Below are 115,343 nucleotides of genomic sequence, written 5' to 3'. Positions count from 1 at the left end.
ATCGGGAATTGTCAGAATATCTGAGAAAAGGATAGCCGCATCCAGATCGTAACGCTCTAAAGGCTGGATAGTTACTTCACATGCCAGATCCCGGTTTTTGCACAGACTCAGAAAGTCGCCGGCTTGAGCACGGGTAGCCCGATACTCAGGAAGATAACGGCCAGCCTGACGCATCATCCATACCGGTGTTACATCAACAGGCTCACGCATCAGCGCACGCAGGAAACGATCATTCTTTAGTTCAGCCATTACTCTTCTCAACTCAGATTCAAAACTGCAGGCATTTTACAGGTTTTTAACGGCTGGGGCGAACAACTAACGCAGTAACTCACCTCAGACTTTCGAACACAAAAAAAGGCCGCATAAAGCGACCTTTTCGTAGCACTTGCTGTTTTACACTTTCAGGTAATCCAGAATGCCTTCTGCAGCCTTGCGGCCTTCATCGATAGCGGTAACCACCAGATCTGAACCACGCACCATATCACCCCCGGCAAAAACTTTCTCATTGCTGGTCTGGAACGAATATCGTGCCTCTTCAGAGGTTTTGATACGACCATCCTGTTCAAGCTCGATACCGAAGTCAGCGAACCAGGGCGCAGGACTAGGGCGGAAACCAAAAGCAACCAATACCGCATCCGCAGGTATCACTTCTTCACTGCCTTCAATAACCTCAGGACGACGGCGACCATTCTCATCGGGCTCGCCCATCTGAGTCGTCACCACTTTAATACCGGTCACCTTACCTGCTTCGCCCACAACCTCAACTGGCTGACGGTTAAACATGAACTGCACACCCTCTTCACGGGCATTCTCTACTTCACGCTTAGAACCAGGCATATTGGCTTCATCGCGACGGTAGGCACAGTAAACATTCTTAGCCCCCTGACGGATAGAAGTACGGTTACAGTCCATCGCGGTGTCTCCACCCCCCAGAACCACAACGTTTTTACCTTCAACGCCGATATAATCTGCCGCGTCTTTTTCAAAACCCAGACAGCGGTTAACGTTCGAAATCAGGAATGGCAATGCATCATAGACGCCATCCAAATCTTCACCTGGGAAGCCACCTTTCATGTATGTATAAGTACCCATACCCAGGAATACAGCATCGTACTCTTCGATCAGCGCCTGCATCTGAATATCTTTACCAATATCAGTATTCAGTCGAAACTCAACACCCATCTCAGTAAAGATTTCACGGCGACGAACCATAACATCCTTATCCAGCTTAAACTCTGGAATACCGAAGGTCAGCAGACCACCGATCTCAGGATGACGGTCAAAGACAACTGGCTTCACACCATTACGCACAAGGATATCTGCCGCAGCCAGACCTGCAGGACCTGCACCGATCACAGCTACTTTTTTATCTGTAACTGGCGCCTTACTCATATCAGGACGCCAGCCCATAGCAAAAGCAGTATCAGTGATATGCTTCTCTACAGAACCAATCGTCACAGCGCCAAACTCGTCATTCAGGGTACAGGCCCCCTCACAGAGACGATCCTGCGGGCAGACGCGACCACAAACCTCTGGCAACGAGTTAGTCTGATGACTCAACTCTGCAGCTTCAATAATATTCCCTTCAGAAACCAGCTTCAGCCAGTTTGGAATATAGTTATGTACCGGACATTTCCACTCGCAATATGGGTTACCACATTCGAGACAACGGTGCGCCTGATCGGACGCTTCCTCGGATTTAAAAGGCTCATAGATCTCCGCAAATTCCTTTTTACGGATATTCGCTTCAATTTTACCTGGTCCCTGACGCTCTACTTCCAGAAACTGAAAATCATTCTTCAGACGTTCAGACATTCTCCACCCCGTCTAATAGTGCCTGTCCGCAGACAGACACAGCTAAATCATTACATCTGTTCGATGAACCCATTACTCCGGACGGGAGCGCATATCAGCTAGCAGCGCTCCCAAACTAGCCGCTTTAGGCTTAACAAGCCAGAAACGACCAATGTAATCATCGAAGTTATCAACAATCTGCTGTCCCCACGCGCTACCGGTCTCACTAACAAAACCGATGATCACTGTACGCAAGTGGTTCTTGTATTCTTCCATATGCTGCGGCGCCACGCGGTGGATATCCACCAATTCATGGTTGTACCGATCAACAAAGGTGTTATCCATATCCAGAACGTAGGCAAAACCACCGGTCATACCCGCACCGAAGTTATAACCCGTCTCACCCAACACAGTTACCATACCGCCAGTCATATACTCACAGCAGTGGTCACCCGCGCCTTCGATAACAGCATAACAACCTGAGTTACGCACACCGAAACGCTCACCGGCAGAACCTGCCGCAAAGAGTTTGCCACCGGTCGCACCATAGAGGCAGGTATTACCGATAATCGCAGTTTCATTACTGGCAAAAGTCACAGTTTCCGGCTGACGAATAACGATCTTGCCTCCGGCCATACCTTTACCAACGTAGTCGTTTGCATCACCTTTCAGATACAGTTCCTGACCACCCGCATTCCATACACCAAAACTTTGTCCCGCATGACCGGTAAAGTTAAAGCGAACAGGCTTATCGTTCATACCCAGGTTACCGTGTACTTTCGCGATTGCACCGGATGTCCGCGCACCAACTGAACGGTCACAGTTAGTAATTACCAGCTCGAACTCAGCACCAGACTTATCATTGATAGCCTGTTGCGCCAAGTCCAGCATCTTACTGTTCAACTGCGCCAGATCGTAAGGATCATTCTGCTCTACCTGGCAAGTCTGTGGATATTCAGCAGGAATACCGGCATCAGAGATCAGCGGAGACAGATCCAGCTTCGCGTGTTTAGTCGTACTACCATCCAGCAGCTCCAGCAGATCAACACGACCAACCAGCTCTTCCAGCGTACGCACCCCTACAGAGGCCATCCACTGACGCGTTTCTTCAGCAACAAAGCGGAAATAGTTCTTAACCATCTCAACAGTACCGCGGTAATGCTTATCCCGCAGCTCATCGTTCTGTGTGGCCACACCGGTCGCACAGTTATTCAGATGACAGATACGCAGGTATTTACAACCGACGGCAACCATCGGCATCGTTCCAAAACCAAAGCTTTCTGCACCTAGAATCGCTGCTTTTACAACGTCCAGACCTGTTTTAAGGCCGCCATCGGTCTGCAATCGAATATTGCCACGTAGATGGTTGCCCCGCAGAGACTGATGAGCATCCGCCAGACCCAGCTCCCAGGGAGAGCCTGCATAATGCACCGAGGTCAACGGGCTCGCCGCTGTACCACCGTCATAGCCGGAGATAGTAATCAGATCTGCATAGGCTTTAGCTACACCGCAGGCGATAGTGCCCACGCCTGGACGAGACACCAGCTTCACCGAAACCAGGCCTTCAGGGTTAACCTGTTTCAGGTCAAAAATCAGCTGCGCCAGATCTTCAATTGAGTAGATATCGTGGTGCGGTGGAGGTGAAATCAGAGTGACACCCGGTACCGAGTAACGCAAACGCGCAATCAGGCTATTGACCTTACCGCCTGGCAACTGACCACCTTCGCCCGGCTTAGCACCCTGCGCCACCTTGATCTGCATTACGTCTGCATTGATCAAATACTCAGGAGTTACACCAAAACGACCCGACGCTACCTGCTTAATCTTAGAGCGCTTATTCGTACCATGACGCGCAGGATCTTCACCACCTTCACCGGAATTTGAACGACCACCCAGTTCGTTCATCGCCATCGCCAGGCATTCGTGGGCTTCAGGAGACAACGCGCCCAGCGACATCGCTGCTGAGTCAAAGCGCTTGAATATATTTTCAATCGGTTCAACTTCACTCAGCTGAACAGATTTAGCATCTTTTTTCAGTCCCAATAAATCACGGATAGTCGCGACGCCGCGCTTATTCACAAGATCAGCATATTCCTGATAGTCAGCAGAATCACCGCTGCGAACCGCCGAATGAATAGTCCGGATTACATCCGGATTGTAGGCATGATACTCACCGCCATGTACATACTTCAGCAGACCGCCTTGCTTAATCTTCTTACGGGCAACCCAGGCCTCCTCAGACAGCGCTTGCTGGTCTTTCTGGAAGTCACTAAAGTCAGCCCCTTCAATCCGGCTGGCTACACCGGTATAACAAAGACTCACAACGTCAGAGTTAATACCTACCGCCTCAAAGAGCTGCGCTCCACGATATGAAGCAACCGTAGAAATGCCCATCTTGGACAGGATCTTCATCAGGCCTTTGTTAATACCTTTACGATAGTTCTCGTGACTATCCAGCCAGTTCATCTGCAACTCATTCGTTGCACAAAGGTCGGTCAGAACCCGGTAAGCCAGGTATGGGTATACCGCAGTCGCACCAAAACCAAACAACACCGCAAAGTGGTGAGGGTCACGTACCGTGCCAGATTCAACCACAATGTTCGCATCAGCACGAAGGCCTTCATTAATCAAACGGTGATGCACAGCACCTGTTGCCATGGAGGCATGAATCGGCAGTTTGCCCTTTTCAATTGCAAAGTCAGACAAAATAAGAATAACTTTACCGTCACGGACCAACTGTACTGCCTGATCAGTCACTGACTCGATCGCAGCCTTCAGATCCATCTCTGCAGGATCGTAGTTCAGTTCAATCTGAGCAACACCAAAGCCATCTACTGTATTATTCTTTAAACGCAGGAATTTACTGGCAGACAATACCGGAGTCGTCAGAATCACACGGCGCGCATGCTCTGGGGACTCTTCAAAAACGTTACGTTCAGCACCAATACAGGTTTCAAGCGACATAACAATCGCTTCACGCAACGGATCTATCGGCGGGTTGGTTACCTGAGCAAATTGCTGACGGAAATAATCGTAAACAGAACGCTCTTTTGAGGACAAAACCGCCATCGGCTTATCATCGCCCATAGAACCAACAGCTTCCATCGCGGTTTCACCGAGCGGGCGAAGTACCTGATCACGCTCTTCGAAGGTCACCTGGAACATCTTCATGTGCGTTTTGACCGCTTCCGGAGTCATCTCACAGAAAGACTGGGACTCTTCAGTCAGGTTCATGGTTTGCTCTAACGGCAAAGCGTTCTCACGCATCCACTTTTTATATGGCTGCGCTTTCTTCAAACGATCATCCACATCTGCTGTATGCAGTACTTCTCCGGTCTGAGTATCGATAGAGAGAATCTGACCCGGACCAACACGCCCCTGAGAAACAATATCTTCTGGTTTGTAGGCAAACACACCAATCTCAGATGCCGTACAGATGAAGCCATCTTTGGTCATCACCCAGCGGGATGGGCGCAAGCCATTTCGGTCCAGCATACAAACAGCATAACGGCCATCGGTCATTACCATTCCAGCCGGACCGTCCCATGGCTCCATGTGCATGGAGTTATAGTCGTAGAAGGCACGTAGCTCAGCGTCCATGGTATCTACATTCTGCCATGCAGGCGGTACAATCATTCGTGCTGCGCGATAAAGGTTCATACCTCCCGTTAGCAGGAATTCCAGCATATTATCCATACTGGAAGAGTCTGAACCGGTCGTGTTAACAATAGGCTGGAGCTCATCTACATTAGGAAAAAGCTCAGTGGCAAATTTACTCGAACGAGCACGGGACCAGTTACGGTTACCCTCAATCGTGTTTATCTCGCCGTTATGGGCTAACAAACGGAACGGCTGGGCCAAAGGCCAGCGCGGCGCTGTGTTAGTCGAAAAGCGCTGGTGATAGGTACAGATCGCTGTTTCCAGACGCTCATCACTCAGGTCTTTATAAAATACCGGCAGATCAACCGGCATCGTCAGACCCTTATAGGAGATAACCTTGTCGGATAGACTACATATATAAAAGTCTTCATCCGCAGCCAGGGCGATCTCAGCCTTACGACGAGCAGTATAGATACTGACAGCCAGTTCGCGTTCAGTTTTATCTGTTGTGACGAATACCTGCTCAATCTTTGGCAGTGTATCCTTAGCGATCGGACCGAGACAGCTTTCATCTGTCGGCACAATACGCCAACCGGCTACCGTCAATCCCTGGGCAGCCAGCTCTTTATTTAATGTTTCGCGCGCCGCATCAGCCTGCGCAGGCTCTTTAGACAGAAAGACCATGCCTACGGCATAGTTCTCACCCAACTCAACACCCAGTTCGCTCTTCGCAGCCGCACGCAGAAAGGTATCCGGTATCTGCATCAACAATCCGCAGCCATCTCCGGTCTTACCGTCTGCCGCGATTCCACCACGGTGAGTCATACATGCAAGTGCTTCAATCGCCTTCAACAGCAAGTCGTGGCTTGGCTCCCCTTGCATATGGGCCATCAAACCAAAACCACAGTTATCTTTGAACTCACCAGGGCGATACAGACCTTTGCTCATAAAACGAATCCCACCAAAAAGTTCTTAATTATCAATATATTAAAGCCGTCAATTTCCAGCTACAGTTGTATTTATAGGGAAAATGGGACAGGTATTTTACACAGAGAGGCAAGGAAGGACAAATTATAAGCAAACAGGGGATATTTTTGTTTGTAAAAACAATACCGAAAGAAACTATTTTCTAGTCGATAGATCCGTTTGAATCCCCTGAATTGTCCTTGCCCAGGGCTTCAGCTTGGCTAAAGTCACGGGTAAAGATTTACTAGCAGCCTGCGCCATAGCACGATCCTTATACTGACCGTAGACTACCACAAACCAGGGTTTATTTTTATAACGTGTCTGAAACAAGTAGAATTTCTGCGGTTCTGCCTGAGCGTTAATAAACTTCTCAGCACTTTTTTTCACGCCCGCACCTAACATCTGCAACGTATACCCTGATGCAGGCCAACTCATAAGCACTTCTTCTGACTCAGACAAAGAGGATTCCACTGCTGAAATCAGTGGTTTCGGCGCAGGCTTCGGCGATACAACTGGCGCTGGAGCTATAACAGGCTTACTCACCGGCTGATCTTCAACAACCGGAACCACTTTCTCTGCTGCCGGCCTGGACAAAGCCGGTATTTCCACACGCTTCACTTCCGCAATAGCATCCTTTTCAACTTCTGGTCCAGGCGTTTCTATAACCACGATTTCAGATGGAGCAGCAGCTTCTTTCACCGGATCAGGCTTTACAACCACATCGCTTTTAACAGAAGCGGTTGCACCCGGAACAGTTACCGTCGGCTTAATTACCCCGACCTCTTGTACAGGCTCAGACACCTCAGCAGCAACGACCTCTTTTTCAACGGGCAGTTGAATCGCCACCTGAGTGCGGTCACTCGTATTGTCATTCTCAGGCCAGTACTGCCATAACGCACCAAACAAAACTAATAACAAAACAGAAGCTACACTAACAAGTTGTGTTCGCGTCAAACCAGCAGACTGACTAGCCTTACTGACAGAACCAGAACGAAACAATTGCTCCGCCTGCTCGTTTAATCCACCAGGGTAGCCTTTAGAGGCCTCATAAACAGCCTGCAACTGCTTTTCTGAAAGTGAAGCAGATGCACTATAGCGCTGTAATAGATATTTTTTTGCTTCGGATAACGTGAAAGCTTCAAGTTCATGGTTATGCACCTGAGCTTCAAGAACTGCATACTCTTCGAATGCTTGCAGCTTTGCCCCGAAACCTTCACCAGCAGCCATAAGTACATGCGGCTTCAGTGCCAGTCCCTGCGCATCGCTAAGCATCTGCAGTAACAACTGAAGCGCCGGCTTTTCAAGCTGATCTGCGTTGTCGATGATAATGGACCACTGGAGATGTTCAGCCGCCATCACCCGAACAAAATCATAGATAGCATTCAGTATCTGCTGATTATCTGCCTGGGTATCGATCTCTGGACTAAGCTGCTCACTTAGAGAAACCAACAACGCATTTAAACCAGGGGTCTCAACAGCATCTATACTACAAAGTCTCAGGGTACGATCAGACTCAAGCGCTTTAAGTTGTTGCAATAAAACAGTTTTACCTGCGCCTGAAGGGCCAGAAACCAGAAGTAGAAAATCACTAAAACGACTCAGGTGCTCTAGCTTTTCCAGGAGTTGCAAGCGCGAGGCTGGCTCAAAAAAGAAACTCTTTCGCTGTTCTGCACTGGCAAACGCATCTGCCAGTGCATCGGTCCCGTTTCCTTTCATCTCAACCATCTGTCCGCGCCCTTAAGATGTAAAATGATTCAAAGTCTGCTGTAACGCCTGAGGATCAAACTGATCTGTGACCACAGCCTCACCAAGCGAACGCAGCAATATCAGACGAAGCTGCCCATCAATAACTTTTTTATCGACGGCCATTAAACTCATGAACTCGTCAGCCGTCATCCCTGCAGGCGCCGCTACCGGCAAGTTCGCCAATTTGAATATGTTAACCACTCGTTCATAGTCATCACTGCTAATCCAGCCAAGGCGCCGAGAAAGGTCTGCAGCCATCACGGTACCTGCGGCTACCGCCTCACCATGCAACCAGTTCCCATATCCCTGGCAAGACTCTATAGCATGACCAAACGTATGCCCAAGGTTCAATAAAGCTCTAACACCTGATTCCTTCTCATCCTGCGCAACAACTTCCGCTTTAAGCTCACATGAGCGATAAATTGCCCGGCTAAGCAAAGCAGAATCACGACCGATCAACCCCGCCATATTGGTTTCCAACCAGTCAAGAAAGACGGCATCGTAAACCAATCCATATTTAATCACTTCCGCCAAACCGGCCGAAAGCTCACGATCAGGGAGCGTACTCAGAACATCAACACTGGCAAGTACCGACTGGGGCTGATGGAAAGCACCAATCATATTCTTACCCAAAGGATGATTTACACCGGTTTTACCACCGACGGAGGAATCCACCTGCGAAAGCAGAGTCGTAGGAATTTGAATAAAGTTAACACCGCGCTGATAGCAAGCTGCTGCAAACCCTGTCATATCACCCACCACACCACCACCAAGCGCGATAAGCGTGGTCGTACGGTTATGACGACACTGGAGTAAATGGTCGTACACAGCACTCAATTCTTCGAGTGTTTTAAACTGTTCGCCATCGGGAAGAATAACTTCATCAACCTGCAACGATGGCAACGCTGCTTTCAGCTGCTGCAGGTAAAGCGGAGCAACTGTTTCATTGCTCACGATCAGAACCTGATTACCTTTGATATAGGGGTGTAAATACTCAGTCCGAAACAGATCAGAGCCAACAAAAATTGGATATGAACGATCACCGAGTTCAACATTCAGCGTTTGCATGGTGGGAGTTATCTCTACTTAATAATCTGCTGCGCGCGAAGTTCCGCTATTATATCGGTTACAACGGCCTTCGGATTACGACGTTCCGTATCCACAACAACATCGGCAACCTGCATATAAAGGGGATGACGTTGCTCCATAAGCGTATGTAGCACAACACTTGGATCTGGAGTCTGCAGCAAAGGCCTATTCTTGTCACGAGAGGTCCTTTCCAACTGCTGAGCCACCGACGCTTGTAAATAAATAACCGTACCCCGACCCTGAAGATTGGACCGATTTTCACTCCGCAGAACAGCTCCGCCACCAGTAGCTAATACCTGATTATCCTCATCACTGAGAATATCGATGATATTAACCTCTCTGTTTCGAAAACCCTCTTCACCCTCAACATCAAAAATCCAGGGAATATCAGCACCGGCACGCTCTTCAATTACTTTGTCCGAATCAACAAAATTAAGCTTCAGTTCCTGAGAAAGAAGACGCCCTATGGTGCTTTTTCCAGCACCCATAGGGCCAATAAGAAATATATTCAATACAACAACCTTACTGAGCTGACAGAGACTCTCTGATCAACTTAGGTGTAATAAAAATCAGCAATTCAGATTTACTATTGCGCTCCGAAGAGTTACGGAACAGATGGCCCAGGACAGGTAAGTCACCCAGCAGTGGTGTTTTATTCACCACATTACGGGTTTCATTTTCAAACACACCACCCAGAACTATTGTTTGCCCATCAGGCACAACCACAGAGGTTTCCAGTTCGTTGTTGATAATACTGATTTCACCGTTAGGCAGAAGATCACCCACCGAATCCTTTTTAATGATCAGATCCATGGCAATTCTGTCACCAGGATTAATTCTCGGCGTCACATCCAAGGAGAGAACAACATCTTTAAACTCAACACTGACTTCGCCATCTTCAACCGTTTGGTAAGGTATTTCCTGGCCAGACTGAATCAAAGCCGCCTTACCATTAGTGGTGACAATTTTTGGCTGAGATATCACCTCTACCCGACCGTCAGTCTCGAGAGCGGACAACTCAAGCTGCAATAGCGCACTGCTGGAAGCCAGACCCACTGCAATAGATGCAGGAGAAGTAACAGCTGCGCCAAGATCAACCATCAAACCACTGGGGATGGAACCAGGAGAAGACACTCCCCCGATTGAATTACCCAACGAAACGCCATTGCCACTTGAATCTGTTTTTCCGTAACCTAAGCCCCACTTAATGCCTAAATCCTTAGACACATCAGTATTAGCCGTAACCAGTCGAGCCTCAATCAACACTTGTGCTACTTCAGTATCAAAACGACGCAGAGTAGTCCGTATCTCTTCCATTCGTTTGGCGGTTTCACGCACCATCAACACATTAGTTTCATCATCCGCCAGAATAAAGCCGCGTTCAGAGATAAGCTTTGCCTCATTCAGGCGCGAAAGCATATCAGAAGACTTTCTAAAGTCGACCTGGATAAATTCGGTTCTAAGCGGCGCAAGCTCTTCTACCTGTTTACTACTCTCCAGCTCCGCCTTCTCTCTTTCAGCTATCTCTGCTGCCGTACCAATGAGAAGAACATTACCCATCTCACGCTTATCCAGCTGATTGGTTGCCATAACTAAGTCAAGCGCCTGATCCCAGGGGACATTCTTCAATCTAAGAGTAATATTCCCTCCAACAGCCTCACTGACCACCAGATTCATCTCAGCCACTTCGGCCAGAATCTGTAGTACAGCACGCACCTCAATATTCTGGAAATCCAGATCGATTCGCTCACCCTGATAAGGGAAACGATCTTCTTCAATACGCTCCAGTTCAGCCTGAGTAATCGGTTTCAAGTCAACAACTAACTGATTATTTGTCTGATAGACCATATAATCATACGGCTCTGCAGAAGGCTTGATCAAAATCGATGCATTTTCGCCACTTGCCATAGAGTCGATAAACATTACCGGTGTTGCAAAATCCTTTACATCGATACGGTTCTGCATACTGGCGGACAGATCTACACCCAGAAGATTAACAACAACATTATTGCCTTCTTCAATTACATCCACACCCGCACGATCGTCAGACAAAGAGATAACTATCCGGCCACCGCCCTCAGCTGTACGCTCAAAGTCCACACCGCTGACCCGGGTTTTATCAGACATCGGCGGCTGATTTTTTGACCCAGCGACTTCTGGAGAAGGCTCTGTAGCAGTACTCTGCTTCACTTGACCACGATCACCAACAACCAGAAACAGGCTATTTCCATCCGCTCTGGTTTCATAAGCTGATGCTTCATACAGATTAACAACTACCCGCAATCTGCCAGCAACCTGGGCAAAGTTAATATTATCAACATTACCACTCTCAACACCCAGCAAACGGGTATCCTGAATATTTTCAACACCCCACATATCCAGCACCAGTCGGGCAGGACTGTTCGTCATATAGGACTTAGGCACTGAAGGCGGCACATCAAAATCAAACCGCACTTCAAGTTTATTATCGGGAAGTGCAACAAAGGACGACGAAAGCAGCTTTGCGTCCGCAGCAACCGAAACAGCACTGAAAGCCAGCATCCATACGCCGATGATCATGCCCGCTACTTTAGCGAACGCGGAGTATGCTTTCTTACCCGCCTGAATATTCTTTTTCACAGTATTCACCATCATCAGTCCATCACCACGCTACGAGGGCGTTTCATCCAACCACCCCGGCCGTTTGTCACAATTTCTAAAAGCTCAACGTTATCACTGTTAACAGCAACTACTTTGCCATAATCCAGCCCCATATAATCACCAGCAGAAACTCGATGAACTTCTCCCTTTTTATCCCGTATCAACGCCCAGCGTGAATCATCACCGTTCATATTGATACTGCCAACCATCGCCAGATTATCCAGTGAAAATGTTTCCAGGTACTCTTTTTCCCTGTCAACATCAGGCTTAACACCCGTTCCTGCCGTATTTTCTGTTTCGTCATCGCCCTCAAAGACCACTATCGACACCAAGGGCTTAAAAGGGCTTCGCATACTCGCCCCCTCGTAAACAAAGCTATGATAAGCCTTGAATTCGGGTAACGGCTCTACCCGTTCGATTTTCTTTTGCTTTTCCTGAGCGACAAAGCTACGCAGATCACTGACATCGTCAATCCAGACGCACCCACCCAAAAGAACAGGCATAAGAGTAAGAAAACGCAAAACTTTACTTTGTATCATCATAGCGGTAAGTCTTCGCACTAATTGTCATATCTAGCTGAGCCCCAGCTGGCTGTATACTGTAATCATGCAGCGTTACAATCCGGGGAATCGCCGCCACACCGCTCACAAACTGCCCCATCTGGTGATAAGTGCCACTTACCCTGATGTTTATCGGCAGTTCAATAAAGATCTGATTCTTTTTCTCACCCGCAAGTGAAATTGACTGAATATTGAGACCACTGGAACGTCCAATCTCTGTAATATCTTCCAACAGACCAGGAACCTCTTTTTCAGTCGGGAGCTGTTTTAGCAACTCAGCAAACCGTCCCTCAACATCCTTCATTTGTATTCGCAACTGAGCGAGGCTAGCAACCTGAATGGTTTTAATACTAACCTGTTGCTTTAGCCCTGGTTCCTGACTGACTTCTCTATTTAATACTTTCTCTTTGTCAGTTGTGTAGAAATAAACACCACACCCAACAACCAGAGAAAAAACAATCAGATAAGCAATCACCTTAACGCCAACAGGCCAGTTACCTGAAGTACTCAGATCCAAATTATCAGCATCAAAGCCTTTAAAGCTGTTTTTTAGTGCATCCATAGCCATATCAGTTCACCTCTTCCAGTGAGGGCTTTAACACCGGCACTGACAGGTTGAATTTTTTCATACCGCTATCGGTAGCGACCGTAGACAGATTAGGCTCTCCAAACCAGATACTTGCATATACACTTCGCATTAGGGTTGAGACGTCATCGCTCTTCTCGGCACGCCCCTGAAGATTAATGGAATCACCGCTTCGACTTAATGAAGAGTAATAAACACCGTCCGGCAACACCCTTACCATCTCATCAAAGCTTCGCACAATCAGGGGGCGAGTACCCTGTAATTCCTGAATAGCGTTCAGACGATCAAGTAGGCGAGCTCGCTTATTTTTCAGTTCTTTAATTTCTTTAAGCTGATGATCTAACTGTGCAATCTCGTTTCGCAAATAGGTATTCCGCTCTTTTTGTCGGTCCGTTTGCATATCAATGTAGAAACCGATAAGAAATACGACTATCGCTGCCAGAAATGCTGCTGCCAGTATATTTACGACAAACTGTTTCTGCCTTTCTGCAGCCAGCTCTTCTCGCCAGGCTCTTAAATTTATCTTTGCCATAGTCCTTACCCCTCAAAACTGCGTAAGGCAAGACCACAGGCCTTAACCAGAGTAGGGGCATCCTGGTTAAGCCGGCTTGCATTGATTTTCGGATCAACAGACATTGAGGCAAAGGGGTTAGCTTTTTCAACGGTAACACCAACCTCCGCTTCCATCTGTTCGGCCAAACCATCTATCGCGGCCGTTCCACCTAATATATACAGCTTGCTTAATTCGTTATGCGGCCCTGAAGAATAGAAAAACTGCAGAGCACGAGACACTTGCTGGGAAACAGTACTCCGAAATGGCAAAACAACTGACTGTTTCAAATCCTCAGAAAGTTCGCCGCTGCGTAACAGATGCTCAACTTCACCCGCTTCCAATCCTGATTGCTGATGAATTACATTGCTAAGATCATTACCGCCGAAGGCCTGCTCCCGGTCATATACTATCTTGCCATTTTTAAAGACATTCAGTGTCAGAGTAGATGCGCCGATATCCACGAGACCAATAAGCTGATCCCCTACCTCATCAGCATTATCCAACAACGCAGTCACTCGCTCGGTGGCAAAGCGATCAACATCGACAACTTCGCATTTCAATCCGCTACTATTAATCGCATCTTCACGCATTTCAACATCATCCCGGCGGCATGCCACCAGCAGGATATCATTAAGTTCAGGAGATCCTTCGACAGGTCCTAAAACTTCAAAATCCAGCGCAATCTCATTTAACGGGTAAGGGATAAAACGATCAGCTTCAAGCTTGACTTGCTCTTCGAGCTCAAATTCAGAAAAGGCATTACTCACCTGAACCTGTTTAGCAATAACAGCAGAAGACGGCACGGCAGCAACACAGGTCGTTAGACCGCCGCCACAAAGCTTTACACCTTTATCGACGGCTTCAGAGACCTGTCCGATATCCTGAATGCTGTTCTCGATTACAGCGGTTGATGGCAATGGCACAATCGCATAGGAGTCCAGGCGAAGCGCTCCGCCACGCTTAGACAGCGCCACCATTTTTACTGAAGAAGAGCCGATATCTATGCCGACCCACCCTTTTTCCTGTTTGCTAAGAAAGCTGAGCACAATAATTGTCCTTAAAATATCCCGCATATACCAAGCATTAATGACTCTAACCCGGTTTTATCAAAAATTAAACCACTGTTTCACTAGTGGCTGACACTTTCTTACAGATATAATATCTCGGCCATAAAAAACTTAACTTTAAATAACTTAACATGAAAATACTGACATCGTTACTTAAGCTTTGCCTCAAACTCACCATACTGGGCTGTTTTATCGGTGGCGTTGCGCTTGCTTCTGCGTATTTTTACTACGCACCAAAGCTTCCCGATGTCGAAACACTACGTGAAGTTCAACTACAAACACCTCTTCGGGTCTATTCAGAAGACGATAAACTTATTTCTGAATTCGGCGAAAAACGTCGCACCCCAATTAATTTTGAAGAGATTCCCCAAACTTACATTAACGCCCTTCTCGCTGCCGAAGACCGTAACTTCTTCGAGCACATCGGCATCGACATTAAAGGACTATTCCGGGCAGCATTCCAACTGGTCAGTACCGGTAAAATCCAAAGCGGCGGCAGCACCATTACAATGCAAGTCGCTAAAAACTATTTCCTTACCAGAGAACGCTCTTTTGTCCGTAAATTCAATGAGATACTTCTCTCTCTTCGCATCGAACAAGAGCTCTCCAAAGAAGAGATTTTCGAGCTTTATATCAACAAAATTTACCTTGGACATCGCTCTTATGGCATTCAGGCAGCAGCCAATATCTATTACGGTACAAATATTGATCAACTAAGCCTTGCCCAACAAGCCATGATCGCTGGCTTGCCCAAAGCCCCTTCTGCCTACAATCCAATTACCAATCCAAGTCGCGCACTCGAACGACGAAACTGGATACTAAAACGGATGCACAGCCTCAGCTTAATCAATGATGAGGACTATTCAGCAGCAAAAAACGAGCCGGTGACCGCAGAGTACCACGGCACTCAGATCGAACTATATGCCCCCTATGTTGCTGAAATGATTCGCAATGAGTTATATCAACACTTTGGCGAGACATTGTATTCTGATGGATTTCGCGTTTACACCACGCTAAACAGCGAAATGCAGACCGCAGCCAATAAAGCGGTCGAGGACGGCCTCCTCGCATACACAGAAAGACATGGCTATTACGGCCCTGAAACACCTTTAGCCGTTTCAGAACTGAGCGAAGAAAGCATCTCCACTTTCTTAAAAAAACAGCGCACGTATGGATCACTCATCCCCGCGATCGTCACCGCCACAGAAAAGCAACAAGCCAGCTTGTTCATAAAGGGGCATGGCGCTACCACTCTAACCTGGGAAAACATGACCTGGGCCAGGGAGCACAAAGGCCCCAACAGGCTGGGCAAGAAACTGAAGCAGGCCAGCGACATCCTGACACAGGGCGACCTCATTAGAGTCCGCCTTACTGCTGAAAATGACTGGAGACTATCCCAGATCCCCCGCGCACAAGGTGCGCTCACCGCACTCTCTCCAAAAGACGGCGCGATAAAAGCCTTGGTGGGTGGATTTAACTTTACCCACAACAAATTTAACCGTGCAACTCAGGCAAGACGCCAACCGGGCTCTAATCTCAAGCCTTTCATCTACGCATCCGCCCTGGAACAAGGATATACACCCGCAACCATAATTAATGACGCTCCCGTCGTTTTTCATGACAACAACCTTGAATCCAACTGGAGACCCGAGAACTACAGTAAAAAGTTCTATGGCCCAACACGACTAAGAGAAGCACTCTACAAGTCCAGAAACCTGGTTTCTATCCGCATTCTTCGCTCGATCGGAATCGACTCTGCCACGGAGTTCCTCACCCGGTTTGGCTTTGATAAAAGCCACCTTCCCAACAACTTATCACTGTCGCTTGGCGCTGCCGATATAACCCCCCTAGAGCTGGTAACAGGGTACGCCGGATTAGCCAATCAGGGTTTCAAAGTCAGTCCATATTTTATCAGCCATATCGAAGACTCCGATGGCAATACTCTTTATCAAGCCAAACCCACCACCGTTTGCCCTGAGTGCACCTTCATTTCCGATGAATCAGCACCTGCCAGCGAGTTCAATCTGATACCGGTTAGCTCAACTCCCACCACCGTGGCATCAGACACTTCCACCAAGCCTGAACTGAGTCTAAAACCAATAACACCACAACTCGAAGGACAGCAGATTACCAACCTTCCCGTTGCTAAGCGCACTATGACACCGCAAACAGCGTACATGATCTATAACATTATGCAGGACGTCATCACCCGCGGCACAGGACGCCGGGCATTAGCCCTGCAACGTACAGACATTGCTGGCAAAACAGGCACGACTAACGATCAGAAGGACGCCTGGTTTTCTGGTTTTAATAGCAATGTAGTTGCCACTGCCTGGGTAGGTTTCGACCAGCCATCCACTCTCGGCCGCAGCGAATTTGGCGGGACAGCAGCGCTCCCCATATGGATAGACTTCATGAAGGTAGCGCTCGCCAATAAAGCCGACCTGCCAGCATCTCAACCTGACGGTATGACCAGCGTCAGAATCGACCCCAAAACAGGCTTGCTCGCCTACCCGGGACAGGAAGGCGCACTGTTTGAAATATTCCCTGAGGACAACGTTCCCACAGAGATTGCCCATAACCCTAGCCAGAAAAACACAACCGGCAGCGCTCAGGCAGAAGAGATATTCTAACCCGGTTTTTCAGGCACAAAAAAACCGGCAAGTGCCGGTTTTTTTATTTAACGTTCTTTCTTACTTCAGCAAAGCAGCAACTGTCGTAAGTGGGTAATGATCAGGCAGTGGTAAACGCGCCACACCTGAATCAATCGCCGCCTGAGCTACCGCTTCAGACACAGCACCCAACAGACGCGAATCAGTCGGCTTAGGAATAATATACTGAGGACCGAATTCCAGAGAATCCAGCTCATACGCGTCCAACACATCTTGAGGCACTGGCTCTTTAGCCAGTTCTGCAAGCGCCAGAACAGCAGCAGCCTTCATCTCTTCATTAATCGCTGTTGCACGAACATCCAGTGCACCACGGAAGATGAAAGGGAAGCCAAGTACGTTATTCACCTGGTTAGGGTAATCTGAACGACCCGTCGCCATAATCACATCATCACGAACAGAATGAGCCAGCTCTGGCTTAATTTCAGGGTCTGGATTTGCACAGGCAAAGACTACAGGCGAAGAAGCCATTTTAGCCAACTGATCTGCACTCAACAGATTAGGACCCGACAAGCCAACAAATACATCAGCACCATCGATAGCATCATCCAGCGTACGCTTTTCCGTTTCGGTAGCGAACGCCGCTTTCTCAGGCGTCAGGTTTTCACGACCTGAATGGATAACACCGGTACGGTCGATCATGTAGATATTCTCGACTTTCGCTCCCATGTTTACCAAAAGCGTCATACAGGCATTCGCTGCTGCCCCAGCACCCAGACAAACAATTTTCGCTTCATCCAGCTTCTTACCCGCAATCTCCAGCGCGTTAATCATACCCGCTGCCGTTACAATCGCAGTACCATGCTGATCATCGTGGAACACAGGAATATTGCAACGCTCAATCAGTACGCGTTCAACTTCAAAACATTCTGGCGCCTTAATGTCTTCCAGGTTAATACCACCGAAAGTGTCAGCAATGCGCGCAATCGTATCTATCAGCGCTTGCGGGCTTTCAGAATCAACTTCGATATCAATAGAATCTACGCCAGCGAACCGCTTAAACAGTAATGACTTACCTTCCATAACAGGCTTTGACGCCAAAGGCCCCAGATCACCAAGACCCAGAATAGCACTACCGTTTGTAATAACAGCGACCAAGTTACCCTTACCAGTATAGCGATATGCATCTTCTGGATTTTCTGCGATAGCACGGACAGGTTCAGCTACACCTGGGCTATATGCCAGAGCCAGATCACGAGCAGACTCAGCAGAAGTCGTAAGCTCAACACTGATCTTACCTGGGCGAGGAAACTCGTGATAATCGAGTGCGGCTTGTTTCATATCTTCAGACATCGGCGCGGTTCCAACTTAGTTATAAAAAATTCGGAGTAAGAATCATATAGAAAAGAACTCTACCACTCAACTGACAAAACAGCCTATATCCCTGACAATTTCCCGATAATCAGTGTATTTTCTACTACTTTTGGCGGAGCAAACAGCATTTACCAAAGAACAAAAAGCCATTTTCAGAGGATCTAACTAGTTATCCCAAAGTTTAATACAAATCGACCTGTATTGACTAAAAACAAAAAAGGCACCCCATGGGTGCCTTTTTTTGCGATATCGGTTCGTTTACTTCTTAAGACCACGACCACCGAAGCGCTTGTTAAAGCGGTCAACACGACCACCAGTGGTAGCATCTTTCTGCTTACCAGTGTAGAACGGGTGGCACTGGCTGCATACATCGATATGAATATCTTTACCGATAGTAGAGCTGGTTTTAACAACATTACCGCACGAGCAAGTAGCGCTGATCTCTGTGTATTCTGGATGGATACCGTTTTTCATGTGAAACCTCAGTCGTTTTGTATGCCGCCACCCGATCTTTTGCCGGGCACCGCATGCAGGCAATAAAGCCTTATGGGAATAAGGTCGCGGATTATACGCATTGTTACAACCCCAGACAAGCCCTTAAAAATTTCATTTTCCTGGCCAGTTAACAGTGAAATCAAAAAGACATACACTGTGCATCTACTCTGACTGACGCGAGCCCTCCCTTCTTATGCCTTACCTGCGACTGGCCATACCATCACCGCTCCGACGGCTATTCGACTACCTGCCTCCACAAGACTGCTGCATTGAAAGACTGCAACCGGGAGTGCGGGTCAAGGTACCTTTTGGCCGCAGAGAAGTGACTGGAGTACTGATAGAAGTTTCTGAAATCACCGACGTGCCAACAGGCAAGCTCAAAGCGGCAATCACGGTTCTTGACACACAGCCTCCGCTACCTGAGTCTTTATTCAAACTTGCTCGCTGGGCCGGAAACTATTATCAACACCCGCTCGGCGATGCATTGAGTCAGGCTCTGCCGGTATTGCTGCGTAAAGGTGGAGCCTGCGAATACGCTCATCAGCATCTGTGGCGAGCAGCTAAAGCCGCTGACATTGCACAACTGGGAAAGACAGCGGCCAGACAGCGAGAGCTACTGTTACTCTTACTCGATCACCCCAATGGCATCAGTGAGGACGCCATCCGTGCTGAAGGAGGGCAATCCAGCCTATTAAAGAAACTAGAAGAAAAGAGTCTGGCTGAATCATTTATCCACAAACCAAATCATCAGCTACAAAACAGTGAACCACTGCACGAAGCCCCTTTAACACTTAACAACGAACAACAAGCCGCCGTTAGCGCCATCGTCCGTAGCAATGGCTTTACAAGCTTCCTGCTACAGGGTGTTACTGGTTCAGGTAAAACCGAGGTCTATCTTCAGGCAATCGAACATTACATTCGAGAGGGCAAACAAGCACTGATACTGGTACCAGAGATCGGCCTGACACCACAAACCGTTGCCCGCTTCAAAGCACGCTTTAACCTGCCGGTTGTTGTGCTGCACTCAAATCTGACTGATCGCCAACGACTTGATGCCTGGCTACAGGCAAAAGAGGGAGTCGCCCGCATTATCATCGGCACTCGTTCAGCCATTTTCACCCCCTTAAAGAACCCAGGCGTCATCTTTATTGACGAAGAACATGACACCTCCTTTAAACAGCAGGAAGGGTTTCGTTATAACGCCCGGGACCTGGCTGTCATGCGCGGTAATTATGAAGACATTCCGGTTGTACTTGGCACAGCAACACCGGCAATAGAAAGCTTGTATAACGCCCGCCAGGGGCGTTATCAGTGGCTAAAGCTCAATCAACGTGCAGGCAATGCCCAACCACCTAAGTTCGAACTTCTGGATATTCGTCAACTACCGTTACAAGACGGCCTCGCTGAACCACTGATACAACAGATCAGAGGGCACTTACAGCAAGGCACTCAAGTCTTAATCTTTCTCAACCGGCGAGGCTTCGCTCCGACTCTGATGTGTCACGATTGTGGCTGGCTGGCCGACTGTAAGCGCTGCGATGCGCATATGACACTACACCGAAAGCCCTTCCATCTGCACTGCCATCATTGCGATAGCCAACGTCCTGTTCCTGCTACCTGTGACAGCTGTGGCAGTACTGAATTAAAACCGGTAGGCGCGGGTACTGAACGAACAGAAGAAGCCTTACTTAAGCTATTTCCCGAATTCCCGGTTATCCGGGTCGATCGTGACACCACTCAGCGCAAGCATTCAATGCAACAGATTATGGACCGGGTCCATGAAGGTAAACCCTGCATACTGGTAGGCACGCAGATGCTGGCCAAGGGGCACCACTTCCCAAAAGTAACACTCGTTGCCATCCTGAATGCTGACAGCGGCCTTTTCAGCGCTGACTTCAGAGGCATGGAGCGCACTGCCCAACTAATCCTCCAGGTATCCGGCCGAGCAGGCAGGGCAGAACATCCGGGGAAAGTCGTCATGCAAACCCACCATGCCGAACACCCTACGATTACCAGCCTGGTCACCGAAGGTTACCAGGCATTTGCCGAGCAGGAGCTTAGTCAACGGATCTCCGCACAGCTTCCCCCCTCTCTGTACTGCGCTATGTTTCGAGCCGAAGCTAATCATCAGGGATTAGCCGAACGCTTTCTAAGCAAACTGCGCAACCTGTTAGAAGAAGACATCCTGCAGCCCCACGGCATTCAATGGCTGGGGCCACTACCTTCACCGATGGAGAAAAGAGCCGGCCTTTTCCGGGCACAGCTTGTGCTACAAAGTCGGGACCGAAAAGCCCTGCACCATCAATTACAAAGTATCATTTACCAGGCAGAGACCGACCCGGACGCACGGAAAGTCCGCTGGTCCGTCGATGTTGACCCTGTGGATATGTTCTAGCCTCAAAAATAACCGCTTGAGAGGGGTTAACAAAGCACAAGCGAAAAGGGATAATACGCGGTCTTTTCTACAGACGATCGCGTAGCGCCTATTTTTTTTAACAACTGCGCACCTAAGTCTGGCTCCCTGAATTCAACCCGGTATCTTTTGAGCATGAAACAACATATTGCGGACCTGATTAGTACTGCCCTGACCTCGCTGATCGAAGATGGCACTCTGCCTGCTGATATCCAGCCAAACATCATGGTAGAGAACACCCGCGACAAGTCACACGGTGATTTTGCATCTAACATTGCTCTAACACTGGCCAAGGCGGCAAAAACCAACCCTCGCGCCCTGTCAGAAAAAATCTGTAACGCTCTGCCTGAATCAGAAAATGTGGATAAAACCGAGATCGCCGGCCCCGGTTTTATCAACTTTTTTGTCAGCGACGCATCAACCGGCAGTCTGATTAAAACGATTCTTCAGGCTAAAGAAAGCTACGGCCGGAATAATGACGGGGCAGGAAAAAAGGTTCAGGTTGAGTTTGTCTCAGCTAACCCGACCGGCCCTCTGCATATAGGCCACGGACGCGGCGCCGCAGTAGGCGACTGCCTTTGCCGTCTGATGAACGCAACAGGCTGGGATGTCACCCGTGAGTTTTATTACAACGATGCCGGTCAGCAGATCAACAATCTGGCTCTCTCCGTACAGGCCCGTTGCAAAGACCTGACCCCGGAAGATTCCAGCTGGCCAGAAGACGGCTATCGTGGCGGGTATATCATCGACCTGGCAGAAAGCTTTATGCGCGGCGATACCGTGCAGTCTGCAGATCAAAGTTACACCGGCACCAAAGATGCTGAAGACCTGGAAGCCATTCGTCACTTTGCGGTAGCCTACCTGCGCCACGAGCAGGATCTGGATCTAAAAGCGTTCGGAGTTGATTTTGATGTCTACTTCCTCGAATCCTCACTCTACTCCGAAGGTAAAGTTGAAGATGCGGTACAGACCCTGATCAAAAACGGCTATACCTACGAAGAAGGCGGCGCATTATGGTTGCGCACCACTGATTTCGGCGATGACAAAGACCGCGTAATGCGTAAGACCGATGGCGGCTATACCTACTTTGTACCTGACGTTGCTTACCATATGAACAAATGGCAGCGGGGTTTCAATACCGTTATCAATGAGCAGGGCGCCGACCACCATAGCACCATCACCCGCGTGCGTGCTGGCTTACAGGCACTGAATGCTGGCATCCCTAAAGGCTGGCCCGATTACGTCCTGCATCAGATGGCGACGGTCATGCGGGGTGGCGAAGAGGTCAAAATTTCCAAGCGTGCTGGCAGCTATCTGACCCTGCGCGATCTGATCGACGAAGTAGGTAAAGACGCCACCCGTTACTTCCTGGCCGCACGAAAGTCAGACAGTCATCTTAATTTCGATATCGATCTGGCCCGCTCTGAATCTGCCGACAACCCAGTTTACTATATTCAGTATGCGCACGCGCGGGTATGCTCGATTTTCCGCAAGCTGGCCGAGAACAACTTGCAGTGGGATGAAGAGACAGGCCTGAGCGCTCTGAGTCGCCTGGAACTGGAATCAGAAAAGCGCCTGACCATCAAACTGGGCCGTTACCCTGAGATAGTCAAACGTGCTGCTGATGTTCGTGAGCCACATCTAATCGCGACCTACCTGTATGAACTGGCCAGCGATTTCCACACCTACTACAACTCAGAAAAAACTCTGGTTGATGACACCGAACTGCGGAACGCTCGTCTGACCCTCACCGTCGCTGTGCGCCACGTACTGGCTAACGGTCTTGATTTATTAGGTGTTAGCGCACCGGATCTGATGTAATAAGGGCTCGTCATGGCGCGCAAAGACTACGCAAAGAAACGTAACAGTGGCTCGGCAGCAAGCCGGGCTCCGCGACGTAAAAGCGCGCCGGTAAAAAAACCGTTCCCGCTGGTCCGGATCATTATCAGCCTGTTATTTTTAATCGGCTTTGGCTACGCCCTATGGCAATTAACCAGCGTCAAACCCGATAACACCGCGACTCAGTCTCCTGCAGTCCAACCCAGCACTGCAAAAAAACCGGCAGCAAAACCCGCTACTAAGCCTGCAGCAAAAGCCTCAGACAAAACCGCCAGCAAAGCAACGGATCAGTCCGGGCCTCGGGTCGAAGAGCAATCTGAACGGTTCGATTTTTACCAGATTCTACCCCAAAGCGAAGTTGATACCGCCAATGTTGAGCCCTATAAATCGACGCCAAAGGACGCTAAGTCTGAGCACACCTATGTACTCCAGGTTGGTTCCTTTCAAAACAGCAAAGATGCGGAACAACTCAGAGCCCGGCTAATCCTTGAAGGCTTACCCAATGTCCATTCCCGCAGAGTAACCAACAGTAACGGGAGTATCTGGTATCAGGTACGTACAGGGCCATTCGATAACCGCTCACAACTAAACAAAGCCCAGGATCGACTCGTACGCCTGAATATCCAGCCTCTACTCAGGCAGATCGACTAAATTTAGTTTCAGATTACTGCTGTCACTAACACTTCATAGCCTTGAAATAACGTCCGCCGCTCCCATATCTATACTCATTGCAAATTGAGTATAGATATTCGGGAAGACAGACCCATGACCACAATTGTTTCAGTACGACGCGACGACCAGGTCGTTGTTGGCGGTGACGGCCAGGTTTCACTTGGCAATACCGTAATGAAAGGCACTGCCCGTAAAGTCCGCCGTCTGGCAAAACATGATGTCATTACCGGCTTTGCTGGTAGCACTGCCGACGCCATCACCCTTCTGGATCTGTTCGAACAGCAGCTGGAAAAACATCAGGGCAACATTTTCAATGCGGTCGTAAGCCTGGCTCGTGAATGGCGCGGCGATCGGGTATTGCGTAAGCTCGAAGCACTGATGTTGGTTGCCAACAAAGACAAAACCTACCTGATCTCGGGCAGCGGAGATATTATCGAGCCTGAAGATGGCGTTATCGCAATAGGCTCCGGTGGGAATTATGCCCTGGCAGCCGCCCGTGCCCTGGTTGCCAACAGTGATCTATGTGCCCGTGATGTCGTCGAGAAGAGCCTGCAGATCGCCGCAGACATCTGCGTATTCACCAACGCTAACCTGACCATCGAGCAGCTGCAGTCCACCGCAGCCGATGCCTGAAAGAATCGCTAGAGAGAACCGCTAATGTCCAATATGACACCCCGTGAAATCGTTTCCGAACTGGACCGCCATATCGTTGGTCAGGCCGATGCCAAACGCTCCGTTGCTATAGCGCTGCGTAATCGCTGGCGGCGTATGCAGCTTGATGCCGAGCTGCGCGCTGAAGTATCACCCAAGAATATCCTGATGATCGGTCCTACCGGTGTGGGTAAAACAGAGATAGCCCGGCGTCTGGCTAAACTGGCCAACGCACCTTTTATTAAGATCGAAGCGACAAAGTTTACCGAGGTCGGTTACGTCGGCCGCGATGTCGAAACCATCATTCGCGACCTGATGGATATGGCCATCAAGATGCTGCGTGAGCAGGAGATGGAAAAGGTTAAATTCCGCGCAGAAGATGCCGCCGAAGAGCGTATTCTTGATGCCCTGCTACCTCCAGCCCGCCCTGTCGGCACTGAAGCACAAGCAGAGCAGAAAACAGACAGCGCGACCCGCCAACTCTTTAGAAAACAGCTGCGCGAAGGCAAGCTGGATGACAAAGAGGTCGACATTGATCTTAGCCAGACCCCGGTTGGCGTTGAGATCATGGCACCTCCTGGCATGGAAGAGATGACTAACCAGCTGCAAAGCATGTTCTCGAATATGGGCAACAATCAAACCAAATCTCGTCGCATTAAAGTCAAAGATGCCCTTAAGCAGGTGATTGACGAAGAAGCAGCTAAGATGGTCAATGATGACGAGCTTAAGCAGATGGCGATCGATGCTGTTGAACAAAACGGTATCGTCTTCCTCGACGAGATCGACAAAGTCTGTAAGCGTGAAGGCACCGGTGCTGACGTATCACGGGAAGGCGTACAACGCGATCTGCTTCCATTGATAGAGGGCAGCACCGTATCCACTAAGCACGGCATGATCAAAACCGACCACATTCTCTTTATCGCCTCAGGCGCTTTCCACCTGTCGAAGCCTTCCGACCTGATCCCTGAGCTGCAAGGCCGGCTGCCTATCAGAGTTGAACTGAACGCTCTGACACCGGACGACTTCCGCCGTATTCTGACCGAACCAAATGCCTCCCTGACCGAACAGTATCAAGCCCTGCTTGCGACCGAGAATGTCACCGTAGAGTTTGCTGAAGACGGCATAGAGCGCATCGCAGAACTGGCTTACCAGGTAAATGAGAAAACAGAAAACATCGGCGCCCGCCGCCTGCATACCATGCTGGAGCGTCTGTTAGAAGAGATCTCTTTTACCGCATCTGACAATGCAGGGATGGCAATTAACGTTGATCGCGCCTATGTCGACCAGTATTTAGCAGAGCTGAGTCAGGATGAAGATCTGAGCCACTATATTCTTTAACCCCCAGTGTGGCGGAGCCAGTCGGCTTCGCCACCGGAGTTCGTTATGGCTGCCACATTACCGCAAGACATCAAACTGCATACTAAATCCAGGACTCTGGAACTGATCTACAGTGATCAGGAACAGTTCGAGCTCACCGCTGAATACCTGCGCGTCCATTCACCTTCAGCGGAAGTACGCGGCCACGGTATCGGCAACGGCGTACTGCAAACCGGTAAACAACTGGTCGGCATCAAAGGGCTGGAGCCTGCTGGAAACTACGCTCTGAAAATCATCTTTGATGATGGCCATGACAGTGGACTGTATACCTGGGAATACCTTTATGACCTCTGCCAGGAACAAGAGAACTATTGGAACCGATATCTGAAAGCACTGGCAGACGCCGGAGAAACACGCCACGGCAATATGATAGCTAAAGGCTGAAACCGTCATTAGTAATAAAGGAGCCGATAATCCTTCATTACTCATCATTTATATAGCCAGATCAGAGTATCTTGGAAGAATAAAGACAATTGCCTGCTGCAAAGGTAGAATGCGGCATCGCGAATTATGCAGATTACAGGTTTCCTATGACTGACCAGAAAGATTCTCAGGACCAGACCCACTTCGGCTTCGAGCAGGTTAAAGTCGATGAAAAGCAGGACAAAGTAGCCGATGTCTTCCACTCGGTTGCCAGTAAGTACGATGTAATGAACGACCTGATGTCCGGAGGTGTCCACCGGATCTGGAAGCGCATAACCATCGAACAAAGCGGTGTTCGCCGGGGTCATAAAGTGCTGGATATCGCTGGTGGTACCGGCGATCTGACGATGCGATTTTCCCGCCTGGTTGGCTCTGAAGGCAAAGTCGTGCTGGCAGATATCAATGATTCAATGTTGAATGTCGGCCGGGACCGGCTGATGGACAAAGGGATCACCGGCAATGTTGAGTTCGTTCAGGCCAATGCCGAAGCATTACCCTTCCCTGATAACACCTTTGACTGCATCACCATCGCCTTCGGCCTGCGTAACGTTACTCATAAAGACAACGCGCTGGCCTCGATGGCCCGGGTATTGAAACCCGGCGGCAAAGTGATGGTACTGGAGTTTTCCAAAACTGAAAACCCACTGCTAACCAAAGCCTATGACATCTACTCTTTCAGTCTGCTGCCTAAAATCGGCAAACTGATCGCCGGCGATGAAGAAAGCTATCGCTACCTGGCTGAGTCAATCCGCATGCACCCGGATCAGGAAACTCTCAAAGGTATGATGGAGGACGCGGGGTTGGTTCAGTGTAAATTCCAGAATATGACCGGGGGCATCGTCGCCCTGCATACAGGCATCAAACCCTGAGCATCTAATCCTTAAAGCCTTGCTTTAAATACTTAGGGCACCAAAATGATCAACGCTACATTGCTGACACTGGCTGAAACCAGCCTTAATAAGTTATTAAGGCTCAGCCCTGAGACCGTAGATCAGCTCAGCCAGTTGAACGGCAAAGTTATCGCCATCCAGCTAACATCACCCGCGGCTACGCTTTCGTTGCAGCCCAGTGGTGAAGGCATACAGATCGATATATTTGAACGTGATGATGCCGACGTCACACTAAGCGGCAGTGGCAGCGATTTTTTCCGTTTACTGACGGCGACTGATAGCAGTGACGCCATGTTTGGTAAAAGTATTACCGTCCGTGGCGACAGTGGATTAGCGACCCGTTTTAGTAAAATACTGATCGATGCCGCATTGGATTGGGAAGCGATTCTCGCTCAACTATTAGGGGACCTTCCCGCCCATGAAGTCGCCCGTTACCTGCGTTGGAAAGCTCAGTTATACCTGACTACAGGTAATAGCCTGCTACTCAATCTTGAGGAATACCTGAAAGAAGAGTTACGCATTCTGCCCAGCGCACCTGAGGTTAGGCAGTTTTCATCTGAGGTCGACCGTATACGCCAGGACACCGAGCGACTATCCGCCCGTATAGCGCGGTTACAAGAGACTTAATCGAAGTCGAACGACCCCTCTGATTATCAGAAAGGTTTCACCACCACAAAGACCAGAATCGGTATAAAAATCAGCAACGGCAATTCATTAAAGTAACGAAAATAACGCCCGGTATTGTCCAGCATACCGGCTCGCAGACGCTTCAGATACGCAAAACACCAGAAATGATAGCCAATCAAAAAACCGACAAACAGCAGCTTGGCATGCAGCCAGGCACCTGAGATACCATAGCCAAACCAGAGCCATAACCCCAGCCCCAGGGTAAACAGCGCCATAATTGACATAAACCCATACAGCTTACCAGCCATAACCTCCAGCCGGGCCACATCCTGTCCCGCTTCGCGCCCCTCAACATAGTGCACAAAAATACGCGGAAGGTAGAAAATACCTGCCATCCAACTGGTCATTGCCAGAATATGAAATACCTTAACCCACAACATTCGCGTTAGTCCTTATCCATTCTCAGAGCGCCTGAGTCTCAATCTTCAATTGTTCACCCAGCTCAACCAACAACTTATCTCCCGGATTCACCTCCCCCACACCCGCAGGGGTACCGGTGATCACCACATCACCTGGCAGCAACGTAAAATAGTGACTCATATAAGCGATTAACGGAAACACTTTATGTAGCATAAAGCCGCTATTACCGTTCTGGCGTAGCTGACCATTCACCGTTAAGCGAATCGCCTGATCCTGTAAATCGCCGACAGCCGCAGGCTCCACAAAAGCAGACAAAGGGCATGAACCATCAAACGCTTTAGATTTTTCCCAGGGATGCCCCCGATCTTTCAGTTTACTCTGCAGATCACGCAACGTCAGATCCAACGCCAGGCCCACACCTACGATGGCATCTTCAATCTCGAATTTGTTGGCATTCTTTAACGGTTGGCCAATCAAAATCGCCATCTCAGTTTCAAAATGAACACTGCCGTAATCCATGGGGATTTCAAACGGCTCTTCTAATGGCACCAGTGCTGTTGAGGGCTTCATAAACAGCATCGGTGTCGTTGGGACCGGGTTATTCAGTTCAGCGGCATGATCAGCGTAATTGCGCCCAACGCACACAACCTTCCCAACAGGAAGAGCTGCTTCCGTGCCATCTACATACCGATGTTTATACTGCATAACCGAAACCCCTCAGCAATAAAAGAGTGTTAAAAAGAGTGGGTTCTGATCATACCCCTGGCGATCAACGAGCTCAATGCCAGCGTCAGACTCAAGGTGATCAGTAACACAATGACTGAACCTGATACGACCCCTTCCCAGCCCCTCCACTGCCAGAAAGGGTCAAGATAAAAGCCACCGATACTGGCACCCAGATAATAAAATACCAGATAGAGTGATGATGCGCTGGCTCGGGCATGGGTCGCCTGATGACTGACCCAGCTGCTGGCGCTGGAGTGAGCAAAAAAGAAACCAAAGCTATTAATAAAAAAGCCCGTCACGATAACCGGCAGCGACCCACTCAGCGTCAACAGGCTGCCCCCTATCAGAATCAATATGCCTGCGATGATGCAACGTAGCTGCCCTTGTCGTAGTGCCACTTTGCCAGACAAAGCTGAACCAACAGTACCGGTGAGATAGGTCAGAAACAACAAGCCTAACCAGGCAGGGCTCAGAGAATAAGGCGCATCAGCCAGAACAAAAATAATATAGCTGTATTGATTAATAAATATGAAGAAATTCAGCCCTCCCACCAGATAAATCAGCAAGAGTAGCGGGTTGGAAAGGTGGTTTCTTAACTGCGAAAGCATCGTTTTCGGGTGCAGGGGTTGAGGACGAAAATGTCGAGACGGCGGCAATAACCACCAGAACAGCAACAGACAGAGCGCGCTGATTATCCCCATCACCAGAAACAGATCGGCCCAGCCCAGCCAGTCACCGACAAAACCACCAATCAGGCGGCCGGAAATCCCACCCAGTGTATTACCGCTAATGTACAGCCCCACGGCCACAAGCAACGCCTTTCGGGAGAACTCGTCGCCCATATAAGCGATAGCAATGGCAGGCAAACCACCCAGACAGAACCCCTGTAAACCTCGAAGCCAAACCAGCGTTGAAAAGCTTTCAACCTGGGACAATAGCAGGGAACAGATACACACACCGGTCATACTCAGCAGCATCAACCGACGCCGTCCCAGCGCATCCGACAACGGCCCATAGAGTAACAGGGACAACCCCAGCATTAAGGTTGTCACCGTAAAAGACCCGCTCACCTCGAGTGTCGTGAGTTCAAACTCTCGCTGCAGCTCAGGTAAAATAGGCTGCGTGACATACACATTTGAGAAGATCATAAATGAGCCGATACAGAGCGCAACGGTTGCTCGCCAGAACGCTGCGCTACCCGATTCAATCATGGTCAATCTCTCCCCTATAAAAGCACAAATCACCACCCCACTCAGATAATCAGCAGCATAGCAGTGACATAAAAATCACAGAAATATATAACAGTGATAATATTCATAAATAATTGTGATAACTGATCGCTAAATTACCTAAACTGATTCAGGTCTCTCTATGGATATCCGCTCACTCCGTTGCTTTCAAACCGTTGCCCGGGAAACAAACTTCACCCGCGCAGCAGAGAAGCTTCATCTGGCACAGCCGGCGGTCAGCATGTCGATCAAACGACTGGAAGATCAGCTGGGCCTGAAACTGTTTCACCGTAATGGACGCCGTATCAGTCTGACCGATGAAGGTGGCCGGTTATTGTTACATGCCGACAAAATTATTCAGGCGGTTACTGATGCAGAGCTAGAAATGCAGGAACTCACCGGCCTCACTCAGGGACAGGTACGAGTTGGCATTCCCAGTATGCTCGGGTCTTATCATCTAGCCGAGCTATTGATGGGGTTTCGTCACAGCCACCCCAACCTGCAACTCTCAGTCGTTGAAGGCGGCACCACCCATATCCGCCAGCTCATAGAGCAGGGCGAGCTGGATATCGGTATCGTCGTCGATGATGGTGAGTCAGAGCAATTAGAGAAGGTCTCTCTGATAGAAGAAGAGATCCTGGCCTGCGTTAACGCCGAGCACCCTCTGGCCAACCAGCCGTGCATCAGCTACCCAGCATTCCTGGCGGAAGAGCTGGTACTGTTCAAAGAGGGCTTCTTTCATCGCCAGGTTACGGAATCCCTGGCAGAGCGCTACCAGATAACACCGAAGATCACCTTCGAAACTAATTTAATTCCGTTGATTCAATCTGTCATCCGGCAGGGCTTTGGTATATCCGCACTGCTCAGGCCTGCCATAGACGATGCCGGTGACCTGATCGGCATCCCTTTTGTAGAACCGCTTACCTTTAATCTCTGTATCGCCTGGCGAAAACAGCGCTACCTCTCCAAAGCAAACCAGTCTTTTGTTGACTATCTACTTGAACATACACCATCTGCTGCAAACAGGTGACAACATCTATAAAGATATCTACTATAGCGCTCCCATTTATAGGAGTAACATAATGCTGACCGTAAACGAATATTTTGATGGCGCTGTAAAGTCGATCGGTTTTGACAATGCAGATGGCAAAGTGTCATCGGGTGTTATGGCCGCCGGAGAGTATGAATTCGGCACCTCAGAAAACGAACTCATGAAAGTGATTAGCGGTGAACTGGTCGTAAAACTACCCGGCAGCGATGAGTGGCAGTCCTTCCCTGGTGGTACTGAGTTCAAAGTGGCTGCTAACCAAAGCTTTCAGCTTAAAGTGGCTCAGCCGACAGCGTACCTGTGTTTCTACAGCTAAACAGCCCATAGAAACCTGCTTATATGAATTCGAATCACTTAAAATTTTTATTACTTGATTCGGATTCATATTGAATTGAATAAAAATCCATCAGATACCCCCTTTTGGGCCCCCCCTTTTCCTACCACACTGTGTTAACATAGCGCCCTTTCTTTTACGGCTAATCCAGTGATGTCTGCCACACACAGAAACATCACTACATTAAAATGAGATTCATACCATGAGCCAAAATACCTCTCTGGAAAAAAGCAAGATCAAGATTCTGCTGCTGGAGGGCGTGCACCAGTCAGCACTGGATACCCTGAATGCGCACGGCTACACCAATATTGAATACCTGACAGGCTCTCTGCCGGAAGCGGAACTGCTTGAGCGAGTGAAAGATGCGCACTTTATTGGCATTCGTTCACGTACCCAGCTGACCGAAGAAGTTTTTGCCGCAGCTGAGAAACTGGTCGCTGTCGGCTGTTTCTGTATCGGCACCAACCAGGTTAACCTGGCCGCCGCTACCATGCGGGGCGTTGCAGTATTTAACGCACCGTTCTCCAACACCCGTTCTGTTGCTGAACTGGTCATTGCAGAGGCGATCCTGTTGTTGCGGGGCGTCGCTGAGAAAAATGCCAAAGCACACCGTGGTGAGTGGCAGAAAACAGCCAAGAATTCATACGAAATCCGTGGTAAGAAGCTGGGTATCGTCGGTTACGGTAGCATCGGCTCACAACTGAGCGTTATCTCTGAATCCCTGGGTATGGATGTTTATTTCTACGATGTAGTGACCAAACTGCCACTGGGCAACGCTACTCAGCTAGGATCGATGAAAGAGTTGCTTAACACCTGTGACATCGTCTCTCTGCACGTACCAGAAACGCCTGCCACAAAAGATATGATGGGGGCAGCGCAGTTCGCTGAGATGAAGCAAGGCTCTATCTTTATCAACGCTGCCCGTGGCACTGTTGTAGTGATCGATGCGCTCTGCGAAGCATTGGCAGAACAGCGTCTGCTGGGCGCTGCAATTGACGTGTTCCCGGTTGAGCCTCGTACTAACGATGATGAGTTCATCTCACCTCTGCGCGAGTTCGACAATGTAATCCTGACACCACACGTCGGTGGTTCTACTCTGGAAGCACAGGAAAACATCGGTTACGAAGTCGCTGAAAAGCTGATCAAGTACAGTGATAATGGATCTTCCATTACCTCTGTTAACTTCCCTGAAGTATCTCTGCCAGAGCATCCGGACGTTCACCGTCTGTTGCACGTGCATGAGAACATCCCGGGTGTATTGAGTGCGATTAACAACGTATTCTCTGATAACAACATCAACATCAGTGGTCAGTACCTGCAAACCAATGAAAAGGTTGGCTATGTAGTCATTGATGTCGATGCAGACACCTCTCAAGTTGCTTTAAGCAAACTGAAGCAGGTAAACGGTACTATCCGCTGTCGTCGTTTGTTCTGATTGCATCCCGACTAAAAAAGGCAGCTCAGGCTGCCTTTTTTATTGTCTGACACTTTACTAGCGGGCCGACCGGTTCAATGCCTGCTCTATCAGGTTAAACACCTGTAATCGAATAGTCGTTTCCTCGTTAACCAGATGATGGTGTGCTTTCTGCAACAGCTTAATCTCCAGACCGGGATACAAGCGACCGATAACACCTAAGTTATGACGCCATTCCACCGTTTCATCTTCCACGCCCTGAATACATAAAGGCGTCGTTGGCAGATGAGCCAACTGTCGCTCTACATTTTCAACCCAGCGTAGCATCGCCCCAATCCAGCGCACCGGAACCCGATGATGCTGAAGCGGATCCTGATAACGAACAAAATCCAGAAAATCCTTATCTGCAGAGCTCGGTCCATAAGAGCGGGGAACAGAACGGATTAAAAACCGCAGCCAGCGATATTTTTTAGCGATCCCCTGCCAGCCACAAGGGCGCACCAACGGAGCGAGAAAAACCTGTTCCTGTACTGGCCAGTTATGATGCCCAAACTTCAACTGCTGTTCTATCAGTATTGCAGCCCCGGTACTCTGGCCCAGCAAGGCCCAGGGGGCTTGTAAACGATCCTGACGACTGTTCAACAGTTCCGTCAACTGGCTGGCATAGGTTTCAAAACTATCTATAGAGAGCGGCGCCCCTTGCGACAAACCGTGTCCGGGCAGGTCATAGATCAGAACGTCCCAACTATTTTCCAACAGATAGGAGATCAGATGACGATAAAGACCACTGTGATCAAAATAACCATGTAATACAACCACCGTTCCCCGGCTGTCATAACGGCTACAGTAGTGTTGTACAAACAAAGTACTGCCCTGCACTGTTTGCTGTGTCGCATAAAGCTTATGCCCGGCATGCAGTATCTGATTCAGCTGATAACATTCAAGGTACTCTTCCAGCATCTCGCTACTGCAAACACCTTCTTCCCGGTTATAGACAGGGAGCTTATTACGTAATGATGTGACATTTAACATCTGCATATCCATTCCCCTACTCTGTCACACCCACCCGCAACGCGCATCATGAAGCGCTGTTTACTCTATAATTTAGATCAGATTCACAACATATGCCTTGTGCAATCGCGTTAGGCGTATATAGTAATCCTGACTATCTGAAGGCAGAATTTATGCGACTGTTACTCATTTTCCTTATGTTGTTTAGCCTCAAAGGGTTCGCGGTTTCCTCCGAATTCACGGCTGAAATAAATCAACTGGAAACCCAGCTTCAGCAATTAGAAAATGATCCGGATAGTCCTTTCATCGAGGTCTACCAACAAGCTCTGCACCATATTCAAGAAGTGATAAGCCTGCGCGAGCAGGCACAGGATCTGCGCCGCGAAATTGAAACGCTGCCACAGCAACTGGAACAGGCAAAAAAATCTACACCTCAGTCTGACTCAGAACTCCCCGCCACAAACATTGCTGAAGATGAACTCCAGCCCCTGCTGGTCAAGACAAAAGCCAGACTTATCGATCTGGAGCAAAGCCGGGACGAGCTCAAGCGTACCCTGCGTGACAGCGACAAATATCTGTTAAGCCAGCGCGAAAAACAATCCTCATTAGAACAACAGCTTAACAGCTCTGTTCCCGCTACGCCTGCCGCCACACAAACAACAGAGCTGCAAAAGCTCAGAGATGAAGCATTCAGGTATAAGCAACTGGCACTGGAATCGGCGCTGGAAGTCACCGAGTTGGAAATACTGGCGCTTCCCGGCCGGACAGAGCTGGCGCTACTAAACCAAAAACATCTTGAAAGCAGTATTCAAAATTACACCCAATGGATAAACCAGGCGGAACTTCGACTACAGCAGGCAAACAGGGCTGCCGCTGAAAAAACCCTGAGCCAGCTTGATTCCTCGGAAACCGACAGTAACCCTGTACTCCAGCAGGCACTCAGCCGAAACAATGAAACCGCCGAACTGATCCGCCAGGGGCTTGCTGAAACAGAGAAAACCGCCCTTCGTCGAAAACAACTGGAACAGCAGCTACAGGTTATCCGCCAAACATATGAAGCGATTCAGTTACAGCTGGACTTAGGACTGGGCTATACCGGTTCTGAGGTGCGTAAACATATACAGCAGCTACCTAAAACACTGAAATCAACAACAACCCAAAACCGACTAAAAGAATTGCGTTTAAGTCAGTTAACCCTCAGCCAGCCTATCCAGCCACCCGCGACAGAAGGCCTATCGGCACAGCAACGAACCAAGCTCTCCGAATTGGAAGCCAGCCTGAGCGAACTGACACAGGAGCAACGCACACTTCAGCAAAAGCAGATCAGTGAACTGTCTCAATTACTCCTGATTCAGAAGCAGTTTAATCTGCAGATCAGCGACAGTAAGGCATTGTTTAACAAACACCTTCTCTGGCTCCCCAGCGCCGAGCCCATAACAGCACAATGGCCTGCGCAAATTCTAAGTGGCAGCCTCACCGTCGGTGGTGAATTGCCCCATTTGTTGCAGCCGCATTTTGATCAGCTTGCCAGCAAACTGTCACTGCCGATATCGCTGTTTCTGGCCTCTCTTGCGGTTGCCATATTCTGTCGCCGCTATCTGAACAGACGCCAGCCTCTCTGGTGTAAGCAGCTCGGCAATGTCAGCGAAGATCACATCAGCCATACCGTTCGTCCCTTGCTATACGGGCCGTTAGTTGCGCTCCCCATCCCCCTCTTCCTTTATACCCTCGGGAGGCAGCTAAACGGCGACGATGCACCTCTCCAGAACCTCTTTTATATGCTCGCCCTGATTAGCTGGCTCTATCTCACCGTCATGCAGTGGTTACAGCAACCCTACGGCCTGTTGCAGGGACAGTTTAGCCTGCCACCAAGCACCACCAGCACTTTGAAAAAACGGCTTCGTGGATTGTTCTGGGTTAACACCCCCCTGATTGCCATTCTCTTTCTACTCGACCTCAGTGGCAGCGATATCGTTACCGCAGGCCCTGCACGACTTACCCTGTTGCTGATCACTATCGGTTTTACACTATTCTGGATCAGCCTGAGGCATACCGCATCACAGCGGCTGGACAGTGTTGATAAGTCAGGGTTCTGGAGCAACATCAGCCTCTGGATCGGTATCATTATCGCATTCAATATTGCGATGGCCGGGCTGATTCTCTGGGGCTACACCCTGTCCGCCAGCATTCTCATTGGGTTGATGTTTCTCCTGGTCTGTATCGGCATTCTTGCCTACCTGATTTTTCATTTGGGACGGCGCTGGCTGCTGATAGAGGAACGCAAGCTGCATTTTGCTCAGGCGCTGGCCCGCCGAGCGGAAATACTCTCCGCCCGGGAGGAGCAAAAAGATCCGCCACCGCCCCTGCAAGAGAACTTTATCGATCTTCAGACCATCTCAGAACAGGGCACCATGCTGTTAAAGACAGTGACGACACTGATCTTTCTGACACTGGCCTGGTTCACCCTCGGCTGGACTCTTCCGGCGCTGGACGTGCTGGACACTGTCACACTCTGGACCACCGAGAGCGCGGAAGAGGGCGTACTGAGCCTGATCACCCTGAAACAGATAGTCTTTGCTCTGGCGGCGCTAACCATCACCTTCATAGCCGCACGCAACCTGCCCAGCCTGGTAGAGCTACTGATCCTCAATTACCTGCCCCTGGCGCACGGAACCAGTTTTGCCATCTCAACCCTGCTGAAGTACTCCCTTATCATCATTGGCCTGATCAGTTTTCTTAACTTTCTCGGCCTCGAATGGGGCAAATTGCAGTGGCTGATCGCAGCGATGGGTGTTGGCTTGGGCTTTGGTCTGCAAGAGATCGTCGCAAACTTCGTTTCGGGTCTGATCATTCTGTTCGAGAAGCCGGTACGCATCGGCGATACCGTCACTATCGGTGGCGTAACCGGCAGCGTCAGCCGCATTCAGATCAGGGCAACCACGATCACTGACTGGGATCGTAAAGAGGTCATCATCCCTAATAAGACGTTTATCACCGACCAGCTGATCAACTGGTCATTGACGGACGCCATTACCCGGGTGGTTATCCCCGTCGGTGTCGCCTACGGCTCAGATACCGATCAGGTCACAAAACTGTTGCTGCAGGCCGCAGAAGCAAGCAACAACGTCCTCTCAGAACCCGAGCCGATGGCCTATTTCCTCGCCTTTGGCAACAGCACTCTGGATTTTGAACTGCGCACCTATATCAGCTCAATGGATATGCGCACCCGGACAATTCATGAACTGCATCTGGCGATCGATCAACTATTCCGTGAACACAATATAGAGGTCGCCTTCCCTCAGATGGATCTACATCTGAAAAGCAACGATGCCGATAAAAACAACGATACTGATGATAAACACTGAGTAATATCATCACTATAAAAACAGAGCAAAAGGAAAACTGCTATGAGCGAAAGCCAGAATCGCCGATCATTATACCAATGCCAGATACCGGTTCGCTGGGGCGATATGGATGCCTACGGGCACGTTAATAACGCACTTTATATGCGCTACTTAGAGGAAGCGCGGGTTCAGCTTCTGGCCAAGATTGGTGCGAGCATGGATGGCAACGGTACCGATCCAGTGGTGATCAATGTCGGCTGTACTTTTTTACGGCCAATCAACTACCCAGCGACGATAAACATAAATTGTTTAATCGGTGAGATCGGTCGCAGCAGCTTTATGGTCTGGTACGAACTCAGTACCGCCGAAAACCCTGATGAATTATGCAGTGAAGGCTACTCAAAAGTAGTGTGGATGGATCATAACACTGGTCGTTCCGTGCCTCTGCCAGATATAATCCGTGACAATATTTCTTAATATGTAAAGCAAGGAGAAAAGCGCGAATGAATGATGTTGCTGAGATGCAAAAGGACAAAGGCGGCAATGCCAAAATCATCTACATCCTCTATCTGGTAAGTCTGGTATTGGGTATCACCGGCCTGATCGGTCTGATTATGGCGTATATCAATAAAGGCGACGCTCCTGAGTGGTTAAAGACCCATTACCAGTGGCAGATCCGAACGTTCTGGATGGGTGTGCTATATACAGTGATCGGCCTGATCACAACGGGCATCATGATCGGCTTCCTGATCCTGCTGTTCAACCTTATCTGGTTTATCGTCCGCTGTGTCAAAGGCCTGAGCGCTCTTGATAAACAGCAGCCTCTGCCCCAGCCTACCAGCTGGTTGTTCTGAGTATCAGAGCAACAAGTCCGCGATAAAAAAGCTGCCTGTGGCGGCTTTTTTTTAGCACAAAAGACGACCACCCCCAGTCCTCTCCGGCACTTTTCCACAATGTGAAATGAATACCCCCCCTTCTAGGGAGTAAACCTCATACTTTAGGCTTGGTCAGGGGCGACAGGCCTGCTTAATTACGATATTGTTGCAACGCACAAGCCGTCAAAGACCAGCCGCGCTGATAGGAGCCACTGGATTTCGGCATACAAAAAACGATCTGATCCGGTTGCCTCCCTCCGGATTCGGGACTACTACAACGGGGCAGTAAATTATGAGTCAACGTATTCAAGCTGGCGGCCTTCAGGTTGCTGAGGTGCTTTACAACTTTGTAAACCAGCAGGTTATTCCGGGTACCGGCGTTACCGAAGAGCAGTTCTGGTCGGGACTGGACGCAATCGTTCACGATCTGGCGCCTAAAAACCGTGCACTGCTGGCCAAGCGTGATGCTATTCAAGAGCAAATTGATAGCTGGCACCGGGAAAACCGGGCGAGCGGTTTTGACTTTGCCGCCTACAAAGCTTTCCTGCAGGAGATCAATTACCTGCTGCCTGAAGGCGAAGACTTCTCCGCTACAACCAGCAATGTTGATCCGGAAATGGCCACCATGGCAGGTCCTCAACTGGTAGTGCCCGTCATGAATGCTCGCTTCGCACTGAACGCTGCGAATGCCCGCTGGGGCAGCCTGTATGACGCGCTCTACGGCACCGATGCGATCTCCGAGGCCGATGGCGCTGATATTACCGCGGCATATAACCCGGTACGTGGCGCGAAAGTCATCGAATTTGCCCGTAACACCCTGAATGAAGCAGCCCCTCTGGCTGCTGGCTGCCACAAAGACTCGGTGCGTTACAGCATCGTCGACAACAAGCTGGTAATCACCCTGACAAACGGCACAGAAACCGGTCTGCAGGATGAATCACAGCTGATCGGTTACAACGGTGATGCCGCTGCACCCAGCTCAATACTGCTGAAACACAACGGCCTGCATCTGGATATTAAAGTAGACCGTAGCAGCCAGATAGGCTCTACCGATGCTGCAGGTATCAGCGATATCGTCGTCGAAGCCGCGCTAACCGCGATTATGGACTGTGAAGACTCCGTTGCTGCGGTCGATGCTGAAGACAAGGTCGTTGCTTATAAAAACTGGCTGGGACTGATGAAGGGCGACCTGACTGAAGAGGTCTCAAAAGGTGGTAAAACCTTCACCCGCAGCATGAACCCCGACCGTAAGTACACCGGTGTTGATGGCACAGAAGTAAGCCTGAAGGGCCGCAGCCTGATGTTCGTGCGTAACGTTGGTCATCTGATGACCAACAACGCCATTATTGACAAAGAAGGCTATGAGATCCCTGAAGGAATCATGGACGGCATGCTTACCAGCCTGATCTCCATCCACGATGTCAAAGGTACCGGTCAGTTCAGCAACACCACCACCGGCTCTATGTATATCGTTAAGCCGAAGATGCACGGACCGGAAGAAGTAGCGTTCGCCAACGAACTGTTTGGTCGTATCGAAACTGCGCTGGGTCTGGACACTTTCACCCTGAAAATGGGCATCATGGATGAAGAACGTCGTACCACGGTTAACCTGAAAGAGTGTATCCGCGCTGCCAAAGACCGTGTTGTCTTTATCAACACCGGTTTCCTGGACCGTACCGGCGACGAGATTCATACCTCAATGGAAGCCGGCCCGATGATTCGCAAAGGCGAAATGAAAGCCGCTGCCTGGATTGGCGCTTACGAGGACTGGAACGTCGATAACGGATTAGCTTGTGGCCTGCAGGGTCGTGCGCAGATCGGTAAAGGTATGTGGGCGATTCCTGATCAGATGGCCAACATGCTGGAAGCCAAGATCGCGCATCCACTGTCCGGCGCTAACACCGCCTGGGTTCCATCACCGACGGCTGCGGCACTGCACGCATTGCATTATCACAAGGTTGATGTATTTGCCCGCCAGGAAGAACTGAAAATTCGTGATCGCGCCAGCCTGGACGATATCCTCACTGTGCCGGTTGCAACTGACCCTAACTGGTCTGCCGATGAGATTCAGAACGAGCTGGACAACAATGCTCAGGGACTCCTTGGCTATGTTGTGCGCTGGGTTGATGACGGCATTGGCTGTTCCAAAGTGCCTGATATCAACGATGTAGGCCTGATGGAAGACCGCGCAACACTGCGGATCTCCAGCCAGCACATCACTAACTGGCTGCATCACGGCATCTGCTCTGAAGCGCAGGTAATGGAAACACTGCAGCGAATGGCTGCGGTCGTTGATCGTCAGAACGCTGCCGATCCGGGTTACCGCCCAATGGCGCCGGACTTCGATAACAGCGTTGCTTTCCAGGCTGCATTGGAACTGGTGATTCAGGGTCGTATTCAGCCAAACGGTTACACCGAGCCGGTCTTGCACCGTCGTCGCCTTGAAGCTAAAGCAAAGCAGGGTAAATAAGGCCGAACATCAGCCTTAACACAGACTCTTATAAGAGATAAAAACCGCGCACTGCGCGGTTTTTTTTGGTCTCCCTGACCGTAGCGATTACACTACCCCTATGACGTATTCGATAGAACAGACTGCAGTGCAATCAGTAGCACAACCCCTGACCAACTTTATCCATCAACATCCCCGGCTGTTTATTCTTACCGGTGCCGGCTGTAGTACCCAGTCCGGGATTCCGGATTACCGGGACAAAAATGGTGAGTGGAAACGTCAGCCACCGGTCCAGCACCGGGACTTTATGACCCGTCATACGACCCGGCAGCGATTCTGGGCCAGAAGCCTGATCGGCTGGCCGTTAATGGCGAATGCCCGGCCCAACGCGGTGCATGAAAGTTTGCAACTATTAGAGCAGAAAGGTTATTGCCAGCAGCTGGTCACCCAGAATGTCGATCGGCTACATCAGCAAGCCGGGCAACAACAGGTAATCGACCTGCACGGGCGCTCCGATCAGGTCATTTGTATGGCCTGTAACCAACTCCATGATCGCAACCAGATACACCGGCAGATGGCTGATGAGAACCCGGCGTTTGCCCAGTACACCGCTACGGCAGCACCGGACGGCGATGCCGATCTGGACGGCATCGATTTCAGCGGTTTCAAGGTGACTAACTGCCCCGAGTGTGACGGCATGTTGAAGCCAAATGTCGTATTTTTCGGCGATAACGTACCCAAAGAGCGGGTTTTCAGCGCATTGAATAGCCTCAAACAATCGGACGCACTACTGGTTGTCGGTTCATCACTGATGGTTTACTCCGGCTTTCGCTTCTGCAAACAAGCGGCGCAACTGAATATCCCTATCGCAGCGATCACCCGGGGAAAAACCCGCGCCGACGAACTCCTCTCGCTAAAACTGGACGGTGATATCAGCGAGTTTCTCCAACCCAGCGCAAAGGCACTGAAGCCTCTTATCTCTGCCGGATAATCGGCCTGCCTATCGCACGCGACAAAGCAGCGATAATCACCCATATCAGGTATACTGGCGGCCAATTGAATCCTGATCCCGAGTACACCGTGTCTGATACCTCTTTTTCCTCCCTGAACCTGCCTCCTACTATGCTCAGCAACCTGGCTGACCTTGGCTACAAGGAGATGACCCCGATCCAGGCACGCAGCCTGCCTCACGCCCTGGCCGATAAAGATATTATTGCCAAAGCAAAAACCGGTAGCGGTAAAACCGCCGCCTTTGGTATCGGACTGCTGCTAAAAATCAATCAGCGGGACTTCGGTACTCAGGCATTAGTGCTCTGCCCCACCCGGGAACTCAGTACCCAGGTAGCGCAGGAGATTCGTCGCCTGGCACGGTTTAAGAACAATCTGAAACTAGTGACCCTCTGTGGCGGCCAGTCGGTCGGCCCGCAGATCGGTTCACTGGAACATGGCGCGCATATCATCGTTGGCACCCCCGGCCGTATTCAGGATTTGATCCGTAAAGGCAAACTGGATCTGTCCCGGTGCACGACCGTTGTCCTCGACGAAGCGGACCGGATGCTCGATATGGGCTTTTACGAGCAGATCGATGGAGTGATCAGAAATACCCCAAAAAAACGTCAAACCCTGCTGTTCTCAGCCACCTACCCTGATGGCATTAAAAAGCTCAGTTCAGATCTTCAGGTCGATCCGGTCGAAATCACCGTCGAATCAGTGCACAGCACCAGTCAGATCGAGCAGTCCTTCTACAGCCTGGAGAAAACCAAAAAACCAGACGCGCTGGCGCGGGTGCTGAGCCACTTCAGCCCTGAATCCACTGTCATTTTCTGCAACACCAAAGATCAGTGCCGGGAAGTGTCAGACCACCTGCGTAACCTGGGCTACTTCGCCGCAGCCCTGCACGGTGATCTGGATCAGCGTGACCGCGATCAGGTACTGGTACAGTTTGCCAACCGCAGCAATACCATCCTTATCGCCACTGATGTAGCCGCCCGTGGACTGGACATCAGCGACCTGTCGCTGGTCATCAATTACGACCTGCCCCGTGATCCGGAAATCTATGTACACCGTATCGGACGTACCGGCCGTGCCGGAAAAGAGGGCATGGCAATCAGCCTCTACCGTGATTCCGAACAGTATAAGCTGGATACCATCAGTGAATACCTGTCGCAAATGCTCCAGACCGAGTCACTCAGCCGTCTGAAAAAGACCAGCACCGATGAACCGATAAAACCGGTTATGCGAACTCTCTGCATCGCCGGTGGTCGAAAAGATAAGATACGTCCAGGCGATATCCTCGGCGCACTGACCGGTGAAGCCGGCATTGATGGCAGTGTGGTAGGTAAAATTAATATCTATGACTATGCTGCCTATGTAGCCGTAAAACGGGAAGAAGCCCGTAAAGCGCATAGCCGACTGGTGGACGGCAAGATCAAAGGCCGCCGTTTTAAAGTAAGAATGCTGTAAAAAAGTTTACTCGGTCAACGAAGGTATTTTAATATGGCTGTAGCATCAGCGCGGCATATTCTGGTGAAGACAAAAGCGGAAGCCGACAAGCTTAAGCAACAATTGGAGAAAGGGGAGGACTTTGCCCGTCTGGCAAAACGTTACTCTATCTGCAACTCTGCCAAACGGGGTGGTGATCTGGGCGAATTCCGGCCAGGCACCATGGTAAAAGCGTTCGACAATGTGGTTTTCCGCAAGAAAGTACTGGAAATCCACGGACCGGTGAAAACAAAGTTTGGTTTTCATCTTATTCAGACCCTCTATCGCAGCTAAGCCATTAACTGCGATACAGTCGCCAACTTAAGGAGATAATTCCTATGAAACCGGCCAAGAAACAGAAACAACACCCCAAGTTTATCGAAGCGATGCAGAAACTCTCTGCCATGAATGAAGATGAACGCCTTTCCGAGGAAAACAAAGAACTCTTCGACCAGGCTATCGCCTATGCACCGCTGGAAGCACAACCAGCGCTGGTCGCTATTCAGAGGAAATATGAGGAAGTTCATTAAGGTTTAAGGGCTGAGACGTGGCTAGAACGGGCTTCGCCCTTGCTAGTAGCTCGTTGCTAGAAAAAGCTTAAGATCAAAAGATTAAAGAGAGCCCTAGGCTCTCTTTTTTGTTTGCGAAAAACCAATCTTGAAAGGATACTTTATTATTGTGTTTGGTAGAGATGTAGGAGGTCGAATCTTGCATAAAATTAGACCTATCAATAAGTTATTCCGTATCGCGTCTTAATGGTGCCTGTTTGTCCATCAAAAAACTTATTGTATTCGTTGAGAGTCATACTGCGAATTGAAGCAATCGTTGTCTCCATATACTCTTTTTTTTCAAGAGTCATATTTTCAAGCATAAGCATCCGATTCGTTGCTGATAGAGCGTAATACCATACGTACGCAATTGCTAATCCAGTGTATAGGCTGCTTCTATTCAGCACTAATGAACTATTAATATGAGAATATAGATCAGGAACATCAATGCTCGTTAATGCTCCTTCTATAAAATCTATGTTGCCCCAACACTCATCATATACTTGATACATTCTATCAAGTTCTCTTATTAATACTTCAGACTCTATAGTGATTATATAAGGGGAAGGGTGAAGCCCATGTAACGTAATGGCCAAATGTACCTTACTAAATAGTTCTAATATGTCAGATGGTTTGATATAAGGTATGTTTTCGAGATCTAGATATACATCCATTTTATGGAAGATTGAGGAATATCTCTCAGTGCAAAAATTTAAGAGTTCCAAAGGCTCATTTTCAACATCATGATACAACTGTTTAATTATGATGTTGGGGTCTATATCTGGAAGATTAGGAGTAAATGAACCAAGTATTGTGTTTGGGTAAATATCTTTATAAAAGGATTCGATAGATACCCATCCTTTAGGTGCGTCTTCTGAATATGACTTTTTGAACTCTTCTAAGTGTTTGAAGTGATTTGAAAATATATTCTGATTAGACTGAACATCAATTTGGCGAGCTGTTTGAGATGACCTGTGAATAGATGCAACCATTGCAACAAATGGAATTGAGAGCCCTGCGATGGCAATAGGTAGTTTAAGTTCTATGAGAAGAGTGTTTATTTGTGATGCAGAAAAGCCAAAAATCAGCTCCGGACTAAAAAAGGAAATAACAAAGGCAAGATCCAAAGCTATAAGAATTGGACTAAATAGAGCTAGCCAAAAGTAAAAAGTTTTGTGTAATTTAGGATTGTTTCTATTCTTCATTAGAAATCCATCGTCCATGATTAAAGAGATCAAGGTGAAGCTCCCCAGTTTAACGGATACTTTAAATTAGCGACAATATCGTCAAAGGAGAGGCTGTTCAAAATTCTGTTAGCTAAAAACTAATGTTATAAGTCGATATGCTCATCTAATCGGCCACTAAAACGAATGGAATCAATCGGGTCAGAGTCATTGATTCACATATCCTGAATTAAAGGGGTCAAAGCCCTTTAACTTAATATTTTTTTGCTAGGTATCTTCACCTACCTCTCTTCGAAGCTTTTCAAGGCTCAAACGGGCTATTTCATCTTGAATTGGCTGAACCTCGGTGTGCCATTTTTTGAACCCATAGAACATCATGAAAATCCCTATCGCAATTACACCACCTAAACTATATAAGTAGAACTTCTTATTGTCTTGAGCTACTTCTAGCTTTTTCTGTAAGAAATTAAAACGTGTTTCCTGTAATACCGTTCGTGCTGGATCAGCTCTTAGTGTTTCGTATTCAACTCCAACATCAAACACAAAATCATTTGTAGACCTGTTTACATAAAGTGTTGACCCAATGCCAAATATCAATATAAGCAATCCGAACAAAGCGTAGAACTTGAATATATTATCCGTTGGTAACGGTATACGGCTCTCCATGTGTAGCATTCCTTAAAATAAATGGGGCCCGTTGATACAAAAGAAAAGCCTAAAGGCAGCTACTGCATTCTCGTCCACTGAAAATGAGCGGGCTCATTGGTCAGTTGCATAGCCGAGCTATACATATCCATTCACTGAGTGTGCCTTAAATATGAAAACCATACAAATTGGCTGATTAACGATTCGGCACGGACATACTCCCCCTCTGTGCAGCCGAGCATTGCAGCTTAGGAACGGGTTGAGCGAGGACTGTCTGAGCCCGTTTTTTGGGCGAGTTTATAGCCGCAAGCGGCTACCCTTCGGGCCAGCTGAAGCTGTTCAGGCTTCGCCTGTCGCAGCGCCGTTTCTAAGCGAAACGCGCAGGAGAGTCGGCGAAGCCGATCCAACAGCGGGCGCGGTTTTAGATTGTTAAGACTTTTGGGCGCCCAAAAGTCTTGACCCGATCGGCGAGAGCGGAACAAGAAGTAATGAATTACTGCGGCAATGAAATAAACCTCCCAAATATCAGAGCCTAAACCACCGTAAGGGCATGATTACTACAGAAGCCTGCCGTTCTTGCCCTCATAGCGAAAAATAACTAAACCTTTGAGATTTCGATACGCAGGACTGCTCCTCTTGATACTATTTACCAGTGTTTACTTGTGTATGAAAAAATTCTATCGACCTTTTTATTTCTTTGGCTTGGCAGCCGGTTTCTTCAAACGCTTGATTCACCGCTTGGCTAGCGTGTTCTATATCAGTATCGAACATTTCCTTTATTTGATCATAGGTGATGTCTCGCTGATTTATCGACAGATCCAAAGCAGCATTGTTAGAGGCTAGTAAATACCAAGCATTAAATCTATTAAGCTCTTTAGACGTCGGTTCGATGCATTTGTTAACCGCCGCAAAGGCTAAGTGAAACGGGTGAACCGTTTGAAGAGCGTCAGCTTTTGCAGATACCGGTATTGATAAGACTGATAGGGCTACAGCTACTAATAATTTTTTCATAACACGTCCTCTGTGTTGTCTGTAATCAATGGACAGAGTAATCGATTTTTGATTCAAAAAACAATGAGTAGTAGAGCTAAGGATCAGGCCTACCATTTAGTTAGTAAATCAATAAATTGAGCCTAGAACCTGGCACGGATGAGTCCCCCTCTGTGCAGCCGAGCATTGCAGGTTTTCAATGAATAGCATGGGGAACTGTCTGAGGGCGCGAAGCAACCGAGTTATTATAGCCGCAAGCGGCTACCCTTCGGGCCAGCTAAAGCTGTTGAAAGGTCTTGCCCCCCCAGCAAGGCGGAACAGGAAGATTAGATACACCTCGATAATCAATGGGTATCCGAAGCTGAGTCAGATTATCTCTGATTGTGCACCTTACCTACTGACGACTTTATCGCGACGAGGCGTCGCTCCCACAAGGGAGTCGGCGGAGCCGACCAAGCAGCGGGAGCGGTTTTAGGTTGTTGAGACTTTTGGGCGCCCAAAAGTCTCCTCTCTTTTCATAAGAAGCGATCAGCAAGGCGGAACAAGAAGTAATGGAGCACTACTGCAAGGAAATAAACTAATCCACCATCAGGATATAAATTGGAGAATCCACGTGGGGACACAGCTCCTACTGGAGAAGAGATCAGCATTTAAAGAATCCCAGGCAAGCTGACCGTACTGATAGCCAAGAAGAAAAAGACAGCAATAAAAAGGTAGCCTGCACCATGAATGGCAGCCAATGAACCACACACTGTTTTTAACCGACCAGACTCTGTTACCAGAGCAATCACCAGCATGAAGATCCCCACCCACCAGCCAACGTACAACATGTACATTATGCCGAGTAAAAAGATGAAATCACCGCCTATAAAATTACCCAAATAGTCCGGCATAATTAAAGAGGCAGTAATAACCAGGGCAATTAACGATACGCTAAAGACAGTAAAAGAAGAGCACTGTTTATTATTCAAAATAATTCCTTTTATTTTGAGGTGGGATCAGAGTCACTGATTTAGATATTCACCTGAGTGTGCCTTAAGCAGACAGGTCATTCAAACATCTGTATCAATAAACAGGCTCAATGATAGCGCCTCTACTGTGCAGGCTGTCTGACAGCGGGCAGTGTTGGATTATTAAAATACCGGGCACAAAAACAGCCTATTTATTGCGATCGAAGATCTTTCAACTGCTTTAAAACCTCGTGAGCATCGGCACTCAAAGGCAGCTTCGATATCGCTAATAACTCTTGCCGTGTATGCCCCATATCCTCAAGGATGTGATCATCATAGCGAAGCAGGCCGACTAGAACCTGGCGGCGGCAATAGCCTGCATACCAGTCTTTTAAGGCCTGAATGAACGGCAGCGAACGAAGTCTGGCGTTAACCCTCTCTTCAATCGCCTGAAGGCTAGTGGTCGGTGTTTTGGTAGTCCTCATTTCATGGCACAACATAGCGATGCTCCTCTATTCACCCCCAACGCCCCGCGCTGGAAGTCATTAAAAACTGTTGAATGAGTCGCGACCTCGGAATAGATAATGGCCTTCACTTATTGTTTAAACAAACTAAAAATACTAAAGTAAGGATTAAGAAAAACTTAACAATGGTTGTCGCTATGCTTGCAAACTCACCTCCATTACTAGAATTCGATCTGTTGAGATCTTTTGTAGCGATTGCAGAGAGCGGTAGCTTTACCCGTGCGGCTGAACAGGTTTTTCGTTCTCCGGCCGCGGTCAGTATGCAGATCAAGCGCCTTGAAGAAACCCTGGGTAAAAGCTTATTCCTACGGGAAGCCAGGCAGGTTCGTTTAACCCCGGAAGGCGAGGTGTTACTCAGCTATAGCCGTCGCCTGCTGAAATTGAATCAAGAGGCCGTCAGTCAGTTTGTAGCCCCCACCATCGAAGGAACGGTCTGTTTTGGTTCTCCAGAAGATATCGCCAACAGCGTACTGCCGCAGGTGTTGGCACAGTTCGCCCGGTCTCATCCCGCAGTAGCTGTTAATGTCATCGCGGGCAGCAGCACAGAACTGTTGTCACGGTTAGACTCGGGTGAGCTTGATATGGCGTTATTAACGGCTGGAAATGTAGGCCAGGATCCGACCCGTGGTGAAGTTGTCTTTACCGAGCCGCTCGTCTGGGCTACCCGAAGCGGCGGTCTGGCGGTAGAAAGCCAGCCCCTGCCGCTCGCTGTTGCCAGCCGGGGCTGCTGTTGGCGTTCAATGGCCCTCAATGCATTAGACAAACACGCAATTGAATACCGCATCGCCTATGCCTGCGACCAGAGCTCGGGCATGCAAGCCGCGATGGAGGCAGACCTGGCCATCGCACCAATACCACAAAGTCATATGAGAGCCCCCTTTGTACAGGTAGATGCCAAGTGGGGACTGCCTGAACTTGGCGAGTATCAGTTACTCTTCGAACATCGAAAGGAACTGGGCCCTGCGGGTAATGCCTTAGCCAGCTATATCGTCAATGCCTGGAAAACACCCCGTTAAGTGTCCAGAAGCTGGGCAGCTCCCCCTAAGACAGACGGGGCTGACCTTCTGTTTAAAGAAGGAGCTTAGATCGCTAAGGTCTTTGGGCACTCAAAGGCCTTGGCTCGCCCAGCGAGGGCGAAACCAAAAGTAATGGATCACTCAGGCAATGAAATAAACTGTCCAAATATCAGAGCCTAAGTCACCGTGAGGACACGCCTCGTACAAAAATAAATTACCCCCAGACCCAAACCAAACTCGCTAAAGCAACACCGACACAGCCCCACCAAACCAGTGTCAGCTGTTTTATTCCCTTGTCTGAATAACACCAGGCAAGGCCGCCAACACCGATTAACAACAGCGGCAATGCGGTTACCGCTAGGATATTTACCCACAGAGAGTCGGTTGCTATTAGCTCAAGGGAGTAATAACCAAAGCACATCACGAGAGGCAACATGGCAACAATAATAAGTTTCATCAGCCTCTCTGGAACGTTATCCACGGGAGGGATCCGCCATAAGTACCTGATGAATTCGCGTTTGTAATTCCGGCACCAACGCCTCTTCAAACCAGGGGTTTCGCTTCAACCAGATGTTATTCCTCGGACTGGGGTGCGGCATGGGGAAAACAGCCGGGGCCTGATCTTGCTTAACATAGTCCCGCCAATGGGAGACTATCTCAGTAACAGAGCCCTTTTCTGACAGATGCCAGGCCTGCGCGTACTGACCTATCACCAGTATCAGTTGCAGATTGGGCAGACGATCCATCAGTTGTTGTCGCCACTGAGGGGCACACTCTTTACGCGGAGGCAGGTCACCGGATTTGCCGGTACCGGGATAACAGAATCCCATCGGCAATATCGCAACCTGTCTCGGATCGTAAAAGGTTTCAGGGGTAATACCCATCCACTGTCGTAACCGATCACCGCTGGGGTCGTTAAAGGGGATTCCCGTTTCATGCACCCGTCGACCCGGGGCCTGGGCGGCGATCAATATTCTGGCTTGAGGATCAAACTGAATCACCGGTCTGACGCCGTCGGGCAGGTGCGGTAAACAGAGATCACAGGCTTTGACCCTGGCGATCAGCTGTTGATCAGTTAGCACGGTTGCTTACCCCGCTACCATCTTGTTTTCGGGCTGACAGCATAATATTACGTGGGGTAACCGAACGATCACAAAAGGTGCCCAGCTCAATTTGGTAATCGTGGGCTTCGAGATCAGCGGCCAGGTCCAGAATAAGCCAGAGTTCAATCGGTCGGCGAAAACAGTTTCTGACCAGCGACAAGCGCATCACCTCATTAAACCGTTGCCAGCCTAATGCTTCGATTTCAGCCCAGTCAGTATTCGTGGGGAGAGGCATCGATTCCCGATCTGCCAGCTGTTGGCAGAACTGACTAAATGTCAGTTTCAGCCACTGTTTTTGTACCGGTTTCATCGTGCGATAGGCCGGATTTCCAATAACCCGGTTACGCAGTTCAACAAAGCCGAGCTTCCAGGCCATCTCCCGATCTCGACGGGAGACTTCAGCCTGTCCTGCGGTAACCGTTTCAGTCACCGCCAGCCGCAGATCATCCCGACTGAGTTGCAGCGACAGACCTGCCGTTCGGGGCTGATATTGCTGTTCCACACCAAAGGCATAACAGCAAGGTACAATATCCAGCGCAGCCATCCCGTGGGTCACCGCACGATGTTGCAGTGACCGGTGTAACTCACCGCAGGCATGCAGGGCAACGCCGTGATGGCCAGTCACATTCAGCTCCAGACCCGGCTGTAACAGATCGACCTCCTGGAAAGATTGATAACGACCAAAACGCTTTGCCTGTTGCTCCCCGGCCCGACAGAGCTCGGGGTTTAACTCCAGCGTGGTCACCGGTTGGTCACCATGCATGCCGAGCAAACGCCCCAGATATCCTTTACCACCACACCATTCCAGTATCGGCGAAGTGGCAGCGCCGACATGGGAGGCAAAAGCTTCTATCTGGGCACGCTTACGGCCAGGCATGCCATCAAAGAAACGGTTTGCCGGTGATGAATACGCCAGGGGCGTGCGTTTGGCTAAGTAACAAAGCGCCTCTATATGCCTGATCTGCGGCAGATAGCGACCAATCCACGTCACCAGTTCATCCGGATGATGGTTCAATCGTTGTAATTGCAGATCATCCAGATCCAGTAGCGCGGCTGCCAGTGCCGGATGATCCTCACACCACGCCGGCCGGCTCTGTTTAAACGGCTGCGGCCGCCAGAGTTCGGCGCTGGCCAGGAGCTGTTGGTCCAACTGATGCAGTCGTTGTTGCCAATGTGTCGAAGGGGTGGTCATAGCTCCTATTCTAGTCGTCTGGCTCTGCCTTGTAATCATCTGTTCACCTTTCGTAAAGCAGATTGTCATGTTCACCCAGCATACTGCCCAAAACGGATTGATGGACCCTGAAATGCAGCCTATCCACACCATGTTTATCTCCGATATTCACCTGGGCACCCCGGATTGTCAGGCTAAACTCCTAAGCGAAGCCCTGACCCAACTCGCGCCGAAAAAGCTCTACCTTGTGGGCGATATCATCGATCTCGCCGCCATGCGTCGTAAAGCGGTTCTACCGCAGGATCAACAACTACTGATCGGCCAGTTCTGGCAGATGGCGAAAGAGGGTTGTGAGATTATCTATATTCCCGGCAATCACGATGCACCGATGCGTAAGGTGTGCGGTTTAAAGCTGGGGACTTTTCAGGTGCGTCGAAAAGCCATCCACAAGACCCTTGACGGTCGTCGCTTTCTGGTCTCGCACGGGGATGAGTTTGATGGCCATGTTCGTATCCACCCGGTGATGCTATTACTCGGCGATCAGGGTCATCAACTGTTGCTCTGGCTCAACCGCAGCTATAACAAATTCCGCCAGTGGCTGAAGCTGCCCTACCGCTCACTGGCAGGGATGATCAAACAACGTTTCAGCACCGCGCAACGTTATATCGAGCGTTTTCAGGAAGCGGCCTGCACCGAGGCCAGCCGCCAATCGCTGGACGGTTACATTGGCGGGCATATTCATCAGGCCGGGTTTACTCACCTGAAAGAGACCCTTTACTGCAACGATGGCGACTGGGTTGAACACTGTACGGCACTGGTCGAAACGGACAGTGGAAAATTGCAGCTACTGGAATGGCCCTCTATGAAAGTCGTCACAGAGCCTTCCCCACCGCTGAAACTATCCGGAAAATTAATCGGTTATTAGCACATAGTTGAAACGACAAACCCCGAGTCTTTAACTATTCTCTAGATGAGATGATCGTTATCTGATGATATCTGCACAGAGATATAGACACTATGGATACTACCGCACACCCGGTAAAACTGGACAGTGATGACATGACCGTCTGCCCCTGTCGCTATATTCGCAAGCAAGCCTTTATTGAAACCGTTCGCAAACACAACCTGAAGACCATTGAAGAGGTGCGCGCAGCCACCTTCATCAATACGTCCTGCGGTTGTTGCTATGAAACGGTGAAATCACTTCTGGATGAACTCAACAGCACCGCAGAAAGCAGTAGTCACTGACCCCGCTGCTATGTTCATGACATGAGTGAATATATTCCGATCCAATGCGGACTCCATGACAGTTACGAACTGGCCTGTATCCGCAACTTGGTAGACAAGGTGATCTGGCGGGGTGATGACGGCCAGATACATCGGCATAAACTCCGCTTTCTCACCATCGAGATCAAAGATGGCGGAGAGTATCTGGTCGCCGCCGACCAGGACGGTATACCCTTTCATATCCGCCTTGACCGTATTGAATCAATGCCGCCGGGCCACCAAAAAGCCTAAGACATTCACTTCAGTGGATAACCCCTCACTTTAATGCCTGGGCTGTTTTCTCTGCCAATATCGCTATCCGATCAGCCCCCAGATCCCGATGTGGACGTGCCGCCGCCTGTAACACTATCGCAACAGTGGGTAGCTCCGGCAGCCCCAGCCCTTCAGGTACCCGGTACAGGTCTGTCGGTACGCAGCAGGATGACAGTGTCGTCGCGACTTCACCCCGTCTAACCAGCTCGATCAGTAGGGCGCAGTTACCACTGATACAGCTGACCTCATAGGGCCAGCCCTGTTTGATCAAACCATCCACCGCGGTACTGTGAAACTTGCAATCGGGTTCCACCAATACCAGCTGTATTTTACTATTAGGCTTAATAAAGCCTTCCGCCGGGGCCACCCAGACCCCTTTATCCTGCAGCAACAGATAACCCTCTTCGGTTTCAGGACGCCGGGTAAGAATCGACAAATCCAGTTCACCTTTATCGATCAGCGCCCGCAATTGCGCTGAGGAGCCGGTGCGTATCTGTACCTGCAGACCCGGCAGTTGTGTGCGGATCTCAGACAGTAACTGTGGCAACACACCGGTAGCATAATCATCCGGACAACCTAACAGCAGCGGACGTGAGTCCGCATCTGCCGCCAGCACTCCCAGCGCTTCATCGTGCAACTTCATGATCCGCCGGGCATAGCTAACCAACTTTAACCCATCATCGCTTAGTTGCAGCTCACGCCCCTCTTTCAGAAACAGCTTTTTATCCAGCTGCTCTTCAAGCCGTTTCATCTGCATACTGATCGCCGACTGCGTACGAAACACCTGTGCAGCGGCCCGGGTAAAGCTGCCGGTATCGACAACCGCGATAAAACTGCGAAGCAATTCATGATCTAACATCAAGGGTATTGATACCTGTTATCAGATTAATTCGTTTGAGAGAGGCACCATTAAGCGACAGACTTAGCTCTAAATCAATCGGCTTAAAACAGGAAAAGGAATCCAACCATGCAACTGGTTATCGGTAATCACAACTATTCAAGCTGGTCTCTGCGGGCCTGGCTACTGCTGCGTCAATTCGATTTAGATTTTGAGACAGTGCGTATTTCGCTGTTTGTTCCCGGATTTTCTCAGCAGATCAAACAATATAATCCGGCGGGTAAAGTACCGGTACTGTTGGATAACGGGACAACCATCTGGGATTCACTCGCCATCTGCGAATATATCAGCGAACAGCACCTGCACAACAACGGCTGGCCCAGCAATCCGGCGCTGCGAGCCCACGCACGCAGTAGTTGTGCCGAGATGCACTCGGGTTTCATGGCCATGCGTAGCGAGCTGCCGATGAACTGCCGACGGCATGTGGATAACTTTGTTGTTTCAGCAGAAGTGCAAAAGGATACAGACCGTATCTGCACCCTATGGAATGAAGCCCTGAGCCAAAGCGGTTCAGGCCAGTTTCTTTATGGGGACTTCGGTATCGCCGATGCTTTCTATGCACCGATTGTCTTCCGGCTAACCGGCTATGGCGTCAAGCTACCCAAGCCACTGCAAGCCTATTGCGACCGGATACTGGCACTGCCTGCCTGTCAGGAATGGCTGAAGCTGGCGCAACAGGAAAGCGAAGTGATTGAGGAAGAAGAGGTTTAAGCAGTGGCTAGTTGTTAGACGCACTGCGCGCTTGCTAGTCGCTAGAACTAAAAAAACCGCAAACTTCTTATTAGCCGTTTGCGGTTTAAAGCTTTTTCTAACAAGTCACGTAGCGACGTTTAGCCACTAGCGACGTGCTTATAAAACGCTCTTAGCGTTTTATAAGCCGTATCGGTCTGCCATATCTTCCAGTGAGATCGGTACGATCTTATCCGCATGACCAGCCGTTCCGAATGCTTCATAACGGTCGGTTACGATATCGCTCATCGCATCCATCGTTACTTTCAGGAATTTACGCGGATCAAACTCTGATGGGTTCTCTGCCAGGAAGCGACGTACTGCACCGGTAGAGGCCAGACGCAGGTCTGTATCGATGTTAACTTTACGAACACCGTGCTTGATACCTTCAACGATCTGCTCAACGGGCACACCATAAGTCTCAGGGATCTCACCACCAAACTCGTTAATGATCGCCAGCCATTCCTGTGGCACAGACGATGAACCGTGCATAACCAAGTGGGTGTTTGGAATGCTTGCATGGATCGCTTTAATACGGTCGATCGCCAGAATGTCATCGGTAGGTGGACGGGTAAACTTGTAAGCACCGTGAGAAGTACCGCAAGCGATTGCCAGCGCATCAACACCGGTTTGCTTCACGAAGTCAGCTGCTTCTACAGGATCGGTCAACATCTGTTCCGCAGACAGCGTACCTTCTGCGCCAACACCGTCTTCTTCACCGGCCTGACCGGTTTCCAGTGATCCCAGGCAACCCAGCTCACCTTCAACAGAAACACCGCAAGCATGCGCCATCTCAACGGTACGACGGGTAACATCAACGTTGTACTCGTAGTCAGAAGGCGTCTTGCCGTCAGCCATCAGAGAGCCATCCATCATTACTGAAGAGAAGCCCATCGCAATAGAACGCTGACAGATCGCCGGTGAGGTACCGTGATCCTGGTGCATACATACCGGGATATGTGGGAACTCGGCAATCGCTGCCAGAATCATATGGCGCAGGAAGTTAGAGCCTGCATACTTACGAGCACCCGCAGAAGCCTGAACAATAACCGGTGAGTTGGTCTTGTTCGCCGCTTCCATGATGGCGCGCATCTGTTCCAGGTTGTTCACGTTAAACGCTGGGATACCGTAGTCATGCTCTGCGGCATGATCCAGTAGCTGACGCATACTGATAAGAGCCATATCTTCACCTTTTTAAAAATTAAGCCTGTTCGCGGCTGTAAATTCTATCTTAAGCAGCCCGATAGTTCAGCTGCTTGATAATATACTTCAAATATTAAAGCTGTATGAGCATTGAAAGTCAGCGACTTTAAACTCTACAGCTTAGATTAAAGCGTCATGAGCGTAGAAAGGGCGCGGCAAAAGCTGACGAGAAAGCGGAGTTTACATCTGTAAATGAGCATTTCGAGTCAGCTTTTAACAAAGCCATTTCAAGCGCAATAGCTTTAATTATGCGCGGGATTCCAGCATCGCCACTGCCGGCAACACCTTACCTTCTACAAACTCCAGGAACGCACCGCCACCGGTAGAGATATAGGACACCTGACTAGCGATATCATACTTATCCACAGCGGCCAGCGTGTCACCACCACCGGCAATAGAGAATCCTTTGTTTTCCGCAATCGCCAGTGATAGGGTTTTCGTCCCTTCTCCGAACTGATCAAATTCAAATACGCCGACCGGGCCATTCCAGATAATAGTGCCAGCCTTCTTCAGCAGTGCAGCCAGATTCGCCGCCGTCTGAGGACCGATATCCAAAATCATGTCATCTTCAGCAACATCATCTACCAGCTTGATAGTCGCCGTAGCTGTTTCTGCAAACTCAGTCGCAACAACCACATCCACAGGCAGCGGAATATTAACCTTTGCCATCAACGCTTGTGCCGTTGGAATCAGATCGTGCTCACACAGAGATTTACCGACCGGCTTACCCGCTGCGGCGAGGAAAGTATTAGCAATACCACCACCGACAATCAGCTGATCCACTTTATCAGACAGGGATTCCAGCACGGTTAATTTAGTCGATACTTTAGAACCACCGACAATCGCAGCCATCGGTGACGCCGGGTTATCCAGTGCTTTTGCCAGCGCATCCAACTCACCGGCCAGCAAGGGGCCAGCACAGGCAACCGGCGCAAATTTTGCCACACCATGGGTTGACGCCTGAGCGCGATGTGCCGTGCCGAACGCATCCATGACATAGATGTCACACAGTGCAGCCATCTGCTGAGACAGCGCTTCATCATCTTTCTTTTCGCCGTTATTGAAGCGAACATTTTCCAGCAGCACAACGTCGCCTTCAGCAACCTCAAAGTCGCCGTCCAGCCAGTCTTTAATCAGAGGTACGTCACGCTCCAGCAGACCCGCCAGGTGCGTAGCAACCGGCGCAAGAGAGCTGGCATCGTCATAGACGCCTTCAACCGGACGCCCCAGGTGAGACATCAACATCACCTTAGCGCCCGCTTCCAGCGCGTGTTTAATCGTTGGCAGTGACGCGCGAATCCGGGCATCACTGGTCACTTGGCCATCCTTGACTGGCACATTGAGGTCTTCACGGATCAGAACACGTTTACCGTTCAGATCCTGTTCGGTCATTTTCAATACGCTCATAACATTTCCTGCTGTCTAGTCTCTAAAAAAATAAAGTGCCGCCTGTGTCCGGCCACACTTTGAAATTACTTAGTGTCGTGCTTTTAGTTGTGCTTACAGTTCAACCAATTCTGTGCGACATCGAGCATTCGATTCGCAAAACCCCACTCATTATCAAACCAGCACATCAGCTTTATCAGATTATCACCGCTGACCCGGGTCTGGGTGCCATCGACAACCCCTGAACGAGAGTCGCGGTTGAAGTCTACCGAAGCATGCGGCTCTTCGGTATAACCTAAAAGTCCCTTTAGCGGTCCTTCCGCGGCAGTACGCAGAATCTGATTCACCTGCGTAGCAGACGTTGTCTGTGTCACATTCAGGGAGATATCCAGTAATGACACATTAATGGTCGGCACCCGCACATGCAGAGACTCAAAGCGACCTGCCAAGTCGGGCAATAACCGATCAATACCTTTATTCAAACCAGTATTAACAGGAATGATCGAGTGCATGGCGCTGCGAGTCAGACGCAGATCGGTCTGATGATAACTATCGATCACCGGCTGATCATTCATCGCCGAGTGAATAGTTGTCGTGACACCGCTGATGATACCCAGCTCACGATGCAACAGATCCAGTACCGGTACGATACAGTTAGTAGAACAAGAGCCTGCCGCAACAATGCTCTGATCCGATGCTAATAACTGCTGATTAAAACCGTAGATAATGGTCGCATCAACATCGACGCCGGCCGGTTGGGAAAAAAGCAGTTTTCTGGCACCGCTGTCGAGATGTTGCTGAGCTGTCTTTCGATCACTGAAAGTTCCGGAGCATTCCAGCACCAGATCCACATCCATTTCATCCCAGGGCATCGCAGCAGCATCGGGCTGATTCAGCACCCGAATGGCGTCACCATTGATGAGCAACTCGGTACCATTATGTTCAACCGGCAACGGAAAGCGGCCATGAGTAGTATCGTAACGGGTCAGGTAGGTCACCGTCTCAATGTCTGACAGCTCATTGATCGCCACAACCTCTAGCTGATCACGGTAGCCACCCTCATAGATAGCCCGCAGGACACTCTGTCCAATCCGACCATAGCCGTTTATTGCAACTCGGTATGCCATAACACCTCGATAACCAAAAAGGCCAACTGAGAGCAGCTGGCCTTTTCTATCAGACTGCTCTTACAGAACAGACTTCACTTTCTCGACAACATTTTCAACGGTAAAGCCAAACAGCTTAAACAGCTCTCCCGCCGGAGCAGACTCACCGAAAGTAGTCATACCAACAATTGCACCGTTCAGGCCGACGTACTTGTACCAGAAATCCGCCTGCGCCGCTTCAATCGCTACCCGGGCAGTAACCGTCGATGGCAGAACCGCTTCACGGTATTCAGCATCCTGTTTATCAAACAGATCAGTAGAAGGCATAGATACTACGCGTACCTGCTTACCTTCAGCTTCAAGCGCTGCAGCAGAATCCATTGCCAGACCCACTTCAGAACCGGTGGCAATCAGGATCGCATCCGGAGTACCCGCTGTATCACGCAGAATATATCCACCGCGAGCGATATTCGCCAGTTGCTCATCAGTACGCGCCTGATGTGGCAGATTCTGACGGGAGAAGATCATCGCTGTCGGACCATCAGCACGCTCAAGAGCAGACTTCCATGCCACTGCAGATTCAACGGCATCAGCCGGACGCCAGCAGCTCATGTTAGGCGTATGACGCAGATTAGAAATCTGTTCAATCGGCTGGTGAGTAGGGCCATCTTCGCCCAGACCGATAGAGTCATGGGTATATACATGGATCGCACGCTGTTTCATCAAAGCAGCCATGCGCAGTGCATTACGGGCATACTCCATGAAGACCAGGAAGGTTGCGCCGTACGGGATAAAGCCACCGTGCAGTGCAATACCGTTCATGATCGCCGACATGCCGAACTCACGAACGCCATAGAACATGTAGTTACCGGAAGCATCATCTTTAGTAACGCCCTTGCAGCCAGACCACAATGTCAGGTTAGAACCGGCCAGGTCAGCAGAACCGCCCATCAGCTCAGGCAACATTGGTCCAAACGCATTCAGCGTATTCTGAGACGCTTTACGAGAGGCGATGGTTTCACCCTTCTCTTGCAACTCTTTAATAATGACATCAGCCTGAGCAGAGAAATCCGCTGGCAGCTCACCGGTGTAACGGCGAATCAGCTCACGGGCTTCGGTAGGATAGGCTTTGCTGTATTCAGCAAAACGCTCTTCCCACTCGTTTTCCAGCTCTGCGCCAGTTTCCAGTGCACTCCACTGAGCCGCGATATCTTCCGGGATAACAAACGCGTCATGTTCCCAACCCAGCTCTTTACGTGCCAGTGCGATCTCGTCATCACCCAGAGGGGCGCCGTGACAATCTTCTTTGCCTTGCTTATTTGGAGAACCAAAACCGATAATGGTCTTGCAACAGATCAGCGTAGGCTGATCTTCATTATCCTGCGCCGCTTCAATCGCCGCTTTAATCTGCTCAGCATCATGACCATCAACATTAGGGATCACCTGCCAGCCGTATGACTCAAAACGCTTTGGCGTATCATCGGTAAACCAGCCTTCAACTTCACCGTCGATAGAGATACCGTTGTCATCGTAGAAAGCGATCAGCTTACCCAGACCCAGCGTACCGGCCAGCGAACAGGCCTCGTGAGAGATACCTTCCATCAGGCAGCCGTCGCCCATGAAGGTGAAGGTGTGATGATCAATAATTTCATGACCTACGCGATTAAACTGCGCCGCCAGTGATTTCTCAGCAATCGCAAAACCAACCGCATTAGTGATGCCCTGGCCCAGAGGGCCTGTCGTGGTTTCAACACCCGGTGCATAACCGTACTCAGGATGGCCTGCTGTTCTGGAATGCAGCTGACGGAAATTCTTAATGTCATCGATAGACAGATCATAGCCGGTCAGATGAAGCAGGCTATAGATCAGCATAGAGCCGTGACCGTTCGACAGTACAAAACGGTCGCGGTCCAGCCAGTGTGGATTCGCCGGATTATGTTTCAGGAAATCATTCCATAATACTTCAGCGATATCTGCCATACCCATGGGCGCACCAGGGTGACCAGATTTGGCCTTTTGGACAGCATCCATACTGAGGGCACGAATTGCATTGGCTAGTTCTCTACGCGAGGACATTGATTCACTCCAGGGGTATAACCCAAATTGAGTTTGATAAGTGTTTGATGCTTTCTCTTGAATCTCTTATGAAGATAGCTAAAAGGAGCACCGATCAAAAATAGGCGGCTATTTTCTCGTAACCGCCCCTCAGCTTCAAACCTATTTACGAGAAATTTGATGAAAATGAGTGGTTTTCATCTAAAAAGCTAAAAAAATCATCTAAAACTGAGATCCCAGCCATGCAATCGGGGCGTAACCGGATTAAAATACGCTCCATTCTTATCCTCGGGTCTGTAACCCGACGCTAAACCTTATTCTCTAAAGTTAGGATTGAAGACGCGAAATGAGCGAATATAGCCTGTTTACTTCAGAATCAGTTTCAGAAGGTCATCCTGATAAGATCGCCGATCAGATCTCTGATGCCGTTCTGGATGCAATTATTGCTGAAGATAAGCACGCCCGGGTGGCCTGCGAAACTTTAGTTAAGACCGGTGTTGCTGTTGTCTCCGGTGAGGTGACTACCTCTGCCTGGGTTGATCTGGAAGATCTGGTACGTGGTGTTATCTGCGATATCGGCTATACCTCATCAGACGTTGGTTATGACGGTGAAACCTGTGGTGTGATTAACATCATCGGTAAACAATCGCCTGATATTAACCAGGGTGTTGACCGTGCTAAGCCAGAAGATCAGGGTGCCGGTGACCAGGGCTTGATGTTTGGTTACGCCAGCAACGAAACCGATGTGTTGATGCCAGCGCCTATCTGCTTCGCTCACCGCTTGGTAGAGCGTCAGGCCGAAGCCCGCAAATCGGGTCTGCTGCCATGGTTGCGCCCGGATGCTAAAAGCCAGGTCACTTTCCGTTACGAAAATGGCCTGCCTGTCGGTATCGATGCCGTTGTTCTGTCGACCCAGCACAATCCTGAAGTATCGTTACCCGACCTGCAAGAAGCGGTTATGGAGCTGATCATCAAACACACCCTGCCTGCAGAGTGGATCGATAAAAGCACCAAATTCCACATCAACCCAACCGGTAACTTCGTTATCGGCGGACCCGTCGGCGATTGCGGCCTGACAGGCCGGAAGATCATCGTTGATACATACGGCGGCATGGCCCGTCACGGTGGCGGCGCTTTCTCTGGCAAAGACCCATCAAAGGTTGACCGTTCTGCCGCGTATGCGGGCCGTTATGTTGCCAAGAACGTTGTCGCTGCTGGCTTAGCTGACAAATGCGAAATTCAGGTTTCGTACGCCATCGGCGTGGCTGAACCGACGTCTGTCTCTATTAATACGTTCGGCACCGGCAAGATCGCCGATGACAAGATCATTGCGCTGATCAATAGTCATTTTGATCTGCGCCCACATGCCATTACCCGCATGCTGGATCTGCTACACCCGATGTACCGTCAAACAGCAGCGTACGGTCACTTTGGCCATAACCCTTTTGAAATGACGGTTGGTAACGAAACATTCACGGCCTATAGCTGGGAAAAAACTGATAAAGCTGACGAGCTGCGCGCTGCCGCAGGCCTCTGAGCCGTAATCGAACAAAAAAAGGCAGAGTGAAAACTCTGCCTTTTTTTTATCCCGCCAAAGACGGCATAATGACCAGACTTTGTTCAATACAGTATATATAGACGATGAGAACACCCCGTTTCTACGAACCACAGGCACTGACTCAGGGTCAGGAGCTCAACCTCAGTGATACCGTGACCCAACATGTTTCCAGGGCCTTGAGAATGCGCCCCGGAGATCATCTTATTCTGTTTAATGGCGACGGCTGTGAATACCGCGCAGAACTGACTGAAGTCGCTAAACGCACTGCCCGGGCACTGATAACCGAGATAACAACAACCCATCGACAATCTCCGCTTAAGGTTACGCTGGGGCAATCAGTGTCCCGGGGCGAACGAATGGATTATGCGATTCAGAAAGCCACGGAGCTGGGTATGCATCAAATGGTGCCACTGTTCAGTGAGCGCTGCGAAGTCCGCCTGAATCCGGAACGTCAGGAAAAACGACGTCAGCACTGGCAGCAGGTTGCCGTCAGCGCCTGTGAACAAAGCCTGCGCTGCGATGTCCCGGAGATAGCAGCGCCGCAATCTCTGACCGAGTGGATAAACAGTGTCGAAGCGGATCTTAAGCTGGTACTGCACCACCATACGGCACAACCCCTGGGGGAGTTCGACAAACCCACATCAGTTGCTCTGCTAATTGGGCCTGAAGGCGGCTTGAGTGAAACCGAAGTGGAACAGGCTCTGGCACAGGGGTTCAAACCTGTAGCCTTCGGCCCGCGGGTTTTTCGCACGGAAACAGCCCCGGTTGCGGCGCTCTCAGTACTACAATATTTATGGGGTGACCTGGGATAATCACCGGATGCGGTTTAACACTGGTGATGACCTTAACGGGCAGGTAGAATCCCCTTTAATCTAAAGATTAGCAAGGCAACTCGATGACAGTAAAAGTCGGCATTGTGATGGATCCTATTGATACCATCAGCTACAAAAAAGACAGTTCTCTGGCGATGCTCTGGGCCGCTCAGAGTAAAGGTTGGGAGCTCTGGTATATGGAGCAGAAAGACCTTTACCTCAGAGACGGAAAGGTACTGGCTAAGATGGCTCCGCTGACGGTCGATATGAACCCTGAAAAGTGGTTTGAGCGCGGTGAATACCAGGTTGAAGAAGTTTCTACCCTCGATGTCGTACTGATGCGTAAAGACCCTCCCTTCGATAACGAATTCATCTATACCACCCACCTGCTTGAAATGGCTGCAGATCAGGGCAACACCCTGATGGTTAACCGGCCTCAAGCGCTGCGCGATTATAACGAGAAGATTTTTGCCACTCACTTTCCGCAATGCTGCCCGCCTGTTTTAGTGACTCGCCGTGAGGATCTGTTACGAGAATTCCATGCGGAGTTTAAAGATGTCATTTTCAAGCCGCTCGATGGTATGGGCGGTGCCTCGATCTTCCGTATTCAGGAAGAAGGGGTAAATCTCGGTGTCATCATCGAAACCCTGACAAAATTTGGCCAGGAAACCATCATGGCGCAGAAATATCTGCCTGAAATTGTGGATGGTGATAAGCGTATTCTGATGATTGATGGTGAAGCGGTGCCTTACGGCTTATCCCGCATCCCCACTAACGGCGAAACCCGCGGCAACCTTGCCGTCGGTGGACGCGGTGAAGGCCGACCACTGACCGACAGAGAAAAATGGATTGCCGCTCAGGTCGGCCCCACCCTGAAAGCTCAGGGCATACTCTTTGCCGGATTAGACGTCATCGGCGATTACCTGACCGAAGTTAATGTTACCAGCCCGACCTGTATTCGCGAACTGGATACTCAGTTTGATTTAGACATCGGCATGCAGTTAATGGATGCGATCGAAGCGAAACTCGGATAATCAGGAACTATTAATATTGTTGGCACCAGTATTGGCAAACACCCATGAGTAAAACGGCTGCTATTGTTTCCGCAGCCGACCGACTCGGTTTCACTCTGTTTCTGGCAGTGGCGGTACATGCCGCTGCGATTCTGGGTATAGGCTTTGCTGTTTCACCGAAATCACCTCCGGCTCAGACTCTGGAAATCACGCTGGCGCAATATCAGAGTGAAACACCACCGGAAGAAGCTGATTTTATCGCTCAGGCCGACCAGCAAGGCAGTGGCCAGCTAGAAGAAAAAGCCCTGCCGGCCACCCGTGAAAAAGCTGACTTTCAACACCGGGATATCCAGGAAACAGCCCCGCTTCAACCAACGACAGCACCACAACCCGATGCATTGACACCCTCTCCCGCCATAATCAGCGACCCCGCGCCTGCCGACAAAGAAGTAGCAGAGAAAACCGTTGAGACCCCAGAAAAACAGGTAATTATCACCAGTAGTCCGACCGGAAAGAAACTCTCAAACACGCCGGTAAAGCAACAGAAATCAACACCGCCACCCCCTGCTCCAGGTAGCTCTCAATCACTGTTAGCCCGCAGTCTGGAAATAGCCAGTCTCGAGGCTCAGTTAGAGCTACAGCGCCAGGAGTATGCTAAACGCCCACGAGTAACACGTCTGACCTCCGCCGCCACCAAGAGCCATACCGATGCGGTCTATCTGGCTAACTGGCGTCGTAAAATAGAATCCGTTGGTAACCTTAACTATCCCAAAGAGGCACGCCAGAATGAACTCTATGGCAGTTTGCGGATGATGGTCATTCTGCTACCCGATGGCAGCGTTAAAAACATTCAGATTTTGCATTCATCCGGTAATAAAGTGTTAGACGATGCTGCTGTACGCATCGTTCAGCTTGCATCACCTTTCCAGAAATTCCCGGTAGAGATGCGTAAAAACACCGATCTTCTGGAGATCATCCGTACCTGGAAATTTGAGAAAACCAGCCGGATATACTAGTAGTTAAAGAACCCCGATTTAAAAGTCGCATAACATGCAGGTATTCACTATGGCTTCCTCCGCTCCCGCCTCTCCTTACCTGCCCGGCAGTCTTCAGGACCACTTCCTGCTCTCAATGCCCCACATGGATGATACTAACTTCGACCATACCGTCACTTACATCTGCGAACACAATGAACACGGCGCCATGGGAATCATTATCAACCGGCCTATGGACATGGTTACCAGTGATCTGTTCCAACACCTGGGACTTGAGTGCGAAAGCGTACCTGAACAACCGGTTTATGCCGGAGGCCCGGTAAAAAATGATCGTGGGTTTATCCTCCACAGCCCCACAGAGGAAGCCTGGGACTCCAGCTACGACATTACCGACCAGCTATCTCTGACAACTTCGGTCGATATTCTCAGGGCGATCGGCCAGAACCGGGCCCCGGAGCAGTTTCTCATTGCCCTGGGATATGCTGGCTGGGGCGCTGAACAACTGGAACAGGAAATGTCTGACAATGTGTGGTTAAGTTGCCCGGCTAATTTAGATATAATGTTTCGCACTCCGGCTGAAGAGCGCCTTCAGGCTGCAGCGGCGACCCTGGGGGTCAATATTCATCTACTGACCTCCCAGAGCGGCCACGCCTGACCCGTTCGTACGCCCATTAACCTATATAAAGAAGCGGAATGATCACACTATCAGGTCCAGTTATAGGCTTTGATTTTGGTACCACCCGAATCGGCGTTGCCGCTGGACAGGCAATAACCGGTACGGCATCTCCCCTGGCACCCGTTGCTGCCCGGGACGGCATACCCGACTGGTCACTGCTGGAAGCATTGATTACCGAATGGCAACCGGCAGCACTGGTGGTGGGCATCCCACTCAACATGGATGGCACTATCAGCGATATGTCACGCCGCGCACGTAAATTTGCCAACCGTCTTAAAGAACGCTGTCAGCTACCCTGCTATCTGATCGATGAAAGGCTCTCCACCCGAGAAGCTAAACAGATCAGTATGGCCCGGGGCGGCAGTACTAATTTTAAAGAAAATTCCGTTGACGGTATCGCCGCTCAACTGATTCTGGAAAGCTGGTTTGAATCAGGCCAGCTAATATCCAGTGAAACCCGACTGGAGGACCTCTATGGTATCGGGCGTGATTAAGGTAGATAACCTGCTGAATAAAATGACTGCTGACCTGGCCACCCTGATTAAGGCCAGAGAGCTCGAGAACCCGATGATGATCGGTATTCGCACCGGCGGCGTCTGGGTGGCGGAGCACCTTCACCAGCAGCTGGAAATTCAAAACCCGCTCGGCACGCTGGACATCTCGTTCTATCGGGATGACTTTAGCCAGGCCGGTTTAAACCCCAAAGTTCAGCCATCGGTATTACCCAGCGCAACTGAAAATCGGCACATCATTCTGGTCGATGATGTCATCATGAGTGGCCGGACCATACGCGCCGCGATGAATGAATTATTTGACTATGGCCGCCCGGCATCGATCACCCTGGTAACGCTACTCGATCTGAATCGCCGTCAGCTGCCTATTCAAGCTGACGTTGTTGGTGACATATTGCAACTTGCTGACGATGAACAGGTCAAGTTGACCGGGCCGGAGCCACTGGCTCTGGAAATTCGTAAGAAATCTAACCTTTAACGCCATCGCCGGAATCTGACATGTTTGCACAACAAGACCCCAATCTGATCCAGCTGAACAGCGCCGGTCAGTTAAAACACTTTCTCACCACCGAAGGGCTGAGCCGTGAACTGCTCACCGAGATATTGGATACCGCTGATTCCTTTGTGGACATGAGTGCTCAGCAGGTCAAAAAAGTACCGCTATTGCGGGGTAAAACAGTTGTAAATCTCTTTTTTGAAGCCAGCACCCGTACCGCCAGCACATTTGAGTTAGCCGCAAAACGTCTCTCCGCAGACGTACTTAATCTGAATATCAAAACCTCCTCCACATCTAAAGGTGAAACCCTGAAGGACACCCTGATGACCATGGAAGCGATGCACTCAGATATGTTCGTGGTGCGTCACTCTGATAGCGGAGCAGCGCATTATATCGCCAGCCAGGTAACGCCCCACGTGGCAGTGATTAATGCCGGTGATGGCCGTCATGCCCACCCGACTCAGGCAATGTTAGACATGCTGACAATCCGCCAGCATAAAGGAGATTTTGAACCACTAAAAGTAGCGATTGTCGGCGATATACTTCATTCTCGCGTCGCTCGATCTCAAATTCATGCTTTACGCACACTCGGGGCAGCAGAGATCAGGGTTATCGCCCCGACAACCCTGTTACCTCGCCATATTGAGTCACTGGGCGTTAAGGTCTACACCGATATGAATCAGGGCCTGAAAGATGTCGATGTCGTCATGATGCTGCGCCTGCAGAAAGAACGAATGCAGAGCGCGCTACTTCCGAGCGAATCAGAATTCTACCGTTTGTACGGCCTGACCGAAGAGAAGCTTAAACTGACTCATCCGGATTCAATCGTTATGCATCCAGGACCGATCAACCGCGGCGTCGAGATTGAAACATCGGTTGCCGACGGCCCCAAATCGCTAATCCTGAAGCAGGTAACCAACGGTATCGCCGTACGTATGGCGGTGATGTCGATGTCCATGAGTGGCCAGATGACGGAGCATCAAGCTCAGCAAGGGGGCGTATAAGCCAATGACAACAAATATTGCAATCCGAAACGGCCGCGTCATCGACCCTGCTAACAAACTGGATACTATTACCGACCTTTTTATCAGTGCGGGTAAGATCACCGCCATCGGCCAGGCGCCGGATGGCTTTAGTGCCGATCAGGAAATCGATGCGACTAATCTGATCGTCAGTCCTGGCCTGATCGATCTGTGCGCCCATCTGCGAGAGCCGGGGTACACCCGAAAAGGTAATATTGCCAGCGAGACAGCTGCTGCTGCCGCCGGTGGAATCACGACCCTCTGCATGCCCCCCATTACCCAGCCTATTGCCGATAACACCGCCGTTATCGATCTAATTGAAGATCTGGCAAAGCAGGCCGGTAATGCCCGGGTTCTACCCATGGGAGCGCTGACCCAGGGACTGAAAGGCGAACAACTTAGTCCGATGTACGCCCTCAGCAAAGCCGGCTGCATTGGTTTTACTAATGTCCGGGAACCTATTCGCAGTGCCTTAACACTGGCACGCTGCCTTGAGTACGCCGCAACCCATGAGCTACTGGTTATATTCCAGCCTCAGGATGCCGAGCTGGCTGCAGGTGGTACTATGCATGACGACACCACTTGTACCCGATTGGGCCTGAGTGGCATTCCTGAAAGCGCCGAAACGATTGAAGTTGCCCGCTGCTTGCTATTAATCGAGCAGACCGGCGTCAAAGCCCACTTTGGCCAGCTCTCCTGCGAACGCTCGGTGAAAATGGTTATAGATGCTCGCGCAAGAGGGTTGCAGGTAACCGCGGATATCGCAATCCAGAACCTTCTGCTTACTGATGAGAACGTCAGCGGGTTTGATCCTAATTTCCACCTGATTCCACCGTTGCGTAGCCAGCTGGATCGGGCCGGCCTGCGCCAGGCGTTACTGACCGATGGCTTTCAGGCGATCTGTTCCGATCACCAGCCCCATGAACTTGCAGCTAAACAAGCACCCTTCGCCGCCACTGAACCGGGGATGACGGGTCTCGAGACGCTGCTCTCATTGTCGCTGATGTTGGTGCAGCAAGAACTTATTACTCTGCCCCAGATGATCGAGAAGCTAACCTCAGGCCCCGCTCAGGTGCTGGGTTTGGATTTAGGCACCCTGACTCCCGGCAGCCTTGCTGATATCTGCATTTTCGATCCTGAGCAGTCATGGAGTCTTACTGAGGAAAACCACCGCTCCGCGGGCAGTAACACCCCATTCATTAACTATCCACTGACAGGTCAGGTACGCTTTACCCTGTTAGAAGGCCAGCTGGTGTTCCAACACCACTAAATCTTCTGAGCAAAAAAAACGGCGCTGCCAGTCTTACAGACTCGCAGCGCCGTTTTTGTATCTGAGAGAGTTACATCCCTTTTACATCCACTGTGCCTTCATTTTGCAGGAAGTCCGCGTCATCCTGGAGGAAGAACCCGGTATCATCATCACCCCCTTCAATATCAGGGTTAGTATCAGCATTCAGTTTTATCATCAGACGCAGATCATTAGGTGAATCCGCGTGCGCGATCGCCACATCGTAATTGATGTTGCCTTCCTTATATTCGTTGTAAAGGGCCTGATCAAAGGTCTGCATTCCCAGGTTAGTGGATTTCTTGATCACCTCTTTCAGCTCGTGCACCTCACCCTTACGAATCAGGTCCTGCATCAATGGCGTATTGATCAGCACTTCCACCACTGCCCGGCGCCCTTTACCGTCTTTGGTTGGCAGCAATTGCTGTGCGACAATCGCCTTCAGGTTAAGCGACAGATCCATCCAGATCTGCGCATGATGCTCAGGCGGAAAGAAACTGATAATTCGATCAAGCGCCTGGTTAGCGTTATTCGCGTGCAGGGTCGCCATACACAGATGCCCCGTTTCAGCGAAAGTCAGACCGTATCCCATCGTGTCCGCGGTACGAATCTCACCCATCAGAATCACATCAGGTGCCTGACGCAGGGTATTTTTAAGTGCAATCTCAAAGGATTCGGTATCCAGACCTACTTCCCGCTGAGTTATGACACTCTGTTTATGCTCGTGGATATACTCAATCGGATCCTCAATGGTGATGATGTGCCCGGCTGAATTCGTATTCCGATAATCGATCATCGATGCCAAAGAGGTCGATTTACCCGTACTGGTACCACCCACAAACAGAATCAAGCCCCGTTTAGTCATCGCCAGATCTTTCAGCACCGGCGGCAGGTTTAGCTCTTCCAGACTAGGGATATAGGTATTGATTCGGCGTAGTACCATACCAGGGGAGTTGCGCTGGAAAAAAGCACTCACCCGGAATCGACCAATGCCCTGGGCACTGATGGCAAAGTTACACTCCCGGGTTCCCTCAAATTCCGACAACTGCTTATCATTCATCGTGCTGTAAGTCAGCGATCGGGCCTGTGCGGGTTTCAGCGACTCTTTGGTCAACGGTTTAATCGTGCCATCAATCTTAATACTGGGCCTGGCACCGGCGGTAATAAATAGATCGGAAGCGTCACGGTCAGTCATAACCTTGAGCAGTTGAGTAATATCCACAATAAACGCTCCCTATTAGAAATTCTTTGGATTCAACGCTTTACCACGCGCAGTATCACGGGTAATCAGGCCTTTCTGCATCAGATCCGTCAGCGATTGATCCAGAGTAATCATACCAAAGCCCGCACCGGTCTGAATCGCTGAATACATCTGCGCAACCTTATCCTCACGAATCAGGTTTCGGATAGCCGGAGTACCAACCATAATCTCATGCGCTGCAATTCGACCGCCTTTAGGCTTTTTCAACAACGTCTGAGAAATAACACCTTGTAAAGACTCTGACAGCATCGAACGAACCATCGACTTTTCCGCGGCGGGAAACACATCAATGATACGGTCAATCGTTTTAGCGGCCGAGGTCGTATGCAGTGTGCCAAAAACCAGGTGCCCGGTTTCTGCGGCGGTCAGCGCTAAGCGGATAGTTTCCAGATCTCGCATCTCACCCACCAGAATAACATCGGGATCCTCACGCAGGGCGGAGCGCAGGGCTTCTTCAAAGCCCAGAGTGTCCCGGTGAACCTCTCGCTGGTTAATCAGACATTTCTTACTTTCGTGAACAAATTCAATCGGGTCTTCGATAGTCAGTATATGATCGTTGCGGGTTTCATTCACATAATCGACCATCGCGGCCAGGGTGGTACTCTTACCTGAACCGGTTGGTCCGGTTACCAACACCAGCCCCCGTGGGTTATCAGACAGGTTACGGAACACCTGCCCCATACCCAGATCATCCATAGTCAGCACTTTACTTGGGATAGTACGGAATACCGCCGCTGCACCACGGTTCTGGTTGAATGCGTTAACACGAAATCGTGCTAAACCGGGTACTTCAAAAGAGAAATCGGTTTCAAACCGTTCCTCATAATCCTTACGCTGCCGGTCATTCATAATATCGTAGATCAGCGTATGTACCTGCTTATGCTCCAGAGAGGGCAGCTTAATACGCTTCACTTCACCATCCACACGTATGACCGGTGGCATACCGGCGGTAATATGAAGGTCAGATGCTCCCTGCTGAACGGTAAACGATAAGAGTTCTGTAATATCCATGGCTTCTCAGGTGTATAAGGAACCGGCAATCAGGCTCCATTGATTAACTGTAAGCGCCAAACCTCAACGCTAAAGGCGCACGAGCACTATCCATCATAAAAGCTGTAACCCGGTATATAAAGGGCTCTGCTCCTATTTTGGGCAGCTTTCGGTATATTTCATCCATTAAAAGGATCAAAACCACATCGAAAACCGATAACCTGACTGGAAATATTCGCAGGTTAGTAAATAATCTCTGTTATTATAGCGACAGAATCCAGATGGATTTGAGTATATATCAGTTTTATCAGAATCCCCCACCTTAGCCAATCGCTAGTTATAACTATATGACAACCATAGCAAATAACCTCCACCTGATACGCTCACAGATCTCTGCTATCACACAAGCAGCGAGCCGTCCGACGGCTAGCGTTGAGCTTCTCGCCGTGAGTAAAACCCGCCATGCCGATGAACTCCGTCAGGCATGGGATGAAGGACAACGTGATTTTGGTGAAAACTATCTGCAGGAAGCGTTAGACAAAATCGAGGCATTATCCGATCTGGAGATCTGCTGGCACTTTATCGGACCAACACAATCGAATAAGACCAGGCCGATTGCTGAGAATTTCAGCTGGGTTCATAGCGTGGAACGCTTTAAGGTCGCTCAGCGCCTCAGCGATCAGCGTCCGGATAGCATGGAACCTTTAAACATTTGCTTACAGGTCAACATCAGTCGCGAAGAAAGCAAATCAGGCATCCTGCCAGAAGAGCTGCCCCAGTTAGCCGAGCAAATTGCATCACTGGATAATATTCAACTGCGCGGTCTGATGGCCATTCCCGCCAGCAACGATGATCCGGACTTACAGCGGCAGCCGTTTTCCCAGCTATCTGAACTGCTGAAACAATTACAAAAGCAACTGCCCAATCAACCATTAGACACCCTGTCCATGGGTATGTCAGGCGATATGGCAGCAGCCATCAGGGAAGGCGCAACGATTGTACGTATCGGGACAGCGCTGTTTGGTCCCCGTGATTATAGTCAGTAAGATCCAGTCAATATCCAGTAAGCTACTACATCAGCCCTTTATGATCAGGAATAACACGTGAGCACACAACCTACACTGGCATTTATCGGAGCGGGCAATATGTCTCGCGCAATTATCGGCGGACTCATCAGCAACCAATACCCCGCTGATAAAATCTGGGCCACCGGTACTCAGTTAGAAAAGTTGGATGATCTTAAACAGCAAGGTATGCATACCACAACCGATAACAACGCTGCCGTAGCCGCGGCCGATATCGTCATTCTGGCGGTTAAACCTCAGATATTGAAAGCGGTCGCAACTGAGATGGCAGCAGCGGTTCAGCAGCACCAACCCCTGGTTATTTCTGTCGCTGCAGGCATTATGTGCAACAGCATGGAAGAGTGGCTGGGTGGTAATCTTGCTGTCGTTCGCTGTATGCCAAACACCCCTGCGCTGGTGAAACAAGGCGCCAGTGGTCTTTATGCCAACCCACAGGTAAACGAATCACAGCGCAGCCAGACTGAGCAGATAATGCAGGCCACCGGTATCGCTCTCTGGGTGGAAACCGAATCCCAGCTAAACGCTGTGACGGCAGTTTCCGGTAGCGGTCCTGCTTACTATTTTCTGATGATGGAGGCGATGGTTGCTGCTGGCGAAAGGCTGGGGCTCAGCCGTGAGGTCGCTGAACAGCTGACGATTCAAACAGCGCTTGGGGCCGCAGATATCGCTCGACAGAGTGATGCAGATCCGGCGGAACTACGGCGCAGGGTAACGTCCCCTAAGGGTACCACCGAGCAAGCGATACTGACCTTTATTGATCAGGGGCTGCCTGAGATTATCGCCAACGGCATGCAGGCCTGCAGCGACCGCGCTGAGGCACTGGCAGCAGAACTCGGAAAATAAAGCGGTCAATTAAACAGATGATATAAAAAGCCTTTCTCAGGTTCATAGTCGAAGGGAAAGGCTCTATACTCAAAGTTAAACCGACCTCTAGAAACCGCTAACAGGTACAGAAATAATGGGACAGGATCCTATCAGTTCAATAATCCAGCTGTTCGCACAGTTTTATGTGTTTATTGTCGTGCTGCGTTTTTTGCTGCAGCTAGCTAAAGCTGACTACTACAATCCCATTGCGCAGGCTGTTGTGAAGATCACAGCATTGCCACTGGCTCCTCTGCAGCGTGTGATTCCCCGCCCGGGTAATATCGACCTGTCGCCTCTGGTGCTGGCCTTTCTGGTCAATCTTGCAGCCTGGTCACTGATTCTTGTTGTTAAAGGCCTGAGCATAGGGGGTAGCCTCGTTCCTGTCTTAATGCTTTCGGGCATATCGGTACTGGAAACGGTGCTGAATATTTATTTCTATGCAGTAATCGGCTCAGTGATTATCAGCTGGGTGGCACCGGGAAGTTACCACCCCGGACCACAGCTAATTACCCAACTCACCGAACCGGTCTTTGGCCTGGCTCGCAAAGTTATTCCATCCTTAGGCGGATTAGATCTTTCACCTATTCTGATCTTCATCATAATCCAGTTCGCTTTATCTCAACTGGGCCAGCTCAGGCAGCTGCTTTTTTGATACTACATGGGTGAGTTTTATCGCTGGCAAAATGATAACCTTATTCTCAATTGCCACCTGCAACCTAAAGCAAGCAGCGACGCTATTGTAGGGTTACATGCAGAGAGTGTTAAAATTCGCATCACCGCGCCGCCGATAGAGGGCAAAGCTAATGCCCATCTGGTAAAATTTCTGGCAAAGCAGTTTGGCGTGGCCAAAAGTGCTGTCAGCATACTCAGCGGTGAACTGGGTCGGCAGAAACGGGTACGGATTGAAAGTCCGAAAAAAATCCCTGAACAATTAACGATTGAGCAAAACTGAAGTGATACTGAGATTTCAACATGACTACCGCCCTGCTGGTTATCTGATAATAGATAGCCAGGCGCTGCTGTACGAAATGTGAAGCTCGACCGGGTATTTCAGCAACACCTTTTTCGAGTTATCAGCGTTAAGTGAGAATTATGCCTCAATCCATTCCTGAAGATTCTGTCGGTATCGTCACACCGCAGACTATCCATTTTGACCAGCCCCTGGCGCTGGCCTGTGGTCGTCAGTTAGACAACTACGATCTGATCATTGAAACCTATGGCACCCTGAATGCAGATGCCTCCAATGCGGTCCTGGTCTGTCATGCCCTATCAGGCAACCACCACCTGGCCGGCTACCATTCAGCCGAAGATAAAAAGCCCGGTTGGTGGGATTCCGCTATCGGGCCAGGAAAACCGATCGATACTGACAAGTTATTTGTTATCGGACTGAATAACCTCGGTGGCTGTCACGGTTCCACCGGACCTCAAAGCACTAACCCCAAAACCGCTAAGCCTTTTGGCCCGGATTTCCCCATCATGACGGTCGCCGACTGGGTAGAAAGTCAGGCTCGTCTCGCCGATCATTATGGTATCCAACAATGGGCGGCTATCGTGGGTGGTAGCCTGGGCGGTATGCAGGCACTGCAATGGGCAATCGACTATCCTCAACGGTTACGGCACTGCATGATTATCGCCGCCGCACCAAAACTCAGTGCTCAGAACATTGCGTTTAACGAAGTCGCCCGACAAGCTATTTCCCGGGACCCTGATTTTAATAATGGTCACTTCTACGAGAATGGTAATGTGCCCAAAACCGGCCTGATGCTGGCGCGTATGCTAGGGCATATCACCTACCTTTCCGATGATGGCATGCGCGAAAAGTTCGGCCGCGAGTTGCGGGAGGGGAAAATCAGTTACGATTTTAATCCACAGTTTGAGATTGAATCGTACCTGCGTTACCAGGGAGAGCAGTTCTCCAAAGCCTTCGATGCCAACACCTACTTGTTAATGACTAAGGCTCTGGATTACTTTGATCCCGCAGCCGACGCGGATCACAGTCTCTCAGCTGCCGTGCGCAACGTCCTGTGCAAGTTTATGGTGATCTCCTTTACTACCGACTGGCGCTTTTCACCGGAACGTTCACGGGAGATTGTTGATGCGCTAGTGACGGCTGAAAAGCGGGTCAGTTATGCAGAAATCGATTCCCACAATGGCCATGACGCATTCCTGATACCCAATCCCCGCTATATGGATATTTTCTCCGCCTATATGAAACAGGTCATAGCCGATATCCCACAGACGGACAAGGAGAATAACTGATGCGCGCGGATCTGGACATTATTCAGGACTGGGTAGCTCCCAATAGCAAAGTACTGGATCTGGGGTGCGGTGACGGAGAGCTGTTATCGTACCTACAGCAGGAAAAAAATATCACCGGTTACGGCGTCGAATTTGATCACGACAACATTACGACCTGCATTGAGAAAGGTATCAATGTGGTCGAGAAAAACATCGATGAGGGGCTGGCCAGCATTCAGGACAGTAGTTTCGACACCGTCATCATGACTCAGGCGCTCCAGGTAATGTATCACCCGGACCAGATCGTTGACGAGATGTTGCGGATTGGAAAAGAGTGCATCGTCACTTTCCCAAACTTTGGCCATTGGCGTGCACGGGGTTACCTTGCTTTTCGGGGCAGAATGCCGGTATCTAAATTCCTGCCCTATACTTGGTATAACACACCGAATATCCACTTCTGCACATTTAAAGATTTTGAGCAGCTGTGCGTTGAGCGCAATATTCATATCCTTGAACGCACGGTTGTGGACAATGAACATAAGCATCACTGGTCGATCCGGTTGTGGCCCAATATGTTGGGCGAAGTCGCAATCTACCGAATCACCCGATAGGGAGAACACTATGAAAGCAGCAATCTTAGGAAAACGCTTTACTAAAAGGGTTTGTACTACACTGGCCTTGGTTACCGGCCTCTTGGTTTCAACGCTCAGCAGTCTGGCCAGCGCCGAACAGATGGTATCTCACGGCGATTATATGATTCACTACAACGCCTTCAATAGCAGCTTCATACAACCTGATGTAGCCCAGTCCTATGGTATTACCCGCAGTAAAACCAAAGCGTTACTGAATATCTCAGTGCTACAAAAGCAGGCCGATGGCAGTACTAAACCGGTTTCCGCCGTGGTTAAAGGTGAGGTGGTCAACCTGATCGCGCAGAAGCAGGAACTAAGTTTCCAGAAAATTGATGAAACCAATGCGCTTTACTATATAGGTGACTTTGGCTTTACCGACGACCAGGTTCTGCGCTTTAGCCTTCAGGTACAACCTGACCCAAATCAACCGGCATACAGCATCTCTTTTGAACAGCGCTTTTACGTTGACTAGTTATATCGCTACCTTCTGAAACACCCGAATTAAGGAGACGTAATGTCCCGTCAAATCGTCCTTGCCAGCGGAAACAAAGGCAAATTGAGAGAGTTTAATCAGGTATTGGGAGACCTGGGTGTTGAAGTGCTACCCCAATCAGAGTTCGATGTCCCTGACGCTGAAGAAACCGGGCTGAGTTTTGTTGAGAATGCCATCCTCAAAGCCCGGCATGCCTGCCAACTGACAGGCTTACCCTCTCTGGCAGATGATTCAGGACTGGAAGTCGATGCCCTGAAGGGCGCTCCCGGAATCTATTCCGCTCGTTTTGCTGGCGCAGGTGCAACTGACAGCGACAACAACGCTAAACTTTTACAGTTACTGGAAGGCATTTCACCGGAAGCCCGTAGCGCACGATTTCGCTGTGTTCTGGTATTCATGCGACACGCTGAAGACCCGACTCCGCTGATCTGTCAGGGAACCTGGGAAGGGCAGATTCTGCCTCAGCCACAAGGCGATAATGGTTTTGGCTATGATCCGCTGTTTCTCGTGCCTGGACTTGATATTGCATCCGCCCAGCTCCCACCGGAACAAAAAAACAGACTCAGTCATCGGGGACAAGCCGTACAACAGCTGACCAAGATGATTCCGGCTTATCTTTGAGCAAGCCTGAGATGATCAGCCTGCCGCCGCTCTCACTGTATATCCATATTCCCTGGTGCGTGCGCAAATGCCCTTACTGTGACTTTAATTCCCATGCGGTGACCGGTGAGATTCCACAACAGCGTTATATCGATGCACTGCTGCGCGATTTTGAGGCTGAGCTTCCCGGCATACAAGGCCGCCAGATTGAAACTATCTTTATTGGCGGCGGTACTCCCAGCCTGTTTGACGCTAAGGGAATCAAACAGATCCTCAGGGGCATCGCTGATCTGGCCCCCCTATCGGCTTCTGCTGAGATCACTATGGAAGCGAATCCAGGCACCTTTGAGCAGGAACGCTTTGCCGGGTTCAGGGAAGCCGGTGTCAACCGGCTCTCTATCGGCGTGCAGAGTTTTGACAGTGCCCGACTGCAGCAACTGGGACGGATACATAACCGTCACGACGCTCTACATGCCGCCGGTAAAGCGCGCGAAATCGGCTTTGATAATTTCAATCTGGATCTGATGCACGGTTTACCTGACCAGACCCCGGAAACTGCACTGTCAGATCTGCAACAGGCGATAGACCTTCAACCCAGCCATCTATCCTGGTACCAGTTAACGATCGAACCTAACACAGAGTTTTTCAGCCGGCCACCGACACTTCCTGAAGATGAAACACTCTGGGACATACAGGAGCAGGGACAAGCGCTATTAGCCGAGAACGGTTACCAGCAATATGAAATTTCTGCCTACAGCCAGCCCGGTAAGCGATCGCAGCACAATCTTAATTACTGGCAATTTGGCGACTATCTGGGCATCGGCGCCGGAGCCCACCAAAAAGTAACCTGGCCAGCGTTAAACCAGATTACACGTCGCTGGAAACAGCGCCAACCAAAGGCCTATATGGATGCTCTGAAACCTATTTCCGGCGAACAGGATATCAGCCAGCAGGAATTACCCTTTGAATTTATGATGAACGCTCTGCGCCTGACAGAGGGCGTCAACAGCGACCTCTTCAGCCAACGTACCGGATTATCACTGAGTTCCATCGCTAAACTGTTAGACGACAATCGCCAGGCAGGTCTGCTGGTAAATGATCCGAGAGTCCTTGCACCTTCTCCCCGGGGACGCCTGTTCCTCAATGACCTGCTCGAGCAGTTCCTCGATTAACGTCCCTGTCGATACGTCATCTGTATCAAAAAGATAAGTGAATTAGCAAACAGCGCAAGAATCGGGTGGCGTCGCTCGAATAAAACACCGACACTATCCCCGTTAGTCAAACAGGACATGGGATATGAATATTAAAAGTTTGTTACAACTATGTCTGCTTGCCGCCCTATGGGGTGGCTCATTTCTCTTTATGCGCGTCGCAGCACCGGTCATTGGTCCAGCTATTCTTATAGAGCTGCGCTTGTTGCTGGCAGCGCTATTTCTGCTTGTTGTCGCTTTCTTCTTAAAGCGTAGCCTCAAGCTACGACGTCACTGGAAACATTATTCTATGCTGGGCTGGTTTAACTCAGCACTCCCTTTTCTCCTGCTTGCCTACGCTGCCCAGACTTTATCAGCATCACTGTTATCAATTCTTAATGCTACCGCGCCAATCTGGGGAACACTGCTGATCGCTATCCGCTTCAATAAGCCGATAACCCTAAAAGTATCTATCGGTCTCTTAGCCGGAGTCTGCGGTGTCGGTCTTCTTCTTGGCTTTGATCCAACGCTCGTCGAAGAAGGTTCCTGGATAGCCATTACCGCAGCGCTGTGCGCTGCCTTCAGCTATGGCATCGCCACCTGTTATGCTCAGGGCGCCGGCACTGTTGAACCCTTTGCTAATGCCCACGGCAGCATGTGGGCAGGATCCTTGTTGCTGCTCCCTCTGTTGCCGTTCTTTCCCGCCCAGACCAGCAACGAGCCCCAGATTATCGGCTCAGTACTACTATTAGGTGTTTTATGTACCGGTATCGCTTATCTGCTCTACTTTAAGCTGATCGCCGATATTGGCGCAGCCTCCGCATTGACTGTCGTCTTTATGGTCCCTCTGTTTGGTGTCCTCTGGGGACACCTGTTTCTTGATGAATTGATCGGCTGGCATACGGTTTCTGGCGCACTGATCATACTGTTCGGCGTGGCGTTAGTAACTGGATTCAGCCCCCTTAAACTCTGGCAAAAACGGAGCCCTGAGCATGTCTGATCGATCACTTCAACAATACGAAACGGTCGCGTCAGCAATCCGCTATATCCGCAACCATGCCCAGCAGCAACCAGAGCTGGCCGATATAGCCGCTGCCGTCAATCTGAGCGAGCACCATCTGCAACGCTTATTTAGTAGTTGGGCAGGTATATCACCTAAACGTTTTCTTCAATACCTGACGAAAGAACATGCCCTCAAATCATTAAAAAAATCAGCTAATACCTATGACGCTGCATTGGACGCAGGACTCTCAGGCAGCGGTCGGCTGCACGACCTGATGATCAGTTGCGAAGCGATGACACCCGGAGAGATTAAAAACGGCGGCGCCGGGGTAGAATTACACTACGGTATAGCTCCCTCACCTTTTGGTTTGACCCTGGCTGGCTGGACCACCAAAGGGCTTTGCTATCTGGCCTTTCTCGATCAGGATGACAATGCACGTTTAGAAGAACTCTTTAATCAGTGGCCCAATGCGGTCACCACTCTGGATAATCCAGGTGCAATGACGCTGATAGAGAAGATATTTCCAACGACACCCCAGGCAGGCAAACTACACCTGTTACTCCGGGGCACTAACTTTCAAATTAAAGTCTGGGAAGCCTTGTTACAAACTCACCAGGGACAATTTATCTCCTATTCGCAACTGGCTAAAGCAACCGGATCACCTAACGCTCAGCGAGCTATCGGCAGCGCTGTGGGGGCTAACAACATTGGTTTTTTGATCCCTTGTCACCGGGTCATCAGAGAGAGCGGAGTAAGCGGTAACTATCGGTGGGGGGCAGAACGAAAACAGGCGATACATGCCTGGGAAAGCGCGGCAAATCTATCGGAATAACAGAATTTGCCAGTTATTCCGACTCAGAATACTACTAAAATCAATTTACAATGAGGGAGGCTGATCTGAGCTTACTGGCCGGCATAACCTGTAATCAGATCCAGACTAATGGCCATCTGAATAAGCTCGGGCAGCGACTGCGCAGCCATCTTACTCATCAGGTTCGCCCGGTGACCTTCGACAGTTTTACGATTAATACCTAATACGTCTGCAATCTCCTGGTTTGCCAATCCCTGAGCGACCTGCTCAAACACCTGCCGTTCACGCTTAGTCAGTAGCGCATAATGTTGTTGCACCGTCTGCAACTTCTGCTGCCCGTCCCGCTGCGCCAGATCCTGCGCCAGGGACTGTTGAACATGATCCAGCAACAACTGATCGTTAAAGGGTTTTTCAATAAAGGTTCGGGCTCCCTGAGTCATGGCCGTTACCGCCATGTCCACACTGCCGTGACCAGAAATCATAATTAAGGGGATATCGATCTGATAATCAGGTAGTTTTTTCTGCGCGCTGATGCCACTCAAGCCTGGCATCCTGACATCCATCAGAATACAACCGCTAGCGCCCGGCTCAAAGCTATCCAGAAAAGCCTGTGCGTTCTCAAATGAGGCAACATCAAGACCAACCGATTCGAGCAGCCATTGAAGGGAGTCCCGCACGTCCGCATCATCATCCACTACGTATACAGTCTGCTTAACCATGTCACTCTTTATCATCTATTACTAACGTTATTAAGCCATTCTACCCGGTTACGACGTTAAGCTCCTGTGGTCGACAGAATAAAACTGAACTTCGCACCACCCTCTGCATTGTTTTCCGCCTGCAGTTGTCCGCCGTGCCGTTCAATCAGCGTGCGGCTTATCGCCAGCCCCATACCCAATCCATCAGCCTTAGTCGTAAAAAACTGTTCGAATAGCTGCTCCGGATCCTCCACCGATAAACCTGGACCCTGATCCAGCACCGAGATTATAACCTGATCAGCCTTACCCATTGAAGCCTCAAGCCAAACCTTCAACGGCGTCCGGTGCTCTGCCCGATGGCAAGCCTCGATACCGTTAAGCAACAAATTCAGCAGGATCTGTTCAAGCTGAATTCGATCAGCGTATACGGCCGCTATATCGACAGGCAAACCGTTCTCAAGCACCACATTATGCCTTTTAGCAGCGCTGGCACAAAAGCCGATCAGATCATTCACCAGAGGGTTCAGCTCCAGCAATTCCCATTTAGGATCGCTTTTGCGGGTAAAATCCATCATTCGGTGCACAATTTCACCGGCGCGAAGCGCTGTATTGCCGATCCGCTCCAACGGCACCTCAATATCATCCAGGACCGACTCCCTGTCAGTCTGCATACGACGCTGAATGCCCCGGACATAATTCACCACGGCCGTCAGCGGCTGATTAATCTCATGAGCCAGCCCTGTCGCCATCTCACCCATCGTAATCAGTCGGGCTGCATGATCAATCTCTTGCTGATACTGCTGCTGCTTTGCTTCAGCCTGCTTTATCGCCGTCATATCCCGCGCAACCGTGGAAAAGTACTCCAGTCGATTATCAAGAGTACGATGCGCCAGTACCTCCAGCATTACCGGAATTGCCTGCTGATTAATCCGGCTGTACATCTCAGCTTCACCACGCCAACTCCCCTGGTCATGAGCTTCGGGAAAGGCCTGCTGCTGTAACAAAGAATAACTTTCAGGGGTAAATAACATTTTTAATTGCAGCGGATCATGGCCACTGACCTCGAGCCCCAACGCACCTCTGGCCGCTTCATTCAACTGGCTGACCCGATGATCCGGTGTGACAAAAGCAACCAGATCACTACTATGTTCCAGCACCCTGGCTAAACGACGATTAGCCTGCTCTGCATTAATACGCTGACTAACATCCCGGGAGACCACTAAGATCTCTTTTAACTCATCGGATTGCGGGTCACGGATAGAGCGGCTGGTACTTTCTAACCAGGTATAGTGGCCATCTTTACAACGAAAACGGTAGGTATGCGTATATAACCCCCGCTCATAGCTGACACTGGGCGAACGGCGTTTAAAATCTTCGACATCATCCGGATGATACAACTCATATGCGGACATCCCGACGATTTCGGCAACACTATAGCCCAGCAGGTGGGTAACGGCTGGTGAGACATAGATAAAGCGCCAGTCATCCGGTGTATGACGGGAGATCATATCGGTAGACTGCTCTGCCATCTCAGCCAACAGGCGGTTGCGCTCAGCCGTTGCCGATTGCAGCACTGGATCTGTCGATGTCTGTTGCGTCTTTTCAGGCGATTTCATCCCGGAGCTCCCAGGGGGCTGACTCATTAACATTCCTGTCACCTCCGATCATAGCAAGCCTGCCGGGTCAGTGCAGTTAACAACACTGTAACCGGCAATAAAACAGACTCAGTCATCCAGGTCCAGCTGTTGCAACATATTGCGCAGCGCATATTTCTGTACTTTGCCGGTTGAAGTTTTTGGCAGATCGGCAAAGACCACACGCTTCGGGCATTTAAAATGCGCCATATTATCGCGACAGAAGCTGATGATATCTGCAGCACTGACCTCACCTTCCGGCTTCAGAGTCACAATCGCACAGGGAACTTCACCCCAATGATCATCTGCCTGTGCCACCACGGCGGCCTCCATAATGGCAGGATGCCGGAACAACATATCCTCAACTTCGATCGTAGAGATATTCTCTCCGCCGGAAATGATGACATCTTTCGATCGATCTTTGACTTCGATATAGCCATCCGGATGCCAGACCGCCAGATCGCCGGTATGAAACCACCCCCCTTCAAAGGCATCTGCCGAGGCTGATGGGTTCTTTAAATAGCCTTTCATCAGGGTATTACCCCGCATAAAGACTTCCCCCATCGCCAGACCATCCATAGCAACCGGCTTAAGTGTCGTAGGATCCGCCACCATCAACCGCTCCATCGCTGGCGCCCGTACTCCCTGACGCGCCATTTTGGCCGCTTTTTCAGGCAGCGGCAGTAGCGACCACTCATCCTGAAAAGAGCAAAACACGCTGGGACCATAGGTTTCAGTCAGACCATAGGCGTGTACAACCTGAATTCCAAGTTGCTCCATACCTTCGATTATAGACGCCGGAGGCGCTGCACCTCCCGTGGTAACCGTCACCGGGTGGTTGATCTGTGGTTTAACTTCATCCGGTGCATTTAACAGCATATTCAATACCACCGGGGCACCACAAAAATGGGTTACGCCATATCGATCGATCGATTGAAATACTTTTTCAGGCAGCAAGTGGCGCAGGCAGACATGCGTACCGGCAACAGCGGTCACCGCCCAGGGATAACACCAGCCATTGCAGTGAAACATGGGCAACGTCCAGAGATACACAGCATGAGGAGGAAGGTTTTGCCCCAGAATATTACTCATGGCGTTCAGATAAGCACCACGATGATGATAGACAACCCCTTTGGGATTACCTGTCGTCCCTGAGGTGTAGTTCAATGCGATCGCTTGCCATTCATTATCTGGCAGCTGCCAGATAAACTCGCTATCACCCTCAGTCAACAACTGCTCATAGGTGAGTTCACCCAGCAGATCACCGCCCTCAAACTGCGGATCATCAACATCGATGACCAACGGTTTCTGTTGCACCCTTTTTAGCGCCGATCCCACCGTCGTAGAAAACTCCCGATCGGTGATCAATACCCGTGCTTCACCGTGATCCAGCATAAAGCTGACGGTTTCAGCATCCAGGCGAGTGTTCTGGGCATTCAGTACCGCCCCCAGCATAGGAACAGCAAAATGTAGTTCTAACATTTCAGGAATATTGGGCAGTACCGCCGCAACAGTATCTCCCACACCAACACCACGCTGACTCAACGCCGATGCCAAACGCAAACAACGCTGGTACGTTTCTGCCCAGCTACGAGTCAGATCACCATAAACAACCGCAGCACGATCAGGATAGACACTGGCAGCACGTTCAATGAACCCGATTGGGCTCAAAGCAGAAAAGTTCGCACTATTCTGCTCCAGACCCATCTCGTACGGATTGTTATTCTTGTTTTCCATACTCGCTCCTACTTAATAAGGTGATGCCGATTAACGTAAGAACTTCATGCTGAAGTCTCGGAATTCAGGCACGTCAGAGCGCATCATCCACTCAAAACCTACCATCTCCCGGGTAATGATTTTCACCCCTTCATCACGCATCCGGGCAATCGCATACTCAGTATCCACTGGGTTACGGGCAGAGATCGCATCGACGACGACATAGACCTTTTTACCTTGCTCCAGTAACCGCAACGCGCTCTGCATCACACAGGCATGCGCTTCCATACCGCAGATCACAATCTCTTCCCGGTCCATTGCTTCGATACGAGCGCTGCATTCTGGAGAGTCCGCACACGAAAAAAATGTTTTACCGATAAAGTCTTCAGCAGGTAATAATTCTTTTAACTCTTCTGTTGTCGGACCCACACCTTGTGGATACTGTTCAGATCCTAATACCGGAACGCCCACCAATTGAGCCAGCTCCATCAGCCAGCGACAGTTTTTCACCAATTCTTCACTCTTATGCACACCTGGCAACAACTTAGCCTGTACATCGATTACCAACAGAGCACTTTTTTCTTTATTAATCAGCATATTAAATCTCCTGTTCAGACCGGACGACGGTCAACCATATTTGTCGCAACACCTTCAGCAACCACCTTTCCTTTAACCGTGCATACTGTTTCCAGCAACACCCGACGGCGCTCTTGATTTATTTCCAACACCTTAGCGGTTGCTGTCACAGTATCACCAATGTGTACCGGCGCTTTAAATTTCAACTGCTGATCAATATAGATAGCGCCCGGCCCAGGCATGCGCGTCCCCAGCACAGCCGAAATCAATGCCGCACTAAACATCCCGTGAACGATCCTCTGGCCAAACATTGTCTGTTCCGCATACTCGGCATTGATATGCACCGGATTATCATCTCCCGATACGCCGGCAAAGAGCACTACATCTGCTTCAGTCACTGTCTTTGCATAGCTTGCCGTCTGCCCTACCTGTAAATCTTCAAGGTAAAAACCGTGTAAATCATCCATCGTTATATCCTCAATAATTGTCTTTTATCGCCCATAAATCCGAGCGTTGAAGCGACCCATGGACCTAACAGTAATGGTTTTTACTTATAAAACCAAGTAAAAACCCTTGGTTTTGAGAAAATATACTGTTAGCTTAATAAACAACTAGTCGGCAGAACGACATAACAGGCCGGGAGAAAAACATGACCGCCCAGACGATCAACGCTTTATCAGATAACACCCCAACGTTACTGGCACGTACTGTCGGACACCTGCGCCGTATTTGGCGAACCGGTTCAGATAATACGACCACAACCGAGCTTAATCTAAGTCCAGAACTGGAACAGAGCGATCTGGAGCAGTTGATTCAGTGGATGGACGGCTGCCTTTTACAGGAAGGAGATGAAGTCACCGCACGTAGCCGGGCCGTCATACTGGGGCGCAGTTATCTGAGACTGAATCAGCACGGGCGCCGCCGCTTTTTGCTACTGCTGGCCGAACGCTACGGCATTGATAATACCCAGGTAGAACAGCGCTTCCAGCAGTGGCAAGCAGCCACTGAAGTAGAGCAGGTAAAAGCAGAACAGCAGCTACGAAAAGCTCTGGATCCTGCCAGATTACGACTACTAACCCAGTTTAATAGTCTGCCAGAAGGCGTGAAATTTTTAGTCGACATGCGCGCCGAGCTACTACCGTTGAAGAAAACTTATCCACAGCTGGCGCCACTGGAGGCTGACTTAAAGCGCTTACTGATCAGCTGGTTTGATATTGGCCTTCTGCAGCTGGAAGAGATCAATTGGCAATCCAGCGCTGAACTGCTAGAAAAACTCATCGCTTATGAAGCCGTACACGAGATCCAGAGCTGGGATGATCTGAAGAATCGACTCGACTCCGATCGCCGCTGCTTTGCATTCTTTCATCCAAATATGCCTAACGAACCACTGATATTTGTCGAAGTCGCGTTAGTACAAGGGCTCGCTGACAACGTTCAGACGTTGCTGGATGAGGCCGCTCCTTTGCAAGATATTCAACAGTCTGATACCGCTATTTTCTATTCCATTTCCAATGCCCAAAAAGGTCTGGCAGGTATTAGCTTTGGTAATTTCCTGATCAAACGCGTCGTTGGCCGTTTACAGCAGGAATATCCCCAGTTACAGCAATTCTCAACGCTGTCACCGATCCCGGGGTTTTGCCGCTGGCTGGCGCAACAGGAAGACTCTGAACTGAGTAAATTACCGGGCGGTAAGCTATGGCTTCAACGTGACACGGACGAAGATATTTCAACTCAAGAGGCACCCAGCGAGGCTCGAGAGCCACTGCTGAGCTTAGTCTGCCACTATCTTAGCCAGGCAAAAGGCCGGGGCCATTTCAGTCAGGATCCGGTCGCCCACTTCCACCTGAGCAACGGCGCGCAGATCGCCCAATTAAACTGGTTGGCAGACTCATCTGCCAAAGGTCTGCAGCAATCTGCCGGGATCATGGTTAACTACCTGTATCAGCTGAATGATATTGAATCCCGTAGCCAGAATTACGTTCAACAAGGGAAAGCATCTATAGCCCAGAGCCTTAAGCCCCTGTTAAAGCCCTAAATACAAACAGCACAACTAAACGAATCTGATAAAAATAAGATTTCAGGAGAATAACAATGACTCAACATATAGCGGTAGTAACCGGCGCCAGTGGCGGTCTTGGCGAAACAATGTGTAAAGCGATGGTCGATCAGGGCCATAAGGTTGCCGGCAGTTACCTGCCAGGCACTGATGCCGAGGCTAAAAGCTGGCAGCAATCGATGCAGGCTGCTGGTTATGAGGTGGCTATCTATCCATTGGATGTTACGAACTACGACAACTGTTGCAGTTTTATCGCCACGGTAGAAAAGGACCTGGGGCCGATCAGCATTCTGGTGAACAATGCTGGCATCACCCGTGACGCACCACTTAAACGTATGCAACCACAGCAGTGGCAGGACGTACTGCGTACTAACCTGGATTCCATGTATAACATGTGTCAGCCCGTGTTTGATGCTATGTGTAATCGAGGATTCGGACGGATTGTAAATATCTCATCCCTGAACGGAGAACAGGGCCAGTTCGGCCAAGCCAACTATTCAGCGGCAAAAGCAGGAATTTATGGTTTTACCAAAGCCATAGCAAAAGAAGGTGCCCGTAAAGGCGTCACCGTCAATGCTGTATCACCCGGTTTTATTGACACTCCGATGGTACGTCAGGTACCTGAAAATGTACTTGAATCTATCATTTCAGGCATCCCGGTCGGACGGCTGGGCCAACCGGAAGAAATCGCCAGAGCAGTGGCATTTTTAACGGCGGAGGACGCCGGCTACATCACCGGAAGTAATATCTCGGTGAATGGCGGCGAGTATATGAGTTAAATATACACGCTCTGAATAAAGAGAGTTCAGCTCCAGGGCAAGGCTGTTACAATTCAGCTATGGTATCCGCCGATAAGCACCTTACTCTGGATTTGCGCAGTTACAGCGCTGAAACTAACAGCCACCAGCATGACTATCATCAGCTGGTGCTGCCCGTTTCTGGTTTACTGGATATGACCGTTGGCCAGTACTCAGGAAAAGTGACCTCGCAACATGCAGCCGTGGTCGCAGCAGGGGAAAACCATGGTTTTGCCGGGTCTGATGATAACTGCTTTGTAGTTGCTGATATCCCCGATGCTCTGGCCCCTGAAGTGGAACGATTACCCGCCTTTATCAGCCTCTCTCCAGCACTGATTCAATATGTATGTTTTCTTCACCAACAGCTACAGCAAAAAAACTCAGCCAGTAGCCAGCGCCAAATGCTGTTATTACTAATTCAGCTATTACATGAACAGCAGGATGAACCGCTAAACCTTGACCGGCGTATTACCACTGCACGCAACTATCTGGACAATCATTACTGTGAACCAGTAAGCCTGTCATACCTGTCAGGTATTGCCAGCCTTAGCCCACGCCAGTTAAGCGAACTGTTTCGTAAACAACTGGGTATGACGCCACAACAATATCTAATCGAGAAACGCATGCAGCAAGCCTGGCAGCTACTTGAAACAGGTCAGTTGAGTATTCAGCAGGTCGCTGAGGCTGTCGGTTACACAAGTCTCGCCGCTTTCAGCGATCGGTTTCGTAAGCATTTTGATATTCCTCCCAGCTTCTTTCGCCGTTCCGGCAAATAATTTCGCCAGCAGGACAAAGAACTCCGAACGACAGTACCTTATGCTGACATGATAATTTGTCGGGATAATATGAATGCTAACAACAACGCTCCGGGCCACATTGATCGGCTCAGTTTCCATCTTCCTCTGGGGTACTCTGGCGCTATTAACTCGTCTGACTGAAGGACGGATTCCTCCATTTCAACTGATGGCGATGACGTTCGCTCTGGCTTTTCTCCTGATGAATCTGAACTGGTGGCGACAAGGACACTTAGGACTGAAGCATCTGCGTCAGCCAAAGTTGGCCTGGGTATTAGGGGTAGGCGGTTATTTTGGATATCACTTCTGTTATTTTCTTGCGATGACCAAAGCCCCTGTAGTCTCAGTTAGTCTGCTGGCTTATATGTGGCCACTGCTGATTGTGCTGTTAGCAGGTTTATTACCAGGCGAGACTCTACTGAAACGGCATGTTATCGGTGCAATCGTTGCACTCTATGGTTGTTGGCTGCTTATCGGTCAGGGAAGCGACGGATTTAATCCGCAATACCTCAATGGCTATCTGTTGGCGTTAACCTGCGCCTTTATTTGGTCGGGTTACTCGGTTCTGAGTCGTCTGGTAAAACAAGTATCGACGGATGCTGCCGGTTGGTTTTGCGGTGCCACAGCGCTACTGGCGTTACTCTGTCACTGGCTATGGGAAACAACCGTCTGGCCAGCATCTGGCGCTCAATGGTTTGGAATAATAGGCTTAGGAATTGGCCCAGTGGGTATCGCCTTCTTTACCTGGGACTATGGCGTTAAGCACGGCAACTTGCAGCTACTTGGAGTACTGGCTTACTCGGCACCCTTGATTTCAGCTCTGCTATTAGTAATAACAGGCCTTGCCGAAGCTGATCTAACACTTGTTGCAGCCTGTCTGGCTATCACCATGGGGTCGATAATTGCGGGCTATAGCAAAGCGAATAAAACAAAAAAGGAACACTCTGTCTCTGTAAATTCAGTGAGCCAGTAAAGGCTGCGGCGTGCCTGCCGTATCTACCGGCGTCTGAGCAATCCACTCTGCAGCCGTCATCACCCGTTGCAACATATGCTCAAAGGAATACCGTTGCCCCGGTGGTAATGCCAGTGTCATGCCCTCGCCATCAGAAGGTAACATAATAATTCTGACAAGCTTGCCCTCCGTTTTTATATCAATCCGCTGTACCAAAATCCCCTCCTCTCCCAGTGGATAGTGACTGGCATCATCTTTAAACGGAGTAGAGAAGTCTGCCTGCTGCACTGCTCCGTGCTTCTCCATATCACCCAGGCTTTGTTGTTGCTCGGGTTGCAAGTGGCTAGCGTTGTTTTCCGTCGGAAAATCATGTTCACCAAACAGTTTATGGATACGTAAAGCTAAGCGACGAGTCCACCAGGCTCGGTATTCTTTTTCACCCTCAGTCGCTCGAATCAGAATTCGGTCTTCCGCCGCATCATAATTCAGATTAATCTGATTCTGGGTAGCATCACTTTGTAACGCTGGGTTCTGTGCATACGATTCTGTCATCCGTCTTCCTACAGGGTAGCCCGGCGCCCTGACATCGCAGCAATTTCAGCCACCATCGCCGGAATGTTACTCAGACAGCTGACATCACGATCTGCCACTTCCACTTCTGGCCAGACGCTCTCCGTCAGGTTAACCCAGATCGTCCAGAGCCCTGCATTCTTTGCACCTACAATATCATGGTGGGGATTATCACCGATATGAATCACCTGCTCCGGCCGTAGATGGTGGTTATGCAACATCTGTTCGAACATCAGAGGATGGGGCTTCTCTTTACCCACACCATCCGCATTCAAAGCAAAATCAAAAAGGTCTCCCAGTCCCACCCGATTAACATCCGCATTACCATTACTCAGCGCCCCGATGAGGTAGCCCGACTGTTTCAGGCTTTCCAGCACGCTTCGTGCATGCTCGAACAGCGCCACTTGATTACGTGCTTCAATAAACACTTCAAATGCCTGATGAGACAAAGCAATCGCCTGCTCCTGCGGATAACCTGCGGCAAGCAGGCCTATCTCCAGCTGTTTTAATCGGATCAGCGTGACACTGTGGCCTACCTCTGGAAACTGCTGCAGCGCTTGCTGTTTCAGCGTCTCGAAGTCTCTCAATTGGTAGCAGTTTACGAACAGCTCAGCATTTTCACTGAGCCATTGATAGAGGGTCTGATTGGCAGCGATTATGACGGGGTTAACCGCCCAAAGGGTGTCATCCAGATCGAAAGTAATACATTTAATCATCATCTTTCTCGGAATTATTGTTAGATTTCCGGTGTGCCCGGGGGTGGGCTTTATCGTAAACATCCATAAGGTGGCTGAAATCGAGATGGGTATAGATTTGGGTGGTCGATATATCGGAATGTCCCAACAACTCCTGTACCGCTCGCAAGTCGCCACTGGATTCCAGCATGTGACTGGCGAAAGAGTGTCGTAATCTATGAGGATACACCTTGCCCTGAGTATGTTGCATTTTTGCTCGACGGTCTATCCGCAACTGTACACTGCGAGGACTTATCCGGCCTCCCCGCTGACTGACAAACAGCGCCATCTCTTCAGGTTTAGTCATGCTATCGCGCAGATCAAGCCAGCGGTCCAGCGCCTGCATCGCTTTGCTACCTATCGGCAACAACCGCTCTTTGGCTCCTTTTCCCACCACCCGCAGTGTCGCTTCCTGCCAATCTATACTGTACAGATCTAAACTAACCAACTCCGATAACCGCAGGCCGGATGAATAGATCAATTCCAGCATCGCCTGGTCACGGCACTCCAACGGGTCATTGTTAGTCTGTTCATCGCTATTCAATAGCTGATCCAGCTGATCTACATCCAGCGTCTGAGGTAACCGGCGAGGGCTTTTTGGCGCCTGAATACCCAAAGCAGGGTTTTGTTGCACCAACCCTTCACGATGAAGGTATTTATAAAAACTGCGAATAGCGGACAAGAGGCGCTGGATACTTTTCCCGCCCAACCCTTCACGATGAACCCAGGCGACAAAGTTGCGAATCTGTTTTGCCTCGACCTGGGCCCAGTCAATACACCCGTCCGGAAACAGTGTACTGTGCTGCAGGTAGGCCTGCAGTCGGGTCAGATCACGGCGATAGTTACTGAGGGTATGACTGGAAAGCTGTCGTTCACTACTCAAATAGGTATAAAACCCATCCAACGCAGCCTCACCAGCGTTCATAAAATCAGGCCTTTCGATCCTGTAGCATAGGAGAAACCACCCGGCTCAGCGCCTGGCCGATATAATCCAGGAACAGGGTTCCCTGATTACTCTGGAAGTAGGCCGCATCAAAACTACCAATGGCCAGTAATCCTAGGGTTTCACCCTTTACTATTGGCACAGCAGCAGCCGATTTAACTTTAAACGCCTGTTCCTGGAACAGAAACTGATTTTGCAGCTCAGTCAAATTACCACAACGGGTCTGCGGCAGATCCACCAGACCATCAATAGCAGCCGCCGCGTCACGCGACAACACCCGCAGATTGTTCTGCTCTTCCGGCTGTTCACCAAAGAGGACAATGGCGGTTGTATCACTGTTAAAATCCTGACACAGGCTTTCATCAATGGCGACGGCAACATCATCAAGCGTATCGGCATCCAGCAGCGCCAGGATCATTTTCTTGGTTTTGCTAAACTGAATATCATTTTCCCGGGCTACACCGATCATATCGCCCAGATAATCGTGCAACTCGCGATTTTTCTGACGCAGCAGGCTGGTCTGTCGTTCCACCAGCGACACGGTATTGCCCCGTTGATGCGGCACATAAAGCTTTTCCAACAGGAACTCGTTTCCGGTAAAAAAATCAGGATGCTGGGTTAAGTACTCAGCAACCTGCTCAGCACTAATCGCTTGTGACATGGTATCTGCTGAATTCGTCGCTGTAGGCTTATTTTCATTCATAAGAAGATCTGTCCTTCATACACTGTCGTTGCAGGCCCGGTCATTATCAGTGGCTCTCCTTCGCCAGCCCATTCAATAAGCAGTGTGCCACCGGGCAGGTGCACTGTCACTTTTTGATCTAACAGGCCGCGTAACCGACCCGCAACAACCGCAGCACAAGCACCGGTTCCGCAGGCTTTTGTCTCACCGGCCCCGCGCTCAAATACCCGTAGGCGAATCTCAGCACCACTAACAACTTCCATAAAGCCGATGTTCGCTTTTGCCGGAAATTTAGGATCGCATTCCAGTGCCGGCCCCCAGGTTTCTACCGGGGCCGTATCAACGGCATCAACGACCAGCACCCCATGAGGATTACCCATTGAGACAGCACTGATCTGCTGGATCTGACCGGCCACTTCAATAGGGTATGTCACAGCTTGCTGATCGGCACTAAATGGGATCTTCTGCGGTTCCAGTACCGGTACTCCCATATCCACCACCACCTGCCGGTCTTGAGTGATGGTCAGATAAATCGGCCCTTGCTGGGTTTCTACTGCAACGGTTTCTTTCGCCGTCAGACGCTTATCCCGAACATACTTGGCAAAGCAACGCGCTCCGTTGCCACAGTGCTCGACTTCACTGCCATCGGCATTGAATATCCGATAGCGAAAGTCCATATCAGGATCTGTGGGTGGTTCAACGATCAGCATCTGATCGAAACCAACACCGAAATTTCGGTCGGCCAGCCGCGCAACCATGGCGGAGTTAACCTTAACTTTCTGCGTCACGGTATCCAGCACCAAAAAATCGTTGCCCAGGCCGTGCATTTTTGTAAATCGAACTAACATAATATTCTCATCTGGCCCACTGTTCGGACAGTGTTATGCCTTTTCTGTCAGACTCATTAACCGGACCTGCAACAGGTCTTATTCAGTTAAGACTATCAGCCGGGTAAAACGGCTTCACCGCGTAGCTGGTCAACAATAGTTTCGCGCTTACGAATCAAGTGTACCTGATTGTCATCAACCATCACTTCTGCCGCCCGGTTACGGGTATTGTAATTCGAACTCATACCAAAGCCATAGGCCCCCGCTGAACAAACCGCCAACAGATCACCCGGCTCTATATTCAGTTCCCGGTCTTTACCCAGAAAGTCACCGGATTCACATACGGGACCAACCAGATCAAAGCGGCGCACCTCACCTTCCTCACGCACTTCTACCGGAACGATCTCCATATATGCACTGTAGAGCGCCGGACGGATCAAATCGTTCATTGCGCCATCAATAATGGCAAAGTTCTTGTGTTCATTACACTTAAGAAACTCAACCTTTGTGATCATAATGCCTGCATTGGCAGCGATAGAACGCCCCGGTTCAAAGATAAGTTTGAGTGACCGGTCGCCCAATCTGTCAATTACAGCAGCAATATACTCCTGAGGAGTCGGCGGTACTTCATCGGTGTAACAAACCCCCAGGCCGCCACCCAGATCAAGGTGCTTAATCGTGATTCCCTGTCCTGCCAGCGTATCGATAAGTAACAACAATCGATCAAGCGCATCCAGGAAAGGTTCAACCTCCGTCAACTGAGAGCCAATATGGCAATCCACCCCCTGCACATCCAGATGACTAAGACTGTGGGCATGGGCATAAACACGTGCAGCATCTTCGATCGCAACACCGAACTTGTTATCTTTCAATCCGGTAGAGATATAAGGGTGAGTACCAGCATCGACATCAGGATTAACCCGCAATGAGATCGCCGCTACTTTATCCAACTCAGCCGCTACCTGATTCAGGCGATCCAACTCGGCTTCAGACTCGATATTAAAACAGTGGATACCCAGCTCCAGCGCACGTTTGATCTCATCTTCACGCTTTGCAACGCCGGAGAAAACTACTTTCGCAGGATCACCACCCGCTTTAATCACCCGCTCCAGCTCACCAATAGAAACGATATCGAAACCCGCCCCCAAACGTGCCAATACATTCAACACACCTATATTCGAGTTTGCCTTGACCGCATAACAGACCAGAGCATCACGCCCTTCTAGAGCCTGAGCATAATCCAGATAAGCACGCTCCAGTGCATCCCGGGAGTAGATGTAAGTCGGTGTACCGTATTGTTCAGCAATTTGGCTTACCAGCACTTCTTCGGCACATAAGCGGCCATTCAGGTATTGAAAATTATCCATGATATATCTGTCTGTATATGAGGTTACTGCTCAGGAATAGCTGAGCCTGTTATTAAACGTTCGTTCCCGCTGATCCGTTAGCAACCAGCTATTGTTGCGTCTGCTTTGGTGCGTCTTCGGGCAGGTAAAGAGGCCCCTTCTGACCACAACCACTGATCATCAGAGCACTGAAAAAAATGGCTATCCAACAGGCTTTCACGTTTTTATTCCCGATATTAGGTTAATCGTCCGATTATACAGCGCAGCAGCCATGATGAGTACCTGAACGAACTGCTATATACTCTGTCAGATTGATAATTCCCGCTACATGAGTACTACAATGAACGAATCAGAATTTAACCAGAAGGTTGATGACACCCTGTTTGAGGTCGAAGAGGTACTGGATGACGCCGAAACCGATCTGGACTTTATGAATAACGGTGGCGTGCTCACCGTCATCTGTGAGAATCAGACTCAGGTTATTTTCACCCGGCAAACACCGGTAAAACAGCTCTGGCTGGCGGCGCGAAGTGGTGGTTTTCATTTTGACTTCAATGGTAAAACCTGGGTTCGCGACAGTGATGGCGCATTGCTGAATGATGTTCTGACTGAGATTTTCTCAGCACAGGCTGGTGAAAAATTCAGCTTCGATCTGTAAGGAGAAATTAATGTCATTTGAAAATGCGCTGCAACGGCATATGCAGACCTTTAATCGTCTGCCAGAAATTGAAGCTGATATTCGATTACTGTCCGAACAGATCGCGGCAACATTTGCCGCTGGTGGTAAATTGCTGTTTTTTGGTAATGGAGGCAGTGCAGCCGATAGTCAGCATCTGGCGGCAGAATTTGTCATACGCTACAAGGCAGAGCGCAGAGCGCTTCCCGCTCTGGCCCTGACGGTTGACAGCTCTATTCTGACAGCACACTCGAATGACTACAGTTTTGATTCAGTATTCACCCGTCAGATTGAAGCCTTATGCCAACCCCGCGATCTCGTCATCGGGCTGTCAACGTCAGGCAACAGTACTAATGTCATCAATGCGATCGAAGCGGCCCAGACTATTGGCGCCACGTGTTGGGCATGGACGGGTGAAAATGGTGGAAAGCTCACCTCAATTGCGGACCACCTGATTCAGGCCCCCAGTACGGAAACCGCCCGCATTCAGGAAGCTCATATTTTTATTGGCCATTGGCTCTGCGAAGAGATGGACCGGCGTCTATCGACTAACTAATAGCGGCACTGCCTAAGCTGCTCTTACTCAAGAGCAGCCATTTGAGTGACCAGTTGTAACTGCTGCTCCAGAGCACCCCGGTTCGCTTCAATACAGTTACGACCACGAATACCCATCGCCCGGGCTTGCTCCGGATGATCGATCAATTCAGCTATGGCCCTCTGCAGTTCTTCAGTATCGATGACAACCTGAAGCGCCAGTTCCTGCTCCATCGTTTCAACGATTTGATTAAAATTATGAACATAAGGACCAATCAGAACAGGCTTACCTAACACCGCCGGTTCCAGTGGATTGTGACCTCCGCGCTCCACCAGACTTCCGCCCACAAAGGTAATATCTGCAGCGCTATAGAGTGCCATCAACTCCCCCATGGTATCCCCAAGGTAAACCTGGCAGTTCGCCGCCGGCAGTTGAGTCAGGCTCCGCCTGCACGTGCGAAAACCAGCTTTCACACTCTGATCATAAATACTTGAAAAACGCTCTGGATGCCTCGGCACCAAAATCAGAACAAGATCATTATACCGGGACTGTAGATTTCGATAGACCTGTAACAGCTGTGTCTCTTCATTGTCATGGGTGCTCGCGGCAATGATAACCGGGCGTTCTGCCCCCCAGGCATTTCGCAGTTTAACCGCTTCAGAAACAGCCCCCTCCGGTGCTTGTATATCAAATTTAATACTACCGGTGACACTTAACTTCTCTTGCGCCAAACCGAGTTCAACAAAACGCTCACCATCTTGTGCATTCTGGACCGCAACCCCGGTAATACACCGCAACATCGGTTCCGCTAGCCACTTGATTCGCTGATAACCCGCAGCAGACCGGGCGGATAACCGGGCATTAGTGACCAATACCGGAACATGACGCTGAGCGCAGCTGTGGATAAGGTTAGGCCAGAGTTCAGTTTCAACAATCACGCAACTACGGGGATTTATACGCTTATGAAAACGAGTTAGCGCGCCGGGAAGATCATAAGGGCAGTAACAATGACCTACCCGATCACCAAAATGAGAGATCACCCGAGCACTACCAGTAGGTGTCATACTGGTAATAAGCACCGGGACTTCAGGCTGTGCTTCCAGTAATTTTTCTACCAGAGGAATAACCGCCATCGTTTCGCCAAAGGAAACCGCATGAATCCAGATTGGCCGCATTCCTTCGACAGAATCCACAAAGCCAAAGCGCTCTGCCCAGCGACAGCGATATTCCGGAGCCTGTTTGCCGCGTAGCCAAAGTTTCAGCAAAACCAACGGTATCAGGCAGTAAAACAGCAGCGAATAGAGCCAACGTGCCATAGTGATAAGCGCATTCCATAAGTAAAACATAAGTTTACCATTATCAGTCAGCGATACCGAGGGTATAATGATGGCAGTTAATCGCAGGAACTTTCATGCAAACAGTAACAACAGATCTGATTATTTTGGGTGGCGGAATCGCTGGCCTCTGGCTACTAAACCGAGCCCGCCAACAAGGCTTTGATGCGATCCTTCTGGAATCCCATAGCCTGGGTGGAGGACAGTCGGTTCGTTCTCAGGGAATTATTCATGGCGGAACAAAGTACGCCCTGAACGGCGTTCTCAGTCAGGCCTCCAACAGCATCGCAAACATGCCTTCCCGCTGGCGCGACTGCCTGGAAGGGCATGGCGAGTTAGATCTGAGTCAGGCGCAGGTTTTATCAGATGCGCATTATATGTGGTCCATGGCCTCGCTCGGTTCAAAGATGACAACATTTCTTGCCAGCAAAGCTCTGAAAGGAAGAGTAGGACAAGTACCGGCTGAACAACGGCCTCCTGCGTTTCAACATCCAGATTTTCGTGGCAGTCTCTATAAACTGAATGAAATCGTACTGGATGTCCCCTCTGTTATTGAAGCCCTGGCCAGACCCAATATCCACAGCATCTACAAAGTCGCCCCCTCCGAAATTCAGCTGGATATGCAACATGGAGAGATCCAGGCGGTCCAGCTGAAGTCGATGAGAATCGAAGCTCAGCGATATATTACGACGGCCGGCGAGGGCTCTGAAGAGCTGCTGCAGCAACTTGAGGTACAACAACCACAAATGCAACGCCGCCCTCTGCATATGGTCATGGTGCGTCACCGATCCGACCTGCCAACGTTTGCTCACTGCATTAGCAGCGGCAGCAAACCGGTCGTCACTATCACCACACACCCAACACTCAATGGCGATCAGGTCTGGTATCTGGGCGGGGACCTTGCCGAAACCGGTGTCGAACGTAGTGCTGAAGAGCAGATTCAGGCAGCCCAACAGCTGCTCACCAAGCTACTCCCCTGGGTTATATTAAAAGACGCTTGCTGGGGTAGTTTTCATATTAACCGGGCCGAACCAAAACAGTCATCATTGACCCGGCCTGATTCGGCCTTTGCCCAGTCAGTTGGCAACTGCATTATTAGCTGGCCAACCAAACTCGCACTGGCACCCGACCTGGCTGACCAGGTCCTCGACATGCTCAAGGCACAAAGAATCACTCCTCGTTTCACTGCCGACACAACTGTTTTAGGAGCGTTACCCAAACCCGGAGTCGCCGAACCTGTATGGGAGAGTTTGCTTTGCTAACGCCGAGAAAAATTGCCGGGACCGATCTGATGGTTAGTCCTATCGGGCTGGGTACCGTTAAGTTAGGTCGTGATAAAGGCGTCAAGTATCCCAACAGTTTTACTATTCCTGATGACCAGGCTGCTCGCCATTTACTGGATCTCAGCCGAAATTTAGGTATTAATTTACTCGACACCGCTCCCGCCTACGGCCGAAGCGAGGAGAGACTTGGCCCGTTACTACAGGGACAGCGTGATCATTGGGTAATCTGCAGTAAGGTTGGCGAAGAGTTTAATAACCAGACTGGGCAATCATACTTTGATTTTACCCCCGAACATGTCAGATTAAGTATAGAGAGAAGCCTGCAACGGTTACAGACCGACGTTATTGATATATTGCTGGTGCACTCTGACGGCAATGATCTTGAAATCATTCAGCGTTACGGCATATTGGAACAATTAGAACTGTTGAAAGCGGAAGGCAAAATCCGCGCCGGGGGCATGTCCACGAAGACGGTTGCAGGGGGAATTGAAGCCCTGAAGCGTTCGGATATCGCCATGGTTACCTACAACCTTGACTATCAGGACGAGCTGGCGGTTATCGATTTTGCGCTGGCAGAAGAGAAAGGGATATTAATCAAGAAAGCCCTGGCGTCTGGCAGTCTCAGTCAACAGCCGGAAATTGATCCGGTACGGGCAAGTTTTGACCGGGTACTAGGCCATCAAGGGGTCAGTAGCGCTATTATCGGCACTATTAATCCTGAGCACCTGAGTGCAAATGTCGAGACTGTAGTCACCAGTATGCAGCAACAGGGAAGCCGCTAAAGATCTTCAGACAAAGACAGGAGAAAACATGCTCATAGCCAGTGTAGATCCGGCCGAATTTAGAACCCAGGCCATCGAGATCGACCCTTTTGCTGGCGGAATCAATATCACTCCTGTTGGCATCCCTGTTGATTTTGAAACCATGCAAATGCGGCGCAAAGCCTGCCAACCGAGCATCCCTGGAAAATATGCCAACCTGGGCGTTTCGGCGCAGATCCATCTGACCCTGTTTGATAAAGAATACCTGGTGTTAGTTCGACAACAGAAAACCGACCACGCCATACTGAAACTGCCGTCGGGTTACGTTCCTCTGGAACAACTTAACAATCCCTATCTCACTCTGGCTCAGGAACTGGTTGAAGAGTGTTTGTTACTGAAGGAAAGAAAATTTTGCCGCTTAGAGCTCAACACTCAGCGGTTAGTCAAACCCTACTCTGAACTGGACTATCACGAGCATGAGTCCTTCCAGCTATTTAGTGAACGCAGCAACCCTCTCAAATTTCCTGAAGCTCAAATCTATATCAATCGACAGCCGTTATTAGGAAACCCGTTTCTTTATATCCACAAACAAACCTGCTCCGCACAGCTAGTCTATCCGCTGAGAATGGTACTACCGGACTGTGAAGCTCTCTCACTACTTCATGCAGAAGAACAATATGATCCTCTCTCGAATGAGCTGAATGTCATACTAAACTCAGAACTCTGGCTGGCCCGCATCAACGGTGATGGAATTTTTAGTCTCAGCAAGCTTATTCGGGACCAGGTACAATCAATGAAAATCCCCGCAGGCACCCGCTTAAGTGAAGTGTTTGCCCCCAAGAGGAAACCCTTTATTTAATCGCTTAGGCAACAATTTCTTTACGCCACTTAGCTGCCCTGAATTTTCTCAACAATTGCCGTGGTTGAGCAGTTATCAAGGAATGAGAGCACTTTCACTTCACCGCCATAGCTGCTGACAAACTCACCGCCCACGACCTGATCCAACCCATAGTCACCACCTTTTACTAAGACCTCAGGGCGCACCTGCTGAAGCAATCGTTCTGGCGTGTCTTCCTGAAAGCTAACTACCCAGTCAACCGCTTCCAGCCCCGCAAGTACAGCTTTACGCCGTTCCGCCGGGTTGATCGGCCGCCCATCACCTTTCAGACGACGGACCGATTCATCATCATTGATCGCCAATACCAACCGATCTCCCTGTGCCCGTGCCTGTTCCAGGTAACCTACGTGTCCCGCATGAAGAATATCAAAGCAGCCATTAGTGAAAACAATTTTTTCACCCGCTGCCCGGGCATCTTCAAGCGCAATCATCAGCTGTTCATCACTGATGACCCCTCGCTCAGAGCCTTGTTCCAAATTAACTGCACGGCGCAATTCAGGCCCGCTGATCGCAGCAGTCCCCAGCTTACCTACGACAATACCCGCCGCTATATTTGCTAATCCGGTGGCAACTTCTAACGACTCACCTGCGGCCAATGCTGTCGCCAGCGTTGATATCACAGTATCCCCAGCACCTGTCACATCAAAAACTTCACGTGCACGGGCGGGAAAATGAACCTCGTTCTGCCCCGGCAGAATCAGCGTCATACCCTGTTCACTGCGAGTCACTAACAAGGCGTCTAGTTCAAGCTGTTCAATCAGATGCTGAGCTTTTTCCACCAGCTCCTGCTCAGAACCACATTCCCCTACTACAGCTTCAAACTCTCCCATATTAGGCGTTAGCAGTGTTGCCCCACGATAGCGCTCAAAATCACTGCCTTTTGGATCCACTAATACCGGTACAGCCGCTTTGCGCGCCGCCTGAATTAATACACCGGGATTACTCAACGTGCCTTTATCATAATCCGAGAGCACCAATGCGCTGACATTACCCAGCAACGCTTCGGTTTGCTGTTGCAAACCAACACTGTATTCCGCCGAGAAACGCTCTTCAAAATCCAGCCGGATTAACTGCTGATGCCGGCTCAACACCCGTAACTTAGTGATAGTCGGTTCGTTACGGCTGCGGCAGAACTGACAGTTAACCCGGGCAGAATTGAGCTGCTGTTCCAGCGCCTGCCCCGCCTCATCCTGACCCACTATACCCACCAGGGAAACTCCACCACCTAAAGCGGTAATATTCAAAGCAACGTTAGCCGCACCACCGGGACGATCTTCTCTCTGATCCACCTTGACTACCGGCACCGGCGCCTCAGGGGAGATTCTTGAAGTAGGACCGTGCCAATATCGATCCAGCATCAGATCACCGACAACCAATACCTGTGCCTTGTCTAAGCGGGGCATAACCAATTTCATAGATTCTGTTCCTGATCGGTAGATTGTGATGCAACCGGCTCGGCGGTTGTTTCTGAAAACTGAAGTTTATAGAGGTTGGCATAAACACCGCCCCGCTGCAGCAATTCAGAATGATTACCCTGCTCTATAATCTGCCCTGAATCCATCACCAGAATGCGATCGGCATTCTCGATAGTGGACAGGCGATGTGCAATAACCAGGGTGGTCCGTCCTTGCATCACATTTTCCAGCGCATCCTGAATATGACGTTCAGACTCAGTATCCAATGCCGACGTCGCTTCATCGAGAATCAGGATCGGCGCATCTTTAAGTATGGCCCGTGCTATCGCTATGCGTTGACGCTGTCCACCAGACAACAGCATCCCGTTTTCACCTACCAGCGTATCCAATCCATCCGGAAGCTGTTGCACAAACTCTGTTACATGAGCCGCTTCAGCCGCAACCTCGATCATCTCGCGGGAGCAATCGGCCATCCCACCGTAAGCGATATTCTCGGCGATAGTTCCGTTGAACAGAATGACCTGCTGATTCACTAATGCTATCTGATTCCGAAGATTTTCCAGCGTATAGTCCTGAAGATTATGACCATCCAGAAAAATCTCACCTTCAGTAGCGTCATAGAAACGAGGTAATAAACCCGCCAGGGTAGATTTACCGCTGCCGGACTTGCCTACCAGCGCGATAGTTTCACCTGACTTTATATCGACGCTGATGTTATTCAAAATAGGCTTGCCATCGGCCTCATAATTGAAACTGAGGTTCTTAAAAGTCAGGGCTCCATCCGCTCTCTCTACCTCATAGGTCCCGATATCCTTTTCTGGCTCAGTATCCACAACTTCAAAAACACTTTCTGAGGCAGCCAGCCCCTGCTGAATCATACTGCTAATCTCAGTTAACGAACGCACCGGCTTAGCCATCAGCGCAGCCGCTGAGATAAATGCGATAAACTGTCCTGTGCTCATCTCCCTGATCAGGTCAGGATCCATAGCCAAGAAAGTCATCAGCGCAATTACGCCAGCTACCATCATCTGTACCATGGGGGTCGTCACTGATTGAGTTACAACCATCTTCATAACCTGACGGCGGTTATGCTGGCTAACTTTAATAAAGCGATCAGTTTCAGCTCGTGTTGCACCAAATATTCGCACAACCTGAAAGCCCTTGATCGCCTCTGAAGCCGAAGAGGTGATATCTCCCACGCTTTGCTGTACGTGACGGCTCAGCCCTCTCATCCTGCGGGCAGCAATACCAACAACGACTCCCACTACAGGCCCAACGACCAGAAATAACAGTGTCAATTTCCAGTTCAGATATAACATATAGCCAAACAAACCTATTACGGTAAAACCCTCTCTGATAGCAATCTTCAGTGCATTGGTCGCCGCCCCGGTTACCTGCTCTACGTTATAGGTCAATTTCGCCAATAACTCGCCACTGGAGTTTTGGTGATAATAAGAACTCGGAAGGAGCATCAAATGGCGAAAGAGGTCTATTCGCAAGTTATGAACAACATAGCGGGCCACATAGGAAAGTCCGTAATTACCCAAGAAGGTGCCGACACCACGAATAAAAAATATGCCTAACACGGCTAACGCAAGCATAGCCCGCTGATCAAGTTGACCCGACTCAACAGCATCAATGAAAGCTTCAAGCCATTTAGCAGAGGCCGTCTGGGAAGCGGCATAAATAGCAAAGCCAACAACACTCACTAAAAATGCTGGCCAGTATTTTTTTACATACTTCAGCAGGCGTAAGTAGACCTGCATACTGTTCTCAGTTTTCACTAATGAAAAACTCTCAATGTTTTTTAATCAATCCCAACAACTGAACTATGTTATACGCTAGTGTTGAAAGGCAACGGACATTATAATTGCCTGATTTTACAGCATCTGGGTTAATTGTGGACAACAAAGAAGCACGCTGGTCTGACTTTCTTGCTCCAAAATACTGGCTTCTATGGCTAAGTATAGGTCTGCTCCGTGGTCTTTCTGCGCTCCCTTTTCGCTGGGGGTTATGTATAGGAAGGCTACTGGGCCGGTTACTATATCGCTTAATGAAGACCCGCAGGCATGTTACCACAGTGAATATCCGCCTCTGCTTCCCTGAGTTAACCGCTCAAGAGCAAACTAACCGGGTTATCGAAGTTTTTGAAAATAATGGCATTGGCCTAATCGAAACAGGCTGGTCCTACTGGAAAAGCGAAGCTTTTTTCCGCGCAAAGACAGACTTTAAGAATTTCGAAATTCTGGACCAGGCACTGGAACAGGGCAACGGCGTCATTCTTATGGGCTGGCATTTTTCATGTTTGGATCTCGCGGGGTTACTATTCTCTTTGCATGGACAGCCCTGCAGCACTCTCTACAGAGAGCATAATAATCCGATGCTTGAATGGTTTTTTACCCGCGGACGAAAGCGTTTTAGCCATCCTCTTGAGCGTAAGAAAACTCGTCAGATGCTAAGAAACATGCGCAAGAATCATTGTATCTGGTATGCACCTGATCAGGATTTAGGACGCAAAGGGACGCTATTCATCCCTTTCTTCGGACATCCGGCTGCTACCACTGTAGCCACAACCAAAATGCACCGTCTGAACAACTCGCCACTTGTTAAACTGGATTGCTGGCGTAAACCTGATAACTCAGGCTACATTCTCGAGTGTAGCAACGTCGATGGTTTTCCTTCAGACACCGAAGAAAACGACGCTATCTTAATAAATCAGGCGATAGAAGCCGGAATTCGAAAAGCACCATCACAATATATGTGGGTACATAAACGCTTTAAAACAGCACCATTAGGTGAAAAGAATATCTATAAAGCAACCCAGCCTGATTAACAATCAACCGGAAAACTTGCTACGTAGATAATACTTTATCCGGTGCTTTCGACTTATATCCATATATTGGTATAGCCACGACTTACGTAAGTGATCGTATGCGCTGTTCCCCAATACATCTACATTCGTTTTATAAATTTCATATAAAACATAAGCACAGGCCTTAACCGCTTCTTTGTCGCCAAACCATTTTTCGATCCTGTTATTATTGGCAAGCTGTTCAACTTGTTCGACAAACAAGCCAAACGCTGGATCGCTTTTTATATACAGGTCACCATTAAACAAGCTATCTACACATCCTCCGTAATCTCGAAAGCTTCTCTGGATCAGCCTGATCTTACTCCTATACATTTCAGTTCTCTTCCTGGAAGAGTTATTCGAATGCTTGCGATAGTACACCAGAACATCCTCTACATTAGAAACGCGAGAAACCTGGCTGACCCGGTACCATAAATCCCAGTCCTCACACATCGACAGAGACTCATCAAAATATAGTTCATGCTCTTGTACTAAGCTTCCCCGCAACATAGCCGCTGGGCAGCAGATAACGCATTGAAAAAGCAGCTGGGCAGCTATCTCATCAGGGTTGCAAGGTAGCTGCTTTAAACTTTTCTTGCCTGATAACAGGTCTTCTTCAAAAGTCTGGTAAGCAGAACTGAGCAGCCCGAATTCAGAATTATCTTCAAGGAAGTTCACCTGACATTCAATACGATGGGGCAGGCTCACATCATCTGCATCCATAAAGGCTATATATTTACCTTTGGCCGATCGAATTGCTTTATTTCTAGAAGCACTAACGCCGCTGTTAGTATCATTTCTTAAAACAATAATATTATCAGCATCTAAAGCCGCAATAAGGCCGGCTCCGTTATCAGTAGAGCAATCGTCAACGACAATAATTTCAATATTGGGGTACGTCTGATGTAACACAGACTCTAGTGACTCGAGCAGGTATTTTTCCCCGTTATAAACAGGAATAATAACTGAAACCAGAGGAAAATCTGACACTTGGCCTCCTAGAGCCTGATCCAGGTATCCGGCACCAATGTTTTACTTAATCGCTGCATATTCGAATCCGCATACCACTGTCTAGGCGCAACAACGATTTTGTCCTCATTTGCATTCAACCAGGCACCCCACCAACTGAAAGAGCTGTTAGCAACAATATTATGATCACACTGACTCATCAGATAAATATCCTCCCCGGCAAAACGCTTCTCCTCCGAAGAGATGTAGTGAGCACGCTGAACGTTTAAATTCTCTTTCACCCACTCAATATCATCGGAAAAAATATAAAAATCTACGTCAGGATAACGCTCTTCAAAAAATGTCACAGCAGCATAGTAATAATCAAGCGAGCAGACACCATGTGTATTGTGAGCCGCTTTATCACTAACATAATCCCCCCGCCTTATATGCATTGATACACTCACAGATGCATCAGCAATAGCTAAGTACGAGGCTTCAGTATAGGGGGAAAGCTTATGCTTTAGATCAAGCGCACTCAACAATTCACCTCTGATTTTGTTAAAGTACAGTTCACTTTGAAAATAGCCTACAAGATAGTGACTGTCTTCAGGGGTCAGCATTTTCTCGTCATACGAAAAATTGGATTCTTTGATAACCCGCCTGCTTTTCTTACCCTGAAGTTTACGCAATAGAGTCGATATTCGCCCCACACGGGAAACCATATCAACTTCTTCTGTTGTAGCAACTTCAAGCCGTTCAGCGTACTCCCCTAAACCGAAGCCGCCATGCAGCGTATAGGACTCAAACGCTGAGGCGTCCAACTTCACATCATAACCCTGCTCTAATAAAGACAACGCATAAGCATACTGAAATAACTGATTCCCTAGGCCGCCAATTAATCGAACAATAACCATCTATGATTCACCTACAGCCGTAGGCTGCCCTTTGATGTTAAATGACAATATCAGGGTAAGAATTAGAAGATAGAACACGTAGGATACGTTCGCATTAAAAGGCGCTTCAAACATAGCAACTAAAAAGAAGGTATATACGACTACCCACACTGAAATTTTAACATCCCTGGATGCCCCCCTTGCTACAAGAATAGGCGAAGCCAGTAACAAAACAAAGGACAGTAAGCCAGGTATCCCTCTGGCCATCCAAGCCTGTAAAACTTCATTATGTACATGTGTAAACCGCCGGCTCTGTGGCAATAGTTCTCCAGACATCAGCTCATCAGGAAAGAGATCTTTAAAACGCCACGAACCATGACCAAGTAAAGGTTTTTCTTGAATAGCCCTGATCGCCGCTACATACATCTGAACCCGAACTCCAACCGAGGCATCAACAGCTCTCGGTGAGTTAATGCTATCTGTAACCTGCTGATTAATATCAGTCTGTTGAGAAGCAGTTTGTTCTGAGATCACACTCAACATTTCAACAAACCTATTTACAGGACCGATCAAAATCATAATAACAATAGTTGGTACTAGAACTATCAGAAATAATTTTTTCCTGGCTCTAGCAACAAGAACCATGTTCAAAAAAAGCACTGAAACTGCTGCGATAATGGCAATTTTTGAACCTGAGACCATCACCCCAACAAGCGATGAAAACCCGGCAAGAAAGAATAGAGTCATAAACCTAATTCTTTGTTCTCTAAAAAGGTAATAAAAAGCCAGGCCGGCAGAGCAAGACATTATTGCTCCATACATATTAATCAAGTCGGTGCCTACGGTTACACGCCTACCGTCTTCTATAAATAAAAAAAGACCAGCAAGACCACTGAGCACCCCAAAAACAGAGATAGAAATTGTGACAACATCAAAATTAAGATCATTCACCCGTTTTAAAAACACATAGAGGACTACGATCAACAACGATATCCTGGAGAACTCAATAGAAAGCTCGTAATCGCGCGGCGCACCAAAATTCCAGTATGCGAGGGCAAAGCACAGAGGGAAAAAAAGTAATGTGAAGCATAAAAGTAATTCTAGGCCGCTTAAGGCTTTAAAGCTTCGTACAGGATTAACAAAAACATAAAGCAGCGACACGACTCCAAAAACAACTAACAATCCCTTAGCCAGCTCATTTGCAACCAGGTATAAAGGAATCGTTAGAATGATTCCCCATAAAACCATCTTGTCGTAATTAATATTACACATTCTCTCCCTGTATTGATTATTTCCCACTCAGTAATTCCTGCAATTCTGTTACTCTTTTTCTTCGACGCACAAGCATCTCTTCCTTGCTGACGTTAAGACCTAGCAGTTTTTTAAACCTGTTTTTAATACTCTTCATTCGTCTAACACAATAGATTTCTCTGCTAGCCTGCAAATGTTCAATAATTGGGGTTTCAATATCAGAATATTGCCAATCAAAAATATAGGTGAAAGCTGAGGACAAACGCAGTACGTTTAATTTACCTTCATACTCAGACACCGCTTTTTGTAGCGACTGCTGGTCATTTAATTCCGGATTTTCCAGACCAACCTTAATCCACAACTGAACGAGTTGAAGAACCTTCTCACTATAGTTAAAGCACACAGTGCCTGACAGAAGCTCCTCTTCCCCATTCTTCTTTTCCAGGTAATTAACTGCGATATCATACTGCGGATCGGAAAAATAGCGGTCCAGGTTTTCATGGACAAAAGCATCCGCATCAAGATAGAGAACCGGCTCCTGATACTGTTGTAGTTTTTCAAGTACGATTCGAGGCTTTAAATCAGTAACACTTTTCCAGTCTGAAGGAGGAATCGCCTTATAATCAAAGCGATGACCGACTCGCTCCAGGGATTTTTCCAGTAGCTCAAAGCTATCCTGATAAACGGAATCAGTGGTGTAATAGCCGATGATAATCATGAGGAGCGCTCACTCAACAAATCACTTATGGCCATACTGGCGGTACTGTCTTCAACCAGAACACCTAAATCAAATAACGTGTCCCTACTTTTTTCAGTAACCGTTAGTCGGTCCAGCTCTTCTTCAATCAATCCGTCCTGATACAAACTAACCCAACGCCGGTAGTGATCACCCATCTTAGACACCCCGGCATCAAGCAGCGCCTTACGGTTCTCAATGTTCTGAATAAACTTTTCTTTCGAGCGAATGGGGTAGTGATAAATATCGATGTTTTGAGATTTCTTTGAATTCAACCACCCCCAGGCATGCCATGCACGGTGATTACCACCTTTGACACGGACAAGACCTCGAGATCGTACAGCCACTTTCCCATGTATATTACCCATCATGATTGAAAGGTTGGGTTGAGAACACTGAATGCCCTTAGGGTAATTTATAGGATACTGCACTCTATTGGTCTGCGTATAATAGGGAGCTTCGCCATCAAACGCTTTACGGTCAAAAAGAACGTTATACCGGGGACACTCAAGAATTGACCCCGATGAAACCATTTCTGTCTTCAAACTTCCATCTTTCGGAATCCAGAATTCATCGGCATCGTTCGCGATACTCCAATCTGCACCCAACTTACTGGCCGCAGTTTTAGCCATCTCTGTTTTCCAGTTGCTCTGCTGATAATCCAAAAGAGGCCTATCAATAATAATCATCTCATATTGATCTTTTACGGAGTCAAGCAGTTCACGGGTATTGTCCGTCGATCCGTTATCTATAATGACAAAACAATCAGCCCCAAGCTGAGAATGCACTTTAATATTATCAAGAATGATATCGGCTTCATTTTTGATAAGATAATTCATAGCCAGTTTCATAGAGTTTCCTTAGTGCGCCCGTCAGGGTTACCGAACTTGTATACCGAGATCGCTGAACAGTTTTTCAAACTTTATATTTTCTGTTCCATTTCGGTAAGAAATGGTTTCAATTTCTGGCCTTAGCCAACGGGTCAGCAACAAAGTAGACGATACATCTCCGATCACTGTCACATCATTTCTCAACAACGGCAGAATCGCTTCATAGCTGACCGACGACGGGAGTAATTTAACGCCATATTGTTGAAGATCAAGCGCATCTTCACAGCTATTTCGCGGGTGATATTTCACCGCGATGGCGCCTTTAAGCGTAGAAATCAGCGCTAGAATTTTATCCTTATAGCCGCTGTCCTTTTCGAATAATGATTCATGCGGAAGGGTAATAAGCACATCTAACGCTTTAACCTGTTCATCTGTTACCGCGTTCTCCTGAAGCATCATTTTAGAAAGCTGTTTGAGCGGCTCTGATCGAAAACTAGCTGCCGTCAGGCAATGTACCGCCTTAAGTTTAAGCAGTGGGTTAATTAACTCTGGAAAAGCAACATGCACATCCCTTATCCATGAGGAAGCGCCAACCGTCGCTGGATTCTTCCACCATAAGCCGTAAAACAACTTTTTCAGCCCATTATCAACAACGACATCCCCGATACCACTGGATGCCTTCCTGCCGACATAGGTGAAAGTACCTTCATCCATATAGTGACCGATCGCGGGCGTACCGTTTTTTTGAGCAACATGCATTGCATACTGAAACTCAATTCGACGGTCATTACCAACAAAAATGTGCTCGGGCTGTAAACGATTTATAAGACCATCTATATCGCGAAACAGCTGACGCCTTTTTTTCAGTTTACTCAAACCGCCTTTCAGACGGCCATAGAACAAATGCTGTTCTCTAAAAGGAGATGATTCCCATTGTTTAACAAGTTCAAATATTTGTGGGGGGCGGCCTTCAGGCTGATCAATAAAAACTAAAATTGCCGTCTCATTCTGACGTTCAGCCGCAATCGCAGTGGCTGTAAAAAGATGCAGTAATGTAGATACAAAATAAACAGAACGAGGCATTGTCTAGTCCTTTGCTTGTGAGCATTGTGCAGCTAATGCTTCCCAGACAATCGCTGGCGTAAGGTTTGCAAACACAGCAGGTTCTACAAGACTATCGCTTTCTGGTTGTACTTTCGCTTCCAGACATAACTGATCTTTACCATAGCCGCCAACCAATCCAGGGTCGGTTGAGCCAAATAAGATAACGTTAGGGCGATCTAAAGCAGCGGCCATGTGAGATAAGCCAGTGTCCACAGATACACAGCCTGCCGCACCGGCCAATACCGTAGTCACCTCAGCCAAATTCAGCTTTGGCAGCACCTCAACAGCATTATTTCCGAGAGCCAACCGATCAGCCCTGTCTCTCTCCTCCGGATTTCCCCAGGGCAGCTTGATTTTCCAGCCTTCTTCTGTCGCTTTCTTAATCAGTTCCAGCCAATACGCTTCCGGCCAGTGTTTATCAAAACGCGTGGTGCTGTGAAGAAACACCAGGTAGCCCGATGTCGTGTCCTTTTCCTGGATAAAGTGATTACGAATAGCAAAGTCACCCCGCCCTTCCACTTGATAACCTAACGCCTTGGCAAACAACTGACGTGTTCGCTCTACTGCATGCTGATCTTTATCAACCTTAAAGGTGCGCTGATAGAACCGGGCAGCAAGTGCTTCCCGTGCTGAAGATTTATCATAGCCGCAACTTACACCCCGACTATACCGGGTCACCAGCATGGCACTTTTCAATAACCCTTGCGCATCAATCACCAGGTCGTATTCAGACTCAGACAGGGAAGCTCGATACTGTTTCCATTCCCCACTTAAAAAGGTTTTCCAGAGATTTTTTCGCCAGCGTCTGATCGCCACTGGGATCACGTTATCAACGGCAAAATGCCATCCCGGAATTTCTGCAAAGCCTTCTTCAACCACCCAGTCAAAGCGAATATCAGGGATAGCCTTTGTCGCATCAGTGAGTGCCGGTAATGTATGGATAACATCCCCCATGGATGAGGTTTTAACGATCAGAACTTTCAAGGGGATTCCTATCTCCAACAGCGGAAAAATAACAATGACCGCAGTATACCATTTATGATTTACACGTCATCCATCGACCTGCCACAATAAAACGCTTATTTTCTTCATCCATCCCACCTTTAATTACTGCAGCTGATTCCCTTTTCAGCCAGAGCTGATTACAATCATTGGCCTATAAAAAAACGCTGTATCACGCTGCGTAATAACAAAATATTTAACTTTATACGTTTTCGAGGTAATCAATGGCAGCATTTGGAACTGTGTTCATGCCTGAAATGGCAATCTCCTGGTTTGATGGCTCTAGCTGGAGTGAAGCTGAAGTAGTCAGCAGCGATAGCCTGCAACTGCATCCAGGAGCACATGTACTGCACTATTCCAGCACCTGTTTTGAGGGTTTGAAAGCGTTTCGACATGAAGATGGCTCGATCAATATTTTCCGAATGGATCGTAATATTGATCGTTTCACTCAGAGTAGCGAGCTACTGGCACTACCAGAGATCAACAAAGCCGCCACCGGCAAGATGATTATTGATATCGTTACCCGCTTTAAAAATGAAGTACCCGAGCCTCCAGGTTCTATGTACATCCGCCCGACTCACTTTGGCACTGAGCCTGCGATTGGTAAAGCTGCATCACCGTCGGTAACCTCTTGCCAGTACATTTTATTATCTCCTGTTGGCGATTACTTCTCAGGTGGTGGTGCTCCGCTGCGCTTGTTACTCGAAGAAAATGGCGCTCGCTGTGCAGCGCATATGGGCATGATTAAAAGTGGTGGTAACTATGCCAGTGCGTTGCAACCCATCATGAAAGCTAAACAAGAACTGAATGCCGATCAGGTGCTTTTCTGTCCAGACGGTGATGTTCAGGAAACCGGCGCGGCCAACTTCCTGCTGATCGATGGCAATGAAGTTATCACTAAAGCCCTGGACGAAAGCTTCCTGCATGGCGTCACCCGTGATTCCATTCTTACCATAGCCCGCGACCTAGGCATGGATGTTCAGGAACGCCAGCTAACCATTGAAGAGCTGCTGGAACGAGCGGCTAAACCGGGTTGTGAAGCAGCGCTGTCTGGCACTGCTGCCGTACTCACACCCGTCGGCACTCTGATTCATAATGGTCAGGAATTCCCGGTAGGCAACGGCGAAACAGGCTCTACTACCGTAAAACTGCGCCAGGCATTGAATGATATTCAATGGGGCAAAGCAGAAGATAAGCACGGTTGGTTAACCCGTATCTGACCTTAGCTACTTCCATAAAAAAGCGCCTTCTGGCGCTTTTTTATTTTCGATTACTCTACTCTTAAGTGGCTCTGCCAGATTCGGGTGATATCCTGACGGCAATCTTCCAGCTCTGAGGAGCCAATGGTTGTCGAACGATCCTGCAGTACCTGTCGATGACCCACCGCGCGGTAGCGTTTGTAGCCTTCTCTCAGTATTTCAGCATCATCTGCCGAAATCACTCCGGTGGCTGCCATGGCATCAATAATACGAATATTATCGGTGAATCTGATTAATTCATCATACTGATATGCATGTGCAAGCACGCTGAATTGAACAATAAATTCTATATCAACAATGCCGCCGCGATCCTGCTTCAGGTTAAACTTTGCATCTTTATCTTTATCAGAAGTTCCCAGATGATCGCGCATTTTTTCCCGCATTTTAACCACTTCCGCTGTTAAATCAGGAAGTTCCCGGGATTGACTGAGTATATTGCCACGCACCTGTTCAAACGCCTGCGACAGCGCCTTTGACCCGGTTATCACTCGCGCCCTTACCAGAGCCTGATGCTCCCAGGTCCAGGCTTCTTTCTCCTGATAATCGGTGAACGCTTTTAATGAGCTTACCAACAAACCTGAGTTACCCGAAGGCCGCAGGCGCATATCAACTTCGTACAGTTGCCCCCCTGCGGTAAAGGTATTGAGGATATGAATAATCTTCTGGCCTAATCGAGTAAAGAAGACTGAATTTGCAATCGGCTTCTTACCCTCGGTATACAAACCCGCTTCAGCATCATGTATAAAAACCAGATCCAGATCAGAGCCGTATGAAAGCTCAATTCCTCCCATTTTCCCATAGCCAACAATAATAAAATCTGGGTCACAGGGTACACCTGGCGTTTTTTGCGGTACCCCATGCTTTTCGGTTAACTGCCGCCAGGCGATCTCCAAAACCGCTTCCAGAATCGCTTCAGCCAACCATGTGAGGCAGTCACTGACCTTCATGAGCGGCAGTACCCCTGTTATATCTGATGCCGCTACACGTAACGCATGCGCACTCTTAAAGTAGCGAAGCGTTTCCATTAATTGCTCTTCATCCTCTTCAGGAATCCGCAGCAGCTGTTGTCGTAAGTCAGATTGCAGCTCCTCTTTGGTGGGCGGTGCATAAAGAGTCCGCTGATCGATCAGTTCGTCCAACAATACCGGCTGTTTTGCCAGCGTTTCGCTAAACCAGGCACTGGCAGAACAGAGCCTAACCAACTGTTGCATCGCATCCGGATTTTCAGCCAATAGCACCAGATAAGCAGATCTGCGGATAATCGCCTGAATCAACAGCAAGACCCGTTCCAGAGTCTCTGCAGCATTTTCCACAGCGGCTACTTCATTCATTAGTTGAGGCAACACCGCCAGCAGACGTTCATGGCCAACCGCCTGCATAACTTGAACGGAACGACTGGACTTTAAATTGCTGAACGCTTTCCAGGCCTGTTGAGGGTCATCCAAACCCTGTTCTGCAAATATAGCTTCTCCTTCCGCAGCATCGCACTCATTACTCCAAAGCAGTAACCAGTCGCTACTCAGATCGTCGCTTTCCGCCGCCTCTTCTGCCGGCGCAATCACATTTGCAAAATGTTCTGTAACCCGCCCTCGCTGGCGATCCAACTCGAGCATAAAGTCACTCCAGTTCTCAAACCCCATACTATAAGCCATCCGCGCCTGGCCAACCTCGTCAACTGGTAACTCCTGTGTCTGCCGGTCAGCCACCGCCTGAATGACATGCTCCGCATTACGAAGAAAAGTATACGCTTCGGTCAGATCCTCTACAGCTTGCTCAGGCATACCAACAGTCTCGGGTAACAAGGGAAGAATATTCAGCAGCTCTCGTTGCTGTAACCGGGGATCACGCCCTCCCCTAATCAACTGAAACGCCTGAGCAACAAATTCCACTTCCCGGATACCACCAGCACCTAATTTCACGTTGCCATGCAGTCCTTTTCTCCGCACCTCTTTGTTGATCATCTCTTTCATCGAACGCAAAGAGTCAAACGCACTGAAGTCGATATATTTTCGATAGACAAAGGGCCGCAGCATTTCCAGAAGATCACCCCCTGCCTGCTGGTCACCCCCAACTACCCGGGCCTTGATCATGGCGTAACGTTCCCAGTCTCGCCCCTGATCCTGGTAATATTCTTCCATCGCAGCAAAACTACAGACCAGCGGACCACTTGCTCCATAGGGGCGAAGTCGCATATCAGTACGAAAAACAAAACCATCCGCCGTTATATTATCCAACGCCTGGATAAGTTTCTGGCCCAAACGACTAAAGAAGTCCTGGTTTGCCAACACCCGCCTCCCCCCTTCAGTCATGCCTTTTTCCGGGTAGGCAAAAATCAGATCAATATCGGAAGAGAGATTAAGTTCATAGGCACCCAGTTTACCCATCCCCAGTACAATCAACTGCTGAGGCTTCCCCGAAGCTCCTTCTGCAGCGGGGGCGTGCGGCGTCCCCCACTTGCTACAACAATCCTGATATAGCCATTGCAACGCCTGGTCTATAGAAGCATCAGCAAGGGCAGAAAGGTCAGCCGTTGTTCCCCGCATATCCGTAGCACGGGTTAGGTCGCGCCAGATTATCCTGACCATTTCTCGCTGTCTGAATTTCCGTAAAACACTATGAAGTAGTTCCTCACTCTCAACCAAAGCCAGGCTCTGTCCTAAACGCTGCGCGTACTCTCCCGCTCCGTAGACAGAATAAAGGTCATTATTCTGTAACAAATCCTCGAACAGTTGAGGCTTTCGACCCAGCTGGTCAGCAACATAGTCACTACCAGCCAGCACCCGAACCAGGTCAGCCTGAATACGTTCCGACTCATGAGTCAGGCTTTGAACAGTGTTAATAGATTTCTCCAGGTTGAGAGTGACGCCTGGCTGAACAAGCAGAGGAAGTTTTTCTATTAATTGGCTGAGCATATATAAAGGTACTCTATCGGTGGCCGTTTGATTCTTTCAGCTTACCAAAAAGCGCTTTTTGTCTCGATATATTCTTCTGTAACAAAAGTTTAACAAAACAATAATAAATACATAAAAAAGTGATAAAACAGTAAGTTACAACACACCCAACGTCACGGAACCGGCTACCCGGCTTCAACTTATGTCAAATTAGTTACATTTATGTTTCATTATGACTACAAACAGACGACAGCCCCACGTATACTCGCGAAAATTTTGCACTAAAACCGGTGATTTTTATGGTTACTAATAATCCGATTTTGCAGATGTTTGCACGATCGCCTTTCCAGCCAATGCAAGAACATATTGCTAAAGCTCATGCCTGTGCGATACAGCTGATTCCGTTCTTTGACGCCGTAATGGCAGAAGATTGGGAAGAAGCTGCAAAAGTGCAACACACTAT

General features: G+C 49.3%; 112 protein-coding genes (2 of these 112 only partly in view). 57 read left to right on the top strand and 55 right to left on the bottom strand.

Features of this window, described 5'->3' with window-relative positions:
• From hemE to pilM, 11 genes are all read right to left on the bottom strand, one after another.
• Positions 1–249: the start of a uroporphyrinogen decarboxylase gene (gene hemE / locus AMJAP_RS01620; protein ID WP_019620920.1), read on the bottom strand. 816 nt of this gene lie to the left of the window's left edge; 249 of the gene's 1,065 nt are visible here — the first part of the coding sequence; it begins with the start codon at positions 247–249; its stop codon lies off the left edge, out of view.
• Positions 250–393: 144 nt separating this feature from the next.
• Positions 394–1,815, bottom strand: a complete 1,422-nt coding sequence (locus tag AMJAP_RS01615; protein ID WP_019620921.1) for an FAD-dependent oxidoreductase — start codon at positions 1,813–1,815, stop codon at positions 394–396.
• Between the two features lie 72 nt (positions 1,816–1,887).
• The gene (gene gltB / locus AMJAP_RS01610) at positions 1,888–6,342 is read right to left on the bottom strand and encodes a glutamate synthase large subunit (RefSeq protein ID WP_019620922.1); all 4,455 of its coding nucleotides are present in this window, start codon (positions 6,340–6,342) and stop codon (positions 1,888–1,890) included.
• A 174-nt stretch (positions 6,343–6,516) separates the two neighbouring features.
• On the bottom strand, positions 6,517–8,076 hold the full coding sequence (locus AMJAP_RS01605) for an SPOR domain-containing protein (protein ID WP_201356399.1): 1,560 nt from the start codon (positions 8,074–8,076) through the stop codon (positions 6,517–6,519).
• Positions 8,077–8,097: 21 nt separating this feature from the next.
• Complete coding sequence (gene aroB, locus AMJAP_RS01600; RefSeq protein ID WP_019620924.1) at positions 8,098–9,174, bottom strand: 3-dehydroquinate synthase; 1,077 nt, start codon at positions 9,172–9,174, stop codon at positions 8,098–8,100.
• A 14-nt stretch (positions 9,175–9,188) separates the two neighbouring features.
• A complete protein-coding gene (gene aroK, locus AMJAP_RS01595) occupies positions 9,189–9,707 on the bottom strand; it encodes a shikimate kinase AroK (RefSeq protein WP_236588740.1) in 519 nt (172 codons plus the stop codon).
• Positions 9,708–9,717: 10 nt separating this feature from the next.
• Entirely contained in the window at positions 9,718–11,814 is a 2,097-nt protein-coding gene (locus AMJAP_RS01590; protein ID WP_236588739.1) for a type IV pilus secretin PilQ, read from the bottom strand.
• A gap of 14 nt (positions 11,815–11,828) precedes the next feature.
• Positions 11,829–12,377: a pilus assembly protein PilP gene (locus tag AMJAP_RS01585; protein ID WP_019620927.1), complete on the bottom strand. Its 549-nt coding sequence runs from the start codon at positions 12,375–12,377 to the stop codon at positions 11,829–11,831.
• A complete protein-coding gene (locus AMJAP_RS01580) occupies positions 12,361–12,963 on the bottom strand; it encodes a type IV pilus inner membrane component PilO (RefSeq protein ID WP_019620928.1) in 603 nt (200 codons plus the stop codon). The genes AMJAP_RS01585 and AMJAP_RS01580 overlap by 17 nt, the downstream gene beginning before the upstream one ends.
• A gap of 1 nt (position 12,964) precedes the next feature.
• Entirely contained in the window at positions 12,965–13,513 is a 549-nt protein-coding gene (locus AMJAP_RS01575) for a PilN domain-containing protein (protein ID WP_019620929.1), read from the bottom strand.
• 5 nt (positions 13,514–13,518) lie between these two features.
• A complete protein-coding gene (gene pilM, locus AMJAP_RS01570; protein WP_019620930.1) occupies positions 13,519–14,580 on the bottom strand; it encodes a type IV pilus assembly protein PilM in 1,062 nt (353 codons plus the stop codon).
• A gap of 152 nt (positions 14,581–14,732) precedes the next feature.
• Here pilM and AMJAP_RS01565 point away from each other — a divergent pair, with 152 nt between their 5' ends.
• Complete coding sequence (locus tag AMJAP_RS01565; protein ID WP_019620931.1) at positions 14,733–17,234, top strand: penicillin-binding protein 1A; 2,502 nt, start codon at positions 14,733–14,735, stop codon at positions 17,232–17,234.
• Positions 17,235–17,294: 60 nt separating this feature from the next.
• Here the strand turns inward: AMJAP_RS01565 and AMJAP_RS01560 are convergent, their stop codons facing one another.
• Positions 17,295–18,563, bottom strand: coding sequence for a malic enzyme-like NAD(P)-binding protein (locus AMJAP_RS01560; RefSeq protein ID WP_019620932.1), 1,269 nt, complete (start codon positions 18,561–18,563; stop codon positions 17,295–17,297).
• Positions 18,564–18,842: 279 nt separating this feature from the next.
• Positions 18,843–19,058 carry a 50S ribosomal protein L31 gene (rpmE, locus tag AMJAP_RS01555; protein WP_083935276.1) on the bottom strand — a complete coding sequence of 72 codons (216 nt, stop codon included), beginning with the start codon at positions 19,056–19,058 and terminating at the stop codon, positions 18,843–18,845.
• A gap of 214 nt (positions 19,059–19,272) precedes the next feature.
• Here rpmE and AMJAP_RS01550 point away from each other — a divergent pair, with 214 nt between their 5' ends.
• The 8 genes from AMJAP_RS01550 to AMJAP_RS01515 all read left to right on the top strand — a co-directional run bounded on the left by AMJAP_RS01550 (position 19,273) and on the right by AMJAP_RS01515 (position 27,971).
• On the top strand, positions 19,273–21,474 hold the full coding sequence (locus AMJAP_RS01550; RefSeq protein ID WP_026340021.1) for a primosomal protein N': 2,202 nt from the start codon (positions 19,273–19,275) through the stop codon (positions 21,472–21,474).
• Positions 21,475–21,627: 153 nt separating this feature from the next.
• On the top strand, positions 21,628–23,313 hold the full coding sequence (gene argS / locus AMJAP_RS01545) for an arginine--tRNA ligase (protein WP_019620935.1): 1,686 nt from the start codon (positions 21,628–21,630) through the stop codon (positions 23,311–23,313).
• A 12-nt stretch (positions 23,314–23,325) separates the two neighbouring features.
• Complete coding sequence (locus tag AMJAP_RS01540; protein ID WP_019620936.1) at positions 23,326–23,982, top strand: SPOR domain-containing protein; 657 nt, start codon at positions 23,326–23,328, stop codon at positions 23,980–23,982.
• 114 nt (positions 23,983–24,096) lie between these two features.
• Positions 24,097–24,636 carry an ATP-dependent protease subunit HslV gene (gene hslV / locus AMJAP_RS01535; protein WP_019620937.1) on the top strand — a complete coding sequence of 180 codons (540 nt, stop codon included), beginning with the start codon at positions 24,097–24,099 and terminating at the stop codon, positions 24,634–24,636.
• Between the two features lie 24 nt (positions 24,637–24,660).
• Complete coding sequence (gene hslU, locus AMJAP_RS01530; protein ID WP_019620938.1) at positions 24,661–25,992, top strand: ATP-dependent protease ATPase subunit HslU; 1,332 nt, start codon at positions 24,661–24,663, stop codon at positions 25,990–25,992.
• Between the two features lie 45 nt (positions 25,993–26,037).
• Entirely contained in the window at positions 26,038–26,415 is a 378-nt protein-coding gene (locus AMJAP_RS01525) for a gamma-butyrobetaine hydroxylase family protein (RefSeq protein ID WP_019620939.1), read from the top strand.
• A 146-nt stretch (positions 26,416–26,561) separates the two neighbouring features.
• A complete protein-coding gene (gene ubiE, locus AMJAP_RS01520; protein WP_019620940.1) occupies positions 26,562–27,323 on the top strand; it encodes a bifunctional demethylmenaquinone methyltransferase/2-methoxy-6-polyprenyl-1,4-benzoquinol methylase UbiE in 762 nt (253 codons plus the stop codon).
• A gap of 45 nt (positions 27,324–27,368) precedes the next feature.
• Positions 27,369–27,971: a ubiquinone biosynthesis accessory factor UbiJ gene (locus AMJAP_RS01515; protein WP_019620941.1), complete on the top strand. Its 603-nt coding sequence runs from the start codon at positions 27,369–27,371 to the stop codon at positions 27,969–27,971.
• 26 nt (positions 27,972–27,997) lie between these two features.
• Here the strand turns inward: AMJAP_RS01515 and AMJAP_RS01510 are convergent, their stop codons facing one another.
• Genes AMJAP_RS01510 through AMJAP_RS01500 form a run of 3 tightly spaced genes read right to left on the bottom strand, consistent with a single transcriptional unit; the run spans position 27,998 to position 30,328 of the window.
• Positions 27,998–28,411: a CopD family protein gene (locus AMJAP_RS01510; protein WP_019620942.1), complete on the bottom strand. Its 414-nt coding sequence runs from the start codon at positions 28,409–28,411 to the stop codon at positions 27,998–28,000.
• 22 nt (positions 28,412–28,433) lie between these two features.
• Positions 28,434–29,096 carry a fumarylacetoacetate hydrolase family protein gene (locus tag AMJAP_RS01505; protein ID WP_019620943.1) on the bottom strand — a complete coding sequence of 221 codons (663 nt, stop codon included), beginning with the start codon at positions 29,094–29,096 and terminating at the stop codon, positions 28,434–28,436.
• A gap of 29 nt (positions 29,097–29,125) precedes the next feature.
• Complete coding sequence (locus AMJAP_RS01500; RefSeq protein ID WP_019620944.1) at positions 29,126–30,328, bottom strand: MFS transporter; 1,203 nt, start codon at positions 30,326–30,328, stop codon at positions 29,126–29,128.
• A 160-nt stretch (positions 30,329–30,488) separates the two neighbouring features.
• On the opposite strand from AMJAP_RS01500, the gene AMJAP_RS01495 reads away from it, so the two are divergent.
• From AMJAP_RS01495 to serA, 3 genes are all read left to right on the top strand, one after another.
• A complete protein-coding gene (locus AMJAP_RS01495; protein ID WP_019620945.1) occupies positions 30,489–31,376 on the top strand; it encodes a LysR family transcriptional regulator in 888 nt (295 codons plus the stop codon).
• A gap of 52 nt (positions 31,377–31,428) precedes the next feature.
• Entirely contained in the window at positions 31,429–31,710 is a 282-nt protein-coding gene (ppnP, locus tag AMJAP_RS01490) for a pyrimidine/purine nucleoside phosphorylase (RefSeq protein WP_019620946.1), read from the top strand.
• A gap of 220 nt (positions 31,711–31,930) precedes the next feature.
• Positions 31,931–33,163 carry a phosphoglycerate dehydrogenase gene (gene serA / locus AMJAP_RS01485; protein ID WP_019620947.1) on the top strand — a complete coding sequence of 411 codons (1,233 nt, stop codon included), beginning with the start codon at positions 31,931–31,933 and terminating at the stop codon, positions 33,161–33,163.
• A 57-nt stretch (positions 33,164–33,220) separates the two neighbouring features.
• On the opposite strand, the gene AMJAP_RS01480 is transcribed toward serA, so the two are convergent.
• Positions 33,221–34,180 (bottom strand): alpha/beta hydrolase, encoded by a 960-nt coding sequence (locus tag AMJAP_RS01480; RefSeq protein ID WP_169336940.1) that lies wholly within the window; start codon positions 34,178–34,180, stop codon positions 33,221–33,223.
• 146 nt (positions 34,181–34,326) lie between these two features.
• Between AMJAP_RS01480 and AMJAP_RS01475 the strand changes: the two genes are divergently transcribed.
• The 8 genes from AMJAP_RS01475 (at position 34,327) to AMJAP_RS01440 (ending at position 43,832) form a co-directional block, all read left to right on the top strand.
• A complete protein-coding gene (locus tag AMJAP_RS01475; protein WP_169336941.1) occupies positions 34,327–37,518 on the top strand; it encodes a mechanosensitive ion channel domain-containing protein in 3,192 nt (1,063 codons plus the stop codon).
• A gap of 42 nt (positions 37,519–37,560) precedes the next feature.
• Positions 37,561–37,974: an acyl-CoA thioesterase gene (locus AMJAP_RS01470; protein WP_019620950.1), complete on the top strand. Its 414-nt coding sequence runs from the start codon at positions 37,561–37,563 to the stop codon at positions 37,972–37,974.
• Between the two features lie 26 nt (positions 37,975–38,000).
• A complete protein-coding gene (locus tag AMJAP_RS01465) occupies positions 38,001–38,351 on the top strand; it encodes a DUF4870 family protein (protein ID WP_019620951.1) in 351 nt (116 codons plus the stop codon).
• 313 nt (positions 38,352–38,664) lie between these two features.
• Positions 38,665–40,842, top strand: coding sequence for a malate synthase G (locus AMJAP_RS01460; protein ID WP_019620952.1), 2,178 nt, complete (start codon positions 38,665–38,667; stop codon positions 40,840–40,842).
• Positions 40,843–40,942: 100 nt separating this feature from the next.
• Positions 40,943–41,812 (top strand): NAD-dependent protein deacetylase, encoded by an 870-nt coding sequence (locus AMJAP_RS01455; RefSeq protein WP_051088394.1) that lies wholly within the window; start codon positions 40,943–40,945, stop codon positions 41,810–41,812.
• A 65-nt stretch (positions 41,813–41,877) separates the two neighbouring features.
• Positions 41,878–43,284 (top strand): ATP-dependent RNA helicase DbpA, encoded by a 1,407-nt coding sequence (gene dbpA / locus AMJAP_RS01450; protein ID WP_019620954.1) that lies wholly within the window; start codon positions 41,878–41,880, stop codon positions 43,282–43,284.
• 33 nt (positions 43,285–43,317) lie between these two features.
• Positions 43,318–43,596 carry a peptidylprolyl isomerase gene (locus AMJAP_RS01445; protein ID WP_019620955.1) on the top strand — a complete coding sequence of 93 codons (279 nt, stop codon included), beginning with the start codon at positions 43,318–43,320 and terminating at the stop codon, positions 43,594–43,596.
• A 44-nt stretch (positions 43,597–43,640) separates the two neighbouring features.
• Positions 43,641–43,832 carry a hypothetical protein gene (locus AMJAP_RS01440; RefSeq protein ID WP_019620956.1) on the top strand — a complete coding sequence of 64 codons (192 nt, stop codon included), beginning with the start codon at positions 43,641–43,643 and terminating at the stop codon, positions 43,830–43,832.
• 197 nt (positions 43,833–44,029) lie between these two features.
• On the opposite strand, the gene AMJAP_RS01435 is transcribed toward AMJAP_RS01440, so the two are convergent.
• The 5 genes from AMJAP_RS01435 to AMJAP_RS01415 form a co-directional block, all read right to left on the bottom strand.
• Positions 44,030–45,055 (bottom strand): hypothetical protein, encoded by a 1,026-nt coding sequence (locus tag AMJAP_RS01435; protein ID WP_156815139.1) that lies wholly within the window; start codon positions 45,053–45,055, stop codon positions 44,030–44,032.
• Between the two features lie 246 nt (positions 45,056–45,301).
• Positions 45,302–45,700 carry a hypothetical protein gene (locus tag AMJAP_RS01430; protein ID WP_019620958.1) on the bottom strand — a complete coding sequence of 133 codons (399 nt, stop codon included), beginning with the start codon at positions 45,698–45,700 and terminating at the stop codon, positions 45,302–45,304.
• A 621-nt stretch (positions 45,701–46,321) separates the two neighbouring features.
• A complete protein-coding gene (locus AMJAP_RS01425) occupies positions 46,322–46,690 on the bottom strand; it encodes a hypothetical protein (protein ID WP_019620959.1) in 369 nt (122 codons plus the stop codon).
• 629 nt (positions 46,691–47,319) lie between these two features.
• On the bottom strand, positions 47,320–47,640 hold the full coding sequence (locus AMJAP_RS01420) for a hypothetical protein (RefSeq protein ID WP_019620960.1): 321 nt from the start codon (positions 47,638–47,640) through the stop codon (positions 47,320–47,322).
• Between the two features lie 191 nt (positions 47,641–47,831).
• Positions 47,832–48,119, bottom strand: a complete 288-nt coding sequence (locus AMJAP_RS01415) for a hypothetical protein (RefSeq protein WP_019620961.1) — start codon at positions 48,117–48,119, stop codon at positions 47,832–47,834.
• Positions 48,120–48,280: 161 nt separating this feature from the next.
• Here AMJAP_RS01415 and AMJAP_RS01410 point away from each other — a divergent pair, with 161 nt between their 5' ends.
• Complete coding sequence (locus AMJAP_RS01410; RefSeq protein ID WP_040404256.1) at positions 48,281–49,159, top strand: LysR substrate-binding domain-containing protein; 879 nt, start codon at positions 48,281–48,283, stop codon at positions 49,157–49,159.
• 214 nt (positions 49,160–49,373) lie between these two features.
• Here the strand turns inward: AMJAP_RS01410 and AMJAP_RS01405 are convergent, their stop codons facing one another.
• From AMJAP_RS01405 to AMJAP_RS01395, 3 genes are read right to left on the bottom strand one after another with little or no spacing between them, the layout of a single operon-like run.
• Positions 49,374–49,616, bottom strand: a complete 243-nt coding sequence (locus AMJAP_RS01405) for a hypothetical protein (RefSeq protein WP_156815140.1) — start codon at positions 49,614–49,616, stop codon at positions 49,374–49,376.
• 16 nt (positions 49,617–49,632) lie between these two features.
• Positions 49,633–50,241, bottom strand: a complete 609-nt coding sequence (locus AMJAP_RS01400) for a uracil-DNA glycosylase family protein (RefSeq protein WP_019620964.1) — start codon at positions 50,239–50,241, stop codon at positions 49,633–49,635.
• Positions 50,231–51,493, bottom strand: coding sequence for a methyltransferase (locus tag AMJAP_RS01395; RefSeq protein WP_169336942.1), 1,263 nt, complete (start codon positions 51,491–51,493; stop codon positions 50,231–50,233). Before AMJAP_RS01395 ends, AMJAP_RS01400 begins: the two co-directional genes overlap by 11 nt.
• Before the next feature lie 28 nt (positions 51,494–51,521).
• On the opposite strand from AMJAP_RS01395, the gene AMJAP_RS01390 reads away from it, so the two are divergent.
• The 3 genes from AMJAP_RS01390 to AMJAP_RS01380 all read left to right on the top strand — a co-directional run bounded on the left by AMJAP_RS01390 (position 51,522) and on the right by AMJAP_RS01380 (position 52,951).
• On the top strand, positions 51,522–52,358 hold the full coding sequence (locus AMJAP_RS01390; RefSeq protein ID WP_019620966.1) for a UDP-2,3-diacylglucosamine diphosphatase: 837 nt from the start codon (positions 51,522–51,524) through the stop codon (positions 52,356–52,358).
• A 92-nt stretch (positions 52,359–52,450) separates the two neighbouring features.
• A complete protein-coding gene (locus tag AMJAP_RS01385) occupies positions 52,451–52,681 on the top strand; it encodes a (2Fe-2S)-binding protein (RefSeq protein WP_019620967.1) in 231 nt (76 codons plus the stop codon).
• 21 nt (positions 52,682–52,702) lie between these two features.
• Entirely contained in the window at positions 52,703–52,951 is a 249-nt protein-coding gene (locus AMJAP_RS01380; RefSeq protein WP_019620968.1) for a Rho-binding antiterminator, read from the top strand.
• Between the two features lie 25 nt (positions 52,952–52,976).
• Here AMJAP_RS01380 and AMJAP_RS01375 read toward each other — a convergent pair whose 3' ends face one another.
• Entirely contained in the window at positions 52,977–53,831 is an 855-nt protein-coding gene (locus AMJAP_RS01375) for a LysR family transcriptional regulator (RefSeq protein ID WP_019620969.1), read from the bottom strand.
• A gap of 108 nt (positions 53,832–53,939) precedes the next feature.
• Between AMJAP_RS01375 and AMJAP_RS01370 the strand changes: the two genes are divergently transcribed.
• Positions 53,940–54,581, top strand: coding sequence for a glutathione S-transferase family protein (locus tag AMJAP_RS01370; protein WP_019620970.1), 642 nt, complete (start codon positions 53,940–53,942; stop codon positions 54,579–54,581).
• A 159-nt stretch (positions 54,582–54,740) separates the two neighbouring features.
• On the opposite strand, the gene fba is transcribed toward AMJAP_RS01370, so the two are convergent.
• The 4 genes from fba to tkt form a co-directional block, all read right to left on the bottom strand.
• Complete coding sequence (gene fba, locus AMJAP_RS01365; RefSeq protein WP_019620971.1) at positions 54,741–55,781, bottom strand: class II fructose-bisphosphate aldolase; 1,041 nt, start codon at positions 55,779–55,781, stop codon at positions 54,741–54,743.
• Between the two features lie 267 nt (positions 55,782–56,048).
• Positions 56,049–57,209 carry a phosphoglycerate kinase gene (locus AMJAP_RS01360; RefSeq protein ID WP_019620972.1) on the bottom strand — a complete coding sequence of 387 codons (1,161 nt, stop codon included), beginning with the start codon at positions 57,207–57,209 and terminating at the stop codon, positions 56,049–56,051.
• An 83-nt stretch (positions 57,210–57,292) separates the two neighbouring features.
• Positions 57,293–58,315, bottom strand: coding sequence for a type I glyceraldehyde-3-phosphate dehydrogenase (locus tag AMJAP_RS01355; protein WP_019620973.1), 1,023 nt, complete (start codon positions 58,313–58,315; stop codon positions 57,293–57,295).
• 60 nt (positions 58,316–58,375) lie between these two features.
• Positions 58,376–60,370 carry a transketolase gene (tkt, locus tag AMJAP_RS01350; protein ID WP_026340028.1) on the bottom strand — a complete coding sequence of 665 codons (1,995 nt, stop codon included), beginning with the start codon at positions 60,368–60,370 and terminating at the stop codon, positions 58,376–58,378.
• 325 nt (positions 60,371–60,695) lie between these two features.
• Between tkt and metK the strand changes: the two genes are divergently transcribed.
• The 9 genes from metK to AMJAP_RS01305 all read left to right on the top strand — a co-directional run bounded on the left by metK (position 60,696) and on the right by AMJAP_RS01305 (position 68,703).
• Positions 60,696–61,886: a methionine adenosyltransferase gene (metK, locus tag AMJAP_RS01345; RefSeq protein ID WP_019620975.1), complete on the top strand. Its 1,191-nt coding sequence runs from the start codon at positions 60,696–60,698 to the stop codon at positions 61,884–61,886.
• A 104-nt stretch (positions 61,887–61,990) separates the two neighbouring features.
• Positions 61,991–62,719: a 16S rRNA (uracil(1498)-N(3))-methyltransferase gene (locus tag AMJAP_RS01340; RefSeq protein ID WP_026340029.1), complete on the top strand. Its 729-nt coding sequence runs from the start codon at positions 61,991–61,993 to the stop codon at positions 62,717–62,719.
• Between the two features lie 83 nt (positions 62,720–62,802).
• Positions 62,803–63,753, top strand: a complete 951-nt coding sequence (gshB, locus tag AMJAP_RS01335; RefSeq protein WP_019620977.1) for a glutathione synthase — start codon at positions 62,803–62,805, stop codon at positions 63,751–63,753.
• Positions 63,754–63,797: 44 nt separating this feature from the next.
• Positions 63,798–64,748: an energy transducer TonB gene (locus AMJAP_RS01330; RefSeq protein ID WP_019620978.1), complete on the top strand. Its 951-nt coding sequence runs from the start codon at positions 63,798–63,800 to the stop codon at positions 64,746–64,748.
• A 49-nt stretch (positions 64,749–64,797) separates the two neighbouring features.
• Positions 64,798–65,382: a YqgE/AlgH family protein gene (locus AMJAP_RS01325; RefSeq protein WP_051088395.1), complete on the top strand. Its 585-nt coding sequence runs from the start codon at positions 64,798–64,800 to the stop codon at positions 65,380–65,382.
• Positions 65,383–65,420: 38 nt separating this feature from the next.
• Positions 65,421–65,897, top strand: coding sequence for a Holliday junction resolvase RuvX (ruvX, locus tag AMJAP_RS01320; protein ID WP_019620980.1), 477 nt, complete (start codon positions 65,421–65,423; stop codon positions 65,895–65,897).
• On the top strand, positions 65,878–66,393 hold the full coding sequence (pyrR, locus tag AMJAP_RS01315) for a bifunctional pyr operon transcriptional regulator/uracil phosphoribosyltransferase PyrR (protein ID WP_019620981.1): 516 nt from the start codon (positions 65,878–65,880) through the stop codon (positions 66,391–66,393). The genes ruvX and pyrR overlap by 20 nt, the downstream gene beginning before the upstream one ends.
• A gap of 20 nt (positions 66,394–66,413) precedes the next feature.
• Positions 66,414–67,415, top strand: coding sequence for an aspartate carbamoyltransferase catalytic subunit (locus AMJAP_RS01310; protein WP_019620982.1), 1,002 nt, complete (start codon positions 66,414–66,416; stop codon positions 67,413–67,415).
• Between the two features lie 4 nt (positions 67,416–67,419).
• A complete protein-coding gene (locus tag AMJAP_RS01305; protein ID WP_019620983.1) occupies positions 67,420–68,703 on the top strand; it encodes a dihydroorotase in 1,284 nt (427 codons plus the stop codon).
• A 70-nt stretch (positions 68,704–68,773) separates the two neighbouring features.
• Here AMJAP_RS01305 and AMJAP_RS01300 read toward each other — a convergent pair whose 3' ends face one another.
• Both AMJAP_RS01300 and AMJAP_RS01295 read right to left on the bottom strand, forming a co-directional pair.
• Positions 68,774–69,940, bottom strand: coding sequence for a PilT/PilU family type 4a pilus ATPase (locus AMJAP_RS01300; RefSeq protein ID WP_019620984.1), 1,167 nt, complete (start codon positions 69,938–69,940; stop codon positions 68,774–68,776).
• 15 nt (positions 69,941–69,955) lie between these two features.
• Positions 69,956–70,990, bottom strand: a complete 1,035-nt coding sequence (locus AMJAP_RS01295) for a type IV pilus twitching motility protein PilT (protein ID WP_019620985.1) — start codon at positions 70,988–70,990, stop codon at positions 69,956–69,958.
• A gap of 326 nt (positions 70,991–71,316) precedes the next feature.
• Between AMJAP_RS01295 and AMJAP_RS01290 the strand changes: the two genes are divergently transcribed.
• From AMJAP_RS01290 to AMJAP_RS01240, 11 genes are all read left to right on the top strand, one after another.
• A complete protein-coding gene (locus tag AMJAP_RS01290) occupies positions 71,317–72,015 on the top strand; it encodes a YggS family pyridoxal phosphate-dependent enzyme (protein ID WP_019620986.1) in 699 nt (232 codons plus the stop codon).
• 57 nt (positions 72,016–72,072) lie between these two features.
• On the top strand, positions 72,073–72,897 hold the full coding sequence (proC, locus tag AMJAP_RS01285) for a pyrroline-5-carboxylate reductase (RefSeq protein WP_019620987.1): 825 nt from the start codon (positions 72,073–72,075) through the stop codon (positions 72,895–72,897).
• Positions 72,898–73,012: 115 nt separating this feature from the next.
• Complete coding sequence (locus AMJAP_RS01280; protein ID WP_019620988.1) at positions 73,013–73,570, top strand: YggT family protein; 558 nt, start codon at positions 73,013–73,015, stop codon at positions 73,568–73,570.
• A gap of 6 nt (positions 73,571–73,576) precedes the next feature.
• Entirely contained in the window at positions 73,577–73,870 is a 294-nt protein-coding gene (locus tag AMJAP_RS01275) for a DUF167 domain-containing protein (RefSeq protein ID WP_019620989.1), read from the top strand.
• A 140-nt stretch (positions 73,871–74,010) separates the two neighbouring features.
• Positions 74,011–75,177, top strand: coding sequence for a homoserine O-succinyltransferase MetX (metX, locus tag AMJAP_RS01270; protein ID WP_019620990.1), 1,167 nt, complete (start codon positions 74,011–74,013; stop codon positions 75,175–75,177).
• Complete coding sequence (metW, locus tag AMJAP_RS01265; protein ID WP_019620991.1) at positions 75,177–75,767, top strand: methionine biosynthesis protein MetW; 591 nt, start codon at positions 75,177–75,179, stop codon at positions 75,765–75,767. Before metX ends, metW begins: the two co-directional genes overlap by 1 nt.
• Positions 75,768–75,777: 10 nt before the next feature.
• Entirely contained in the window at positions 75,778–76,260 is a 483-nt protein-coding gene (locus tag AMJAP_RS01260) for a DUF4426 domain-containing protein (RefSeq protein ID WP_019620992.1), read from the top strand.
• Positions 76,261–76,302: 42 nt separating this feature from the next.
• Entirely contained in the window at positions 76,303–76,902 is a 600-nt protein-coding gene (gene rdgB, locus AMJAP_RS01255) for an RdgB/HAM1 family non-canonical purine NTP pyrophosphatase (protein WP_019620993.1), read from the top strand.
• An 11-nt stretch (positions 76,903–76,913) separates the two neighbouring features.
• Entirely contained in the window at positions 76,914–78,053 is a 1,140-nt protein-coding gene (hemW, locus tag AMJAP_RS01250) for a radical SAM family heme chaperone HemW (RefSeq protein ID WP_051088401.1), read from the top strand.
• 124 nt (positions 78,054–78,177) lie between these two features.
• Positions 78,178–79,071, top strand: a complete 894-nt coding sequence (locus AMJAP_RS01245; RefSeq protein WP_019620995.1) for a DMT family transporter — start codon at positions 78,178–78,180, stop codon at positions 79,069–79,071.
• Entirely contained in the window at positions 79,064–79,906 is an 843-nt protein-coding gene (locus AMJAP_RS01240; RefSeq protein ID WP_019620996.1) for a methylated-DNA--[protein]-cysteine S-methyltransferase, read from the top strand. Before AMJAP_RS01245 ends, AMJAP_RS01240 begins: the two co-directional genes overlap by 8 nt.
• A 71-nt stretch (positions 79,907–79,977) precedes the next feature.
• Here AMJAP_RS01240 and AMJAP_RS01235 read toward each other — a convergent pair whose 3' ends face one another.
• From AMJAP_RS01235 to AMJAP_RS01215, 5 genes are all read right to left on the bottom strand, one after another.
• Positions 79,978–80,604 carry a response regulator transcription factor gene (locus AMJAP_RS01235; protein WP_019620997.1) on the bottom strand — a complete coding sequence of 209 codons (627 nt, stop codon included), beginning with the start codon at positions 80,602–80,604 and terminating at the stop codon, positions 79,978–79,980.
• 56 nt (positions 80,605–80,660) lie between these two features.
• Complete coding sequence (locus AMJAP_RS01230) at positions 80,661–82,226, bottom strand: PAS domain S-box protein (protein WP_019620998.1); 1,566 nt, start codon at positions 82,224–82,226, stop codon at positions 80,661–80,663.
• 81 nt (positions 82,227–82,307) lie between these two features.
• Positions 82,308–83,954: an acyl-CoA synthetase gene (locus AMJAP_RS01225; protein ID WP_019620999.1), complete on the bottom strand. Its 1,647-nt coding sequence runs from the start codon at positions 83,952–83,954 to the stop codon at positions 82,308–82,310.
• Positions 83,955–83,984: 30 nt separating this feature from the next.
• Positions 83,985–84,530 carry a hydrolase gene (locus tag AMJAP_RS01220; RefSeq protein ID WP_019621000.1) on the bottom strand — a complete coding sequence of 182 codons (546 nt, stop codon included), beginning with the start codon at positions 84,528–84,530 and terminating at the stop codon, positions 83,985–83,987.
• A 14-nt stretch (positions 84,531–84,544) separates the two neighbouring features.
• Positions 84,545–84,976 (bottom strand): MaoC family dehydratase, encoded by a 432-nt coding sequence (locus AMJAP_RS01215; protein ID WP_019621001.1) that lies wholly within the window; start codon positions 84,974–84,976, stop codon positions 84,545–84,547.
• Positions 84,977–85,158: 182 nt separating this feature from the next.
• Between AMJAP_RS01215 and AMJAP_RS01210 the strand changes: the two genes are divergently transcribed.
• The 4 genes from AMJAP_RS01210 to yddG all read left to right on the top strand — a co-directional run bounded on the left by AMJAP_RS01210 (position 85,159) and on the right by yddG (position 89,129).
• Positions 85,159–86,544 (top strand): malonyl-CoA decarboxylase, encoded by a 1,386-nt coding sequence (locus tag AMJAP_RS01210; RefSeq protein WP_019621002.1) that lies wholly within the window; start codon positions 85,159–85,161, stop codon positions 86,542–86,544.
• A gap of 56 nt (positions 86,545–86,600) precedes the next feature.
• Complete coding sequence (phbB, locus tag AMJAP_RS01205; protein WP_019621003.1) at positions 86,601–87,344, top strand: acetoacetyl-CoA reductase; 744 nt, start codon at positions 86,601–86,603, stop codon at positions 87,342–87,344.
• A gap of 59 nt (positions 87,345–87,403) precedes the next feature.
• The gene (locus AMJAP_RS01200) at positions 87,404–88,138 is read left to right on the top strand and encodes an AraC family transcriptional regulator (RefSeq protein ID WP_019621004.1); all 735 of its coding nucleotides are present in this window, start codon (positions 87,404–87,406) and stop codon (positions 88,136–88,138) included.
• A gap of 73 nt (positions 88,139–88,211) precedes the next feature.
• Positions 88,212–89,129: an aromatic amino acid exporter YddG gene (gene yddG / locus AMJAP_RS01195; protein ID WP_040404178.1), complete on the top strand. Its 918-nt coding sequence runs from the start codon at positions 88,212–88,214 to the stop codon at positions 89,127–89,129.
• Here the strand turns inward: yddG and AMJAP_RS01190 are convergent.
• The 7 genes from AMJAP_RS01190 to lptM all read right to left on the bottom strand — a co-directional run bounded on the left by AMJAP_RS01190 (position 89,115) and on the right by lptM (position 94,430).
• Entirely contained in the window at positions 89,115–89,660 is a 546-nt protein-coding gene (locus AMJAP_RS01190) for a hypothetical protein (RefSeq protein WP_019621006.1), read from the bottom strand. The two genes, yddG and AMJAP_RS01190, sit on opposite strands and share 15 nt — an antisense overlap.
• An 8-nt stretch (positions 89,661–89,668) precedes the next feature.
• Positions 89,669–90,397, bottom strand: a complete 729-nt coding sequence (locus tag AMJAP_RS01185) for an HAD family hydrolase (protein WP_019621007.1) — start codon at positions 90,395–90,397, stop codon at positions 89,669–89,671.
• The gene (gene xerC / locus AMJAP_RS01180) at positions 90,387–91,337 is read right to left on the bottom strand and encodes a tyrosine recombinase XerC (RefSeq protein ID WP_019621008.1); all 951 of its coding nucleotides are present in this window, start codon (positions 91,335–91,337) and stop codon (positions 90,387–90,389) included. Before xerC ends, AMJAP_RS01185 begins: the two co-directional genes overlap by 11 nt.
• Positions 91,338–91,341: 4 nt before the next feature.
• A complete protein-coding gene (locus AMJAP_RS01175) occupies positions 91,342–92,058 on the bottom strand; it encodes a DUF484 family protein (RefSeq protein ID WP_019621009.1) in 717 nt (238 codons plus the stop codon).
• Positions 92,055–92,885, bottom strand: coding sequence for a diaminopimelate epimerase (gene dapF / locus AMJAP_RS01170; RefSeq protein WP_026340031.1), 831 nt, complete (start codon positions 92,883–92,885; stop codon positions 92,055–92,057). Before dapF ends, AMJAP_RS01175 begins: the two co-directional genes overlap by 4 nt.
• Before the next feature lie 95 nt (positions 92,886–92,980).
• Complete coding sequence (lysA, locus tag AMJAP_RS01165) at positions 92,981–94,231, bottom strand: diaminopimelate decarboxylase (protein WP_019621011.1); 1,251 nt, start codon at positions 94,229–94,231, stop codon at positions 92,981–92,983.
• Positions 94,232–94,319: 88 nt separating this feature from the next.
• On the bottom strand, positions 94,320–94,430 hold the full coding sequence (gene lptM / locus AMJAP_RS17770; RefSeq protein WP_083935280.1) for an LPS translocon maturation chaperone LptM: 111 nt from the start codon (positions 94,428–94,430) through the stop codon (positions 94,320–94,322).
• 120 nt (positions 94,431–94,550) lie between these two features.
• Here lptM and cyaY point away from each other — a divergent pair, with 120 nt between their 5' ends.
• The gene (gene cyaY / locus AMJAP_RS01155; protein ID WP_019621012.1) at positions 94,551–94,868 is read left to right on the top strand and encodes an iron donor protein CyaY; all 318 of its coding nucleotides are present in this window, start codon (positions 94,551–94,553) and stop codon (positions 94,866–94,868) included.
• Positions 94,869–94,878: 10 nt separating this feature from the next.
• Positions 94,879–95,442 (top strand): D-sedoheptulose-7-phosphate isomerase, encoded by a 564-nt coding sequence (locus AMJAP_RS01150; RefSeq protein ID WP_019621013.1) that lies wholly within the window; start codon positions 94,879–94,881, stop codon positions 95,440–95,442.
• A gap of 23 nt (positions 95,443–95,465) precedes the next feature.
• On the opposite strand, the gene waaA is transcribed toward AMJAP_RS01150, so the two are convergent.
• Positions 95,466–96,767 carry a lipid IV(A) 3-deoxy-D-manno-octulosonic acid transferase gene (waaA, locus tag AMJAP_RS01145; RefSeq protein WP_019621014.1) on the bottom strand — a complete coding sequence of 434 codons (1,302 nt, stop codon included), beginning with the start codon at positions 96,765–96,767 and terminating at the stop codon, positions 95,466–95,468.
• Between the two features lie 65 nt (positions 96,768–96,832).
• Between waaA and AMJAP_RS01140 the strand changes: the two genes are divergently transcribed.
• Genes AMJAP_RS01140 through AMJAP_RS01130 form a run of 3 tightly spaced genes read left to right on the top strand, consistent with a single transcriptional unit; the run spans position 96,833 to position 99,658 of the window.
• Positions 96,833–98,017, top strand: coding sequence for an FAD-dependent oxidoreductase (locus tag AMJAP_RS01140; RefSeq protein WP_019621015.1), 1,185 nt, complete (start codon positions 96,833–96,835; stop codon positions 98,015–98,017).
• A complete protein-coding gene (locus AMJAP_RS01135; RefSeq protein ID WP_019621016.1) occupies positions 97,996–98,820 on the top strand; it encodes an aldo/keto reductase in 825 nt (274 codons plus the stop codon). Before AMJAP_RS01140 ends, AMJAP_RS01135 begins: the two co-directional genes overlap by 22 nt.
• 28 nt (positions 98,821–98,848) lie before the next feature.
• Positions 98,849–99,658: a hypothetical protein gene (locus tag AMJAP_RS01130; protein WP_019621017.1), complete on the top strand. Its 810-nt coding sequence runs from the start codon at positions 98,849–98,851 to the stop codon at positions 99,656–99,658.
• Positions 99,659–99,687: 29 nt separating this feature from the next.
• Here the strand turns inward: AMJAP_RS01130 and hldE are convergent, their stop codons facing one another.
• Both hldE and msbA read right to left on the bottom strand, forming a co-directional pair.
• Positions 99,688–101,112 carry a bifunctional D-glycero-beta-D-manno-heptose-7-phosphate kinase/D-glycero-beta-D-manno-heptose 1-phosphate adenylyltransferase HldE gene (hldE, locus tag AMJAP_RS01125; RefSeq protein ID WP_019621018.1) on the bottom strand — a complete coding sequence of 475 codons (1,425 nt, stop codon included), beginning with the start codon at positions 101,110–101,112 and terminating at the stop codon, positions 99,688–99,690.
• On the bottom strand, positions 101,109–102,878 hold the full coding sequence (gene msbA, locus AMJAP_RS01120; protein ID WP_019621019.1) for a lipid A export permease/ATP-binding protein MsbA: 1,770 nt from the start codon (positions 102,876–102,878) through the stop codon (positions 101,109–101,111). The genes hldE and msbA overlap by 4 nt, the downstream gene beginning before the upstream one ends.
• A 134-nt stretch (positions 102,879–103,012) precedes the next feature.
• On the opposite strand from msbA, the gene AMJAP_RS01115 reads away from it, so the two are divergent.
• Complete coding sequence (locus AMJAP_RS01115) at positions 103,013–103,945, top strand: LpxL/LpxP family acyltransferase (RefSeq protein WP_201356398.1); 933 nt, start codon at positions 103,013–103,015, stop codon at positions 103,943–103,945.
• A 3-nt stretch (positions 103,946–103,948) separates the two neighbouring features.
• Here AMJAP_RS01115 and AMJAP_RS01110 read toward each other — a convergent pair whose 3' ends face one another.
• From AMJAP_RS01110 to rfaC, 7 genes are read right to left on the bottom strand one after another with little or no spacing between them, the layout of a single operon-like run.
• Complete coding sequence (locus AMJAP_RS01110; RefSeq protein ID WP_019621021.1) at positions 103,949–104,953, bottom strand: glycosyltransferase family 2 protein; 1,005 nt, start codon at positions 104,951–104,953, stop codon at positions 103,949–103,951.
• A gap of 8 nt (positions 104,954–104,961) precedes the next feature.
• Positions 104,962–105,828 (bottom strand): alpha-1,2-fucosyltransferase, encoded by an 867-nt coding sequence (locus tag AMJAP_RS01105; protein WP_019621022.1) that lies wholly within the window; start codon positions 105,826–105,828, stop codon positions 104,962–104,964.
• Positions 105,829–107,106, bottom strand: coding sequence for an O-antigen ligase family protein (locus tag AMJAP_RS01100; RefSeq protein ID WP_156815141.1), 1,278 nt, complete (start codon positions 107,104–107,106; stop codon positions 105,829–105,831).
• Positions 107,096–107,776: a putative nucleotide-diphospho-sugar transferase gene (locus tag AMJAP_RS01095; RefSeq protein ID WP_019621024.1), complete on the bottom strand. Its 681-nt coding sequence runs from the start codon at positions 107,774–107,776 to the stop codon at positions 107,096–107,098. The genes AMJAP_RS01100 and AMJAP_RS01095 overlap by 11 nt, the downstream gene beginning before the upstream one ends.
• Positions 107,773–108,645, bottom strand: coding sequence for a glycosyltransferase family 2 protein (locus tag AMJAP_RS01090; RefSeq protein ID WP_019621025.1), 873 nt, complete (start codon positions 108,643–108,645; stop codon positions 107,773–107,775). Before AMJAP_RS01090 ends, AMJAP_RS01095 begins: the two co-directional genes overlap by 4 nt.
• 27 nt (positions 108,646–108,672) lie before the next feature.
• Complete coding sequence (locus AMJAP_RS01085) at positions 108,673–109,707, bottom strand: polysialyltransferase family glycosyltransferase (protein ID WP_019621026.1); 1,035 nt, start codon at positions 109,705–109,707, stop codon at positions 108,673–108,675.
• Between the two features lie 3 nt (positions 109,708–109,710).
• Positions 109,711–110,712, bottom strand: coding sequence for a lipopolysaccharide heptosyltransferase RfaC (gene rfaC / locus AMJAP_RS01080; RefSeq protein ID WP_019621027.1), 1,002 nt, complete (start codon positions 110,710–110,712; stop codon positions 109,711–109,713).
• 242 nt (positions 110,713–110,954) lie between these two features.
• Between rfaC and AMJAP_RS01075 the strand changes: the two genes are divergently transcribed.
• Positions 110,955–111,950 carry a branched-chain amino acid aminotransferase gene (locus AMJAP_RS01075; RefSeq protein WP_019621028.1) on the top strand — a complete coding sequence of 332 codons (996 nt, stop codon included), beginning with the start codon at positions 110,955–110,957 and terminating at the stop codon, positions 111,948–111,950.
• A 50-nt stretch (positions 111,951–112,000) separates the two neighbouring features.
• Here AMJAP_RS01075 and glnE read toward each other — a convergent pair whose 3' ends face one another.
• The gene (gene glnE, locus AMJAP_RS01070; RefSeq protein WP_019621029.1) at positions 112,001–114,901 is read right to left on the bottom strand and encodes a bifunctional [glutamate--ammonia ligase]-adenylyl-L-tyrosine phosphorylase/[glutamate--ammonia-ligase] adenylyltransferase; all 2,901 of its coding nucleotides are present in this window, start codon (positions 114,899–114,901) and stop codon (positions 112,001–112,003) included.
• A gap of 278 nt (positions 114,902–115,179) precedes the next feature.
• Between glnE and AMJAP_RS01065 the strand changes: the two genes are divergently transcribed.
• Positions 115,180–115,343, top strand: the 5' end (the start) of a protein-coding gene (locus tag AMJAP_RS01065; RefSeq protein WP_019621030.1) for a TIGR00153 family protein. The gene runs 517 nt beyond the window's last position; 164 of the gene's 681 nt are visible here — the first part of the coding sequence; it begins with the start codon at positions 115,180–115,182; its stop codon lies off the right edge, out of view.

Source organism: Amphritea japonica ATCC BAA-1530, from assembly GCF_016592435.1.
Taxonomy (GTDB): Bacteria; Pseudomonadota; Gammaproteobacteria; order Pseudomonadales; family Balneatricaceae; genus Amphritea; species Amphritea japonica.
This window is presented reverse-complemented; position numbering and strand designations above follow the sequence as displayed.

What these genes read in the sequence shown, in the direction of transcription:
- AMJAP_RS01445 (WP_019620955.1), top strand. Translation starts at nt 43,318, where the DNA reads ATGGCTGTAGCATCAGCGCGGCATATTCTGGTGAAGACAAAAGCGGAA.
- AMJAP_RS01500 (WP_019620944.1), bottom strand. Translation starts at nt 30,328, where the DNA reads ATGATTGAATCGGGTAGCGCAGCGTTCTGGCGAGCAACCGTTGCGCTC.
- AMJAP_RS01225 (WP_019620999.1), bottom strand. Translation starts at nt 83,954, where the DNA reads ATGGAAAACAAGAATAACAATCCGTACGAGATGGGTCTGGAGCAGAAT.
- argS (WP_019620935.1), top strand. Translation starts at nt 21,628, where the DNA reads ATGAAACAACATATTGCGGACCTGATTAGTACTGCCCTGACCTCGCTG.
- xerC (WP_019621008.1), bottom strand. Translation starts at nt 91,337, where the DNA reads ATGAACGCTGGTGAGGCTGCGTTGGATGGGTTTTATACCTATTTGAGT.
- AMJAP_RS01220 (WP_019621000.1), bottom strand. Translation starts at nt 84,530, where the DNA reads ATGCTGATTAATAAAGAAAAAAGTGCTCTGTTGGTAATCGATGTACAG.
- AMJAP_RS01295 (WP_019620985.1), bottom strand. Translation starts at nt 70,990, where the DNA reads ATGGATATTACAGAACTCTTATCGTTTACCGTTCAGCAGGGAGCATCT.
- ubiE (WP_019620940.1), top strand. Translation starts at nt 26,562, where the DNA reads ATGACTGACCAGAAAGATTCTCAGGACCAGACCCACTTCGGCTTCGAG.
- AMJAP_RS01130 (WP_019621017.1), top strand. Translation starts at nt 98,849, where the DNA reads ATGCTCATAGCCAGTGTAGATCCGGCCGAATTTAGAACCCAGGCCATC.
- serA (WP_019620947.1), top strand. Translation starts at nt 31,931, where the DNA reads ATGAGCCAAAATACCTCTCTGGAAAAAAGCAAGATCAAGATTCTGCTG.
- AMJAP_RS01560 (WP_019620932.1), bottom strand. Translation starts at nt 18,563, where the DNA reads ATGTCTGAAGATATGAAACAAGCCGCACTCGATTATCACGAGTTTCCT.
- AMJAP_RS01355 (WP_019620973.1), bottom strand. Translation starts at nt 58,315, where the DNA reads ATGGCATACCGAGTTGCAATAAACGGCTATGGTCGGATTGGACAGAGT.
- AMJAP_RS01260 (WP_019620992.1), top strand. Translation starts at nt 75,778, where the DNA reads ATGAAAGCAGCAATCTTAGGAAAACGCTTTACTAAAAGGGTTTGTACT.
- AMJAP_RS01090 (WP_019621025.1), bottom strand. Translation starts at nt 108,645, where the DNA reads ATGAAACTGGCTATGAATTATCTTATCAAAAATGAAGCCGATATCATT.
- AMJAP_RS01105 (WP_019621022.1), bottom strand. Translation starts at nt 105,828, where the DNA reads ATGGTTATTGTTCGATTAATTGGCGGCCTAGGGAATCAGTTATTTCAG.
- AMJAP_RS01415 (WP_019620961.1), bottom strand. Translation starts at nt 48,119, where the DNA reads ATGTTGTGCCATGAAATGAGGACTACCAAAACACCGACCACTAGCCTT.
- AMJAP_RS01075 (WP_019621028.1), top strand. Translation starts at nt 110,955, where the DNA reads ATGGCAGCATTTGGAACTGTGTTCATGCCTGAAATGGCAATCTCCTGG.
- AMJAP_RS01190 (WP_019621006.1), bottom strand. Translation starts at nt 89,660, where the DNA reads ATGACAGAATCGTATGCACAGAACCCAGCGTTACAAAGTGATGCTACC.
- AMJAP_RS01290 (WP_019620986.1), top strand. Translation starts at nt 71,317, where the DNA reads ATGACAACCATAGCAAATAACCTCCACCTGATACGCTCACAGATCTCT.
- AMJAP_RS01280 (WP_019620988.1), top strand. Translation starts at nt 73,013, where the DNA reads ATGGGACAGGATCCTATCAGTTCAATAATCCAGCTGTTCGCACAGTTT.
- rdgB (WP_019620993.1), top strand. Translation starts at nt 76,303, where the DNA reads ATGTCCCGTCAAATCGTCCTTGCCAGCGGAAACAAAGGCAAATTGAGA.
- AMJAP_RS01135 (WP_019621016.1), top strand. Translation starts at nt 97,996, where the DNA reads ATGGGAGAGTTTGCTTTGCTAACGCCGAGAAAAATTGCCGGGACCGAT.
- AMJAP_RS01455 (WP_051088394.1), top strand. Translation starts at nt 40,943, where the DNA reads ATGACGTATTCGATAGAACAGACTGCAGTGCAATCAGTAGCACAACCC.
- AMJAP_RS01185 (WP_019621007.1), bottom strand. Translation starts at nt 90,397, where the DNA reads ATGATGATTAAATGTATTACTTTCGATCTGGATGACACCCTTTGGGCG.
- AMJAP_RS01460 (WP_019620952.1), top strand. Translation starts at nt 38,665, where the DNA reads ATGAGTCAACGTATTCAAGCTGGCGGCCTTCAGGTTGCTGAGGTGCTT.
- AMJAP_RS01175 (WP_019621009.1), bottom strand. Translation starts at nt 92,058, where the DNA reads ATGAATGAAAATAAGCCTACAGCGACGAATTCAGCAGATACCATGTCA.
- AMJAP_RS01525 (WP_019620939.1), top strand. Translation starts at nt 26,038, where the DNA reads ATGGCTGCCACATTACCGCAAGACATCAAACTGCATACTAAATCCAGG.
- AMJAP_RS01245 (WP_019620995.1), top strand. Translation starts at nt 78,178, where the DNA reads ATGAATATTAAAAGTTTGTTACAACTATGTCTGCTTGCCGCCCTATGG.
- hldE (WP_019621018.1), bottom strand. Translation starts at nt 101,112, where the DNA reads ATGAAATTGGTTATGCCCCGCTTAGACAAGGCACAGGTATTGGTTGTC.
- AMJAP_RS01200 (WP_019621004.1), top strand. Translation starts at nt 87,404, where the DNA reads ATGGTATCCGCCGATAAGCACCTTACTCTGGATTTGCGCAGTTACAGC.
- AMJAP_RS01515 (WP_019620941.1), top strand. Translation starts at nt 27,369, where the DNA reads ATGATCAACGCTACATTGCTGACACTGGCTGAAACCAGCCTTAATAAG.
- AMJAP_RS01305 (WP_019620983.1), top strand. Translation starts at nt 67,420, where the DNA reads ATGACAACAAATATTGCAATCCGAAACGGCCGCGTCATCGACCCTGCT.
- AMJAP_RS01550 (WP_026340021.1), top strand. Translation starts at nt 19,273, where the DNA reads ATGCCTTACCTGCGACTGGCCATACCATCACCGCTCCGACGGCTATTC.
- AMJAP_RS01440 (WP_019620956.1), top strand. Translation starts at nt 43,641, where the DNA reads ATGAAACCGGCCAAGAAACAGAAACAACACCCCAAGTTTATCGAAGCG.
- AMJAP_RS01325 (WP_051088395.1), top strand. Translation starts at nt 64,798, where the DNA reads ATGGCTTCCTCCGCTCCCGCCTCTCCTTACCTGCCCGGCAGTCTTCAG.
- hslU (WP_019620938.1), top strand. Translation starts at nt 24,661, where the DNA reads ATGTCCAATATGACACCCCGTGAAATCGTTTCCGAACTGGACCGCCAT.
- metK (WP_019620975.1), top strand. Translation starts at nt 60,696, where the DNA reads ATGAGCGAATATAGCCTGTTTACTTCAGAATCAGTTTCAGAAGGTCAT.
- aroB (WP_019620924.1), bottom strand. Translation starts at nt 9,174, where the DNA reads ATGCAAACGCTGAATGTTGAACTCGGTGATCGTTCATATCCAATTTTT.
- lysA (WP_019621011.1), bottom strand. Translation starts at nt 94,231, where the DNA reads ATGGATAATTTTCAATACCTGAATGGCCGCTTATGTGCCGAAGAAGTG.
- AMJAP_RS01360 (WP_019620972.1), bottom strand. Translation starts at nt 57,209, where the DNA reads ATGAGCGTATTGAAAATGACCGAACAGGATCTGAACGGTAAACGTGTT.
- AMJAP_RS01150 (WP_019621013.1), top strand. Translation starts at nt 94,879, where the DNA reads ATGTCATTTGAAAATGCGCTGCAACGGCATATGCAGACCTTTAATCGT.
- AMJAP_RS01565 (WP_019620931.1), top strand. Translation starts at nt 14,733, where the DNA reads ATGAAAATACTGACATCGTTACTTAAGCTTTGCCTCAAACTCACCATA.
- ppnP (WP_019620946.1), top strand. Translation starts at nt 31,429, where the DNA reads ATGCTGACCGTAAACGAATATTTTGATGGCGCTGTAAAGTCGATCGGT.
- AMJAP_RS01465 (WP_019620951.1), top strand. Translation starts at nt 38,001, where the DNA reads ATGAATGATGTTGCTGAGATGCAAAAGGACAAAGGCGGCAATGCCAAA.
- AMJAP_RS01240 (WP_019620996.1), top strand. Translation starts at nt 79,064, where the DNA reads ATGTCTGATCGATCACTTCAACAATACGAAACGGTCGCGTCAGCAATC.
- AMJAP_RS01575 (WP_019620929.1), bottom strand. Translation starts at nt 13,513, where the DNA reads ATGGCAAAGATAAATTTAAGAGCCTGGCGAGAAGAGCTGGCTGCAGAA.
- hslV (WP_019620937.1), top strand. Translation starts at nt 24,097, where the DNA reads ATGACCACAATTGTTTCAGTACGACGCGACGACCAGGTCGTTGTTGGC.
- AMJAP_RS01615 (WP_019620921.1), bottom strand. Translation starts at nt 1,815, where the DNA reads ATGTCTGAACGTCTGAAGAATGATTTTCAGTTTCTGGAAGTAGAGCGT.
- AMJAP_RS01385 (WP_019620967.1), top strand. Translation starts at nt 52,451, where the DNA reads ATGGATACTACCGCACACCCGGTAAAACTGGACAGTGATGACATGACC.
- AMJAP_RS01340 (WP_026340029.1), top strand. Translation starts at nt 61,991, where the DNA reads ATGAGAACACCCCGTTTCTACGAACCACAGGCACTGACTCAGGGTCAG.
- msbA (WP_019621019.1), bottom strand. Translation starts at nt 102,878, where the DNA reads ATGCAGGTCTACTTACGCCTGCTGAAGTATGTAAAAAAATACTGGCCA.
- AMJAP_RS01275 (WP_019620989.1), top strand. Translation starts at nt 73,577, where the DNA reads ATGGGTGAGTTTTATCGCTGGCAAAATGATAACCTTATTCTCAATTGC.
- gltB (WP_019620922.1), bottom strand. Translation starts at nt 6,342, where the DNA reads ATGAGCAAAGGTCTGTATCGCCCTGGTGAGTTCAAAGATAACTGTGGT.
- AMJAP_RS01395 (WP_169336942.1), bottom strand. Translation starts at nt 51,493, where the DNA reads ATGATTACAAGGCAGAGCCAGACGACTAGAATAGGAGCTATGACCACC.
- AMJAP_RS01215 (WP_019621001.1), bottom strand. Translation starts at nt 84,976, where the DNA reads ATGGATGATTTACACGGTTTTTACCTTGAAGATTTACAGGTAGGGCAG.
- AMJAP_RS01410 (WP_040404256.1), top strand. Translation starts at nt 48,281, where the DNA reads ATGCTTGCAAACTCACCTCCATTACTAGAATTCGATCTGTTGAGATCT.
- gshB (WP_019620977.1), top strand. Translation starts at nt 62,803, where the DNA reads ATGACAGTAAAAGTCGGCATTGTGATGGATCCTATTGATACCATCAGC.
- cyaY (WP_019621012.1), top strand. Translation starts at nt 94,551, where the DNA reads ATGAACGAATCAGAATTTAACCAGAAGGTTGATGACACCCTGTTTGAG.
- AMJAP_RS01405 (WP_156815140.1), bottom strand. Translation starts at nt 49,616, where the DNA reads ATGAAACTTATTATTGTTGCCATGTTGCCTCTCGTGATGTGCTTTGGT.
- AMJAP_RS01580 (WP_019620928.1), bottom strand. Translation starts at nt 12,963, where the DNA reads ATGGCTATGGATGCACTAAAAAACAGCTTTAAAGGCTTTGATGCTGAT.
- phbB (WP_019621003.1), top strand. Translation starts at nt 86,601, where the DNA reads ATGACTCAACATATAGCGGTAGTAACCGGCGCCAGTGGCGGTCTTGGC.
- AMJAP_RS01605 (WP_201356399.1), bottom strand. Translation starts at nt 8,076, where the DNA reads ATGAAAGGAAACGGGACCGATGCACTGGCAGATGCGTTTGCCAGTGCA.
- AMJAP_RS01470 (WP_019620950.1), top strand. Translation starts at nt 37,561, where the DNA reads ATGAGCGAAAGCCAGAATCGCCGATCATTATACCAATGCCAGATACCG.
- AMJAP_RS01085 (WP_019621026.1), bottom strand. Translation starts at nt 109,707, where the DNA reads ATGCCTCGTTCTGTTTATTTTGTATCTACATTACTGCATCTTTTTACA.
- AMJAP_RS01435 (WP_156815139.1), bottom strand. Translation starts at nt 45,055, where the DNA reads ATGAAGAATAGAAACAATCCTAAATTACACAAAACTTTTTACTTTTGG.
- AMJAP_RS01480 (WP_169336940.1), bottom strand. Translation starts at nt 34,180, where the DNA reads ATGCAGATGTTAAATGTCACATCATTACGTAATAAGCTCCCTGTCTAT.
- AMJAP_RS01585 (WP_019620927.1), bottom strand. Translation starts at nt 12,377, where the DNA reads ATGATGATACAAAGTAAAGTTTTGCGTTTTCTTACTCTTATGCCTGTT.
- AMJAP_RS01230 (WP_019620998.1), bottom strand. Translation starts at nt 82,226, where the DNA reads ATGAGTCAGCCCCCTGGGAGCTCCGGGATGAAATCGCCTGAAAAGACG.
- AMJAP_RS01370 (WP_019620970.1), top strand. Translation starts at nt 53,940, where the DNA reads ATGCAACTGGTTATCGGTAATCACAACTATTCAAGCTGGTCTCTGCGG.
- pyrR (WP_019620981.1), top strand. Translation starts at nt 65,878, where the DNA reads ATGGTATCGGGCGTGATTAAGGTAGATAACCTGCTGAATAAAATGACT.
- AMJAP_RS01495 (WP_019620945.1), top strand. Translation starts at nt 30,489, where the DNA reads ATGGATATCCGCTCACTCCGTTGCTTTCAAACCGTTGCCCGGGAAACA.
- AMJAP_RS01375 (WP_019620969.1), bottom strand. Translation starts at nt 53,831, where the DNA reads ATGTTAGATCATGAATTGCTTCGCAGTTTTATCGCGGTTGTCGATACC.
- tkt (WP_026340028.1), bottom strand. Translation starts at nt 60,370, where the DNA reads ATGTCCTCGCGTAGAGAACTAGCCAATGCAATTCGTGCCCTCAGTATG.
- AMJAP_RS01310 (WP_019620982.1), top strand. Translation starts at nt 66,414, where the DNA reads ATGTTTGCACAACAAGACCCCAATCTGATCCAGCTGAACAGCGCCGGT.
- metX (WP_019620990.1), top strand. Translation starts at nt 74,011, where the DNA reads ATGCCTCAATCCATTCCTGAAGATTCTGTCGGTATCGTCACACCGCAG.
- AMJAP_RS01510 (WP_019620942.1), bottom strand. Translation starts at nt 28,411, where the DNA reads ATGTTGTGGGTTAAGGTATTTCATATTCTGGCAATGACCAGTTGGATG.
- yddG (WP_040404178.1), top strand. Translation starts at nt 88,212, where the DNA reads ATGCTAACAACAACGCTCCGGGCCACATTGATCGGCTCAGTTTCCATC.
- rpmE (WP_083935276.1), bottom strand. Translation starts at nt 19,058, where the DNA reads ATGAAAAACGGTATCCATCCAGAATACACAGAGATCAGCGCTACTTGC.
- ruvX (WP_019620980.1), top strand. Translation starts at nt 65,421, where the DNA reads ATGATCACACTATCAGGTCCAGTTATAGGCTTTGATTTTGGTACCACC.
- hemW (WP_051088401.1), top strand. Translation starts at nt 76,914, where the DNA reads ATGATCAGCCTGCCGCCGCTCTCACTGTATATCCATATTCCCTGGTGC.
- AMJAP_RS01380 (WP_019620968.1), top strand. Translation starts at nt 52,703, where the DNA reads ATGAGTGAATATATTCCGATCCAATGCGGACTCCATGACAGTTACGAA.
- AMJAP_RS01540 (WP_019620936.1), top strand. Translation starts at nt 23,326, where the DNA reads ATGGCGCGCAAAGACTACGCAAAGAAACGTAACAGTGGCTCGGCAGCA.
- dapF (WP_026340031.1), bottom strand. Translation starts at nt 92,885, where the DNA reads ATGTTAGTTCGATTTACAAAAATGCACGGCCTGGGCAACGATTTTTTG.
- AMJAP_RS01140 (WP_019621015.1), top strand. Translation starts at nt 96,833, where the DNA reads ATGCAAACAGTAACAACAGATCTGATTATTTTGGGTGGCGGAATCGCT.
- AMJAP_RS01390 (WP_019620966.1), top strand. Translation starts at nt 51,522, where the DNA reads ATGTTCACCCAGCATACTGCCCAAAACGGATTGATGGACCCTGAAATG.
- AMJAP_RS01425 (WP_019620959.1), bottom strand. Translation starts at nt 46,690, where the DNA reads ATGAAAAAATTATTAGTAGCTGTAGCCCTATCAGTCTTATCAATACCG.
- AMJAP_RS01210 (WP_019621002.1), top strand. Translation starts at nt 85,159, where the DNA reads ATGACCGCCCAGACGATCAACGCTTTATCAGATAACACCCCAACGTTA.
- AMJAP_RS01430 (WP_019620958.1), bottom strand. Translation starts at nt 45,700, where the DNA reads ATGGAGAGCCGTATACCGTTACCAACGGATAATATATTCAAGTTCTAC.
- fba (WP_019620971.1), bottom strand. Translation starts at nt 55,781, where the DNA reads ATGGCTCTTATCAGTATGCGTCAGCTACTGGATCATGCCGCAGAGCAT.
- AMJAP_RS01330 (WP_019620978.1), top strand. Translation starts at nt 63,798, where the DNA reads ATGAGTAAAACGGCTGCTATTGTTTCCGCAGCCGACCGACTCGGTTTC.
- AMJAP_RS01095 (WP_019621024.1), bottom strand. Translation starts at nt 107,776, where the DNA reads ATGATTATCATCGGCTATTACACCACTGATTCCGTTTATCAGGATAGC.
- AMJAP_RS01235 (WP_019620997.1), bottom strand. Translation starts at nt 80,604, where the DNA reads ATGGTTAAGCAGACTGTATACGTAGTGGATGATGATGCGGACGTGCGG.
- glnE (WP_019621029.1), bottom strand. Translation starts at nt 114,901, where the DNA reads ATGCTCAGCCAATTAATAGAAAAACTTCCTCTGCTTGTTCAGCCAGGC.
- AMJAP_RS01475 (WP_169336941.1), top strand. Translation starts at nt 34,327, where the DNA reads ATGCGACTGTTACTCATTTTCCTTATGTTGTTTAGCCTCAAAGGGTTC.
- waaA (WP_019621014.1), bottom strand. Translation starts at nt 96,767, where the DNA reads ATGTTTTACTTATGGAATGCGCTTATCACTATGGCACGTTGGCTCTAT.
- metW (WP_019620991.1), top strand. Translation starts at nt 75,177, where the DNA reads ATGCGCGCGGATCTGGACATTATTCAGGACTGGGTAGCTCCCAATAGC.
- AMJAP_RS01505 (WP_019620943.1), bottom strand. Translation starts at nt 29,096, where the DNA reads ATGCAGTATAAACATCGGTATGTAGATGGCACGGAAGCAGCTCTTCCT.